Origin of the sequence: Paenibacillus sanfengchensis (assembly GCF_036864765.1) — a bacterium.
Lineage (GTDB): Bacteria > Bacillota > Bacilli > Paenibacillales > Paenibacillaceae > Fontibacillus > Fontibacillus sanfengchensis.
This window is the reverse complement of record NZ_JBAGJC010000007.1, coordinates 1-115,343: the sequence shown is the minus strand read 5'-3', so window position 1 is coordinate 115,343 and position 115,343 is coordinate 1. Positions and strand designations below refer to the sequence as shown.

Sequence of the window (115,343 nt, the reverse complement as noted above, 5' to 3'; positions counted from 1 at the left end):
TTCTGAAAAATCGAATGTTTGTACCTGAATTCACATTGATCTGCGGTTATCGATTGAATACCTTGGCGCGGATCGTCCAAATTCACATAGTAGATGGTATCCAAAAAATCGCTGATATGGTGTTCAAAATATTTAGCGTTCATATAAATCCCGCCGCCCAGCGTTCCCGGCAGCAAATAGCAGAAATCGAAATCACCGGTGCCGATCTCGGCGCCGACAAGCGCCAGCAAGGACATTGGCGTCCCCGCCGACACGAACATTCGATCCCCGCTCAACGAAAGTTCACGATGGGATCTCGTCGAGATGAATAAAGATTCCCGGCTTGGCTGGTCGGGAAACAACAAATTGGATCCCATGCCGAAGAAGACGGGGTTCAGACCATGCGATCGTGCCGCCTCCAAAACTTCGCGGATGTCGTCCTCGGTCTGCGGCAGAGCCAAAAATGTTGCGGTTCCTCCGATCTCATACGTGGAATATCGGGATAAAGGCTGGTCCCTGAGAAGACAGGCCAGATCCAGGGTTGTCATGTGAAGCTCCTTCCTTATGCTCTTGCCGTCAAACAAAAAAGCACACATCATATACGTTCATGTATATTATGTGTGCTCTAAAGGCGAGATGCAACACCAGGGCCGTACCTAAATTCCGGATTCCGAAGCAGCTTTCTTACAGAAAGCTTGTAGCTTCTCCAGAATCATTTCACACTCTTGCCTATTGGTAATTCTTTGGTTCAACCTATATAGAAAGTAATTTGCCGCTTAATCGGCTTTCCAGTTGGTCAGCATCCCTGCGGCCATCTCCATGTCTTGTTCTCTCCCCGTCGTCAGCGCAAATTTTGCGACCAGTGCGGGGTAAGCCGCCCACTGCTCGGCGATATGCTCAGACATGCGGGGCCAAGTTCGGCCACCGTACCGTTCATAGCGCCCCAGCAAATCTTCAAGTCCTTCACGTCCGAACAGCGCATAATAAATCGTAAAATCCTTTCCCGGGTCGGCGACTTCCGCTTCGGTCCAGTCAATCAGACCGGTCACGCGCTGATTTTCATCAACCAAAATATGAGGCGGATGCAAGTCACCGTGAATCAGAACCGAGAAGTCCGGCCAGTAACTGTCCGTGGAGAGCCACCGCTTCCATCGGGTTTCTAAAGGTTCAGGTACGGTAAAATGAGCGGATATTTCCCGAATATGATCCGCAAAACCTTGTCTCGCTTCCTGCGGCGTCTTGACCCGCAAGCCGGCCGCGGCGGCAGCTTCCCGATCAATCCGGTGAAGATCGGCAAGCGCGCCGGCAAGGGAGTCGAAAAATGAATCCGTGAGCTGATCCTGTTCAAAAGCCCAGGCATACCCTCCGGCGACCGGATCGACGGCGGCGACCGGATTTCCCGGAAGCAGCGGATAAGCGATCAACTCCGGGCTGAACATCCGCCAGTCGGGCACGGCCACGGACAGCTTGCTATGAAGCAGGTTCAACACGTTTCGTTCGTTGACCGCCCTCTCCCAGACATCCTCTCGTCTGGGCTTTCGAAGCACCCAAGTACGGCCAGTGTTCACGTCTTTTGCGAAGCCGACCAAAAAGTCCATTCCTGTTTCATTCAGTTCCAGACTCTTCCGTTCAAGATTTAACCCATGCCGCCGAGCATCCGAGATCAGTTGCGCTTCGGCATTCTCATTGCTGATACCATTTGAATTTGAATATGTCATAGATCGACCACTCCTCTTTGCTGAAAATAAAAAACACAGGCAGTTCTCTGCCTGTGACGGTATCGAAAAAGAAATGGCTTCACAGAACCAAATTATTAAGGGCAAAAAAATCACATAAAATGCACCTTAACAATAACGGTTTGAAGACACTCGCGGATAGACATACCTCTCCCGATTTCCTGCACACAGGCAGAACGAATACAGCTTGATGAATTCATTGCCGTCTCAATCGGGAATAATCTATCACACGAAAGCCTCCTTTCATTAGGTTGCGTAATCATATCACAGATAATAGCCTGTGGCAATCCAAATTTACCCTTTCGCCATATCCATTTTTTCCTTGGATTTTACATCCGCCCGTAAACTTCCCCATGCGGCAAAAATGGCGAGTAAGACGCCGAGCGCACCAATCCACGTTACCGAAGCCAATGAAATATACTTGATGGCCAAGCCGCCGACTCCCGCCCCGGCAGCCATGGCTAATTGCATCATCGACTGGTTCAAGCCTAACAGCACACCGGAGGCTTCGGGTTCCATCGTCGCCATATGGTATTGCTGGGTCGGACCCGTCGACCAGGCGGCGAAAGACCAAAAAATCAGGAGAAGGAACACACCGGTTACCGTTCCGGCTATCATCGACAATAAGATCAACATTAAAATATGGAGGAGCATCCCCCCGGCCAAAGTGACGTTAACTCCCCAACGGTCCGTACTGAATCCCCCGAATTTGGAACCGGCTAGACTGGCCAATCCGAAAGCGAGCAGTAAAGGACTGAGCAGGTTTCCGGCTATTCCCGAGACTTGAAGCAGATAAGGAGAGAGATAGGTATAAGCGATGGAGTACCCACCCAGCCAGAAAAAGGAGATCGACAGCCCCAGAGCGACGTTCCGCTTCTTCAGGAGAGACAACTGTTGGATCAGGGGGACCGGTTTATCCCCTTCAATGCGGTCGAGGGTTCGCCAAAGCACCAGGATGGCCAAAACGCCTATGACGGCAATTCCACCAAAAACGGTCTTCCATCCCATCGTATCGGCGACGATACGACCCAAAGGTACCCCGATAATAAGCGAAGCCGTGAAGCCCATGATGACGGTCGCAATGGCGCTGCCCTGCTTGCCGGCAGGCGCTATTTTGGCCGCGATATTGAGCGCGGTGACGACCACGGTCCCCGCTCCAAGCGCCATGATGGCGCGGGCAAGCACAAACAATCCATAGCCTGGAAGCAAAAAGGCAAGTACGTTTGCCGCAACGAACAAACCTAGTCCGTAGAGAATCAATTTCTTGCGGTCCATTCGCGAGGTTACAGCCATAACAATGGGGGTCCCCAGAGCGTAGACCAGCGAAAAAATCGTAATGAGCTGGCCGGCGGCCGAAATAGTAATCCCAAGATCCTCGGCGATTTTATCCAGTATACCCGAGATCACATATTCCGAAGTCCCGACTAAGAAACTAACGATAGCGAGCACGTAAACTTTCCAGGTATTTTGCATGAGGTTCACTCCTATTCTGTTACATGATTTAAAATCTATATCAAGACATTTCGCGATATAACGATATGTTAAAGAAAAAAATATATATCGCGAATTGTCGAATTGTATTTGAAAAAATGAATCCTGAGCCTTTCCATCACTGCTCAGGATCCGTGGTCTCAAATTTCCTTCTTCAAATATTCCGCAATTTCCGCGATCGCCGACTCGTCCCTCCGATAATAAGTGAACTTGCCGATCCTTTGCGTTTTGATCAGTCCGGCTCGCTGTAAAATCGTCAAATACTGCGAAGCTGTAGATTGCGTCATATTTAATTTGTCGGTGATTTGGGAAACGCACACTCCAATTTCGTTCATGTCAATGCCTTCATGCGGCTTAAAGTGAAGATCGGGTTGTTTCAGCCAGTACAGGATTTGCAATCTCGACTCATTCGACAACGCTTTAAAAACTTCAATTGGTTTCATGAATATTATTATATCGATAATTTGCGATATGTCAATTACTGATCCGGAGATTATAATTTAATTCCGCTAAGACTTCCGCCTTGAGCAAATAATCGGTCAATTCTCTTTTCCACGGCCGTATCCGGTACGAGCGGCGGAGCCTGGTGCGGTTTGGAGCGCGCATCAATGATGACGTTGTCGCAGCCCCAATGCTTGTTGTCATAGAAGCTGTTTACGCCATGAATATCATGAGACGGATTGCTGCGCGTAAAGGTCGCCCAGAGGAAGTTCCTCAGGTTGGCACTTACGAAAGAACTGTCGTCACACAGGATAATCATCGGGCAAGAAGAAAGCTCCCCTTTTCCGGAGATCGCTTGCGTCAATATCTCCAGCTGTTTTTGCGCCTCCGGGTAACTTTCGAATCGCGGTCCTTGAATCGCTACGATTCCCGGCATGATGAGCTGGGGATTTTCAAAGTCCCGAATCTGCTTCAGCGAGTCCGGCACCTCCCTGCACAATTCCCTCTTCTTGTCCCCATAAGCCGCAAAAACCACTTTACTGCCGCTGTTCAAGCCGGTTCCGGAGTAATCGAGCGTATCGATCGTCGTCTGGGTTTGAAAATGAATATCCCGGTGCAGGTCGATCCGCTCCAAAATATAAGTCAGGAACTCCACTTCCCGGTGTGTATCGAGCGGCATCTTGTCCTCGGCCGTAATAAACAAATATTTCGCCAGGCTTAATTGACCGGTGCCGAGTACCCGGTTGGCGATCGTCAGCAGCTCCGCCGGCCGTTTTGCGTCTTGATAGGGCGTATATCGTTCACTGCCGATGGCGAACAGCAGCGGGTGTACCCCCGCCGCATCCACGGCATGAACTTCTTTGACGCCCGGGATTTCCTGGCGCACCGCGTCGCCGGTCAGTTCATGGATCAACTCGCCAAACGCGGTATCCTCCTGCGGCGGCCGGCCGACTACGGTGAACGGCCAAATCGCGTTCGTTCTGGCGTACACTTTGTGCACTTTCATCACCGGGAACGGATGTACCAGGCTATAGTAACCCAAATGATCGCCGAACGGTCCCTCCGGCTTGGTCTCACCTGGGTAAATCTCGCCAGTGATCACGAAATCGGCCTCATTGCTGATGCAGTACCCGTCCACATAGCTGTACCGGAATCTCCGGCCGCTTAACATCCCTGCTACCGTGAGCTCGCTAAGTCCTTCCGGCAACGGCATGACGGCAGAGAGCGTATGTGCGGGCGGTCCCCCGACGAAGATACTGACTTTTAACGGTTGTCCGAGTTGGTTCGCTTTGTCCTGATGAATGCCAATTCCCCTGTGGATTTGGTAGTGAACGCCCACCTCGCGGTCCGGCTCGTACGAATTTCCGTTAAGCTGGATCCGGTACATCCCCAAATTCGAATTCATGATGCCCGGTTTGCCGGGATCTTCCGTATAAACCTGCGGCAGAGTTACAAAAGCCCCGCCGTCCATCGGCCAATGATGAATTAACGGCAGGTCCGAAATCCGGATTTCCCGCGAGGTTACCGGACGGTTTCCTCCCTTCATGGGCAGGGCTTTCAACGCCGCCCAACCGGTTCCGATGCTTTTGAAGGGGGTTTTCAGGGCAGCCAGGGGGTTGCTCTTCAAAGCGATAATATTCTGCGTGTTGTTCCAGGTTTTGCGGAAAATGAATTTGCTGCGCTCCAAGGTGCCGAAAAGATTGGAAGCGGCCCTGAACTTGGATCCTTTGACGCGCTCAAACAACAAGGCGGGTCCACCTGCCTCATAAACGCGCAGGTGGATTGCCGCCATCTCAAGATAAGGGTCCACTTCCTCGCGAACCCGGATTAAATGCCCATGCTTTTCCAAATCCAAAATACACTCTTCCAAATTGCGATACATAACGGGATTACTCCATTCTAGTCGATGTTACATTCAGCATAATCGAGATTCCCGCGAGGTTCAACCGCCGATTGCTAGATTCGGCTGTCTTCCAGTTCAATCAAACGGAGAATGGTTTTGATCTTCTCGAAATGCATGCCCTCATGATACAAACAAAAGCTCAAAAACTCATCCACTCTGGATAAGCGGAGTCCTTTGGAAGTCGTATAAGGCTGTTTAACCTCCTCTTTGAGCCGCGCGGACAACGCAGCCTCAATCCGCGTCATTTGCCCGTCCAATAAATCGAGGATTTCCGCAAGCGCGAATCCATCAGCAGGTTCACTGCCTGGACGAGTCCCTGGGGCATACAGCTCGGCAAAGCCGGGCGGAAGAAGCATCTCTTCCCCAAGGAAGTGGAAGGCGAATTTCTCCTGCACAAAGTAAATATGGCCAAGGTTCCATTTGACATGGTTGCTTAAACCTTCCAGCAGAATCTCCGATTTCCGTTCATCCAGCGTACTCACGAGCTGTAGCGTATTGTTGCGCACAAAATTCAACTGCGTAAAAATATAGTTACTCATTTACGGAGTCTCCATTTCAAGATTAGTAAGTATCCTTTACCAGACAAAGTTCAGCACTTTTCGATAATTAATGACATAAATATTTAATAACATTTATATCGATTTATTGCTCTATGTTGGCCGGTTCCATATATAATACTTCCCAAAGATGCCCGTCCAAATCTTGAAAACTCCAGGAATACATAAAACCGTGGTCCTGCGGCTCGTTATATTTGGAAGCACCTGCCGCCATCGCCCGATTGACAATATCGTCCACTTGCTCCCTGCTGGTTGCGGAGAACGCCAGGATCATCTGAGCTTGAGATCGCGTGTCGGGAATTTCTTTGTTCGTGAAACCTTTAAAGTACTCTTCCGTTTGCAGCATGGCGAAAATATGCTCGCTAATGACCAGGCAAGCCGCATTCTCATTCGTAAACTGCGCATTGAATTCAAAACCGATCTCCTTATAAAAGGCCATGCTTTTATCCAGGTCCTTTACCGGCAGGTTAATAAAAACTTGATTCAACTGAAGCGCCATACGATTACCACCTTTTCCTAAATTTTTTTGAATTGGAATGATCATGAGGTCTGACCATGCTGCTCTCCTCCTCTATTCTTTTCATACAGAACAGAGGTTCGCCCTTATTCTAGCACAGAGTTCATAAATTTAGGAATTCTTAAATTGAAACAAATATGAACCTTACGGTACATGCCGTCGATATCTCAAAAAAACCGGGCCCGCCTCATGGCGAAACCCGGTTTGTTCATTACCGCTGCGAAGATTATGCTTCTTCAAACTCCACGTTGTGATATACCTGCTGCACGTCTTCCAAATCCTCCAGCGCATCGATCAGCTTCTCGAATTGAGCGACGGAGTCCTCGGGCAGCGTCAAATAGTTCTGGGCCAGCATCGTCAGCTCGGCCACCGTAAACTCCGTAATGCCGGCTTGCTTGAACGCTTCTTGCACCTCATGGAACTGATCCGGCTCGGCGTAGACAATCACGTTGTCATCTTCCTCAATGATATCGCGGACTTCCAGATCGGCCTCCATCAGCAGTTCAAACACTTCGTCGATCGATTTGTCCGCGACGCCGATCACCGCGGTGGAGTCGAACATATAGGCCACGGAACCGCTGACGCCCATGTTGCCCCCATTTTTGTTAAACGCGGCGCGCACGGCGGAAGCGGTACGATTCACGTTATTCGTCAAAGCGTCGACGATGACCATGGAACCGTTCGGTCCAAAGCCTTCGTAACGCAATTCTTCATAGATCTCCTCGGCGCTGCCTTTGGCTTTATCCAACGCCCGGTCGATGATCGCTTTAGGCACATTGTAAGTTTTTGCACGTTCCAACACGACCTTCAACGCGCGGTTGGATTCGGGATCCGGCTCGCCTTTTTTGGCCGCAACATAAATCTCTACGCCAAATTTCGCATAGATTCGGCTGGTGTTTGCATCCTTAGAAGCTTTCTTCTCTTTGATATTGTTCCACTTACGCCCCATGGGTGTACCTGCTTTCTTTATAAAATTTACGGTATCTATTATAACATCATAACTAGAATAAATTGAAGTCCGTTACAAGAGTAACCGGCTCACCGTCTTCCCCGATCCCCCAGTAGGACGCATAGTGCCCGTCACCGTAGCCGGAAGCGAACAGGATGACATTTAGTCCGTTTTCTTCCTTGACGATTAAATTTCCCCAGTTGTCGTCGTTCTCCTCAAGGATAAATTCGACCTTGTTATCATAAAAGCTGATAAACTGATCCCCGAGCTCCCGGGCCAGCCGTTCCTCCAACTGCTCCATTTCCCGAATCGCCCTAGCGTCGGCAAAACAACCAAGCCCCGCATCAACAGGGTACCCGTAAATATGCCCCGGCTCCAGGGTCGAAAGGTCCTGTCCCGCCCTGGTGGCCATCTCCCAACGTACCGGTCGTTCCTCGGTTAATCTTAACTCCGCTCCGGCGATCCTGCCTTCCTGCTTGTGCCACCAGAGAATCACCGGGTAAACGCCGGGAGAAATGCGCTTAGTAAAAGATTCGTGATGAGGTATCAGCGGATCGCAGGCGATAATCTCTCCGGAGATTACAGTAAGGCCGCCAATGGTTTCGTTAGAAATCGATGCATCGGTAACCCGTATTTGAACCTGTTCCAACAGTTTTGACATCAGATTTACCTCCTTACAGCTAAATAAGTTGAACTATTGATTTTCTGTCAGACAACGTATTTGCGGCGTGTGTAGTAAAACAATCCGTCCTTTAATTCGTCCGCTTGATTGAACATCAGCTTATTCATCAAGCGCTGCGAACGGAGATTTCCCGCTTAGTTTTGGAGTGCCTTCACCGCTTCTTGCATTTGTTCGATCCACCGGCTCCGCGCCTCATTTGGGATAGGGTCTCCCATTTTCATATACCGGACCATGAAGAGCCCTTCCCGGGTAAGCAGGCTTAGCACCAGCTCATGGTTCGTTCCTTGGCTTCCGGGCGTCCGCGTTTCGATAATCGAATGGCTTACTCCCACCTCTAGCGCCTCGCCGAAATCGAGCTCCTGATCCAAATATACTTCCGTATGCTCACGGATATCGGCAGCGTCCATGGTCTCAAAGAAATCGACCGAGAACTTTTCCGTCGTCCGGTAGCAGAAGATTTCATTCTCGGGAAAATAACCGATGAACTCGCTGTCTGAATATGTATGGTATGTGGCCGGTTTGAGACCATCCAGTTGGAAGCAGGCAAGCAGCGGTCGAATTCGTCCGAAAAACTGCGTGTTAGGCGGAACTACGGCGGCTTCTCCAGGCAGCGTTTCGCCGGACCGATCCAAATATAGAACGCTGTATGGCGTATATTTGGTAATCCAGAAACCACGCTTCTCGCGCACTACTTTGACGTAATAGCTGGTTATATTGTTTAACGATGAGGTCGGTTCGTCCCCGGGATTTTTGCAAGTATACAAGTGTTTCCGAGTATACGCGAAAACGGCTTCCTCCTCGGAGCTCTCCACTATTTCGAAATGGAGGATCTGCGAGGTGATCTGGTAGATTTGAAAATTCATTTGCAGTTGAACATGACGCGCAAAGGACATCCCCCGCTGATCCGGATGAAAGCACGCATTGAGTTTGATCTCGTCTTGCTCCATGTAGGCGTCCTCCAGGCGGCGAATAAAGCGGAGAAGCTCCTCCTCTGATGCGGGGGATTTCTTTTTGAAAAATAACATACTTCACCTTCCCGGTTAAATGCTTTTGCTTAATAAGTAGGTCAGTTTATCGCGGTTCCGCTTATTGATATATTGTTTCTCAACCGTCATTCCGATCTTCTCCGCCACGCGTCTGGAGGCATGATGGTCCACGGCCATGTTGGCGCAGATGCGGGTCATCCCCAATTGCCGGAAGCCGTAATTGAGGCAGGCGGCGGCCGCTTCGGTTCCCAGATTTTGACCCCAATATTCGGCAGCCAAAATATACCCCAGATCATTTTCCATCTGCCCGGCCAATTCGGCCTGCATAAATCCGACGTCACCGATGATCTTACCCGTTTCCCTCAGAACCATGGCCCATCGTCCGAACCCCCATGTCCGGTTCGCTTCGAAGCTCCGCTCCAGCCAAGCTTCCGCCTGTTCTCTCGTAAAAGGGGCCGGCCAGAATTTCATTGTTTCGGCGTCGCCAACAATCGCAGCCAGTTCTTCCAGGTCATCCTCCTTGTACCGCCTGATCAACAGCCTTTCCGTTTCCAATACAACCCTAGTTTCTTCCACGACTCTATTTCCTTTCTTCAGTTAGGTCCCATTCCTTGTAAAATTGAACCAGAAACTGTTCCATAAATTGATGCCGCTCTTCCGCCAGATTCCTGGCATGGTCTGTATTTAACAAATCTTTCAACTTCAGCAGCTTCTCGTAAAAGTGATAAATCGCCGATTTATCAACCGATCGGTAATCCGATCCGCTGAAGTCCTGTCCGGGCAGATGTATTGGCCGTCCCTTGGCCCCCGAATACACAAAGGTTCGGGCGATGCCGATCGCTCCGATGGCGTCCAGGCGGTCCGCATCTTGAACCACCTTCCCTTCCAGGGTATCCATCGGCGGATTCTTACCTCCGTTATACGACATGGTCGAAATGATGGACAGGACTTTTCGCTCAACGTCCTCCGTGGCTCCCTGACCGGTCAGCCACATGCGCACCTTGTTCATCCCCGCTTCTTTCGAGTCGTTCAGCTTCTCGTCCGCTATATCATGGAGCAGCGCGGCCAGCTCGCAAATGAACGGGTCAGCCCCTTCCCGTTGCGCCAGCAGCACGGCAAGCCTTCGGACACGCTCGATATGCCACCAATCATGTCCGCTCGGTTCATGTTCCAGCTCTTTTTTCACAAAGTTTTCAGCCGCCTGGATGATGTCTCCCATACCTGTAAACCTCTTTTCATAGCAAAGACTTGAAGGACACCCGATATATTCCCCATAGGGCTCAATCGGGGCAAAGCCATGCTTCTCATAGAAGCGCACCGCTTCGATCTGATCGGCCCCGGTTTCCAGCTTCATGGATGCAAACGACTCGGCGCGGGCCCGCCGCTCCAATTCGCCCAGAATCAGACCGGCAATGCCTTGATTCCGATAGGCTTCGTCGACAAAAAAGCGTTTGATTTCCACGCTCGATTCGTCCACTTTTTTAATCGCTCCGCAGCCTACCGGCTTCCCTTGAATATAGGCGACGATAAACTGTATTTCATTGACGTAAGGATCGTTGAAATCGACCGTAAACACTTCCTCCGGCGGATAGAGCATGAACAAATACTCGTCCAATCGGGCAATAAGCGCTTTTAGGTCCGCATGATGAGGCGGAACCTGGATGAGTTCCACTTGCTGCATAATCATTCACCTCTCCGGAATTCAAAATCTTCATAGATGTTTCAGACGCCAAGTGACCGCCCTCACAAGCGGGATTCATAAATTAGTTAAAATTTAATTATACACCGTTTATCCTTGATCATGAGAGTGAGGAAACCCGTATATGAAACCCAAATATATTCCGAAACAGCACGGCGCCTGGGCTATGCTGATTATACCATTTTTGCTCGGCATGTTCGCCTCGGGACCGGGATGGCTTCACGGCTTGTTGTTTATAGGTTGGCTGCTTGTGTACCTGTTCACCTTCCCGCTCCTGCAATGGATTCGTACGGGGAAAACCCGGCTTTACGGCAAACCGATGCTTCTCTTCGGCGGCTTACTCATCCCGGTAGCTGTGGCACTAATCATGCTGTATCCGACGCTGTTGTTCTGGATCCCCTGTTTTCTCCCCTTGTTTCTGGTCAACGGCTATTTTGCCCGGCGCAACCGGGAACGGGCGTTTCTGAACGATCTCGCGGCGGTGGTGCAGTTCAGCCTGATTCTGTTCATCGCGTACCAAATGGGCGGCGGGAAGGATTGGCGTTTAGCCGGGAGCCTGTTTCTGTTAAATATTCTGTATTTTACAGGAACCATTTTTTATGTCAAAACGATCATCCGCGAGAAAAACAACCCGTTGTTCTACAAGCTTTCCGTAGGTTATCATATCGCTTCCCTAGTGGTCTGCGCGGTCTGGTTCCCCGCCGCCATGCTGATTCCGTTGACCGTCCTGCTGATGCGGGCCGTATGGCTGCCGAAAACAAAAATTACCGTGAAGCGGAGCGGCATGCTGGAAATCGCCTTTTCGCTTCTGTTCACTGTCTGCACCTTGGTCATTCTGTAACTGATGGTCAATAAAAAGGTTCCTAAACGCGTACCCGCGATTTTAGGAACCTTTTTTGCAAACGACAAAACCACTACCCGCCGATATAAGACATCCCGATTTTTTTCCGGTTTCTCGCGGTAAATTCCGTCCGCTCATCGGAATAGCGGTCGGTACGCTTTTCCCATACCGCCCGTACGGCTGCCGCCAGCTCTTCGTCGCTAGCGCCCTCGCGCAGGAGCTTTCTCAGATCAAAGCCTTCGGACGCGAATAAGCAAGTGAACAGCTTGCCTTCCGACGATAATCTGGCTCTGGTGCAGGACGAGCAGAACGATTCGGAAACCGAGGTGATGAAACCGAGCTTCGCCGTACTCCCGTTATATCGGTAATACTTGGCCACTTCACCGAAATAGGAGGGCTCCACGGGTTCAAGCTCGTAAGCCTCGCCCAGCAGGCGAAGCATTTCCGCTTTCGGTGTTACCTTCTCAAAACTCCAACCGTTGTCATTACCGACATCCATATATTCGATCAGGCGCAGCGTGATGTTGCGATCTTTAAAATACTCGGCCATCGGGATGATTTCCCCGTCGTTCATCCCTTTCTGAACGACCATGTTTACCTTGATCTCGTAGCCTAACTTGCCGGCGAAATCAATATTCTCAAGAATCCGTTCGGGACGAATGCCTCTTCCGTTCATCGTGCCGAAGATACCCGGGTCCAGCGCGTCCAGGCTGATATTCAACCGCCGCAGCCCCGCTTCGTACAGCTCCTCGCCATATTGATGAAGGAGCAGGCCGTTGGTCGTCATCGCGATATCCTCGACGCCGCCGATGCCGCTAAGCTGCCTGATCAGCCCGCCAAGGCCGCGGCGGAGCAAAGGTTCCCCGCCGGTCAAGCGGATCTTTTTGACCCCGAAGGTCACGAAAAGTCTCACCAGCCGTTCGATTTCCTCAAACGAGAGCAGCTCGCTCTTCGGCAGAAACGGGTAATCATCCCCATATTTCTCGATGGGCATACAGTAGGTACAGCGGAAATTGCAGCGATCCGTCACGGAAATCCGCAAGTCGCGCAGGGGTCTATGAAGTTGATCTTGCAACGGGGTTTCCATGATCCGCCATCCTCCAATCAGCCGCTCTTCCTCCGGCTTTCCGCAAGTTCCGAAAAAGTTCCCACATAACGGATATCTTCTCCGGTCTCATCTTTTATAGCACTTATGTTCAACCATTGTAAATAGACTTCGCCGTTTTTCCGGCGATTCCAGATTTCTCCCTGCCACATGCCGGTTTGCTTGATGCTCTTCCACATCTTTTGATAAAAATCTGCCGGCTGCCGGTCCGTTCTGAGGATATTCGGCTTCTTCCCGATCGCTTCCTCTTCCTCAAAACCCGTCAGTTCGGTAAATGCCGGATTGACTGCGGTGATAATGCCCTTCGCGTCGGTGACCAAAATCCCTTGATGGGTCTTTTTGAACACTTCCGAGGATAGACTCAACTTGTTTTGATATACCATCCAAATAACCAGAATCAGACTCGCCAACGCAATTTGGGACAACAGCATAAATCCGATGGAATATTGACCGGTCATGGAATGAATCGCCGACAACAGCAGCGGCGGGAAAAATCCGCCCAGTCCCCCCATCATCGAAACGATCCCGTTGACGATCCCGGCCTGTTTGTTGAAATATTGCGGAACGAGTTTAAAAATAACCCCGTTCCCGATGCCCGCGCTGACCGCAATGGCCAGAGAGCCGAACGTATAAAGCGCGATGGTCGGCGAGAAGGCCAGAATGATCGCGGCCCCCATAAAGGCGGCGAATACGCCGATCAGCAAATAGAGCGCGTTGAAACGGTCCGCCAGCCATCCGCCGACGGGACGCATAAATGTGGCGAGCGCGATAAAACCGGCGGTACGCATGCCGGCGTCCACCTTGGCCAGATCAAAATTCGTCACCAGGAAGTTCGGCAAATAAACCGTAAAGGCCACGAAAGACCCGAAGGTGATAAAATACAGCAAGGAGAAGAGCCAGAGCTTTTCGTTCTTGTAAACGCCTTTGATTTGCACGGCCAGCGACGTTTTTACTTTCGGTTCCTTCCGGTCGCCGAGCAGAAAGTTCAGCGCCGCAAAGACGAGCAGCAGCACCAGATAAAATTTAACGGTCATCGACCAGCCGAAGCGGTCGGCGACCAGCGGTGCGGCGAACGTGCTGACCGCGGTCCCCATGTTGCCCAACCCGTATATCCCGTTGACCAGCCCGTGCCGTTCTTTCGGGTAATATTTGGGCAGAGAGGTCACCCCTACCGAGAAGACGGAGCCGCCGATCCCAAGGAACAGCCCTCCAATAATCAGCGCCGAATAGGAGGACGCCTCGCTGATGAAATACACCGGAACCAGCAGCAGAATAAAGCTGATCAAGAAGACGATCCGGGCCCCGAAAATGTTGGTGTAATACCCGACCGGAATGCGCAGAACGGACCCCAAAACAACAGGGATCGCCGTAATGATCGCGACTTTCTCCGCCGGAATCGCAATATCCTCCCTCATATAAGGAAGCAGCGAAGAAATAATGACCCAGACCGCAAAACCTACAATCAGATTTAAGGTTTGCAGCGGCAATTGAGCTTTTTTAATCATACCGTATCACCTTTCCCATGAACTAAAATGAAGCCGAATGAATTTCCCCTGCACGTATTGTAGCGCAGAAAAAACGGCCCCCTTAATAGGGAAATCCCCTAATCGGGACGGTAAAAGCCCTATGCGCAAGGTTTTGACACACAAAAGCCCAAAATCATCAAGGGATGATCTTGGGCTTGTATAAGGGAAAGGTCTAGTCGACAATTAGCGTATGAAGTTCCTCGTACAATTTATTCCGGTCGGGCTTCGACAAAGTCTGGGCTGCCAAGGAAAAAAGCACGGTTTCTTCTTTGACAAAATGAATCGTTAAGATTTCAAAGGCTTCACAAGCATCCCGGGAGATCGTACTCATTTCCAGAGGCGTATAATCTCCTTCCGAATGATGCAGGAAATGATCGATGTATGCGAATACTTCCTCGTGCTCTTGCTCAATAGACATAATGGGACCTTGTTCATAACCGATATATTGGCCCAACAACGGAAAGAAAATGGCCTCTTCCTTCTCCATATGTTTCTTTAAAGGAATTTTGAACTCCGACAGGAGCATGCGCAGCCGGGCCATCTCTTCTTTTGCCTGCGCAGAAGTATATACACAGTTTTGCAGATTCCGGGCGATGCTATGCCACTGTTCCATCAGATATGACAAATAGCGGTGTTCGTTTTCAAGAACCCGCATGGCGGGCAATTCACTCAACAAAGTCGATTGGGTCATGGGTGCCTACCTCTTTCGTCAAAAATCAAGCAATTTCTTCTTCAAAGCGTATTCCACGAGTTCCGGCCTTGTTTTCAAATTCAATTTGTCCATCAGTTTGGCTTTGTGAGCCTCCACGGTTTTTACGGAAATATGGAGCATCTCGGCGATTTCTTTGTTCCCGTACCCTTTCGCGACCAGCGGGAGTATTTCGATTTCCCGCGTGGACAGCACCTGGTAGGGATTACTCTCATCCACGCCGTGATCCTTGTTAATGAATTCCCGAACCAGCGAGGTGGCGAGCTTGGGATGGATATACGTTCCGCCTTGGTGCACCATTCGGATCGCCGTAACGAGCTGCTCATCCGGCGAGTTCTTGAGCACATACCCCCTGGCTCCGTTCTTGAGCACATGAAATAAATACTCCTCATCATCGTACATGGTCAGGATGAGGATTTTCGTATCCGGAAAATCTTCGTTGATTTTGCCGGTCGCGATCAAGCCGCTCTCGCCGGGGGGCATGCTGAGGTCCATCAGCAGGATATCCGGCCGGTGCTTGGCGACCATCTGATAGGCCTCAATTCCGTCCGCCGCCGTAGCGACAACTTCCATGTCTTCCTGGAAATTGATGATCATTTCAAACCCGCTTCTGACAACCGCGTGGTCATCCGCGATGACAATCCTCATTCCTCATCCCCCCGTCGATAACTTTCACCGGAACCTCCGGTAGGCTGGTCCGAAGCGGCCTTTCCCATAGGAATCCGCAAATGTACGGCGGTGCCTTTACCGGGCTCGGAAGTGATCGTTAATTCCCCATTCACCAGCTCGGTCCGCTCTTTCATCCCGTACAAGCCGAGCCCGGTCCCCTTCGGATCACGGGAATTCACGTCAAATCCGCTGCCTTCGTCCCTAACGATCAATTCGAGGCTGTCTTCCCGCTCAAAGAGCCGTACGGCGATCTCGTCCACATCCGCATATTTCAGCGCGTTCAGTACGGATTCCTGGCAGATGCGGTAAACGACCGTTTCAATTTCGCTGTTAAACCGGGTTCCGTTCAATTCCGCCGTAAAACGGACCAGAACGCCGTAATTTTTCTCGATCCATTTGAAATGGGAGCGGAATGCCGCCTCCAGCCCCAAATCGTCCAGGGACGCGGGTCGGAGCTCGACGGACAGGTTGCGGATTTGATCCAGCAGACGAGTCAAGGAAGCCTCCGTTTGCTGGATCTTTTGCAAGGCTTCATCCTGCACGTTCAAGTATTTGAGAACCCGAAGATCCACCAGGGAACTGATCAGTTCTTGAGCTACGCTGTCGTGAAGTTCGCGGGAAATCCGCTTACGCTCATCCTCCTGGGCTTTGATAATGCTCTTCGTCATCGTATTCCGGTTCAGGCTGGCTTGCGTCATCAGAGGGTTGGTCAAATCCCGGAGCATCAGCACCCGGATCCCCGTGTCCTCGTCGATAGGGAAAAAGCTGGCCGAGAACGGGAGCAGCCCCCGCTCCTTCGTTTCCAAAAAAACCTGAAAGGATGTAAAGTCATTCGACGGACTGGACAAGTAGCAGTTGAGGCAGGACATCAGTTCCTCCTCGCTCGTATAACCGCGGCAGGAAAAACAGAAGTCGTTGTTGCCGCCAGATGACAAACGGTTCATCATTCGGGGATTAAACATGCGCTCGGCGGCCGGGTTCATGGCTAAAATACGGTTCCCGGCATCGAAGAACAGCACGGCTTCCGGGCTGTTTCGGTACATTTTACCTAAAAGTTCGGATGATAATTCCGTGGTCTGCCGAATCATAGTACGGACATCTCCTTGACTTCAAAATCACCAAACCGACCCTGCAGCTGCATATTCAACAGTTGTAAGCCCTCTCTTGTAAACCGATTGCTCTCCCGGTAGCCTGCCAGAAGAATGCCCTCAACACGCTCAAGCCGGTATAAGGGAATAGCGGCAAGGCTGCTCAGCCGCTCGGAGATGACGATCGGATAGTTAAACAAGTCCCCGGGATTCAGCTCTTCCGCTACGTTTTGCACCAGCATCGGCTTACCCGTTTTATATACGATTCCGGCGATACCTTTACCTGACTGAAGCACAATCCGTTTATACCGGTTGTTCAAATTCCCGGAGGCAAACTGCCATGTGATCACGAAGCCATTCGCCTCAGATTGCGCAAAAGCAAGCGAAACGAAATCATAACCCATCTTTTTTCTTAATTGATCGATGATCGTTTGGTATTGACCGGAGGTTTGATGCATATCTCTATCTCCCTAACATTATTCCTTTAGCGGCGTACGTCTTGCTGACGATGCTTCCTATAAAGGATATAGCTTCTACGGACATAATTCAAGGGTACGCTCCAGACGTGAACCAGACGGCTGAACGGCCAGAACGCGAAAATCAGGAATCCGGCCACCACATGCAATTTGAACGAGAACGGAACATCGACCATAAGCGCGGCGTCCGGTTGAAACAGGAACAGATTGCGGAACCAGACGGAGATTGTCTCCCGGTAATCGAACTCGGGCTGCACGTTCGTCGTCACTAAAGTGGAGAAAACGCCCATAAAAACGATGAACAGCAGCACGACGTTGACAATCAGATCCGAGGTGGTACTTAGTTGACGGATTGTACGTTTGGTTAGCCGTCGGGCGGTCAGGAGCAGCATCCCCACCAAAGTGATGACTCCAAATAATCCGCCAATGTAAACCGCTCCGATATGATACAAATGTTCGTTAACGCCCAGCGACTCCATCCATTCTTTGGGGATCCCCAGACCGGCGATATGCCCCATAATGACGGGGAGGATACCGATGTGAAATAAAAGGCTGCCGACCATCAGTTGCTTTTTCTCGATAAATTCGCTCGACTTGGCCGTCCAGTTAAACTGATCATAACGGTACCTGAAAATATGACCCAGCACAAAAACCGCGACGCTTAGATAAGGAAAGATGACCCAGATAAAGTGATCCAGCCAGCTCATGATTCCAGCGCCTCCTTCCGCAAACAGCATTTGAACGTTTCCCTTAACGCTTTGACCAGGTAAAAATAAGGACTCTCGATCTTCTCCAGCGCGGTCATCAAGGAATACGTTCCGTCTTCCACAATCCCGATCAACGTTTTGACGCCGATCTCGGCTTTCTCATGGCCCACCCATTCTGCGGCATAGAGGAATTCGCACATCAAGGGCAAATAATCGGGAAGCTCACTGTCCGCGATTTCCAGACCGAACATCTCATAGATCGCCTTCAGCGCGGTCATCATATTCCCCCGTTCGCGGGAGTCTTCATACTTATAAAAAGTCATATAGAGCGTCGTCGTTTTTTGAAAATCGAACGTTTGTACGTACCTCTCTTCGATTTCCTCCATACTGAGCTGCTCCATTTTCTCACGGTATGTCTTCAGCAATTGAGCGATGGCTGGGGGAACGTCCCCATCCATCGTCAGATTTTGCATACTTTGTTTCTCGGGATAAGCCAACTGCCGGGCAAAATAGCCGAAGGCTTCTTTATAGTCGTTTAACTTGACCAGATCAATCACGCCAGATCCCCCCGTAGAAGTTCTCCTCATACAGCTCCTTGCCGCTCTTGGCTTCCGCCCGTGGCGATGCCGGTCCGCATCCGTCGCAGTTCATGCCGCCGAACCCCTCCATCCCTTGAGCACGGTAAGGATCCATATATCTTTCTTTATGCGATGTCGGAATAACGAAGCGGTCTTCGTACTTGGCGATGGCAAGCAGCCGGTACATCTCCTCGATTTGCCGGGCGGTCAAGCCGACGCGGGCCAACCGGCTCTCTTCCAAAGGCTGTTTCGAGAATTCCGCCCGTTTATAGGAACGCATCATCGCCATCCGCTGCAATGCTTCCTTGACAGCTTGGGTATCCCCGGCCGTAAGCATGTTGGCCAAGTACTGAATCGGCGTTCTCATTTCCTCGATCGCCGGGAAAATCATGTCCGGGTTCTGGATCGAATCTTTGCCTTCAAAATGGCTCATGATCGGGCTAAGCGGCGGTACGTACCACACCATCGGCAAGGTACGGTATTCCGGGTGCAGCGGGAACGCCAGCTTGTATTCGATCGCCAATTTGTAGACCGGCGAGTTTTGCGCCGCTTCGATCCACTCCTCGGCGAGCCCGTCTTTCCGGGCCTGCTCGATCACTTTCGGATCGTGCGGGTCCAGGAACAAATCGCACTGCGCCCGGTACAGATCCTTCTCGTCCGGCATGGACGCCGCATCCTGTACACGGTCGGCGTCATACAGCAGGACGCCGAGGTAGCGGATGCGCCCGGTGCAAGTTTCCGAGCATACCGTTGGCAATCCGGCTTCGATCCGCGGGAAGCAGAAGGTGCATTTTTCCGCCTTATTGGTCTTCCAGTTGAAATATACTTTTTTGTACGGACATCCCGTCATGCAGTAGCGCCAGCCCCGGCAGGCTTCCTGGTCCACAAGCACGATGCCGTCCTCATCCCGTTTGTACATAGCGCCCGACGGGCACGAGGCGACACAGCTTGGATTCAAACAGTGTTCGCAAAGACGCGGCAGGTACATCATGAACGATTGCTCGAAGTTGAACTTGATCTCTTCTTCGATCTTTTCAATATTAGGATCCTTCGGTCCGGTAATATGGCCGCCAGCAAGATCATCCTCCCAGTTGGGCCCCCAGTCGAGCTCCATCGTCTCCCCGCTCACCGCGGATTTCGGGCGGGCTACTGGCTGATGCTTCTTCTCGCCGGAGTTCGTCAATTTGGCATAGTCATAGGTCCAGGGCTCGTAATAATCCTTCATTTCCGGCATGTCGGGATTGTAAAAGATTTTCCCCAGCGCGATTTTGGACAATTTGCTGCCGGATTTCAGCTCCAGCTTGCCTTTGCGCAGGGTCCATCCACCCTTGTAATGTTCCTGGTCTTCCCAACGCTTCGGATAGCCGATGCCCGGCTTGGTCTCTACGTTGTTGAACCACATGTATTCCGCACCTTCCCGATTCGTCCAGGTGCTTTTGCAGGTGACGCTGCAGGTATGGCAGCCGATACATTTGTCCAGGTTCATTACCATGGCGATTTGCGCTTTAATCTTCAAGCCAGTCGACCTCCTTCATTTTGCGAACGGCTACGTATACGTCCCGCTGGTTACCGATCGGTCCGTAGTAGTTGAAGCCGTAACTGAGCTGCGCGTAGCCGCCGACCAGCTGTGTCGGCTTGAGATGAATCCGCGTCGGCGCATTGTGGCTGCCGCCCCGCTCTTTGGTGATGGAAGAGCCCGGAACGTTAATATGCTTATCCTGGGCATGATACATGAACATCGTGCCTTTCGGCATTCTGTGGCTCACCACGGCTCTGGCCGTCACGACGCCGTTGCGGTTGTATACTTCCAGCCAATCGTTATCGTTGATCTGATGCGCTTCCGCGTCCTCCCGGCTGATCCAGACGGTCGGTCCGCCGCGGAACAAGGTCAACATGTGCTGGTTATCCTGATAGGTACTGTGAATGTTCCATTTGCCGTGCGGCGTCAAATATCTCAGCACCAGCGTATCCTTGCCGCCGGTTACCTGTTGGTCGCGAGGGCCGAACACCATCGGCGGCAGCGTCGGTTTATAAACCGGCAGCGATTCGCCATACTGCATAAAGATCTCGTGGTCCAGATAAAAATGCTGGCGTCCCGTCAGCGTGCGGAACGGTACCAGACGCTCGATATTTGTCGTGAACGGCGAGTAACGTTTGCCCGATTTGTTGGAGCCGCTGAACACCGGCGTCGGAATGACTTCCCGCGGCTGCGCGGTGATGCTGGCGAACGTGATTTTCTCGGCCGCCCGGTCCGCGGAAATATCTTTGAGTTCCACGCCCGTATCCTGCTCGGCGGCCTCCCAGGCCCGCTGCGAGACCCGGCCGTTCGTCGCGGACGAAATATGCAGTACCGCGTTCGCTGCGTGCCGGGCCGTGTGCAGCTTCGGCCGGCCGTTTTTGATCGTATCGTCAAAATACGCGCCATTGATCTTCTTCAATTCCTCATACTCTTCCTTCACGGAGAAGGAAACGCCATGCGCTCCGACTTTGCCGTTCTCCAGGTTCGGTCCGAGGGTGACGTATTTGTTGTATATTTGCGTGTAATCGCGCTCAACCACCGTGAAGCCGGGCATCGTTTTGCCGAGAACCGGTTCGACCTCGCCCTTCTTCCAATCCTTCACCAAGCCGTACGGCTGGGAGATTTCGGCCGCGGAATCATGACCGAGCGGGGAAGAGACGACATCCTTGTAAACCCCCGGCAAATGCGTCTTGGCCATCTCCGAGAACGTATAGGCCAGCGACCGGTAAATGTCCCAGTCGGATCTCGATTCCCACAGCGGGTCGATAGCCGGGTTGAACGGATGTACGAACGGATGCATATCCGTGGACGAAATATCGACCTTCTCGTACCAGGTGGCCGCCGGGAGTACGACGTCCGCGTACATCGGGGTCGCGGTCATCCGGAAGTCGAGAGCGACGAGCAGATCCAGCTTGCCTTCCACTTCGTCCCGCCAGACGATTTCCTGCGGTTTCTCCTCCTCGTTCGGCGTGGACAACAGCCCGTTGCTCGTGCCGAGCAGATGCTTCATGAAGAACTCCTGCCCTTTCGCGGAACTGGAGATCAGGTTCGAGCGCCATACGAACAGGGTCCGCGGGAAGTTCTCCGGCGCATCCGGATCCTCGACGGCGAACTTCGTTTCGCCGGAGACGACCTGCTCGTAGGCATGCCGGATAATGTCGGCGTTGTCCGTGAGCCCTTTGGCCGCGGCCTCTTCCGCAAAGGCCAGGCTGCTCTTGTTGAACTGCGGATAAGACGGCAGCCAGCCGAGCCTTGCGGCCAGTACGTTGTAATCCGCAGGATGCGTGTAATCGATCGGCCCGCCGGTCGGTGATTTCAGCGACGCATTGCTCATCTCTTCGTATTTCCACTGATCCGTGGCGAAATAGAAGAACGATGTCGCGTTCTGCAGCCGCGGCGGCGCCTGCCAGTCCCGGGCGAACGCGATCGAGGACCAGCCTTCGATCGGGCGGCATTTCTCCTGGCCGACATAATGGGCCCAGCCGCCCCCGTTGACCCCTTGGGACGCGGTCAAAATGACCAGGTTCAAAATCGACCGGTAAATCGTGTCGCTATTGAACCAGTGGTTGATGCCGGCGCCCATGATGATCATCGATCTGCCGCCGGTGTCCACGGCGTTCTGGGCGAACTCGCGGGCGATTTGCACCACCAGCGAAGCCTTCACGCCCGTCACATTCTCCTGCCAGGCGGGTGTGTAATGGGAAGCGGCATCGTCATATCCAGCCGCAGCCAGTTTGCTGCCGGTCCGCTGCACGCCATATTGGCTGAGCATCAGGTCGTATACCGTGGCAACCAGACGGGTGGAGCCATCGGCGAGAGTCACTTTTTTCACCGGAATCGTCCGGTTAAACGTCCCGTTGCCGGCGTGATCAAAGAACGGGAAGACGATTTCCGTCCATTCCGCCCCATGCGGCTCCACGGACAAGGCCGGTTCGATCTTCGTGCCGTCCTCGCGCTCCAGGATCAGATTCCATTTCACTTCTTTTTCCCAGCGTTGGCCCATCGTTCCGTTCGGCACCAGAATCTCGTTAGCCGCTTCGTCCAGGATGACGGGCTTCCACTCCGCATGCTCCGAGGTATCGCCAAGATCGCTCGCCCGCAGGAAGCGTCCCGCTTTATGTTTGTCTTCGTGCGGCTCCAACATAATCAGGAACGGCATATCGGTGTACTGCTTAGCATAGTTCAGGAACATCGGTTCCTGGCGCTTCACGTAGAATTCGTCCAGGATGACATGCGTCATCGCTTGCGCCAACGCGGCATCCGTCCCCGGATGCGGAGCGAGCCAGTTGTCGGCGAATTTCACGTTCTCCGCATGGTCCGGCGCGACGGACACGACCTTCGTCCCTTTATAACGGACTTCCGTCATGAAGTGCGCATCCGGCGTCCGCGTTAAGGGGACATTCGAGCCCCACATCATCAGGTAGCCGGAGTTGTACCAATCCGACGATTCCGGCACATCGGTTTGCTCGCCCCAAATTTGCGGAGAGGCCGGCGGCAGGTCCGCATACCAGTCATAGAAGCTAAGCATTTCACCGCCCAGCAAAGAAATGAACCGCGCCCCCGAAGCATAGCTGATCATCGACATGGCCGGAATTGGGGTAAAGCCGGCGATGCGGTCGGGACCGTATTTTTTGATGGTATAAATCAATTGCGCGGAGATCATCTCAGAGGCCAAATCCCAGGTTACGCGGACATGGCCGCCCTTTCCGCGGGCTTGTTTGTATGATTTCGATGTTTCCGGATTTTCCACGATGCTGGCCCAGGCTTTCACCGGGTCCTGATGCTTGGCTAAAGCTTCCGTCCACAAACGCAGCAGACGGCCGCGCATATAAGGGTATTTCACGCGGAGCGGGCTGTACTCGTACCAGGAGAACGAAGCGCCGCGCGGGCATCCGCGGGGTTCAAATTCCGGCATATCGGGACCGCAGGACGGATAGTCGATCTGTTGGTTTTCCCACGTGATGATCCCGTTCTTCACAAAGACCTTCCAGCTGCAGGATCCGGTACAGTTCACGCCGTGCGTGGTACGAACGACTTTGTCATGCGACCAGCGGCCGCGGTACATGTTCTCCCATTCCCGGCTTTTTTCCTCAAGAATCGACCAGTTTCCCGAATAGCTTTCCGTCGGTTTAAAAAATCTCAAGCCTGTTCTTCTCTTCATGTGAAGTGATCACTCCTTCGTCCAGAATGAATCATTTGGAGGGGAATCCATCAGCGTTCATTCTTCTAATCCCATTATGAAAGGGCTGCGCTTTACTTCACATAAGGGAAATCCCTGATGATCCGGGTAAAAACCCTGTTCACAAAAACGACGCAAAAAAACCTCGAAAAGAGTGATCTTTGTCGAGGCTTTTTGACCTGTTGTGTATAGGGAATTTACCGGGTCCGTTATAATCACGCTCTCTAATATCTTTCAGTAGTTGCTTTAAATCCATCTCATCCTCCTATACCATCGGCAAAAGACCGCCCGGCAGCCGCTTATCCCGGGTCCAAGCCTCCACCGTTTCATTGAAGAGCGTGGGTTTCTAGCGGCGCCCCCTGTTATCCAACTTCTCTGTAAAACAACCCTATTCCGAACACCCCTTGGATTTGGGGTAAGTACGGTATAAACCATAGCCAAGCAGGAAGCCGACTGTGTTCAATATAAAATCATCGATATCCCAGCTTCCCCTTCTGGTCAGCAACTGCAAGGATTCGAGAACGAAGATGCCACCCAAAAATACAATCCATGATTTGAGCAGTTTCCCGCCTTTCAGGAGGAGGGGAAGCAGCAAGCCGTAGGGTACAAAAACCCCGATATTTCCAACCAAGTTTATCATCCAGATTTTAGGAGTAGAATCATCTGTATGTAGAAGGGCTGAGTTCATTATTCTGTCGTTCATTGTATTCTGTCGTTCATTGTATAAAGAAAAATTAATTAACTGAAAGCAGAGTCGGACCCAATTTATCCATATTTGATAACTCATTCTCAGTAATACTGCTAACGGTTGTTATACTATTATCATTTAAAGTATATCTATATAATTTTAAAGCAGGATTATCTGGGAAGTCGGCTATATAATCAAAACATTTTCCATCTTTATACCACATAATACGATAAACCCCTAAATAATCTTCTCGTATTGGAGGATAAGAAAATGTATTTTTTTCGACATCATAAATAGCCAATTTACTTGTAGAGGTATCTCCATATCTAAAAGCAATTTTCTTTCCATCTGGCGACCAATTATTCGCACTGATACTTTCAACTGTTCCTTTGTTATTAGACTTCAACAAATCATTTAATATAAAATATTTTCCACTAGAAAGGTTAAGAAGCATCAACTTATTACCATAGCCATACTTTAGAGCAACAGCAACATACTGCTTTGTTGAAGATAAAGATAACGAAAAAATATCATCAGGTTTTGGATCTATTTTGATCTTGAAATTTTTATCCTTATTAATAAAATTTAACGTACTGATACTGTCCTTTTTCTTATTTGCTATAAATGTAACCTTATTTTCTTTCCAAGTAATTTTATTAGAGGTAACTTCTTTTACCGCCTCTTTGTCTGGTGAATAATAAAGTGATAAATCTACCTTTGTTTCATTTTGATTCGTTTTTGGCTTTGTATTAATCGTCTCATTAGGAATAGGTTGGATAACATCTTTATAGGATTTCGCCTTTGCAGTGAGATCCTTTTGTTGACCTTTGTCATCTTTGTATATAGCTTTGATATTCCCATTATCATCATTAAACATCACCCCGTTAACGGATATACGATTAGCAGCGTCAGCAAACGCCCAGGATTGAAAAGTAAGTACGAAGAAAAATACAAAAACAATAACCTTTTTCAAGACAAATCACTCCATTTTCAATAAATGAATTTTTCGCTTCACAATGCGAATTACTGGCGGTGGCCGTCAGGCTTCAAATTAAACAAATACTCGGATTGGGGAACTCTCCCGAATCCGAGCAGCATCCAGTAGCTGATAAGCAACGTGTAGCCCAATAGGACAAGGAGACCGATTTTTCTCATGGGGCGCTTGGTCTGTACCTATTGTATTGCGCAAGTTCTTCTCGTTTTACGTCCGCAACCTCTTCAACCGTTCCGCCACTTACGGAATAGCGATGCAATTTAAATTGGTCCGAAGGCTGTTCACTGATGACGTCGATCACTTCACCGTCAGTACTCCACAAAATATAAGCTGTCGTAATATAAGGGGCATCTTTCGCCAAATTCAGTGCGGTTTCTTTTTCAAAATCGTATGCCGCAATGCTGCTGGAACTTGTATCGCCGTAGGCGTAGGCCAAAATGCTTCCATCCGGCGACCAGTTGTAGGCGTGGATCGTTTCAACACCCTCTTTTTTACCGGAGGCTAGTTGGTTGAGATGGACTTGGCTTCCGTTCTCCAGATTGATGACGAGGACCTCATGGCCAACATTGTTCTGAAAGAGATCTACCGCCAAAAACTTACCGTTTGCGGATAAAGCCATGGCTTCGACCGAGCTTGGTTCACGCTCCGGCTTAAGCGAATAAGTCTTTCGGTTAGCTTCCACGTTCAGTTCCTTGACTTCATCCGGAGTGTTTTCGATGACCAATTTGACAGTACCCGCTGTCCAAACGACCTTGCCCTCCTGCGTCTCCTGCTGGATTTTCAAATCGGGTGCATCATATTCCGCAGCATTCTCTCCGACCTTTTCCGGGACGGCGTCGCTTTTCTCGGCCTGATTGTTCTCTGGCTCTGGAGACAGCGGTTTTTCCTGCTGCTGGCCGACCGCATCTTCTGTTCCGGGGGCGCCCGCTTGCCCTTCATGACCTCCGCATCCGATCAGGGCCAGAAGCAAGAGCGAAGCGCTAAGCAGTCCTACTGCTCGATTCATTGAAGTAAATCCTCCTCTGCGTCAATTCATCATATAAATTACCCAATAGTATTAACGTATTACGAAATGGCTTTGTTCCATTAAAAGTAAAAACTTTTCGGAAACTATTTGATTTCCCCTTCACGAATCACGCCGAACATGCCGGTCATCCCTTGATGGTTTTGGAACCCGTACTTTCTGTAAAATGTTTCTTTACCTTCAGCCGAAAACAGCCCGACAAATGATTTTTCCGGCGCGTTCTTCTCCAAATACCCGGTAATGGCTCCCATAATCAGACGGCCGACCCCCTGGCTTTGATGTTCCGGGATCACCGCGATGTCCTGAATGTAAAAATAAACGCATCCGTCTCCGACAATCCTTCCCATACCGACAATTTCATTCTGGTGTTGGACGACAACACCGAATAACGAGTTCTTTAACGAGCCATCCGCGGCCTCGAAATTCATAACATCGGCCCACCCTACCGCGGAACAAATCGCTTTATACTCCGCTAACGTAGGGGTTCTTCTAATCACCCGGTACTCTTTTTTCATCGTCCATCCCTCACAGACCGGAAATAAATCGCCAATATTACTATTAAATCCCATAATGGTCAGCACCATGTCAGGTTTAATCCAACGCTAGTTATGTAATACCATAATGTGGTTTTGAGTTTTGAAGAAAAACCGCCCTCACGGGCGGTTGCATGTTTCGACATCCATTTGTGGTCGTCATTTCATCTGCTTATACAAGTATAGCATCTCTCAAACGATATAGAGGGTAGTAAACAAGTATAAACTAATATTGACCAGCCAGTTCAGAGAGCGGCGGAATTCAAGACTGTACATGGAGATCTTGCAGCGCGGCAAGCAGCATCAGTACCAGCCCTTGCCCGTATAACGCAGGAAAAACTGGAACCCGATTGTAATCCTCGACCGAAGCCAGCACGGGGGTTCCTCCCGATACTCCCGACACGCTTCCGTTCGCGCGGATTTGTGCCCGGACACCTGCCGCCCCGTTCAGTGCGCTTTCCCGGTACGAATCGTCCAGCAGTCCTTCCCGAATGCCATGGATCATTCCGCAGGCGATTCCGGCGCTTCCCGATGTTTCGGGAACGTAATCCGGGCGGTCAAGCACGGTCGGCCACAGCCCGTCGTCGCGTTGAACCGCGCGTATGGCGTTCATCATCGCCCGGTAACGGGTTCCAATTTCCCCGGGAACATCGCACAAGCCATGGACCTCGCGGTAAATCAGCGGCGTTCCCAGCGCCACCCAGGCGTTGGCCCGGGTCCACCTCGCGGCCGACATGTGAGAATTTAAAGCGCAGTTATACCCGTGGAAAAGCATGTTTGTTTCGGCATCCTGCAGCAAGCGGTAATGAACCGAAAGCTGCTCGACGGCTTCCTGCGCATATTTTTTATCCTGAAGCAAGCCGGCTAATCTCGCCAGGAACACGACCGCCATAAATACGGTGTCGGCCCATACCTGCTCGCGGAACTCGTCTCCTTCGGTCACTGTATGCTCGAACGCGCCTTCCTTCGTTCGCGGAGCGCTTTCGATAAGCCAATGGCCGACTTCCATGGCCGTACGCCTGTAAGATTCATCGGCGGTGATGCGATATAAGTCCGGGTAGACCGCAAACGGCGCCACTGAATTGATCACCATGCTTTCGCCAAGGAACGGACGCTCATTTTGTCTGGTCCAGGAGAGGATATCGTGCAGAACCTCACGGTGATCCGTCTCCTTAAAATATTCCATCGCCGTAATGATCGCCACGCCGGGATTCCAGTCCCAACGGTGGACATTCATGGCCCAGTCCCGCCATGGGTGGTCCCCCCATTCTTCTTCCGGACTATGCATCATGTAGCGGTATACCGGCTCGATTGAGGTCACCAACCTAACTCCCCCCCTCCCGCCGGTCTTTTCCGACATTTGCGGCGGGATCTTTGATCGAAATTTCTACGACAGGTTCCTCGGCGGAACTCAACTGAATTTCCCGCGGGACCGCATCGACGGCTTTGATCTCCTGCAGAGAAACCTCCGCGTTTCCGCCGGTCAACGTACGGAAGCGGAACTTAGCCAGCGGAAGGTCTTCCGCCGCGTCCGCAGGCAGCGACTTTCTCGTAGCTGCGACCTGGATTCGCCCTGCTTCCGGATCGTTCTTGATCACCCAAGCCTGGAAAGGTTCGGAGATTTCCACGCTGTCCTTGCTGCGTAATTCAAGTAAATCCGGATCGTAGACAAGCTCGAATTGGATACCGAACAACCCCGGAACATCCTGGCTCTTGACGGATATGTCCACGAAGGAGCCCCGCTTCAACACAGCATTCTGGTCTTGCAAAAACAGTTCGATTTGACTTTTCGTCCGTTCTTCGGCCTGAACGGGATTTGCGGCCAAGGCGAAACATGCCGCCAATATCGTTATGCACGCCAGCCCATTCTTCAGTTCCCTCATACGGCTTCCTCCTTGAAAATCCCCCTGCGGCTTCCGCTATTTCCTCCGAATACCGCAGGAGAATTCTTATCAGGTTTATTAGGATTGCATTAATTGAAGCGCTACGTAACTGAGATCCTCAATGTCGATGACGCCGTCCCGATTGACGTCGCATTCCGCCTTGTAGCCTTCGTCTCCTCTTCTCGCGCCGAAAGCTTTTGCGACCAACACCAGGTCGTCAATGCCAACCTTCCCATCCCCGTTAACGTCGGCCGTGAGGACCGGGAGGGTCTTGCGAATCGGGGTTTCAAGAATCGTTCGCTTCCCTGTGCTGTCGGAATAGTCGGAACCTTTCAACAGCGTTAGTTCAAATTCACTTAATGGTTCCAGCCGATTGAAAACGAGCCTCAGCAATCTAGCATCGCCGTCCACCCCCGATTCTCCGTCCAGAGCGGTTCGGGTCCCGACGATTCTCACCCTGTCCGCTCTTTCTTGGAATGTCACGTAGGCATGTTCTCCGAACTCGTCATCGGCCTCGGCGCGGGCAAGCTTCAGTTTCTCCCGATCATAGTTCATATCGAAGACAAATCCGTACAGGTCCGATGCCTGCGAAGCCTTAAGAACGACCTCAATTTCTCCGTTTTGGCCGGGTGCGGCTTGAACTAAGTCAAAGTCGAATGAAGTCGGATCGCCGGGTCCCGGAACCTCGTCTTCAATCGTTTGAACGCGCACTTGGTCGATCCACAATTCCGAATTTCGGTTCATAAAGCCAACCGAACCGCCCGTGATGTCCGAAATCTGTTTCGTTTCCATTATCAGTTGGCCATTGATCGACAAGGAAATGACATCGCCCTTCGCTCGAATTTTATAATCGTTGTATTTGTTGAAATCGAAATCGGGAAGCTTGGCGGCGATCGATACCGGCCCGGACAAATTGACAAAGCCTTGTTCGGAAGTATATTTCCAGAAGGAAACCTCGTTGGCGCGGGCGCTAAATTCAAAAAAGGAATAAGCCTGAACGTTGGCGAATCGAACCAGGGCTCGCATCTGCTCGCCGGAACCGCCGCTGGTAACACCGGTCAAATACCTGGCTTTGAATGAAAAGTCATAATCCCGGTTCGTTCGCTCATAATCGGCCCAAGCCGTGGACTTCGCCACTTTACGGACCGGATTTCCGTTGGTCGCCGTGCTCGTTCCCTTCATCACCTTGGATCCGATCGAAGGATCGCTCACTTGTGACCAACTGCCGACGCTTCCGCCGCTATCCCAGTTCGTGACGATATCTCTTTCGAAATCATCCGCGAACAGCTCGCGCAGAGCTCCGCCCACCTCAATCGGGCGGTCGAATCGATTGTTGCTCTGATTTTGCTCCTGCCAGCCTATAGCGCGTACCGAGACGGATAACGAGTAAGAGCCTTCTTCCTCAAAGGTCCAGGGTTCGCTGGACACCGTAACGGTCTCGCCTGCGGCGAGCGCACTTGGATGAGCGATCGTCGAAACGGGATCGCCATTCAAGCTGAACACCACCTCAAAGCCTCCCGGCAAGCTTGACAACCCGGCGTTGCGAACCGCCGCCTTGAAGGTGAGCTCTTGGCCGGCCTTTGGAATTTCCGGTTCGGTCCCAGCGCCGGTCACGGACAAGTCGGGTTCCCCGGTTGGGCCCTGGATGGTCCAGTTGTCAAAATCATATTCGACGGTCTCCCCGTCATGCATCAGCCTAAGAATCGGGCTCCCCACTTCCTGATGCATATACGGATTATCGATGAGCGGCCACGATGTATAATCGACGGATTCCCCGTTAACGCTCCGTTCGCCGTTGAAGGTTAAGCTTAATGTATCTCCGGCAAGCGAATGATAGACGACGGTGGGATTCGCTTCATCCAACCGGGCGGCCTCCACCCTCGTGCCGGATTTGATCGCTTCCATGAAACGTGCGAGTTCGCTAGCCCGCCGTTCATCCGCCGTCTTGCCGTCATCCCCCGCTTCCGCATAATCCCCCGGGTCGGCCGTCTCCACGATCACCGCATTCTTCAGGCCTTCGCTGCGAAGAACGGGGATGGCCAGCGGCCCGACCGACTCTTCGGTCCAGCTGTAAGGCTTCATGATTTTGACCGCCAGCAGCACATTGCCTTCATGCGCAAAGATCCAGCCGCTTGAATCCTCGACCGTATCGATCACGCCGGACGGCAGCGGCCCGGCGATATATGGCTTCGGATCGCCCGCCGGAATTTGGGTCACGGCCAGCAGCGTTCCTCCATGTTGAAGCACCTGCTCGTATGGCGTGGCCCCTGACTGTAGCGCACCGTTTTTCGGATGAGATACATAAAAAGTGCTGAAAGCGTCCTCAGACTTCCATCTGACGAACCACCGGCGCAGTTGATCCGACCACCCCAAGGTACCGTAGCCGTCAAATTGGCTCGCTACACCGTAATGTTCCGCGATGTAGGTGGTCTTTCGATACCCGTGCGGCCAGTTCAGCTTGCTCGATGGATACTGATCATGACTTTCGAGATTTGTATAAGGCTCGCCCCGTTCGGCCGCCGCCGCTCGAATCAATTCCGGCACGCGGTAAGATGAGACAGCCGCAACTACGGAATACATCCCCTCCGGATAATTGAGTTCATTTTTAAGGAGACGCGGCCGCTCTTCTCCGCCAAGATACAGCCAGGCCATAGTCGTTCCGGCCGCGCCGAGTTTGGGGCTCATCCCCATATAATCGCGAACCGTGGATGATACCCAATACCCGTCCAGCCAATCTGCGGCCGTATTGGCGATTATCCAATCGAGCGCCATTTTGGCTTTTTGCTTCATTTGCGGATCATCGGCCAGATCATGCAGCATCAGCAAGCATTCGACATAGAGCGCCCAATACGTTGTGGAGTCGTATTCCTTCATGCCATACTTCACGAACCGCTCCAGCATATCGCTGATATCCCGTTCGGCGAACGCTTTCGTCGCCTGCGCCTGGCTCCAATCCGGCCAGGTTTGGGCTACCAGATAGCCGGCCGTCCGGAATTTGAGAAAATGATTCTCCGTGCTTCCATTATTGGAATAGTCGGCGGCAAGCATATTCGCTTTTACTTTCTCTCTGAGCGATACCGGGTAGAGGTGGCCGTATTTTAAATAGGTGTCGATATTGGCGGTATAAAAAAACATGGACGCGCCGGCGGGATTATTGTTGATGCTGGCGATATATTCCAATCCCTGTTCGACATCAACGCCGAGCGCAAACCTCGCCTGGGCGTGGAAAACGGCTTCCTTCACCCACAGCGTACGGTCCGCCTGCGTAGGTTCGCTCGTGGCGAGAGTTTGCAGAACATACTCTGCCCGTTCTTCAAACTCGGTCCGCTCCGCAGCCGGCTGGCGCACGGCAAAATAGTCCATTTTCGCATTGTTCCGGTCGTCAGTTTCCTGTATCTCCGCGCTCACCTCGGCTTGTAAGGCGTAAGTGCCCAAGGAAGCCGTCCAGGTTGTCGTTCCCGTCACGGTTACCGTATCGCCCGGTCCCAGACTCCCGGCATAAACCGCATCGGTTACCGTCGTATCATTGACGACAGGATTTAAAGTGAATCCCACCCGAATGTCCGAGTCCGTCAGGGTCCCCGTTCCATCATTCCGGATCTCCGCGCTGAATGTGACTTCATCTCCCGGTTCGGGTGCGGATGGAGCCAGGTGAACCGAGGATACCGAAAGGTCGGGCAACTCCGGCGGAATATGATTCGGATCCTGGTACACTTCCAGCTCGGCAAATTGAATGCCGTTCGGATTGGAGTTGGACGTTCCGGTGAACCGGACATACCGCAAATCCGCGGAAGCGAACTCCAATTCGACGCGGTGCTTCGGGTCTTTTTGGAACGAATAATTCCCTTCGGGAACAAGCGTCATGTATGTCTCGCCGTCCCGGCTTCCTTCCACGGCAATCGATTGCGTTCGCGCCGTCCAATTCGGACCCAGGCTCATGGCCACGCCTGCGACGGGATAAACCGATTCCAGGTCGATCGTAATCGACGCAGGTTTTGCCGCCGATTCCCATTGCGTGGAAAGGTCGCCATCGTTCGCGTTGACGGCGACCCGGCCGCTGGAGGAAACCTGGGAAGACGCGGTGATCGGTTTGCCACGGGCCAATTCCTTGCCCGGCGTCGCCGCGGCCGCAGATACCTCCAATTCCCCGGGTTCAATACCGCTATTCTCTTCCGGGACATTTTGATCCGGGACGTTATCTCCCGGGGTATTTTCTTTCGAAACGCTCTCCATCGGGACATCCTCCTCCAGCAAAATACGTTCAGCGTCCTGCGTTACCAAACCGGCAGCTAAAGCGGCGTTTTCGGAAGCGGCTGCTGCCTGACCGGGCGGAATGGGGCAAATAGTAAACAAAAGCGTTATGACGAGCAGAATAGACCAGCATTTGCTTATTTTCATACTTCTCCTCCTCATCATCCTTTTAAAGGGCGGCTTCCGTCGGAAAGGCAGCAAACTTCTTCGCCTGGAGAATACGGATAGCGACATAGGCGAGGTCGATAATATCGACGCCTCCATCCTTGTTCATATCCAGATTCGGAGCATAGTTTGCCTCACCATCCCTGGCGCCGAACGCTTTGGCGATCGCCACAAGCGCACTGGAACGCGGCTCGGATCCCGTAATGGCAAAGGAATCCGCCACCGAAAGCGGATAGGCGTCGTCGGAACCGGTTGAAACACCAGCCATACTGTTGGAGACGGTAACCTGATCCGTGGCCAGGGTCGTGCGGCCATCCTGCTGCCGCGCCGCAAACACAATCCGCAGCAAGTCCGCATCGCCATCGATTCCCCGCACCCCGCCCAACCGGCTGGCGGCAATGCGCAGCTTGCCTCCGAGATCGGAATGCATCAGGAAGCCATCGCCGTTATCGCCGCCTTCCCGGAAAGGCTCCAACAATTCCATCGACTTGAACTCGAACAAGGTCGAATCATAATCGATTTCCAGCTCCATGCCGTACAGGTCGCTCGCCTCCTCGACCGAGACGGTCAACACCGCCTCCTCGCCGACTTCCACAATGCTTTTGTCCGCTTTCAGCTTGATTTTCGCTTCTCCCTCCGGCGTCTCATGGCCGTCCTCAGGTTTCACCAGCGTGAAGGCGTCATAAGCGCCGGGATTTTTGCCGTCCGCCAACCCCTTCGTCCATTGGATGAAATTGTCCCGGCCCATCTGATAGTCGGCATCGTTCACCGCAAGATTATAACCGATCTCAGTGCCCTCGGCCAAAGCAAGGTGATGGATCATACTGGCCGGCAGCGCCGTTTCGTAATAGGTCGTTTTCGCCGCTTCATCGCGGGTTATGCGGTACGGAAGCCCGTCACTGACATTTCCGTTCGGATTCGGCGAACGGGAGAAGAAAATATTCGCCAGGTGGCGTCCATCGTCATGGCGCGCAAATCCCCACTCCATATCGTCGTTGTTATAGGAAGCCGTACTGTCCCGCAGCGGATCAAAGGCGACCTGCAGGGAATCGTTTTTCCATAGATTAGGAGCGTCTTCCGAACTTTTGTGAATGTTGTCCTTGACCTCCACCGCGAGGTACAAATTGCCGTCATCCCACATCCCAAAGGCCTTCGCGTCCAGATTTGCCGGATCGTACCGCCCGTTCTGATTCCGCTTCGCCCCGCGCAGGTGCACCGGGTAGGCGGTCTTCCAATCGTCAAGGTTCCCATCGATGACAGGGGGCTGCGGGCTGAACCGCACAAGCAGAAAGTCGAGCGGTACCTGCTCGCGCAAGAGAATACGCTGGCCGTCCGGTTCGGTAATGATCAGCTCGTTGATGTATTCGTGATAATCGGACTTTGTCCTGTAGTTCCACTCAAATTGCATCGTCACCGATTGGTTCTTGGCCAAATTCTCGAACGTATCGCCGGACAGCGGCCGTAGCTCTTTTCCGTCCGGGGCAAGCACTTTGACTTTGCCGCTTTTCGGGGAATTCGATGTGCCTTTGATTTGAACGGTAATGCTCTCCAGATCGCGAACATCTTCGCTCACGGGCAAAATCTCGGCCTGGACCGTATCTTCGACCCGGAAATCAAGCTTGGCCGCGTCGACCGGTTCGCCCGCTCTTTCAACGATGACCATCGGCTCGTACGCGCCGGCTGCGGCGCCAAACGGTACCGAAAGAGGAAAATCGAATTCGAAAACTTCATGAGGACCGATGTCCGCCGTCAGCTCGGGGATGGCGTCCCAGCCTTCCGGAACTTGGAAACGGACCTTCACTTGCTGCTCCTGTGCCGTATCGTTGGCTACCGTGCCCGTAATCGCGCTCGGACTGCCGGCTTCGCCCGTCATTTGGATGGGCGTTACGTTCAGCCACACCCCGACGTAGACGGGCTTATCGGCGGCGATAATCTGTTGGACCGTACCCGCAAATTCGTGGGCAAGCAGTCCGTACACATCGCTTTCGGCCGCATTCCCGCGCGAAGCGTGTTCTTCCGCCAATCGCCCGTACCGGTTCGCGCGCATCAGTGCCGCGGTGGAAACCGGCAGCAGATTGTCCTCCCCTTTGGCCGCCGTATAAGCTTGGTTTGCGTTTTCCAGTCTTTCCTCGTAAGCTGGCGTGCCGCCCCCCGCTCCCGACGACGCCTTCAAATAAATCAACGCCTTCGAAACCGACTCGGCATAATAATAAAGAGATTCCAAAGCCGCAAACGTCTTGGTCCGGTCCAACCGGCCGGCTTGAACCTCGTCGGCCATGCCGCTCATCAGACCATAGATATCGCGAATTCCTTGCTCCGTCTGATTTGCTCTCACGGAGGGATCCGCCGAGGTAAATGCCGCCGACAAGCCGGACTTGATCGTCTCCAGCTGCTGCATCAAGCCGTCAACGACCGATGCATTATCCGGCGTTTCCAGTTTCGCGATATCCGCCGACACCGCCAGATGGCTATCTTCAACCGCCTGCGCCGCGGCCTGGAGAAGCACCTCTTCCCCCGGATTCATCACGTAAACCGGGGAACTGGAAACCGTGATGTCCAGGCTGTCTCCGTTGACATGCTCGATCCGTTCAACCCCGTTGATGTCCCGTACCGTAACGCTGTCCCGATCGGATTCCAGCCGGATTACCGAAGTTGGCGGAACTTCCGCGGGATTATCCTTATGGTCGACGGAGCGCCAAGCAACCACGATCGGCTCGCCGTCCTTCAGAAACACATACGCCCGCTCCCGGTTGTCTCCCGTGTCGATGCGGCCGACGTATTCGGCTTGGTCCAGCGTCGTCATCATGTTGCCCACGGCCGGATAGGCCAGCTTCGGACGTCCGTTCACATCCGTAATGCCCCAAAACACTTCGTAATAATTTTCATCGGTACCGTCGTTCTTAAAGTTGTAATATTCCCAAGCGCGCACCTCGGGCCGGGTCAGGTAGATCAAAAAAGCGCGGACGATGTAATCCCGCTGAACTTCCTCCGAGACGTTCGGATAACCGCCTTTCGCGGTCGGCCATCCTCCTTCGGTCAGGTAATAATCCTTCCACCCTCCGTATTCGTCGATCATGGCCCCGATATCATTGACAAACGCTTCGATGGCTCCGTCCGGCATCGCGTTGTATACGTAGGGATGCCACGAAAATGCATCGGCATAATTGTAAGCGCCCAAGCTCAGTTCCTCCGGAAGCACACTTCTTACGCTTGACGTATGGTCGCCCGCAATGATCACCGAATCCAAATCGGCGGCTTTTGCCGCGACATAAGCCCGTTTCCACTGTTGGACCACTTCATACGGAATATAAGGTTTCGTAAATAACTCCGGTTCATTGGGCGTCTCATAGTTTCGGATCTTTCCTTGATATCTGTCGACGCTTTCATAGATGAAATCCTCAACCAACCGCAATCCTTCGTAAGAAGCCGCCTTCTTCGTATCTTGAATAAAACCGAACACGGGAATATGGTTCAATCCGAAGCTGTTGATTTTGGACAAATAAGCGTCAACCTTGCTGTAGTCAAAAACCGGATTGCCCGAGGAATCATAACGTCCGGTAAAAATTTCGGACAGATTCAGCCCGCTCCGGTGATGCTTTGCCCCCGTCTTGCGCACCGCATCCATGAGATCGTCACGCCAATTCAAGTCATAATGCGTGTTAAACCCGAATTTCGATGCCATATCGAGATCGGGTTCACCTTTTTCCGGGATCTCGCGCATGATCGCCATCCTCAGCCGCTTGGTCGTTTGCTCCATCGGTACGCCGTCGATCGCAAGATTCACCTGGACATCGTAAGTACCGATCAAATGGGACGGCAAGTCGAAATATATCGCTTCATCCGCCAATCCGTACGCGTCCAACGCATATTCCTTTTCTCCGGAAGTGACCAGCGCCCGATCTCCGTCCGCCCGGTACACCGTATATCCCACCTTATACGTATGCGCTTCCGATCCTCCGGCCAAATGCAAGTGGATGCCCGCTTGTTCATCGGGTCCGTAAATGCCCGTAAAATTTCCCGCCGGCTCTACGTTATAAATATGCGACGGTTTCAACGGCAAGACTTCAACCGCATCGATCATCAAGTCGATGCCGTAGACGGTACCGAATTGAATCCTTCCCTTCTCCATCCGGAGTTGATCGAAGTCGTCCACGGAAATCACTTTCGCTCCGTTGATATAGAGTTCGTGCGTAATGCCCGATACGCGGAGTTCATAGTCCACCCAGCGGTTTTCCAGAGACTCGTTATACGTGCCGAGGTAATAATTTCCCCCCAGCTCGGTTTTTCTCATAAGGAAGTACCGCCAATTATGCGTACCCCACTCCATGGCATAGTTGTTGTTATCATCGTCCATGCGGTAGCGCAGTCGCCATACATTGTAATCCTGGTTGCTGGTTCGTTCGTACTTGGCGCGAAACTTGATGATAAAGTTGTCGATGTTTTGATACATGGGTGCCGATAACGTCGCCGTCGGGAAAATTTGTCCCACCCTGCCGTTCAGGCGCAGCACCTTCTCTCCGGTAGCAAGCTGCGCAACCTTCGCGTCGCCTCTGACGTTCCAGCCTTCCGGCACCGCGCCAACCTGTATGTTTTCAAAATCGCTGGCGTACGGCTCAAGTTTTCCGATCGGGACGGTCACCACCCCTGATGCCGGAAATCTTGCCGTTCGTCCCTCGTCATCCTGGGCCGTAATAAAGTAAGACACCGCCTCGGAACGGTTCGATCCCGGCACAAGCATCGTAAACGTCTTCTCCGTCTCCTGTCTTGCGGAGAGGCTTTGCTCGGCAGAATTGTTCCCGTAGCGGTAATAAACGGCCGCCGTGACCGGAGCGGTTGTATCCGCTACTTGAAAAACGACCGGCACATCCGCGTTGTACTGGGCCTCACCGGCCGGCGTATGCGAAATCGCCAGCTGCTCAAGGCCGCTTACCTTGACCGGGTGCGTGACCGCAACATCGGCAACCATCATATTCACGCCCTGGGAACGGAACCCGATTCCTCCGGCCGGATAACGGTTGGCGGGATCGGTGGCGGAGATGGCCGGCTCTCCGTTAATGAACAGTGTAAACGTATCGCCCCGCACTTGAATGCGGTAATGATTCCACTCCGCCGGATCGTAGAAGGCCGTTCGGTTGGCGGTCAGGTTTCGCTGGTACACGGTATTGTCCCAATAGTGCAATTTCAGCGTAACGGTTTCCGAGCTTTGGGAAAACAGCGCTTCGATGGAATAGAAGTCCCCTTCTTCGTTCGAGCGAAAGAAGAACTCGCCGCGTCCGTCTGTCCGTGAGGAATACTTCGCCATAAATTCCACGTCATAGTCGCGCCATCCGCCGGTGTCGATCCCGGTCAGAAAGTTCCGCGTATTCGGAGCAACCGCTTTCATAACGGGGTACTCCTCATCGCCGACGACCGACCACTGTTCGGGGGTTTGGGTCCAATGCTCATTCGTGAAATCTTGATCCGTAAAAGTATCGTGATAACCGGTCGCTTGCCGGTTTCCTGCCGTATCCACCGCCTCAATGTAATAATGAAGCGTTTGATGTTCGGCGGAGGAAGTCGGCGGGACCGCTGCCGTAAACAGCTGGCTCTCGTTCCCTGCCATAGGAACGCTGACAAACTCCCCGCCGTCCTCTCCGTGACCATATCGGTAATGCAGTGAAGCCGTGACCGGCAAGGAGGAGAGAATCGTTGCGGTAACCCGCGCGCCTTCGCTTGCCTGAACGGCCGTAAGCGGTTCGTGGATGATCCGGATGGCCGATTCCTCCGCGGATACCGACAGCGGCAAGGAGGTGCACCATAAAATCACGATCATGACCAGGGAAATTGCACGCTTCAGGGCTCTGTCCGTCATTTCCCGATTCTCCTTTACTCTGGAATAGTTCATCCTTTTACAGAAGACAAATTCACGCCTCGGATAATGTATTTTTGTAAGAAGGCAAAAATAATGAGCGGGGGCACCATGACGATGGTTAGGATCGCAAACTTTACATTTTCCTGGATATTGTTGGTTTCGCCCGAAAGCACATATTTATAAATGACGGAGGCGATCGGGTATTTCTCCGGACTTGTGATGACTACGCCCGCCCAGTACCACTCGTTCCACGTTTGCGTGAAGCCGAAGATGAGGATCGTGGCAATGATCGGCAGCGATAACGGGAAAGCGATTTGCAGAAAACAGCGGATCTCCGATGCTCCGTCCATGCGGGCCGCTTCGAACAATTCTTTATGGATGCCGTCGAAAAAGCTCTTGAGCAGCAGAATCCAGAAAGCGTTGGCCCCCGCCGGAAGCCAAAACGCCCAGTAGGAGTCTAGCAGGCCGAGGCTTTGCAGGTTTAAGTAGTTCGGAATCATGTACGTCGCCGAAGGAATCATCAGTGTACACATAAAAAATAACGTAAAGGCTTTGCGGAACGGGATCTTTAGATGCGACAGGCTGAATGCGGCCAGGCCGATGAAAAGAATGGCAAACAGCATATTGCCCGCAAAAATCAGAAACGTATTTGCCATATGGCGGCCCAGATCCACATACTTCAGCATGTCGCCGAAATTCGTCCACACCCATTCTTTCGGCAGCAGCGTTGGCGGGAAGGTATAGATGTCGGTTTTCGTTTTGAAGGCGTTAAAGATCGTGACGAGGAACGGATAGATCATCGTCCACGCTACCGCCACCAGCATAACGACCATCACCCCGTAACCGAATTTCACCCTTATCCGCTGCATGTCGTGGAAGGAGATAATCCCCCGCTCCTGATGCGAATCACCCTTCATTATTCGTCTCCTCCTTTTCTCTGCAACGCATACAACAAGATCGACAACAGCGTCAGCGTGACGAACAGCAGCACGCCCATCGCCGATGCCTTGCCGAAGGCGAATTGCTTGAAGGCGCCGTCAACGACCAGCAGCATATACGTGGTGGTCGCTTCATTCGGTCCCCCGCCCGTCATCGCCAGCTGCGGTTCGTAGGATTGACTGTTGGCGATCAGCTGCATGATCAGCATCAGCAGAAAAATGTGGCGGACCGACGGGAGTGTAATATGCTTGATTCTCTGCCAAATGCCCGCTCCGTCCATCTCGGCCGCCTCGTATAAATCCTTGGGGATATTCATGACCGCCGCCAGGTAGATTAGCGCCGTAGAGCCGAAATAATGCCAGGTGTTCATGAGTACGATGGAGAACATCGCCACCGATTTGTCCGTCAGCCACTCTACCGGCGGCAGCTGAAAAACCGACAAGAAATCATTAATCGGACCGATCGGCTCGTAAAGCCATCGCCACATTCCGTATAAGGCGACGGCCGGAACGATGTTCGGCAGGTAAACGACGAGCCTCGCGGTCGCCTTGAATTTCCGCAGTTCCGAGATGGCGGTTGCCGCAACCGCGGGCACCCAATAGCCCATGACCAAACCCAGGAACACGAACCAGAGCGTATTGCCGATCGCTTTAAAAAACGCATCATCCTGGAAAATATCCCGGTAGTTTTGCAGGCCGACAAACGTATTGCCGCGGATAAAATTAATGTCATGCAGACTGTAATAAACGCCCATGATGATCGGTTTCCATAAAAAAACACAAAATATCACAATTTCCGGAATCAAAAATACCAAACCCCAAAAATAAAGCCGCGAATGCTTGACTAACCTGCTTCCGCTCGCCGGTTTGTGCGCGGCCAGTTGCGTCTTCATGCTCCACCATCCCGCTTCCGTCATATTGGGAAGCCTATCCGAACCGCCCAGCTGCGAGGTAAGGATAGGCCTCGTTTTGGCTCTATTGGCCCTCTCGCGAACTCCACGCAAGCCCGCTGGCAGGCCGCCTACAGTTCAACCTTGTTCAGATAGTCGGCTTGCATCTTGTCCGCGCCTTCCTTCAGAAGCTCCCGCAGATCGGCATCTTTATTGCTGAAAATCTCCTGGATGATTTTGGTCATGATCGCATAGTATTCTTGCGCGTGAAAAGGGGGCTCCGGCATTGCGTTCGAACTGTAGAGCTTCAGGAACTCGGGATCGTATTCGTAGACAACGCCGGGGTATTTGGCGTACATTTCATTCATCCGCTGCGCATACTCGGAATCCGGATTGTAGTATGGCATCAGTTCCGGAATATGCATCTGCTTGTTATTCTGGCGTTCCTGAATTTTCAATTCCTCGGTTTCGATGCCGCTGTCCTGGAAGTAATCGAAGGTGATGAACTTGAATGCCATCTCCTGCTGCTCCGGCGATTGCTGCGGGTTAATCACAAAGAAATTCCCCCCGGTAATGGCATAGTTCGGCGAGCCTTTCGCCATGCCGGGCAGCGGATAAATTTTGGCGTCCTCCGGCGCAAAATCGCCGTCGTTAATGCCCGTGTTGAGTGATCCGGAGTGGAAAATGATGCCGAGGCGGCCCTGCTTATACAAGTTCGATAAATCCGGATTGGCCAGATTCCAGTCGCCCGGCAGCACATTGTGCTTCCATCTCAAGTCGCGGTACAGTTCAAGCACCTTCAACCCCGCTTCGGAATTAAACGTTGCCGTCACCTGGCCGTCCTTGACTTCCTCGACGAAATCGCCCGCCTGATACATGAAGTTCGTCAAATTCCAGCCGGCCGCGTTGCTTTGCCCGGCTACCGCGAAGCCGGCGATCCCTTTGCCCGGATCATTGACGGACTTGGCCGCCTCGATCAGTTCCTCCCACGTCCAATCGTAGGCCGGAAGCTCGGCCCCCTTGTCGCGGAACAGTTTGGCGTTAATGCCGACGCTCATCACATAGCCGCCTTGCGGGATCGCATAGTACTTTCCGTCTATGTTGAAGATATCGAGCAGTTTCTGATTGATCTGATCCTTGAAGTCGTAGCCGTTCAGCAATTGCGTTATGTCGGCGGCATATCCTTTATCGGTGAGAATCTTCGCCTCGGTCGCGTACGTGTTGAAATAGGACGGGGCCTCTCCGGCCGCCAGCTTGAGCCCCAAGGTGGCCGCCCCGCCGTCGCTGTAGAACCAGTCGCTCTTTTCAGTGACGACGTTCGGATATTTCTGCTGGAACCGCGCGATTTTATCATCCATCGCCTTGCGGTCCACCTCCTGATCAGGCGGCGGGTACTGCACGGTAATGGTGATTTTTTCGGCTTGCCCCGCTCCATCCGGATTGTCTTTGGCGGATCCGCCCTCTTCCGATTTCGCGCTCCCTCCTCCCGAACCGTTGCCGGAGCATCCCGCCAACGCCAGCATGAACGCGAGCGCCAACAACATGATCATCTTGGTCTGTTTCATTCTTATCCAGCCCCTTCCCTGTTGTTGATTGATTGATGTGTTGAGTTACGAATCATTATAGGTACAAAAGGAAGGGACTTGATTTCGAATTCTTTGGTAAACGCTTTCTATTTTTTGTAGGTCGTCAAATACCCGCCTTTCCGTAAATCGTTCATCATCGCTTCTCGAACCGTGTCGCCGTTATACACATGATCATGCTTTGCCACGTAGTCCATCCAGCTTTGGTCGTCCAGCGGCACATTGCCGTATATGAATCGGGCCGCCATCTGTTCGCGGAATGACTTGAGCCCGTCGATCAAATCGGCGCGTTCCAGCGCGTACCCCATCGAATAGACCGATCCCCGCTTGCCGCCGTTATCAATCATACTGCGCACTACCTCGAACTGCCGCTGATCCGGGAACATGGCCCGCATCACGTCTTCGTCGTCCAGAAACACGCTGCGCTGGCCGATTAAACTGTAGACCTCCAGATACTCATTCTGCTTGCCTTCGAGCAACCGCTTCTGGCCGCCCTGAAGAATGTGATTGACACCTTCTTTACCGTAAAGAATCAAATCCCGTCCCTCTTCGCTGTAATACCAGTTCATAAGCTCGATAATTTTCCTTACCTTCTCCGGAGACTTCCCCGCCTTTTCCGTGACGCCGACGGTCGTGGGCACACGAATCATCGGCCAATGCGAGCCGGTCCCCGCCGGCCCTTGCAAAGGCGGCAAGTAGGCAATCTCCGCTTGCGGATTATGCGTCTTCATCTGCTGCATCAGCTCGGACGGGTAGCCGGTGTAGTGAAAAATGCCGACCTGGCCCTGCACGATCTTTTCCCGCTTTGTATTGGAATCGTTGGTCGCCATGTCCGCGTCCAGGGCGCCTTTTTGCATCAATCCGTTCATAAAAGTCAGGTATTCCCGGTATGCGGGACTGGTCCAGCCCCCTTTCAGCTGCCCGTCGAGCAAATACTCATCCGGCGACGTATTGCCGGTAAAGGCCGAGATTAGATCCCAAAAATCCTGACAGCTCATGCAGCCCCCGGCGGTAAAGCCGTAGGTGTCCGCTTTGCCATTTCCGTCCGGATCGCCTTTTGCGAATGCCTCGGCGACCCCGGCAAACTCCTGAACGGTTCGCGGTGCTTCAAGCGACAACGCGTCAAGCCAGTCGCTGCGGATGAACATGCCCTCCACGGAGGGGCCGGTCCGGTTGGGGATTCCGTGATAATAGCCCTCGTCATCCGAGATCGATCTCAGCATATCTACAGTGATATAATCCAGATGTTCCGGCAGATCACCGGGCTTCAGCACCTCGTTAAGCGGCATGATGTACCCCTGCGTGCGGGCGGTCCGGTAATCCATCATGTTGAAAAAATAGATCATGTCCGGCATATCGCCCGAAGCGACCCGGGAGGACAGCTTCGTCCTCCAGTCCTGCGACCTTCCGGTCGAGAAGTTGAACCGCAAATCGATATTCAACCGCTGGCGAATCGTTTGCAGAATCAAATCTTCTTGCGGATCGGGAAATTCCACATTGTACGGATACCATCGGTCCACCTCCAGTACGATCGGCGGCTCCTCCCTTGCGGGATCCGTACAGGATGCAAGCACCGTGCTTATCAGCAGGAGAGCCAGCATGCCCAGGCATTTTAGGTTGGCGACCATCCATAAACCTCCTCAAGTCAATTTCTTGCTTATATTTTGATATAATAGTGGTGCAAAGTGGACGCCTAATTTCCAAAAGATACGAACGTTTATCCAAAAAATTCGAAGGTTCGCCGCAAGTAAACTCGCGTTACAATAAAACAACTCCCATATAAGGAGCATTGTTGATGGCTAACGTTAAAGTGATGGGACTCGGCATTAAAATTTTTTGGATCAGTTTTTGCGGGATGGCCGGATTGATCGTGATCATCTGGTATTTAACGCAAAACTTCATGATGGATACGTTTAAGACCCAGCAAACCCGCTATGTCGCGAATTTGCTGGAACGCACGGAGGTCCATCTGAATTTGTTCATGAAAACGCTTCAAGGAAACCTGTTGGCATTGTCCCGGGACGAACGGCTGCAGACCGCTTCGGACGACGAGGCGATCAAGCTGATGGAGAGCTATCTTATGTACTGGAATCAGGATTTGAAAAATATGTATTTGATCCGTCCCGACCTGAAGGTCATCGGTACGTCGGACTACTTATGGGACATTAAAGGGCACCGCATGGCCCCGGACATCTATAAGGCGGTGGTGATGAGCGATCAGATGTATTGGTCGGAGCCGTATGTATCCGACGTTTCGGATCATACCGTCACCGCCGGTGTGAGCATTTACGATGCGGCCGGAAAGTTCTACAGCGTGCTGGCGGTTGACCTTGACCTGCAGAATATCTTGTCCAGCTACGGGCACTGGGATTTCTCGCAAACGGATGACCTGCTGATCGTGAGCCGTGACTTCCGGCCGATCTCCATTTATCACCCGCTTGTGGCCTATAATGCTTTTGATGACGAATATCGCGTCAAGGAAAGTTTATTCGTCCGCCTGGCGGAGGCGAACCGGAAGGAATGGAACTACCGCGACGCCGGCGGCAATGGATGGTTCATATCGCGAGCGCGCAACAACAATTGGGGTTGGCAGATTATGGCGGTGTTGCCCGAAAAGGAGCTTTACAGCAGCATCGGCAAAATCCGCTTCTATACGCTCCTGGTCGGACTGATCGGCGTGATGCTGTCCCTCGTCATTTCCTATTACTTGTCCCGCTACGTCTCCCGCCCGATTTATATGCTGATTCGCCAAATGAAAAGGGTCAGCCGGGGGGACTTTCAGACGCGCATTACACTGCCTTTCCGCGGGGAGATCGGCATTCTCGTCCACAATTTCAACCTGATGGTGCAGAAAATCAAAGGCCTGATGGACGAACTGCTTCAGAGCGAAACGAGCAAAAAGCAATACGAGCTGAAGGTGCTGCAGGCACAAATTCAGCCGCATTTTTTGTACAACACCTTGAATTCGATCAGTTATCTCGTGCGGCGGGGAGAAACCGACGATGTGGACCGCATGATTACCAGTCTGGTGGAAATGCTGCATTTCCATCTGGACAAAATCGACGAAATTGTCCCGATCCGCCAGGAGGCACAAGGCGTAGAGCATTACGCTTATTTACTGTCCATGCGCTATCCCGGCCGGTTTTCCCTGGAAGTGGAGTTGGATGAAAGCGTCAACGCCTTTACGATTCCAAAGCTGACGCTGCAGCCGCTGGTCGAAAACGCGATCTTTCACGGCATTTTGGCGGAAGACCGGTGCGGTACGATCGTGCTGACCGGCCGCGTGGAAAATGGTGCGATCGTGGTACTCGAAGTATCCGACGACGGCGTCGGCATCCCCGAGAGCAAGCTCGGCACCCTGCTGCGGACGGGCGCTAATGAGAGCCGTAAAGCCTATTATCATTTGGGCATCAGAAATATCCACGAACGGTTGCAGCTCCATTACGGTCCGGAGTACGGCCTCCATGTCCAAAGTATTGCAGGCGAAGGGACGACGGTGACGATCACGCTTCCGGCCGTTCCTGACGCCAACCTGCCGATGGGAGGAGACGAACATGCTGCGAGTACTGCTCGTTGATGATGAATATATGGTCCTGGACGCCCTGTGCAGCGATATTCGCTGGGATGCGCTTGGCATGGAAATCGTGGCTACCGCCGCGAACGGAAAGCAGGCCCTCCAGCGCTGCGCCGTCTATCAGCCCGATCTCGTCGTGACCGACATTACGATGCCGGTCATGGACGGCTTCGAATTAATGGGCGAACTGTCGAGAGATTTCCCCGACATTCGCTTTGCGATCCTGACCGCACACAAAGATTTTCAGTACGCCCGACAGGCGTTGTCGGCCGGCGCGCTGGATTACCTGCTGAAGACGCCGATGAATATCGAAGATATCGAAAAAACGCTGCTGCGCTGTAAAGATGCGGTGATCAAACAGAAGGATGTAAACCGGCGGGCTTTGCTTGGTGACCGGCTGCAGAAGGAGCACATCTGGGAGATTCGCCGGCATATGCTGGAGCAAATCCGCCGCGGCGTATTCAACTACTCGGGCGAAGCGGACAATTTGCTCCGAAATAGCGGAGACGGGCCCGAGCGGGCCCCGTATTTCGTGCTGTGCGTGCGCCTGCAGCAGCGGTCGGCCATTTTTGCGCAGTATCCGGAAAGCGACCATTCGCTGATCTCGTTTACCATGAATCAAGCGATTTATGAAATCGTCTGCGAGAAGGTCCTGGGCGACGTCCTTCCCCATGTCAACGGCGAGGCGTTCATCCTTGTGCGGAAACCGGTTACTGCGAGCAAAGCCGAAGCCGAAACGCAAATTCACGGTCTCTATCATGCGCTAAACCAGTGGTTCCGTAAATTTTTGAACACCCCCCTGCTGTGCGGCATCAGTCCGGTTTTTCCCGAACTGTCCATGCTCAAGCAGGGAATCTCGCAGGCACTGCAAACTCTGGAGATTCAATTCTATGACAACCGCGCCACACTGCATTTCCATCATGACTATCAGCGCGTGGTATGGCGCCACGATACCGATTACGATTGGGAGATCTTGACGGAGAGATTACTGTCCCAATGGTCCATGGAAAATATCGAGGGCCGCATTCAAGGACTACAGTCGCTTCAGGCATTCGTTCGGGAGAAACGTCCGCGGCCAACCAAGCTGAAAGCGAACATTATTGAGCTGTTGGAACGGATGGCGCTCCCGCTTAACCGCCAGGAATGGCTGCAGTTGGAATACAGCGACACGCTGGAGCATTGGAACGCCCAGCTCGAAGCCGTGCTCGGCAAACTGCAGAAGCCGGCCGCCGGCCGACAGGCCAACAAGCATCCGGATATTCAAAAGGCGCTTTCCTTCATCCATAACCATCTCGGCGAAAACCTGACCCTGCAAAAGGTAGCCGAACACGTCCATATGAATCCGAGCTATCTGAGCCATCTCTTCAAACTGCAAACCGGTGAAAACTTCCTCGACTTTCTGACGATGCTGCGCATCCAGAAGGCGCGGGATTACCTGCAGCGGTCGGATTTTAAAAACTACGAAATCGCCGAGAAAGTCGGGTTTACGAACTATCCGCATTTTTGTACGGTGTTCAAGAAGATAACGGGCTTAACGCCGGGCGAATACCGGCGCAGTGTTAGCGAATAGCGTCCAGCAGCCTTGGGTCGGGCTATATGTTTGATCGCCCGCTCCCGCTGCTAAATTTCACCGGCCTGCCCCACCTGGACGATGACGGCTCCTTTTTTTCGTCCGGTTTCCGCATATCTGTGAGCATCGGGAATTTGTTCCAACAGATAACGTCTGTCGATCACCGCTCTTATTTTTCCCGATTCCATGAGTTCGGACAGAAAGTGCAAATCTTCCGGCCTGACTTTGGAAATTCCCTGCCCGTCCACCGTCACGTATTTGCCGTTCGGCTTTAAGGCCCGGCTTGAATGCGACTTTTTCAGTTTTCCGACGGCATCGAAAATAAGATCGTAAAGCTCTCCGTGCTTCGTAAAGTCTTCCTTCGTATAATCGATCGTCTTATCGGCGCCCAATGATTTGACCAACTCCAAATTGGCGGCGCTGCACACCCCGGTCACTTCCGCGCCGAAGAATTTTGCCAGTTGAACGGCCATCGTGCCGACCGCTCCGGAAGCTCCGTAAATGAGGACTTTTTGGCCGCTCCGGACATTCCCTTTTCTTAAAAAATACAAAGCATTCGTTCCGCCCATTGGAACGGCCGCCGCTTCCTCATAGGTTGCATTGGCCGGTTTTGGAGCCATTACGCTGTCTTCCGGCAGGCAAGTGTATTCGGCATAAGCCCCGAATCTCATTCCGGTTAAGGCGAAAACCCGATCCCCTTGCTTATATTGCGTTACCCCCGCTCCAACCTGCTCAACTTCCCCCGCCAGTTCAACGCCGAGAATCGCTTTTCTGGGCCTTCTCAGGCCTAAGAATAATCGCATCGGAATCCAGAACAACAAAGGACTGTTAAAGCTGCGAACTCTTAAATCCCCGGACGCCACTGTTGTCGCGTGAATCTTGACCAGAACTTCATGGTCCTTGGGAACCGGCTTCTGAACCTCCGTCAGTTGAAGAACATCCGGTGATCCGTAATTGGTGCAAATCATCGCTTTCATCGATTTTTCCCCCATCGGCCATTTTTCAAAAAGTATAGCCCTTTGCGGTAGAGGATTGCAGATACTAAAGTATGGTTTTAAGGGGGAGAATCAAGCACGATATCGTTAAAGAAGTCCCCATTCGCGGGCGCGCGCGACCGCCTCCGTCCGCCGTTTTACCTGAAGTTTGTCAAAAATGATCCGGTTATGCCCTTTCACGGTAGGGAGTGCGATAAACAGCCGGTCGCTGATTTCCCGATTCGACAGGCCTTGGGCGATCAGCCGCAGCACCTCCAGTTCCCGCTCGCTTAGCGGCTCGATCGGAGGCATGGCAGGTTTTCGCGCAGGAATATGGGAACGGACTATGCCGTCCGCAGCTTCATTCTCAAAAACCACGATCCACCCGGCCAGGTCATGCGCTATGCCGCGGCTTCCCGCCGCATGACGGAATAACTCGTACATCGGAGGGCCCTCATCGATAAAACTCCGGATATTGCCGCCAGCCTCGGCCATCGTTAAGGCTTCCGCAAGTTGTTCGACAGCCCTGGGATGATCGCCATACACTCCAAGAGCAGCCGCCTTCAGAATTTTGGCCTTCAGCCGTTGATCTTCCCAGCCCTTGTCCTCGGCCTCCCTTTCCAGCGGCTCCAGTTCCTTTAATGCGGCGGCAGCATCTCCCTGCGCGAGGAGCACGCGGACCAGGCTGTACTGCTGCCGGTGCTTCCGCGCCAAATGAGCCGCCCGGGCCAAATTCCCCCGGCGAATCAGCATCCGCACCTGCATGGCGGTAATGGACGGCAGTTGTTTTTCGAAATTTTGATCACGGGCGCTTTGCTCCGCCTTCGCCAAGATCGAAGCCGCTTCCGCCGCTTCCCCCCGAGCGAGCTTGATTTTGGCGAGAACAGCTTCACCCGCCACGGTTCTGTCCGATTGATCGAACCGCTTGGCGAGTCCGATGCTCTTCTCGACATGCCGCATCGCGGAATCCAGGTCATTCCATTCGTAACTTATGCGGGCCAAGCCCAAATGTGCTTCGCAAGCCGCCGGCGGTGGAGGTTCGCCCGCCAAATTCAGCGTGTTCATATACGTCTCGTTCGCTTCATGAAGCCGGTTGTCGCCCTCCTGCATCATGCCGAGACCAAGCGAAGCCATCATGGCAATCGTGGTATGCCCAATCGCCTGACTTAGCGAAAGCGCTTCGGCATATGCCCTGCCCGCCGCGGCGCGGTCGCCCTGGAGCTGGTAAGCATACCCGAGCGTCCAGATAGCGGACGTGCGTACCGGTAAATTATCCGGATGCAAAAATTCCAGGGCGCGAAGCGACTCGGTCCGGATGGTTTCCACCTGATGCTCGCTCACGGCCAGCGTGGCGCGGATGGAAGCGATGTGTCCGATCAGATCCCGGGACGTTTCATCTTCTTCGGCTTTTGGCAAGGCGAGTTCCCCAGCCTTCAATTTCTGTCGCGCTTCGTTCATTTGTCCCGTCATAAGCAGTGCGGAAGCATACATGACCCAAAGCGAAGGCCTAGCATCCAATTCATCGCCGGGCAGCGAACGGAGCCAATTCAAGACAGGCGCTACCGCTCCACGGAACAACAGCGGCATCCCCTCTCCCTCCATGAGACGTGCGGCGCGTCCGGTGTCCGCCGCAGCCACGGCATGCTGGAAGGCTTGAAACTCCATGCCCTGATCTTCGTACCATTCGCTGGCGCGGATATGCAGGTCGGCCACGCCGTCCTTGCCGTGTTCCTCGTTCCGTGCGGTGCCGTCCCACAGCTTCTTTTGCAGCAGATCCGCGAAAAGCTGATGGTATCGGTACCATCGCCGTTCGTTATCCAGCGGCACGATAAAAATGTTGGCGGCTTCGAGGCGTTCCAGCATGGCTTGTGCGGAAACGGCAGGGGCATCATTCCCCCCGCTAACCCGGCAACCGAGAACCGTTTCGCATAGAGGCCCGCACAACCGGTCGAGAATGGAGGTGCGCAGCAGGAAAGTCTGGATCTCATCGCTTAACCGCTGAAGCACTTCCTCAAGAAGATAGTCGACGATGTAAGCATGGCTGCCCGAAAAGGAACGAATGAAGGCCGAGGGATCTTCCATCCCCCGCATGGATAAGGAAGCCAGTTGGAGAGCGGCAACCCAACCTTCCGTCCGGGATTCAAGCACGCCGATATCGGCAGCCGAAAGATGGGATTCCGCCGTATTGTTCATAAATTCGGCGGTTTCCTCGCGGGAAAACCGTAATTCGGCGGTTTGAAGTTCGATAAGCTGGTCCCGGACTCGCAATCTGGCTAAAGGCAGACGCGGCTCTTCACGGGTCGCGATGACGAGGTGCATCTGTGGCGGCATATAATCGAGCAGATAAGCTATTGCTCCGTCGATCGTTCCGTCCCGGATGACATGGTAATCATCGAGAATGAGGATAAAGGGATGCGGAATGGAGGCGATTTCTTCAAGCAGGGGTGCCACTAAGGATTCGATGGGCATTGGCAGGGGGGACTGCCGCAAACCGAACGCGGCTGATTCAAACTTCGCCCCGGCCGATTTCAAGGCAGCCGTAAGATAAGCGAAAAAGCGTACGGGATCGTTATCTCCTTCATCCAGAGACAACCAGGCGATTGGCCTTCCGCAGCGGCGAGCCCATTCGCTGATCAGGGTCGTTTTCCCATAACCGGCGGATGCGGAAACCACGCTAAGCCTGCGATGCACGCCCGCGGTTAATCGCTCTGTTAGACGCGGACGGGCCACGGTGTTCGGGCGAACCGGGGGGATCTGTATTTTGGTGGATATCATGGGTATCGTCATATTTAAATTATAAAATTTGCGATTCTGCGGCGTCAACAAAACTCCATGCTCCCGCTGAACTTTCACGCTATCTCCCGCGCGCCCTACCGGCTTCCTGGACGATTGCCCGAACCCCCTCTTCGATTCTCCCCAGCGGTACCCTTGAAACACTGATCCGCAAAAACTTCTCCCTGTCCAAAACATCCGCCAAATAAAACCCTTTGCCGGACAGCACATGGACATTTCTGGCTGACAGCCGTTCCGTCAAACGTTCCAAATTGACCGTCTGGGGCAGCTTCAGCTGCGCGAAGATACCCGAGTTAACGTTGACCGGAATTTCGGCCAGTCCCGCCTCGGCATTTTGCTTAACGGCTTCCAATAACGTTCGAATCCGTTCGGAATACCGTTCAAATAATTTCCGCTTGTGGCGTTCGTACATTCCGTTTTTGAGGTACACCTCCAGCGCGGCCTGGGACAACAGCGAGGTGTCGGCATAGTTCTTAATGGCCCGAAAACGTTCGAGAAGCTCTCCCGGCAACACCGCGACACCCAAGCGCAGTCCCGGAAAAACAACCTTGGAAAAACTCTTCAAATAGACCACATGCGACGAGCCATCGTAAGCATAGATCGGGTGGTACCCCCGTTCATCCCCCAGATCGGCCATATAGTCGTCTTCCACGACGTACACATCGTATTTTTCGGCCAATTTGGCGATCGCCTTTCTTTCTTCTGTGCTTAGCGTTGTCCCAAGCGGATTGTGATTGCGGGACATGGTGTAGAAAAACTTGATTCCGCCCCTCTTGAACCGCTCCTCCAACTCGCGTAAATCCAGTCCTGCCGCACAGCGCGCGATCCCGCTCACGGGAATACCATTCGCCGCCAGAAAACGCAAATAAATATCGTAACTCGGCTGCTCGACCAGGATAGTCGAGTTCCCGTTCGGAAAAGGCAATCTTGCCAAAATTTCCAGCGCCTGCTGCACGCCTGAGGTCACGACGATTTGCTCCATCTTGGCGAACACCTGGTTGCTTGCCAGATGGGAAACGAGGGTCTGCCGGAGCTTCTCCATCCCTAGCGAATCCCCGTAGGTGAAGAGCTGATTTTTGTAGATATCGATCGCTTGGTTTAAGCAATGCTGGAAATCCTGGTAGGGGAACAGGTCGATATCCGGTAACGCCGACGTAAAATCGATCGTATCGCTTTCGCGGCTTGTCCGATCGGAGGCGGGATGATCAACCACATAAAAACCGCTTTGCGCAATGGAGTAAATCGCATGGCGCTTCTCCAGTTCGGCATACGCCTTGATGACCGTGCTGCCGCTGCATTTGTAGTCCTGCGCCGCCCTGCGCACCGACGGAAGCTTCTGACCCGGACGATATCGGCCTTCGGATATTTTCCGTTCGATATCGGACAGGATCGCCATGTACTTTTTCACGCTGCCCCCCCTCTCCTCATGTTAACCATTATACCGGCTAGCCCGAACTGTATCGATACAGTTTTGAAAAATCAGGATTTTTCTAAGCTTCAACCCGGTTACCCGCGGATCAAACCATCGTTTGGAACGGGTACTGATCAACGAGAAGAAGGTATCTCTTAAGGTTATATATGCCCAGGGAAATCCCTTCCACTTAATTATCGGGAAAACCTCCCGGTAATTTTGTCCCGCACGGCTTTGTTCATTTGAATCATCATACCCACTGCTCAACTCTTTCTTAAAATATAATCGACAAACCCTTGTCTAATCCGATTCCCCTCGAATTCCCGTTCAAGCACCCGATATTCTTTATACACGCATTCCATATCGGAGAATAAAGCATCGGCTTCGAAATATTCATAGTACGAGTGGATCACCGCCGCTCCATCTTCAATTTGTTCATACTGGGCTTCTCCCAAATCAATCCCCTCGCCAACCCGGAAATCATGAATGTTAAGGAAGTTTACAAATAGAAGCCCATCCCTCTTTAGCACTCGTTTCATTTCCTCGACGGCACCACGCACATCTTTCTTTCTCATATGAAAAACGGAATTGTAGGAATACACAAAACTGATCGATTCATCCGCCCAGGGCAGTTTTCTCATGTCTCCTTGCCGGATATTCAATTGCTGTCCGCGTTTATCGGCAAATTCATTGGCTAGTCGTATTTGTGTATCGCTTAATTCAATTCCGTTTGTAGAGTACCCGTAGGAAAAAAACAGGCTTAATGGGGGCATGTCTCCCCCCGCTCCACAGTCCAGCACTTCTTTTTCCAATCCGCTTTCATTACATAAGGCCAAAAATCGGTATAAAGGAATTTGCTTGAAAATCTCCATTCTTAATTAGCCCCTTTCACTCTGATGACTTCCGGCATTTCTTTTAAAACGGCTGCTCCAGTTTCTTCATCCGCCTGCTCCAACCATCCGCACCAGGTTTGCGGCAAAACCATCTCGCATAGGAAGGGTACCTAACCTAGGATTTCAACGTACATAAAAAGCGTTCCACCCCGGGATATTTTTCGCCGAGGGACCTGACCTGAAATCCGGCTTTTCTATAGAAGTCGACCGCATCCCGGTCCGTCTCGGCTACTAGTCTTCTTACTGCCGGGTATGATGACATAAATTCGGAGATCATTCTCTTTCCGATCCCTTGCTTCCTGCGCGTATCTTTAACGACTAAATGCGCTAAAACAACTGTACTATCGGGCAGAAACTCAACGCCCATCAATCCAGTTAATTCGCCGCCCTCATCGATCCCTAGCAATTCTCTCGTCGGATCTTCCTCGTATTTTTTAAAAATTCGGGCCGCATGGTCTGAGCCGGGAGATCAATAAATCAATGATTTCTTCAGGATTCTTATGTACTTTCAGACTATACATGCTCTTCTCCTCTTCCGTTTCCGGAGTAATGATTGATTTTGATTTCATGGCTCCCAAAACGAATCAATCGTCTGATCCAAAGAATTCAAATCATCGCAATAAGCATCTTTAAAGATAGAGTTCCGTATTATCGGCTCCACTAGATGATCGGGAACTTGGTCATAGTAGCCGAATTGAACCTCAAGCTTCTGCACTACCTTAAAAACACAAACCAAATCGTTCGAGAAGTTGTCTAGCTCCTTAAGGGGGATATCCGCAGTTCCCCTCCATCCTCCCCCGGCAGGCTGCAGACTTTCATTTCTGCCTCTACTCGAGCGAATCGCCTCGATCAGTGTAGGAAGTTCCGCGGGGGGACTTTCGAAAGCAACCTTCATTACAGGTTCGAGAATGATGGAATCCGCTTGTTTGATGGCCTGCTTGAATCCTATCGCTGCCGCGATCTGATAGCACATGGCACAGGAATCCGTTGCATGATAAGAGCCTTTAAACAAGGCGGCTCTGAAATCGACAACCGGAAAACCGCCTGCACTTCCCCGGGGCATACAACGTTCAAGCCCTTTTTTTACAAAAGGAATAAACTTGCTGGGGATCATCTCTTCATCGTGAATTTGATTGACAAATTCAAAACCGCCGCCTCTCGGCAGAGGTTCGAACCTTAACCAGCAGTGACCGTAACGTGCCGGGCTGGAGGTTTGTCGAATAAACCGCCCCTCCGCCTCCAATGGTCGACCGAATGTTTCTTTGTACAGAACTTGAGGCGGCTCAGCCTTCAATTCAACATCAAGTCGATCGGTTAAGCGCTTTACGGTATCGGCCAGATGCAGCTCTCCGGCTCCGGCAAGAATGATCTGTTTGGTGTCGTCCTTGGTGAAAACCAAAAGACGGGGATCCTCATCCAAGCAACTTTTTAAGGCCAAAAACACTTTTCTGACCTCATCCTTGGTGTGGAGGTGATCTAAGGACAAATTTACGGCCATATACGGGCCAGATAAATTTATAACGGACAACAATCGGTACATCTCCTTTCTCCAAAAGAAGAGTTCGACAAATTGGAACAAAATCCCTGCCTTATTTTGAGAAACGTCTGTCGACACTTTCCGCGCTTCGCAGATTAGCGGTCTTTTAGGCACCAGCATTGAAGGAAGGCCAGTGAATAAGTGCCTTAAACGGCCCTATTTTTGTCGACTTCGGCCCATCGGGATGACGTAAAATACGCTACCCCCATCGGCAAGGAATTACGGCTTTTTAGGGCTTTATTTTGGTAAAAAGCAGGCCAACCCTGATTTCGGGGTCCGCTCCAGGGCAATAAGGCCCATTTTGACCGCTATTATTGCCGTTGGGCAGAACCGGGCCGAAATAGCGCCGCAAAAGTCACTTGCGTTGCATTAACCCTGACACATGATTACAACGGAGCTTGATGCCTTAATCGCTTTTAAAGAACTTCGCAAAAAGTACAGTCCTTTTGCAGTTAGGAAGTCTAACGGCCGTGAGAGCCGTTATGTTGCGATTGAATCACGTATTGGGATTTTAACGGTCGTGTGGACCGTTATTTACCATCATTTCGACCAAAACAGCCATACTTATATGAAATAGGGGCCGTGGCGGCCGTTAGAATTTGGAATCAGCGCAAACAGGGCAAATAACGGCTGTGGCGACCGTTAGCATGGTTTAGAGGCGGAGACGACGATCTAAGTTCGACATGTTGCTTGCCGAAGCGGCGGATTGGCCCCAAATGGACAGCATCAAGGAAGGTTTGATGCAACGTCATTGCGCAAAAGGCCGCTATTGCAGCGAGCGCCTAAGTAAATTGCGGGCTCCGGGTCAACTCGACCCAAAAAAGCCCGGGAAAGATTCCTCTCTCCCGAGCTTCTTCAATTTGAACAGCAAACTACGAGCCCGCCCCGCGATACCGGCGTACCCCGTAGTTCCACGCGGTCAATCCGATCGCAAAAAAAACCGCGCCCACCACCGGCGTAAGGAATGCCATATTCCGCATCTCCCCCCGGTCAAGGAACAAGGAGGCCGGATAGACGCCGACGAAGGCGAACGGCATAATCCAGGTGAGCAGCACCTGAATGGCGCGGTTGTAAATCGTCACCGGATAACGACCGTACCCCTGCACGTTGTACATCAACGGCAAGATGCCTGTCGGCGCGTCCGAGTAAAACGACAGCGATGTCAGGGCCGTATAAATCCCGGTGTAAATCGCCACCGCGCTGATCGTCAGAATGATCAATGCCGGAATCGTCCACCATTCGAACGCCATATCAAGCTGGGCGCCGCTGATGGCCATAATGATGATGCCGATGATCGAGCCGACGAGCGCCGGCGGATCGACATTTTCCAGAAAGATCTGGAACAAATTGTGCGCCGGCCGGGTCATCACCCGGTCCATCTCCCCTTTGACAATGTAGCGTTCGCTGAATCCCCACAGGTTGACGAAACAGCTGAAGATGCCGAAAGGTACCATAAAAAATCCGTACACGAACACCACTTCGCTTTCGCTCCAGCCGCCCAGACTTTCGGTGTGCATAAAGATGACGAAGATAAAGATCAGGTTCGTCACCTGGAACAACAGATCGGAGATGACCTCGACCCAGAAATCGGCCCGGTAGGTCATCCGGGTTTTGATGTAGTTTTTCAAGTACTCGCCAATTAAGCCAAAATAGTAAGACATCCGCTCAACCTCCCTGCACAAACAGGCGCTTCCGGGAAGCCCGGTACAGCCATACCATCGGAATCAGCAGCAGCGCGAACCAAAGGACCTGAACGCCAAGCACATTCCAGATCCCCACCCCTTGAATCCGGCCCGTGAACACGGAACCCGGCAAATAAGTGATCGCCTGAAACGGCAGAAATTCCATGAAGCTTCCGAGCCATGCGGGGAATAAGCTGATCGGGATAATCAACCCGGAAAACAGGTCGACGACCACGCGCTTCATCCGCATGAAGCCTTCGTTATTTTCCACGAAAAAAGCCATGAGTCCGGTAATAATGTTAAGCTGCGAATTAATGAGAAAGCTGAAAAACAGCATCACCAGAAATCCGGCCCACGCTTCGGGCGCGGTAGGCAGCTTCACCGGGAAGAACAGCATGGCGATCGCCATCCCGGGAATCATGAACAGCATAAACCGGAACAACCCTTCGCCGAAGCCCTGCATCATTTTGACCATCAGATAGTTATAAGGCCGGATGAACTGGATGGCGATGCTGCCGTCGCGGATATCGGCGGAAATTTCCCGGTCCAGATTGTTGAAATAAAACGCCCGGGCCATCCAGGATACGGCCAGATACGTCGTCATCTGCGAAGCCGTGAATCCGCCCAACTCCCCGCCGCCGCCATAGATGGCTTTCCAGGTGAAATAATAAACCCCGATATTTAAGGTATAAATCAAGATGCCGGTGTAGTAATTGACCCGGTAAGCCAGCATCGTCAAAAACCGGATCCGGATAAAGTCGAGATAAGCGCCGCCGGTACCGTTAAACATGGGTCGCCACCACGCCCTCATCCTCACGGATCGTCGCTTCCGGCTTCTTCTCCGCCGTTCCGGATTGGTAGATGCTTCTGACGATATCGTCCGTGTTGGTCTCGATAATTTTGATATCGGTAATGTCCGCCTTGCTTACCACCTGCCCGAGCACGTCGGACACATTGATTTCCAGCGGAATCCAGACCTTCGCTTCCAGTTCGTTCTCCGCGGACCAGGTGAGGCCCTGCAGTCCCTCCGTCCAGCTTCTAAGCTGCTCAAGCCTTGTAGGCGTGCCGAACTGGAATTGGACCTCACGGCCAGTGCCCCAGCGGTTTTTCAGTTCCTCCAGCCCGCCGTCGTAAATGATTTTCCCGTCGTCCAGCATAATAACCCGTGAACAAAGTGCCTCGATATCCTGCAAATCATGGGTCGTCAGCAAAATCGTCGTGCCATGATCCCGGTTCATATCCTTCAGGAACTCGCGGATTTCGGATTTCACCACGATGTCCAGTCCAATCGTCGGCTCGTCCAGAAAAACGATGGACGGATTGTGCAGCAGCGCCGCCACCAATTCGCAGCGCATCCGTTGCCCCAGGCTTAGTTTGCGAACCGGCCGGTTCAGCAAATCCTGGAGCTGCAGCCGTTCGACCAACTCATCCAGCCGCCGTTTAAAGTCCGGCTCCGACACCTTGTACACCTTACGCAGCAGTTGAAAGGACTCGATCACGCCGATATCCCACCACAGCTGGCTCCGCTGGCCGAAGACCACGCCGATATGCTGCACAAACTTCTCCCGCTCCTCGTAAGGAACATAGCCGCCCACGCGGAGATGGCCGGAGGTGGGAACCAGAATCCCGGTCAACATTTTGATCGTCGTCGACTTCCCCGCCCCGTTCTCCCCGATATATCCGCAGATTTCCCCTTGCGGGATGCTGAACGAGATATCTTTAACCGCGGCGACTTCATTATATTCCCGCTTGAACAAATCCAGAAATGCACCCTTCAGCCCTTCGCGGTTCTTCTGAACCTTGAAGGTTTTGCGCAGATCCTTCACTTCAATCGCGTTTCCACTCATCGGTCTTGTACCTCGCTAAATTTAGAGTAGTTTATGGATCAGTATATTCCATATAATATCGCCTTAAAATTATATAGCAGCTTTCATAAAAGCGCCAGTCCGGGAACGTGTCCCTTTGGAATCATTCCCCGTTATTTTTCGCGCTTATGGCGCGCTCCTCATTTCCAGTACCCGGCGTACCACTTCCTCTACGGTCAGCGACGTTTTCACGCCGGGGAAACGCCGCTCTACGAATTCGACCCGCCCTTCGCCAGCCTCCTTGCCGACAACGATCCGTACCGGCAGCCCGATCAGATCGGCATCCTTGAATTTCACGCCGACCCGTTCGTCGCGGTCGTCCAACAGCACTTCCACGCCAAGGCCGCAAAGCCGCTCGTAAATCGCTTCGGCCAATTGCCGCCCTGCTTCGTCTTTCACCGACACCGGCACAAGGTGCACCTGGTAAGGGGCCAGGGAGACCGGCCAAATGATACCGTGTTCATCATGGTTTTGTTCAATGACGGCGGATAATACCCGCGACCGTGGACAAGCTTCCCCTTCCTGAACATTCCGGAAATCGCCCACCTGCGAGACGGTCAGGTCTCTCTCCGGAACCACATGACGGAAATGATAATCCCGTTCGTTGGCTCCTACGATCGCCTCTTCCATCTCCGCTGCCGTGGTGTCGAACAGGACGCGGATCCGCTGCCCGTAAGGGCCGACAAACCCTACCGACACGCCAGTTGGCGGATCAACCCGGCCCGCAGCAACAGCTGATGACTCGCGGTTTCCGCGTCGCCCGGCGACTCACGTAATGTATTTAGCAACAACCCGCTTTGACGCATCTTCTATCTTCCCCTTTCTTTCTCGCGCGTAAAAAAAAGACACACTCGTCAGGGACGAATGTGTCGTGGTACCACCCTTATTTAACCGCAGGCCTCCTGCAGAAAGCAGCTTCTGCAAGAATACAACGCCGACGGTCCTTTATCGATAACGGCATAGGCCGGCCAACGAATCATCAGATTCGCGGCAGCTCCCAAGGTAGGGTCTGGTTCGTCGCACCGGAAACCTTTCAGCCGGCGGGTTTCTTCTCTGGAGGGGCGGACGGTGAACCGAGAGGCCTTGATCCTCGCTTTTGGAGTTTCATACAATTTATTGCTAAATTACAAGATTCCCGGGCCAAAGTCAAGAAAAAGCGAGCCTGCCGTGAATAATCACCCCAAAACAAGGACAAACGAAGCTTGATTTCAAATGAAACATTTGTCATAGTCTGATACGGTGATAAAAAAGATAATTTAAACCGATAATATTTTTTTATAACCTAAAAAATGTGAGTAAAGAAGGCCTGGAAATGAGTCGAAATTTAGTTGCTCCGTTCATGAGCAAACCGCTAAAAACTTCGTTAAAACCGATGCAGGAGGTCGGGGTCATTATCATATCCGCCCTGCTGGTGGCCGCCGGTCTCAATCTGTTCCTTATCCCCCATCAGCTTTTGTCCGGCGGTGTAACGGGCGTTGCTTCCATCATCGGGTATATCACCGGATGGAATATTTCCTACGTGTTCTTTCTGTTAAATATCCCTCTCATTATTTGGGGATGGAAGTCGGTGGGACGAAGATACATCGTTTTGAGTTGCATTTCCGTCATCGCCACCACGTGGTTTATGGAGTTAATCCCCGTGATAAAGATTACTAAAGATCCTATTCTTGCTTCCGTATTCGGAGGAATTATCTCGGCGGCGGGCATCGGTTTCTCGCTGCGGGTCGGCGGTTCCACCGGCGGTTTCGATATTCTCGGCTCTATAGTGACACGCACCAGGGACGTTCCCATGGGGAACATCCTGTTTCTGATGAACGGAGCTGTCATCCTGGCCCTCGGTTTCTTCCAGAGTTGGGATCTGGCGTTGTATTCGATGCTGTCGACTTTTGTCAAGGGTAAAGTGGTCGACATGATTCATGTCGGGCATATCAAGGTGACCTGCTTCATTATTACGAAGCACAAGGACCAGATGCTGTGTCAACTGCGCAAGCTTCACCACGGGATCACCTGCATCCATTCGGAGGGCGGTTACAGTGAACAAGAAAACTACACGTTGATGACCGTAACGACCCGTTATGAGTTGGCCAGCGTGCGGAAAACCGTCTTGCAGACCGACCCTCAGGCTTTCATTAATGTGGTGCAGTCCACGGAAATTGTGGGACGCTTTTCCAGACCCAAACTATAGCGGAATTAATGATGTAAATTATGCATGAAAATCTTGACCTGCCCGCACTTCTATCACATATCCGGCGCGGATCGTAAAGTCGCCGAAATGCTCGCCTTCGCGCCGCTCCTTTGCGTAGTGGGACAACAAAGCTCGTAACGAGTCCAAAATTTCGGTCTCTCCGATATTTTCCTTGTAAAGCTTGTTCAGCCGTTCGCCCGCGAATCCGCCGCCGAGATACATATTGTACTTTCCGGGCGCTTTACCGATAAAAGAAAGCTCCGCCAACGCCGGTCTTGCGCAGCCGTTCGGGCATCCGGTCATCCGGATCACGATCTCTTCCTCGCGCAAACCGTTCTCTTCAAGCAGCATCTCCACGTTGTCCAGCAGTGTCGGCAAATACCGTTCGGACTCCGCCATCGCCAGCCCGCACGTCGGAAGCGCCACACAGGCCATCGAGTTCCGGCGCAACGAAGTATACTGCTTTCCGTCCGTGAGGCCGTATTTGCCGATAAGCTCCTCAATCTTCTTTTTCTTGGCGCTCGTCACATTGGCAATGATCAAGTTCTGATTGGCCGTCAGGCGGAAATCCCCGGTATGCAGCTTCGCGATTTCTCGCAAGCCCGTCATCAAAGGATAATCCGGCTCGTCCTTAATCCGGCCGTTCTCGATAAACAAAGTGAAATGCCACTTGCCGCCGGAGCCTTTGACCCAGCCATAACGGTCACCATGATTCTCGAAATAGTACGCCTTCGCGGGCGCCAGCTCCCAGCCCATCCGCCGGGTCAGCTCCGCGATAAACCAGTCGATGCCGCGGTCATCGATCGTATATTTAAACCGGGCGTGTTTCCGGACCGATCGATCGCCGTAATCCCGCTGAATGGTAACGGTTTTCTCGGCAACTTCGATGACTTGTTCCGGCGTACAGAAACCGATGACCTGCGCGATTTGCGGGTAGGTCTTCACATCGCCATGCGTCATCCCCATGCCGCCTCCGACCGCGACATTGAAACCGGCCAACTTGCCGTCTTCCACGATCGCGATTAAGCCGAGGTCCTGCGAAAAGACGTCCACATCATTGGAAGGCGGCACGGCCAGGCCGATTTTAAATTTCCGCGGCAAGTAGACCTTCCCGTAAATTGGCTCCTGTTCAACGCCTTCCGGGCTTTCCGCCACCTTTTCCCCATCCAGCCAAATTTCATGGTAGGCCCGGGTCTGCGGCTCCAGATGCTCGCTCAGACGGCACGCCCACTGATACACTTGAGCGTGAACGTCCGACTGGTGTGGATTCGGATTGCACATGACGTTCCGGTTCACGTCGCCGCAAGCCGCCAGCGTGGTCAGCAGCGATTGATGAACTTCCTGTATCGTCTTCTTCATATTCCATTTCAACACGCCATGCAACTGAAAAGACTGCCGCGTCGTCAAGCGGATCGTCCCGTTGGCGTAAGCTTGCGAGATGCGGTCCATCATCAGCCATTGATCCGGAGTGACGACGCCGCCCGGGGCCCGGACGCGCAGCATAAACTGGTAAGCCGGCTCCAGCTTCTGCTTTTTCCGTTCGTTCCTAAGGTCCCGGTCATCTTGCATATAGCTGCCGTGAAATTTCATCAAGCGGTTTTCATCTTCGGGTATCGAAGCCGTAATCCGGTCTTCCAGAACTTCGGCCAATTGCCCTCTCAGATAGTTGCTGCGGATTTTAATATCTTCCACGTCGCTGTGCGGCGCACTGTTTGGCGACAACAAATTGTTTTCTGACATGCTCCAAGTCTCTCCTCTCGCGGGTCCTTAGGGAACTTGCTTCTTAGTAAACATCCCGCTGGTAACGTTTTTGCTGCTGCATGCGGGTCAAATACTCCGAAGCCTCTTCAGGACTCAATCCGCCCTCGCGTTCCAAAATAACGGCTAACGTCGCATGCACGTCGTGAGCCATCTTTTTCTCGTCGCCGCAGACGTAAACCACGGCTCCTTCTTGTAACCACGCATACAGCTCCCGGCTCTTTTCGAGCATCCGATGCTGAACATACACCTTTTGCTCCGTATCGCGGGAAAAAGCGACATCCATTCGGGTCAGAACGCCCTCCTTCAACCAGCGCTGCCACTCCACCTGATAGAGAAAATCCGTCGAGAACCGCTGATCGCCGTAAAACAGCCAGGTTTTCCCCGCAGCCCCCGTCTCCTCGCGTTCGCTCAGAAAGGCGCGGAAGGGGGCCGCGCCGGTTCCGGGCCCGATCATAATGATCGGCGTTTCCGGATTTTCCGGCAGCTTGAAGTTCGGGTTGTGCTGAATGAACACCGGGAGCGAATCGCCCGGTTCCAGCCGCTCGGCCAATTGAACGGAGCATACCCCATAGCGGTTGCGTCCGTTCGCCTCGTAACGTACCGCGCGTACCGTGATATGCACCTCGTCCGGCGTAGCTTTCTGGCTGCTCGCGATGGAGTACAGCCGCGGCGGAATTTTCCGCAGCAGGCTGGTGAACTCGGCGGCGGAAATCCCCTTCAAACCGAAATCACGGATCAAATCCAGCACATCTCTGTCTTGGAGATAGGCCTTCAACTTCTCGGCTTGTTCCGGTTGAACCAGTGTCTTCAAACCCGCGTCGCCGCTTAATTCGGCAATTTGAGTGAACAGTGGCTTCGTTAACACCGTGATTTCGTAGTGACTCAGCAGCGCCTCCCGAAGCGGGGCGGTCTCTCCCGTTTTGCCGAGCGCTACTGCTTCGCTCGCATTCCACCCCGCAGCCTCGATCAGCTCATCCACCAACTGAGGATGGTTTTGCGGATATACGCCCAGGCTGTCGCCGGGTTCATAACGAAGATTCGAACCTTCCAGCGAAATTTCCACATGGCGGGTCTCCCGCTCCGAACCGCGGCCGTTCAGGTTCAGGTTTTCCAGCACCTCGGCCTGAAAAGGACGGCTGCGCGAATACTCGGGTTCGCCGACATCACTGCCCGTGAGCGACGGAGCGGAGCCGATGACCGCGCCCGTTGATAGCGCTCCCTCTTCACCGGCAGGCGCGTCGGCCAGCGTGCTAACGACCTGGCTCATCCAGGCCGAAGCCGGTTCTTCGAAATCGACATCGCAGTCGACGCGCGGAACAATCGCCTTGGCGCCCAATTCGGCCAACCGCTTATCAAAATCTTTGCCGGTCTGGCAGAAGAATTCGTAGGACGTATCGCCCAAAGCCAGCACCGAGTAACGGGTCCCCTCCAGTTGGGGCGCTCTTTTGCTGTGCAGAAATTCGTAAAACGGAATGGCACTGTCCGGCGGCTCCCCTTCGCCATGCGTACTGACAACGATCAGGAGATTCTCGACCTTTTTTAACGTATTCGGTTTAAAATCGCCCATCGACGCCAGTTGAACGGAAAATCCACGCTCCTGCAGCTTTTTGGCCAGCTTTTTGGCCAGACCATTGCTGTTGCCTGTTTGGGAACCGAAAAGAACCGTCACCTCTTTGCTGATCGCCTTGACGGGTAGAGCCGAGACGACCGTGCCAACCGTTTGCTGCCCCCCCGCCCCTACTACGGCAACCGCTGCGGCAGCGCCTTGCAGTGCCGTGAGATATCCGCTAAGCCATAAGCGCTGAAGCTCATTCAGCGTAGGAAGCAAACGATTCAATAAATCCGCCTGCTCTTGATTAAAAGGGCTGTTTGTCACCTGCAGTTCCAACTTATCCACCTCACAAAAGCTTCCATAGATTCAATTCCTACTAATATGATCAGAATTATACTATCTTGAAATTATCACAGGATGAAAGAATGGTCAATTCGAAGGATCTTATAGGAACCATCAGGTTTGCTGATAAAGTGAAAAACTAGGCGAGGTCCAGGAACTGTTATGGAACTAACCTTACTATTTTAGTTGACATAACAATTAATAAGTTCCCTTTAAACAAAAAAAATTCTCACCAATTATGGGCGAATGCATAGAATATTCCAAACTTAAAACTTGGAGTGTGACATTGTGAACGTAAACCCTATGCCCCACAAACATTTGGCTTGGCATGAAACGATGGAATTGCATGAACTGGTAGCCTTTCAATCGACGCATCTGGTTCTGTTCAAAAAGTTATGTCCGACCGTGCAAGACCCTACCCTCCGTTGTCTCTACGAGGAGACGATCTGCGTCCTGGAGCAAAATCTGAAGGACCTGTTGAAGTTTTACCCTATGGCTCCAACCGCTCATCGCAGCCCGATCCCTGACCCCACGGCTTTTGAAGCGGCCAACCTGCTCGGGTTCTTCAAAACGGCCGTACGCTCCTACGCGATCGCCATCACGGAAACGGCAACCCCCAGCTTGCGCGAAACCTTCCTGAAGCATCTGAATACCGGCGTAGCCCTCCATGCCAAAGTGTTTAACTTCATGTACGTGAACGGCTACTATCCTTCCTACAACCTGGAGCACCTGCTCGCCAACGACATCCAAATGACTACCGCCGCCTTGAGAATGTAAACGATTGAATAGAAAAAGAGCACGACCGAACGTCTTGTTTCTTATCGGCTGTGCTCTTTTTACCGTTGGGTGATTGGCTCATCAACTTTCATTTTCCAAGCAGCTAGGCTTGTATTCCCTCTCCACAGGTAATAAATCACTATTAAATGGACCAATGCTAATTTGCCGTTTCCAATCATGAACCATATCTGTAATGTCATTAATCGTATGTATCCATTCATTTACATATTTCTGCACCGCTTCTCCTCTTAATCCGAGTTGAATGGCTCTTCGATCCAGTTTGTTTCCGTAAATATCTCTATCGGGATCCCATTGGCATACCATATCAGACTCATCCAACATGGCTTTCCATTTGGCGGATGATTCATGAATCTTAGGTTTATATTTGGTTAATACCGCCTTTGATAAAATATAATCAAATCCTTCTCTGGAAAGGTCGATAGACAATATTCTTTCCTGGTCGTTTTTGTTCCCCCATCCGGATCTATGCATCATCCATAAAAATGATGGCTTGATCCACGTCATTCTGTCCAACTTAAATGAAGGGCCGAATGTTTTTCTTTCCAGAACTTCGTCTGCAATGAGATGATTAAACGCTTGGTAAACCGTTACATAATTGTCCGTGTATTTTGCGTAAAAGCCTTTATAAGTTGGCACCCTCTTCAACCTTTCTGATTTTACTCTCTAAAAAATAAATTATAACACCTCAACGTCAAGGCTTGTTTGACTTTTCCTTTGTTTGATCCGAATCGCCTTGTTTAGATGGACAAAATTGTGCCGGGTAGCCGGCATCAGCACTAGGCCTGCCCAGGTCTTTTTCCCCCAGTAATCCAGCAGCCAGGTCGCTTCTTCCTTTACCGCACCCTGGTCCCGAAGCAGGCGAATCCGGTCGGTTTCCACCTTCCGGTTGAATTGTCCCGGTTGCACCGCCCCAATGACTTCCCGCGTTGCGAGTCCGACGGCCCGGCGGTACGCCAACAGCGCGGGGATATCTATAGACCGGCTTAATTCGGCTACTTCCTCCTCCGTCATTTCGTTACCTGTATGCATAAAACGGGTCCCGAGCTTGCTTGCCCAATCCCCGGTATGAAAGATCTGCTCACGGTTTCCGATCAGAACATTCATCGTCATGTCTTCAATCCTGGCAATATGCCAAAGATGCCACGCGATGGAATTCCTGGTATCCGGGGTAACCGCGGGATAGCGCCGGAATGGTTCTTCCAGCAAATTTTGCAGAAGGACATCTTCTAAAGTTTCAGACTTTGACTGGGATATGTTTGAGGAATGAAGCAAGGCGTGTTGATTTAAAAAAAGTTTGACAGCCTCCTCATGCTCCGCAGCCTTCGTCAGAATACTTGTTAAATGCTTGTGATTCTCGTTCCAGCGTTTTCTTTGCTGCAGATCCATATCATCCACGGCTCCTTTCTTCGCTTCAGTTCTACAACCGTTTCGACGGGTGAGTCCGAACTCTTCTTTATGATCCTTCACAAATTTTTGAAGGGCTATATATTTCATCATAATGGCTTCTTACTTATGTGCAAACTGTTCGGTATCGCCCATCATATCCGTTGGAGCTTACACACTTAACCGCTATATTAACGGGAAAACCTCCCGTTAATATAGCGCTCTAGGCCCTTGGATCCGATTTAGCTGGAAAAGCTCCATCTATTTCGCGATTCAATCGCCGATATCCGCAATTTCAGGCGAATTAGCGGGAGGTTTTCCAACTAATGAGCCTCTGCAGCCGCATAGGCACCAAATTAACGGGAGGAATTCCCGTTAATTTGGATTTCGGCGCTATGCGCCCGAGGCTGCTTGCTGTGTTATGGCTATTGCTTTGGAACCTCAATAAATCTCGGCTTTGTTCCGCTCTCGTCTACTTGGATCGGCGGCATTTCCTGCAACTCGTTGCCGGCCAGCCGTACCGAATCACCACCTTGGCCCTTGGTGGGGCCGTTCCCTTAATCGGCAGGGGATTTACGTTGGTCGGATACGGAAAATTTCCCGCACGGCGGAATCACCGAGAACACCTCTTCCGTCACCGTCGGAGGCAAAGTCGTAACCTCGGGGTCGTTTAAATAAATGTTCATGACCGGGGGATCCTTAATACCGTCGACCTGGGCCTGGACCGGTAATACCGTTTGTGCCAGAATCGTTCCCGTTAAAATGATGCTTACCGCAAGTTTTGCTGCTTTCCTCATGTTTCCCTCCTTCAGATGCATGCTGCCTTGTAACTCTTCGCTAGTTTCCTTCCGAAACTGCCAGCTTTCCTGGCTCCACCATTGTCTCCCCTTTCCTGGCTTATTCACGAATCAACGAATCTAATGGTATAAAAAAATTCGCCTTAATTTTGTAGCCGGATTCACAAAAAGAGAATTTAAAACAGTAAAAACCGCTATCCCGTTAATCCGAGATAGCGGTTCGCATTTCATTCTCCCAACTGCGTTTTATAAGCGTCGAGCTGTTTTTGCAACTCCGCCAGCACTTTATCGTAACCCGCCTGTTTGAGCTTATCGCGGAATTCCTCCACCGCCTGGGCCGGATCACCGGCCTTGCCGAGGACAATCGCCGGGCCCAACTCGCCTGTCACCTGCGAGATCGCCGTCAACTCGGCTTCTACCGGGGTCTTGTCAAAGACGAATTGCCCGTACACATACGGCTTCTTGATTTTGTCGTATTCGGCATACAGCGTCTCTTCGATTTGATCCCAGGAGTTCGCGCTCGGAATTTCGAACTTGTCGACGCGACCGCCCCAGAAGTCCGAATAATAACCGTGCTCGGCATCATTGAACCCTTCCGGCTGGACGCGTTTGCCTTCTTTCACTTCGTATTGTACTCCTTCAAGCCCGTAATTGATCAAATGGTAGATCTCTTCGTTGTTGCGGATCAAATCATAGGCCATAAGCGCACGCTCGGGGTTTTTGCTGTGAGCTCCGACGGATGTGCCGCCGTGGGTAATCGACAGTTCCAGCAAATTCGTGCCCCGTGTCCGGGAGAACGGGAACATCTGCAGTTCCGAACCCGGCTGTAATTTATCCATTTCGACGCGCAAACCGGAGAACGTTTGAGTATGATGCTGGTCCATTCCGGTCAGGCCCGCTTTTAAGGCGTCACGTGTATTATTTTTGTTGTTCAGCGCATCTTCGCGCCAAAAGCCTTTATCGGCCCAACTCTTCATCATTGTGGCGTAATTCAGGAATACATCTTCAAAGACGGGACTTGTGACCGTAAATTTCTCTTCGAACGACTTCGCCGTATAGACGGGCATAAAACCGGTCGAAATCGGCAGCTCCAGCTGATCGGTGTACGACTGGATAAATCCGCCCCACGTCTGCGCCCCTGAAGCCGCATCCCATGGAATAACCTCCGGTTTACTGTCCTTGATGTACTGCAAATAAGTTTCAATCCCTTCCCAATCCTTGATCGGCTCCGTAATACCCGCTTCCTTAGCCCAGTCGCCGCGGTAGAAGAAACCGTGATTCACCCACTGGGTATAGTCGTTTTCCGGAATCAGCACGATTTTGCCGTTGTACCGGCTCTCTTTCCAGTCCTCTTCGGTGATGGATTTCCACGTTTCCGGCGCATACTTGGGCAGCAGTTCATCGAGGTTCATAAAAGCGCCTCGCTGTGCATTTCCCCAGGTATCCAGCCAGTCGGTTCCGATCGTAATCAGATCGATGGGCTCGCCGGACGCCAGCGCAAGGTTATATTTGGTCTGCCAATCCGCCCATTCGATCCACTTCCATTCGAGCTCGGCATTGATTTTTTCCTTCATAATCTTATTGACTTCCGCAAGCACCTTTTCGAATTGTCCGTTCTTCGGCTTATCGCCCAGCACCAAGTAACTGATCTTGACGAACTTGGAGGTGTCCGGACCGGAGCCGGACGCTGTCCCGGATTTGGATTCCCCCGCCTCCTTGCCCCCGTTGCCTCCGCCGCATGCGGAGAGCATAAATACCATGACGGATACCAGCAAAACAATCGAAGCTGTTCCCCATTTCGTCTTCATAACTCATGACCTCCCCTTATCCCTCATTATGAAATTCAGCCCTTCACCGCCCCGACCGTAATACCTTTAATAAAATAACGCTGCACAAACGGGTAGAACAGAATGACGGGCCCCGTGGCGACAATGGCGGTCGCCATCTTCATGGACTCCAGCGGCACGTCGCGCAGCTCCACATTGGAGGCCGCCGCCGAATTCCGGACAAAGTCCGCGCTGGTGATCACGTTATAGAGAAACAACTGCAGCGGCCGGTACTTCATATCCGGTGACAGGAACAGCATCGAGTTATACCATTCGTTCCAATACCCCAGCGCGATGAACAGACCGATGGTCGCCAGTGCCGGTGTCGTCATGGGCAGGATGAGCTTGATGAAGATCGTGAAATCGCCTGCGCCGTCGATTTTGGCGGACTCGGTTATGGCGTGCGGGATGGAGCGGACGAAGCTTTTCATCATAATAATCAGGAACGGACTGAGCAGGCCGGGAAGCAAAACCGCCAGATAATTGTCCTTCAAATTCAGGTATTGTGTGACGAGAAGGTAGAACGGGACAAGTCCGCCCGTGAACAAGGTCGTGAAATAGATAAAAAATGAAATTTTATTGCGGTATTCGAAATCCGGCCGCTGCAACGCGTAACCGGTCATGGCGACCAGAAACAATCCCAAAGCGGTACCTGCCACCGTAATGACGATCGTTACCAGATAGGAGCCGATGATCAGATCCGGGTTCTCGAAGACGATTTTGTACGAAAACGCACTGAATTCCCGGGGCCAAAAATTAAATCCGAACTTTTTGATCGCATCCTCGGAGGTGAACGAGGTGCCTAGAACGAGCAGGAACGGCAGCAGACAGCACACGGAAAACAGTCCGATAAATACGTAGCCAATGATTTTCACAAGAATCCCGCTGAAATCCGTCCGGACGCTTCGGGTTTCGATGATTTCATCCATACGCAGCGCCTCCTAGAAGAGAGAATTGTCGGGCGAAAATTTCTTGACCAGCCAGTTGGCCGTAATGACCACGGCAAAACCGAAGACCGACTGGTACAAACTGACCGCACTGCCGATCGAGAAGTTAAAGTTCGTCATCAGGGCGCGGAACACGTAGGTTTCAATGATATCCGTCGTCGCGTAGAGTGCGGTGTTGTTGGCCCCGACCAGGTTGAAAAACAGCCCGAAGTTGCCTCGGAGAATCCCGCCCAAGGAGAACAGGAGCAGGATGATAAACGTGGGCTTCAGCCAGGGAAGAACGATGTAGCGAATCCGCTGAAAGGCATTGGCTCCATCGATCTCCGAGGCTTCGATAATCTCATTGTCGAGCCCCATAATGGCGGCAAAATAGACGATGGAACCGTACCCCGTCGACTGCCATAAATAAGTCAGGATAATGATAAAAGGCCAGATGCTGGAATTGGAGTATGTTTTCACGGGGTCCATCCCGAGCGAGGTCAGAATCCCGTTCAGCAGCCCGTAATCATAGCTCAGCACATTGTAAGCGATCAGCCCGATCAGAACGGCCGAGATGAAATGAGGCAGGAACATCAGCGTTTGCGAGACTTTTTTGAACCACTTCAGGCGAATTTCGTTTAAAAAAACGGCGACGACGATTTGCAGCACATTGCCGAGCAGGATAAAGGCCAGGTTGTAAAGAACGGTATTTATGGTCAGCCTCCACAAGTCACCGGTCATGACGAGGAACTTGAAGTTATCGAACCAGACGAACGGGCTCTTGAAAATGCCGTCCGTGTAGTTGTACTTTATGAAGGCCAAATACAGGCCGGGCATCGGCAAATAAGCGAATACGATAAAGAACAGAATCGCGGGCAGACACATCAGCAGCATCGTTTTATTGTTCCAGAACCGTCTCCTCCGGCTGCCGGAATGCATGGGCTGAAGCTTGCGGCCGCGGGTTTGCGCAGCAGTCTCCATAGCGAACCTCCTTATACGGGTATAAAATCAAGCGCCTCCAATCTTCCTGATGCCTGCGGGTCCACCGCCTCCAAATAGATGAGGAGCCGCGCTTCTCCTTGATCGAGCCATGGTCCCGGGAGGTAGAACGAATCCGTGCTTCCGCCGGTCATCACCGGGCGGGAGCCCCCTCCCGGCAGCCAAAGGCGGGAGACAAGGGATTCGTTCAAGAACACGGTAAGCTTAAGTCCCGTGCCGGTAACGCGCACCCGCCAGCCTTTGCCGTCGGCGGAGTTCCCTATAAAGCTCGTCAGCCAGCCTACGGCGCCGGGAGCCAGATCAAACGGTAGTTGGGTCGGCCGCCGCAAGTCTTCCGCGGCTTCCTGTTCGGCGCTGTCCAGCAGTTCCGGTTCCTCAGCCGCCTTGATCGTGTAGTCGGTCGCGGTGATTCCCTCATACATGATCACCCGCCCCTCGGATTGGCCCACCATCATCTGGAGATGGACGGCGAGGTTCACCGTTTCGCCGGGAGTCACATGTGGTGTGATGTCGACGAAGGAATCGAAGGGGTGAATAAGGCCGACATCGGTGCCGTTCACATACAGTCTGGCCTTCCCCTGCAGGTTTTGGAAATGCAGGGTCCAATGATTGACGTCCGCCGAAGCGGCTAAAGTTCTGCTGTATATTTCATCCGGGAAATGATCAGCGGACAGCCAGCCTCCGAAACCGACCATCGGGTGCCAAGCTTCCCCGGCCCCGCCTTCTGACGCTTCTCCATCGGATTGCCCGGCTGCCGGGGACATTCGCCAGTTTGCAGTGAGTTCGCGAATTCCCGTAATGGCAACGATGCTTTCCAAGCCTCTCGGCGAATGGAGCCGGAGCCCCGGCAGACGGTTATCGTCGAAATTGGAGTGCCCCCAAATCTCCACCCTTGCACCAATGGAAACTATGCCGCAAAACGGTTCCGCTCTTGCGTTCTCCAGAGGGGCATAGAAGGTCCCCCCGCCGGGCGCGAAAGTTCCGGCATAGCGGCCCGCCGCGTAAAGCGACACAACGTCGCCGGCTTTTCTCACCAGCATGCCCAGCGCTTCTTTCCCTTCCGGAATGGCGGCTTTGGCTTCATACCAGGCGAACCCCCGATAGACACCGAGACGTTCCAGCGGTTCAAGCCTGCTCTCATGCGTAGTCGCGACAACTTTAGCCTGTGCGGCGGTTCCCGGTGTGGCCGAAGACCATTTCCATTTCATGTCCACGACGCCGGCTGCAGGGCGTTCCTCACCGAATTCCGGTTGCAAAACGGTCAATTCACCGCTCAGAGAAACGCTCTCGGCATAAAGCGCTTTCAAATGGTCGCTGATCACTAGCGTCAGTTGACGTCCCCCCTCAAGTCGGAAGCGAACGCTTGCGGTTTCGGCGGCGGATGGTTTAATCGTGAATTTTCCATCTTCCCGGATGACTGTCGCCGCTCTTGCCTCAGGCTCGAAGGAGGTGTCGATTTTCAGTACAATTTCTCCATGATCCCCGTCCTGATGGAACGCCAAAACTGTGCCTGCTACTTGCTGTTCCGCCCAGTAGAGCTCGGCGGTCGAGTGGATAAGGGTACCGTTAATCCCCCATTGTGAGAGCGGTACGTCCATCGGCAAGATTAATGATCCAAGAGAGTTTAGGGTCAACGTTCCCGCCGACGGTAGGCTTCGCCCGTCATTGGCCCGCAGTGTGAGAGACTTCGCTTCCTCTTCCCCGTTGGTCAAGAAAAGCAGCCTGCCGCCTCCTTTCAACCGAAGCCGGAACGGGCCGAAAACCTCCCGCACATCCCCCTCTGCACTCCAGTCGCAGTCCGAATCATCTTCTCCGGCTTCAGCTAGAGAAGGCCCATAAGCCCGAAGCAGCCTGCTCAGCAATCTGCCTTCGTAACCTTCTCTCCGGACATTCCCCTCGGGAGAAATCATCCCCCCGAAATCATAATCCGAAGCCAGAAAGGCGAGCGGTTTGCCCCAGTTGTTCGTGGCGTTGGTAAAACCGAAGTTCGTCCCCGATACTTGCAGGTACGGACCCAGCAGCTTCGCTCCGGCCGACAGCAACCTGCGGAGCAAATAATGTGACCGGTTCGTCTCCGTCACCATTAACGGGAATCCGAGGCCTGAAAGTGCCGCACGATAATGACGCACCTTGGTCTCGAAATCGGGGTCGCGATCATCGGGATAGAAATTGCAGGTCGGTACGATCCCCTCCGCCAGTCCGGAGGCATCGATAAGCCCCCCCTGCCCCGCGCAGGCAATCAGCGGAACCTTGATGCCATGAGCCATGGCCATATCGCGGAGCGCCGACATATAGGCTTTGGGATCATCGCATCCGTAGAAATCGAGCTCGTTATCCAGTTGAACAAAGATGACGCTCCCGCCTTCCCCCGCCTGATTACGGCGAAGGATCGGCAAGATCCGGTCGTACCATTTCGCAACCTGCTTCAAAAAGCCGGGATCGTGATCCCTGAGCTTCATACCCGGTTTCTTGGCTAGCAGGTACGCGGGCAAGCCTCCACCGTCCCACTCGGAGCAAATGTAGGGGCCTGGCCTGGCGACGACCCATAGCCCGCACTCTGCGGCAGTACGCAAAAACACTTCCGCGTCACGCATCCCCGTAAAATCCCATTCGCCTTCTTGCGGTTCATGATAATTCCAAGGAAAATACACATCGATGCAGTTGTACCCCATCGCCCTGACTTGTATCATACGTTCTTTCCAAAGCTCTCGCGGAACTCGGAAATAAAAAAGCGACGCACATAACAAAATGATACTTTCACCGTGAATTTGGACGGAATCAGGAGTCAAGCGAACAACCGACTCTGCATGGATACGAGAACCCAAACGAAATCACTCCTCACATTTCGGAAATGAACAGACCGTGGCGATTTCTCTGAAACCCATTTCATGAAACCCGTTTCATTTTGGTGTGTTCATAGGTAATGGATTTGCCTATCATGGCGGTAAAAGGCGATCCTAGCCAATAAATTGATGCATCTAAGTCCGTTAAAGTTTAATGAAATGGGTTTCATAGTTTGGAGAAAAAAAGAATTCAGGATGATCATGAAAATGGGCGACAAATACAAAGTTAGAAGAAAAAACTCGGAAGTCATGCAAGTCGAAGTGAAAAAGATTAGTAAGGATTAGTGTGATGTGGAGTGGGATCAGAAGAATAATGTAAGGGTTTTCACCGATATTTTAGCTTAGCCTATAACGGTTGTCAATCCTGGATTTCGTTCATAAACGCCCCCGTTCGAAAAAAATCACGGGGCGGCGGGGGCGCCTGTGGACTCGCGTATCACCAGTTCGGGCTTGATCAGCGTGGTTTTGGGCACCTTGCTTTTGGTAATCATCTTATGCAGAAGTTCCGCCGCCGTGACTCCAAGATCATGGGCACGCAACGATACGGTCGTCAATTCCGGGATACTGTAGGACGCAAACGGGATGTCATCGTAACCGATGATCGAAATATCCTGCGGCACCTTCAAACCGGCTTTGACGGCAGCCTTAAGCACCCCGATCGCGACCAGGTCGTTCAGGCAGAACACGGCGGTCGGGCGGTTCGGAAGCCTGAGCAGCCGATTCATAAATTCGGTTCCGCTGTCTACCGAAAATCCTTCGTGGAGGACCCATTCCTTGCGCACCTGCAGCCCGTACCGCTCCATTGTTTTGGTGAACCCCGCCGTGCGCTGCAGCGTATTGCTCATGTGCCGATATCCGCCGACGAGGGCAATATTGCGATGTCCGAGTTCAATCAGATGCGTGGTGGCCATCTCGGCGCCGAAGCGTTCATCGTTCGCGACGCGGGGAAGACCCGCGCCCGGAATTCGGCCGTTGATCAGCAGGACAGGAAGTCTCTTCCCCACTTCGACCACTTCTTCGGCCAGTTCTCTGCCCGGCTTGGCCAGATCGATCCTTCCCCCCAGCATGACGATGCCGTCCACTTGCTTCTCCGCCAGCACATTCAGATACTGTGACTCCCTGACATACTGCTCCGCATCGTCCGCATTGGCCGATACCGTGTCGCAGAGGAAGTACGTATACCCCTTTTTTCTCGCTTCCCGGTCGAACCCCGACAGCACCTCCGGGAAAAAAGGGTTCGTAATGTCCGGCAGGATAATGCCGATCATGCCCGTTTCTTTTTTGATCAGACTCCTGGCGAGTGCGTTGGGCTGAAACTGATACTTATCGATCAATTCCTTGACTCGCTCCCGGGTCTCCTTCTTCACGGGAGCCGTGTTATTCAGTACCCGGGAAACGGTTGCGACGGAGACATTGGCTTCCTTGGCGATATCATAGACTGTAACCGATTTCATAGTGTCACCTGCTTCATTTTAGTGGCAGTTCACACCCAGTATATCAAAATTCCCAACCTATGGAAACGGCTTCGTGAAACGCAAAAAGCGCGAGCGACAAAGGGTTTCCCCTCACAGCTCACGCCCTCTTTCTTTCAAGCCGTTTCTACCCAGGACAGCCTTCTGCCTCAATACCCCAGCAAACTCTTCGTGCTTTCGAAAATCTCATTCGCCATTTGCGTATAACGGGTGCTGCCATTGGCCTCCGCCGTCGCCAAATAGGTATCCCAATTGGACAACGGTTCCTGGCCCGTGATAAATTTCAGGGTCATCGTGTTCACGTAATCCATCAGCGGCGTGGAGATCAAATTCATCTCTTCGCTCTGGTCGGGAGTTCCCATGATCGGCGGCTGGATCGGACGGACCTCGCGATATTTCAGAATCCGGTCGTTGTAGTCCTTCTCTCCTTCCGTCATTTTCGAGAGTTTCAGTTTGGATGAACCGCCGTAGGCAAACACGCCCCCACCAAATCCAAAGTCGACATTCAACTTTTTCGCGGCCGTGCCGTCATTCATCCCATTAAAGGAAATATCCTTGTTCAATACGATGTTGCCCTCCGCATCCTTCGTATAGGTTTCGCCTTCCACCCCCCACAAGCTGAGCGTCTGCCCCTCATCGGAGTACCACAGCCAGTCGATAAAGCGCAGCATCTTGACGAATTTTTCCTCGCCCAACTCCTTGAGGGCATTCTGACTGATCATAATGCCGTTTTCCAGACGCGAGTTCTCGATTTGCAAAAGTCCCTTGGGACCTCCAGGTTGGACAATCATGTACAGTTCGGCGTTCGGATCCTGCATCTTGGTTTTGTATTCCGCCAGAAGCTGGTAGTTTCCGTTGATGATATAGCTGTCTCCTTTGAAGAATTTGGAACGCGCCGTATCATCCTCCTGCGTGAACGATTCCGGATCCATAATTCCTTCGTTGATCAGTTTGTTGAAATAAGTCACGTAAGCTTTAAAGTCCTCCGTCGTATTGGCAAAATAGAACTGCTTCTTCTCCTCGTCAAACTTCAGTCCGTTCGCCAGGCCCCAACCTCCGGTCACGCCATAGGCGGCCGCGGCGATACTCAGTGTTGAATTTCCCAGAAACTGATCGGAGAAAATGTTGCTTTTGCCCGTATGTTCTTTGACTTTTTTCAGCGCTTCATAAAAGTCCTCGTACGTCCACTTTGCTTCTTCCGCTTCCACATCGATGCCCGCCGCTTCAAAGATATCCTTGCGGATAATGTATGAATATCCTCCGCCCGCGACTTCCCAAAGCCCTGGAAGCACGTAATATTTCCCGTCGGCCTGCAGCTTGGCTTTTAAATCCTTCTCCATGCCCCAGTCCTTGACGGCTTTCATATAGTTGGGCATATACTGCACCCAATCGCTGATGGCCACGATTTGCCCGCCGGCGATGAAGCCCGATTCGTCATAGGTTTTCGGGATGATATAAGGGGCGTCGCCGCTGTTGACAAGGAGCGATTTCTGATTCTCGTATTCCGTCCGGGCCGTGATCGACAAGTCAAAACCGACATTCGTCTTTTCCTTGATCGCGCTCCACAACCTCCAGCTTTCCTGATAAGGATAGTTTTCGTGGTCGCTGTACATCATGGAATACGTGACCGGCTCGTTGGAACGGAAGGTCTTGTTCTCGCCGTATGTGTAATCCGGATTCTTATCTTCGATCCGTTTGGGAGGCGCCTGTTCATTCCCGGCCGCCCCCTGCTCCCCGGAGCTTTGGCAGGCTGTCATGCCAAAGGCCGTCACCAGCGCCAACAGCCCCCCGGCCCATCTGTTGAACCTTCGTCTCTTCATAACATGCCTCCTTATCGTTTATTAAGCATAGGTTGGCGAACTCCCTCTTTTGCCCGCTCACCCTTTGACCGATCCGATCATCATCCCCTGTACAAAATACTTCTGCACGAACGGATACACGCAAATGATCGGAAGAGAGGTCAGTACCATGGCGGCGGACTTGACGGTAGCCGCGATTTGGTTGGCCGTTTCGGAGGTGGCCCCGATTTCCGTAGGACTGATGGCGCTCTCGATAACCTGACGAAGGTACAAAGCCACCGGCCATTTTTCTTTCGACTGAAGATAGAGCGACGGGCCAAACCAGTTGTTCCAGATACCCACCATCACAAACAGGACCATCGTGGCAATAATCGGTTTGGACAGAGGCAGCGTTATTTTCAGAAAAATCCCGTACACATCAAGGCCGTCCACCTTCGCCGCCTCTTCGATCTCATTCGGCAAGCTCGCAAAAAAGGTCTTCATCAGGATGACATTAAAAGCACTGATGGCCCCCGGGATGACGATCGCCCAGATTGTATCGCGCATCTCCAGCGTCTTGGCGACCAGAATATAATTGGGGATCAGCCCGCCGCCGAAATACATGGTAAACAGGACGAACGGGATAAAAAACTTGTTCAGACGCAGCTTATCCTTGGACAGCGGGTAGGCCAGCACGGCCGTCGCCGCCACGGAAATGAGCGTGCCTATCACGGAATATAAAATGGTGTTGCCATAGTAGCGGAAAAAGTCCGGCTTGCTTAGAATCACCTCGTACGTTTTCGTCGTGAAGTCCACCGGATAGAAAGAAACCTTTCCCGCATAGACGGCGGCTTCCGAGCTGAAGGATTGCGCCACCAGGTAGACGAACGGGTACAAGGTCATAAAGACCACCAAGGCCATGATAAAGCCGTTAACGATTTGAAATGCGCGGTAGGATTTGGATACCTTCACGTCATTCGCTCCTTTCTACCACAAGCTGGATTTCGTGGTTTTCTTGGACACCTGGTTGGCGATCGTGACGAGAATCAGCCCGATGACACCTTCAAACAAACCGACCGCGGTGGCATAACTGAAGTTCCCGCCGGTAATCCCGATCCGGTACACGTAGGTGGATATGACGTCGGCCGTCTCGTAGGTCAGCGGATTGTAGAGCAGCAGGATTTTTTCGAAATTGGAGCCCAAAATCCCCCCGATATCAAGGATCAACAGCGTCATAATCGTAGGCAGAATCCCGGGGATCGTCACATGCCAGGCCAGCCGGAACCGGTTGGCCCCATCGATTTTCGCCGCTTCGTACAGTTCGGTATTGATCCCGGTCATCGCCGCCAAATACAGAATCGTCCCCCAGCCGAGCCCCTGCCAGATGCCGGAGGCGACATAAAGGGCCGGAAACCACTCGGGCACGGAGATGAAGGTGATTTTCTCCAGCCCGAGGTTGGCCAGCAGCGCATTGATCGGTCCGTTTAACGAAACCATTTCCTTGACCATGCCGGCAACGATAACCATAGAGATAAAATGGGGCAGGTAGGACACGGTCTGAACGAATTTTTTCAGTCCTACGCGCACGATCTCGTTTAGGAGCAGGGCAAATCCCAAAGTGAGCGGGAACCGAAACAGCAAATAAGTCGTACTGAGGACAAGGTCGTTTTTAAACGCTCGCCAAAAAGCGGGATCCTTCATGAACATTTGGAAATAAGTCAGGCCGACCCACTCCGTGCCGAACAAATTGGGCCCGCCCCGGTATTTGCGAAAGGCGATCACATTGCCCAGCATCGGCGCATATTTGAAAATGAGAAAGTAGAGTACGGGGATGACCAGAAACGAATACAGCTTCCACTCTTTGCGGACATGGCTCCAAAGCGGTCCCGCATCCGCGGCTTTACTGCGTGCTGCCATCTCCTCACCACTTCCTTCCGGTAGATCTCCTATTTTACCGCAGCAGCCATACCTGCCCTTGTTAAACTTCCCTGTCAATTTCGGACGCGATTGTTAAAGACTCCACGGATTTCCCGGTGAGCTGACGGCTCCGGCTGTCCGGTTGGGAAGCTCCTACAAAAACGGAATAGCTTCCTTTCCGCACCCTTCTTCTGCCGGCCTCATCGTAAATCCCGAAAGCCTCCAACGGGAGATGCAAAGTGACCCCTTGCGTTTCTCCCGGCTGCAAATGAACCTTGCGGAACCCCTTCAGCTGCGGATTCGGCGGGCCTGCGCCCTCCGCTTTAACATAGACCTGCAGTACTTCCCCGCCCGCGTAGGTTCCCGTGTTGCGGATCGAAGCGGTGACGCGGACGCCTTGGTCCGTAAGCCGGAACGTTTCCACCCGGACATCCGTTATCGCAAAGTCCGTGTACGAGAGGCCGTAACCGAACGGGTACAGTGCTTCCCGCTCCATATAGCGGTACGTCCGGTTTGTCATCGCATAGTCCGTGAAGGCGGGGAGCTCCTCCGTCGTTTTGTAGAAGGTCACCGGCAGTTTTCCTTCCGGCGAGAACGCCCCGAAGATCGCTTCGGCGATAACCCTCCCGCCCTGAGCTCCCGGATACCAGCCCTGCAGAATCGCCGGAATATGCTCGTCAGCCCAGGAAATGGCCAGCGCGCTGCCGGAGAGAAGCACCAGGATCACGGGTTTTCCGCTCGCATAGGCGATTTTGAGCACTTCTTCCTGGAGACCCGGGAGGTTTAGATCTCTTTTGTCCCCGCTGGCAAATTGGTTGCCGGTATCCCCTTCTTCGCCTTCCAATCCCGCATCCAGTCCCAGACAAACGATCACGACATCGCTTTCCGCGCAGACGCCCTTGACCTCAGCGATTCTGTCATTGGCCATTCCCAACCCGCTAATACGGTCTTTATGCAAATGGCATCCTTCGGAATAGAACACGCGAACTTCGTCCCCGACATAGTCCTGAATCCCTTCCAGGACGGTAATATAACGGGACGCCGTTCCTTCGTAGTTGCCGACCAGCGCTTTGCGGTTGTTTGCGTTCGGACCGATGACGCCGATACTTTGGATTTTGGCTACATCGAGCGGCAGCAAACCGTCTTCATTTTTGAGCAGAACCAGGCTTTCCTTGACGGCTCTCCGGTTCAGCGCCCGCATTTGGACGGAATCGTTCTCCGCGTAAGCGATGGACGCAAAGGGGACCTTCGCCGGATCGTCGAACAGGCCGAGCTTCATTCTCGTCGTAAACAAGCGGGTAACCGCCCCGTCGATCTGCGTTTCGGTAACGAGTCCTTCCCGGACCGCGTCCAGCAAAAATACAAACAGGCTGCCGCAGTTGAGATCGCACCCCCGGTTTACGGCCAAAGCGACCGACTCGACCGCATTCCCCGTCACTTTGTGATGCTCGTGAAAGTCTTTGATTGCCCAGCAGTCCGAAACGACGTGCCCTTCGAACCCCCATGCTTCCCGTAAAATTTGGCGGAGAAGCAGCTCGCTGCCGCAGCAGGGCTCGCCGTTGGTACGGTTGTAAGCGCCCATGACGGCTTCGACCTTTGCTTCTTCCACGCATGCGCGGAATGCCGGCAAATAAGTCTCATATAAATCCTGTGCGGACACTTCCGCATTAAACTGGTGCCGTACATCTTCCGGACCCGAGTGAACGGCGAAATGTTTGGCGCAGGCCGCCACCTTCAGATAATTTTCGTCGTGCCCCTGCAGCCCCTGGATAAATCGGACCCCCAACCTGGAAGTGAGATAAGGGTCCTCCCCGTACGTTTCATGTCCACGTCCCCAACGCGGATCCCGGAAAATGTTAACGTTCGGGGCCCAAAAGGTCAGCCCTTTATAAATATCCCGGTCCCCGTACTCCTGCTGCATCTGGAACTTGGCCCTGGCTTCCGTGGCGATCCGATCGCCCACCTCCTCCAGCAAATCCTCATCGAACGTGGCCGCCAGCCCGATCGCCTGGGGAAAAACCGTGGCCGTCCCGGCTCTGGCAACGCCGTGCAGCGCTTCATTCCACCAGTTGTACGCCGGAATGTTCAACCGCGGTATTTCCGGGGCGGCGTGCAGCATTTGACGCACCTTCTCCTCCAACGTCATTCGTTTCACCAGTTCCTCGGCCCGTTTTTTAAAGTGTCCGATCTTTTCACTATTTCTGACCAGCTCCGTCATCAGCCTTCCTCCGTCTCCTTCCGAATCCATTTCATGACTCAAGTTGAATTGGCAAAATAACTAACGCATGGTATTATTTTGAATGCGGTTTCATTTGGCTATATTATATCGGCTTTATTTTTGCGGTTCTTCGTGAATTTAGCTTTCGGCTTCTCAAATATTGCTAAATTCCAGACGGTCACTCTGTGGATTCTGTAGGTTGATTGTCTTTGATTTGATTGGATTATCGTCTGCCATCTGACCAAAGAAAGGATAGGATACGGATGATCGAAATTTTGAACGGAGCCCAGGAAACAGTCTCTTACCGCGATCACTTCGGGATCCGGATTTATCTGAACCAGGAAGACGAGGATTATCCCATCCATTGGCACACCGCGGGCGAAGCCATCATGCCGCTCGAAAACCATTACACCGCAGTAGTCGACGGCATCAAGCATGTGCTTCATCCCGGCGACATCCTGATCATTCCTCCGGGAGAACTGCACCAGCTTTTCGCTCCCAAAACCGGGAAGCGAATTATTATGCAATTCGACTGCTCGCTCCTATACCACTTGAACGGATTCGACTCCACCTTCCACCTGCTGCGTCCTTGCCTAATTATTTCAGCCAACCAGAACAAGGAACTGCACGCATCCTTGGAACCCCTGATGCTCCACTTAAAGGATGAGTACTTCAGCCAAAATTTTTTAAAGGAAGCCTCGGCCTACTCCATGCTGATTCAATTCTTCGTCATTCTCGGACGCAATTTCATGGACAAAGAACGGCGGTCCGAACGCCGGAAAGGCCAGAAGCAGCACAAGTATATCGATAAGCTTCTGGAGGTTTGCAATTACATGAACGAGCACTGTACGGAGGATATCCAGGTCGAGAAGCTAGCCGAACTGGCCGGGTTCAGCAAATTTCATTTTATGCGCCTGTTTAAGCAATATATGGGGATGTCCTATTACAGTTATCTCAACCAGCACCGCATCATGCATGCGGAAAAGCTGCTGATCGATCCGAATTTAACGGTGATGGAAGTGGCCATGAGCTCCGGCTTCGGGAGCCTTCCCACTTTTAACCGAATGTTCAAACGATACAAGAAATGCACGCCGTCGGAATATAAATGCCTTTACGGAAACCATGCCGTCCGATAGAAGAGGACCGCAATAGTCCCTATACAGCAATTCAAAAAAGGAGCCTTATCCATGAGCATGAAGCAACCATTCAACGCAAGCTGGTTTTTCGCCAAACAGCCGTTAGGTTCGACACTGGAGACGGTATCCGCGACCGACACATCCCTTTGGATACCGGTTACGCTTCCGCACGACTGGTTGATTTATGACGCCAAACGATTGTATGAAGACGGTGAAGGCTGGTACCGCAAAACCTGGGTCCTACCCGACAAAGAAGCTGGGCGGCGCTTTTCGTTACGCTTTGAAGGGATCTATATGGATTCCTCGCTGTTTGTCAACGGTCAACTTGCCGGGGAATGGAAATATGGCTATTCCACATTTGAAATGGACCTCACGCCATATATTCGGGAAGGTGAAAACGAACTCTATGTCCGGGTGGTCCATCAGTCGCCCAACTCGCGCTGGTATTCGGGGGCGGGCATTTACCGCAAAGTGTGGCTGACGACCTACCCCGAAACGCATTTGGTGCCCGACGGGATTTATATTTCGGCAAAAAAAGGCGACGGCTCCTGGAACGTGGAGATCGACACGGAAGTCAGTTTCGGAGAAGTTTCCGACACTCCGGCTTCCTGCCGGCTTCGCCATACCGTTCTGGATGCGTCGGACCGGGCCGTCGCCCAAATCGAGACCGGGCTGTTCGGCGAATCGGACTTGACCGTTTCGGTCCCCTCCCTCCTCTCGTTAGCCGATCCGGTGCTGTGGGATATTGCACAGCCTTACTGCTATCGGCTAAGAACCGAGCTTCTGGCGGGAGCCGCGGTCATAGACCGGGAGGTGCACATCTTCGGATTCCGCACGATGGAATTCGACACTCAACGCGGCTTCTTCCTGAACGGCCGTTATGTCAAAATCCACGGGGCCTGTCAGCACCATGACCTGGGCTGTCTTGGCGCCGCGGTGAACAGGGCGGCGATCCGCCGCCAAATCGCCCTGCTGCAGGAGATGGGCGTGAACGCGATCCGCACCGCCCACAATATGCCCGCCGTGGAACTGATGGAACTGGCCGACGAGATGGGCGTATTGATCGTATCCGAAGCGTTCGATATGTGGGAACGCAAGAAAACGACCTATGATTACGCCCGGTTCTTCCCGGATTGGTGGAAGAAAGACGTGGCCAGTTGGGTCCGGCGGGACCGGAATCACCCCTGCCTGCTGATGTGGAGCATCGGTAACGAAATTTACGATACGCATGCGGATGAACGCGGGCAGGAATTGACCCGGCAGCTTCGGGACGAGGTTCGTCTGCACGATTCCAGAACCAACGCCTACGTGACGATCGGCTCGAATTATATGCCTTGGGAAAACGCGCAGAGGTGCGCCGATCTGGTCCAGTTTGCCGGCTACAACTATGCGGAGAAATATTATGATCAGCACCACGCGGAGCATCCCGACTGGATCATATACGGCAGTGAAACCGCCTCTACCGTGCAGAGCCGCGGGGTTTACCATTTTCCGCTGAGCCAGTCCGTTTTGTCCGATGACGATGAGCAGTGCTCCTCCCTCGGCAACAGCTCCACCAGCTGGGGGGCGAAAAGCACGGAAAGCTGCATCATCGCCGATCGCGATGCCGCATACTCGCCCGGTCAGTTTATTTGGACCGGCTTCGATTACATCGGCGAACCGACGCCGTATTTTACCAAGAACTCCTACTTCGGCCAGTTGGATACGGCGGGATTCAAGAAAGATTCCTATTACATCTACCAGGCCGAATGGACGGATTACCGCAAGAGACCCATGGTCCATATCTTCCCGTATTGGGATTTTTCCGAAGGGCAGTTGATCGACGTCAGAGTCTGCTCCAATGCCCCGAAGATCGAGCTGTTCTTTAACGAGGAATCCGTGGGGACCTTCGAAATCGATCATACGCAGGGCCGCAAGCTGGCGGGCGACTGGAGGCTCCCTTACAGCCGGGGAACGTTGCGGGCGGTAGGCTATGACGAACAGGGAAGAACGATTGCCGAGCAGATCCGCTCCTCCTTCGGAGATGCCTTTTCACTCGTCATGACCCCCGACAAATCCACAATTCAGGCCGATGGATCCGACCTGGTTTTTGTGGAGATTGGAGCGGTTGACTCAGAGGGCCAACCGGTCGAGAATGCAAACAACCGCGTGCGGCTTACGGTAGAAGGCCCCGGAAGGCTTGTCGGCCTGGATAACGGGGACAGCACGGATTACGACTCCTATAAGGGTACGAGCCGCAGGCTGTTTAACGGTAAGCTGCTTGCCGTGATCGCAAGCACATTGGAAGCGGGTACGATCTTGGTGAAGGCTGAATCCGCGGGTCTTTTGCACTACGAGCTAACCGTTGCAGCAGTCGCGTCACAGAGGGTCAATACGGAAGGCGGGCCAGACGGGCAGGAGCAACCGACCTTGTACAGCCACTCTCCACAACAAACGGAAGCAGCTATTCGGGATGCCGAGACCCGCGGTTTGCCGGGTGACGAAATCCCGGTCCGTAAGCTGGAGTTGATCTGTCCGGAGGGAAATCGGCTTACCCCCGACAAACGTTCGCTTCCGGTGCGCGTTCAGCTCCATCCCGCAAACGCGACCTACCGTGAAGTAAGGTGGCGGGTCACGAACGCGGCCGGCGTCGATTCGAACATCGCCAAGCTGGAGGCGAACGGACAGGAAGCCGTCATTACGGCTTTGGGCGACGGCGAAATCTATGTCCGGTGCGCCACGACGAACGGGGCGGAGCAGATTCGACTTTACTCGCTGATGGAGTTTAAAATCAGCGGTTTGGGGCAGGCCCTCATCGACCCTTACGAATTCGTCTCCGCCGGGTATCATGATAAGAGCGCCAGCCGCAATTTAACAAACGGCAATGAGCGGGGCGTTGCTACCGGCAGGGACGGAGAAAGCCGGATCTGCTTCAGAAATTTGGATTTCGGCGGATACGGATCCGACGAATTGACCCTCCCCATCTTCTCGCTGGACGATGAGGAGTTCCCGATTGAAATCTGGGAAGGCATCCCCGGTGAAGATAATGCCATCATGCTGACGCGGGTCCGTTATCAAAAACCGTCTCGATGGAATGTATACCAGGACGAGACGTACCGTTTACCGAAGCGATTGAAAGGCGTCACCGCGATCAGCCTTGTTTTGCATCGGAAGATTCATTTGAAAGGGTTCAGGTTCGCGAAGCCGCACAAAGCCTATTCCCGGTTAAGCGCCTTGGAATACAGCCACATTTACGGCGATACGTTTAAGGTGGGAGAAGCGAGCATCGAACATATCGGAAATAACGTCTCACTCGTCTTTGAGGACATGGACTTCGGCGACGCCGGAAGCGGCAAGCTGCTGTTGTGCGGCCGCTCCCCGCTGGATAAGAACACGATTCACCTTCTCTTTAGCGGACCGTCCGGGGAACAACGGCAAATGATCGAATTCGCTTATTCCGATGATTACTGTGAGCGGGAATTCAAGCTGGATCGCATCAGCGGCCCCCAGGCGGTTACCTTTATGTTTTTGCCGGGCAGTCAGTTTGATCTGAAATGGTTTCGCTTCGTTCCTTCATAAAGCTATTCCGCTTCACGGCAGATCGAGGGCTGATTTCCGCAAGCCGAAACAGCCCTCTCATCAGCTTGATCATAAGCGATATTACTTATATAATAAGTCATATCACTTATGAGGAGTTGAACCTGATGAAGATTGATCATGTTGCCATTTGGGTTGAAGACTTGGAGAAAATGAAGGAGTTTTATGTCACCTATTTCAACGGCCGTGCCAACGAAAAATACGTGAATCCCCGTACTTCCTTCTCTTCTTATTTTATTTCCTATGACGAAGGCTGCCGTTTGGAATTAATGCAAAGACCCGACATTAAGGAACCGAATCCCAATACCGTTGATGTTCAGGCTTTGGGCTTTATCCATATGGCCATCTCTGTCGGCAGCGAGGAGCAGGTTGACGCGTTGACCGCCCGCTTGAAAAACGACGGCTTTGCCGTGATCGGCGAACCGCGCTGGACCGGGGACGGCTGTTACGAAAGCGTCGTGTTGGACCCTGAAAATAACCGGGTTGAAATTACGAGCTAACCTTTCGCATGACAGGCTAAAAGGAGGCGGTGCCAATGGACCAGGAAACCAGGTTGTCCCTCATTGAAGACATGACCAAAACAATGGCACTCGTGACTGTGCAGAACATCTGCGATACATTCCAGGTGTCGCGGGATACGGCAAGACGTGATTTGGTCAAGCTGGAGCAGCAAGGCCGAATCACCCGAACCCGGGGAGGTGCCGTCTCCTCAACGATCCAAACTTATGTCCGGCGAAAAGAAGACAGCGGAGACATCAAACGAAAGCTGGCGCAGGCGGCCTCACCTCTTCCGAAAGACGGGGATCTGCTGTTTATGGATTCATCCACTTCGGTAGCCCTCCTGGCCGAGTTTATCGGAGACCGCGCCTTGACCATTGTGACCCACTCCCTCCATATCTCCCAGGCCTTCAGCCATTTGCCGAAGGTGGAGCTGGTACTTCTGGGAGGCCGGCTCCATCCCCGGGATCAGTATGTATACGGATCGTCTGCGCTTGACGCATTGGACCAGTATCGGGCGGATTGGTTTTTTACCGGCGCATGCGGGATCGAGGAAGGCGAGATTACCGGAGTTCACTGGGAAGATGCGCTGATCAAGCGAAAAATGATCGCTCGATCACGAAACGTAATCATGCTGGCGGATCATTCGAAATGGAATGTGGACTTCCCTTACAAAGTTGGGCGGCTTGAAGAAGTGGACATTCTGTTTACGGACCGGGAGCTGCCATTGACTGCGGGCACTGCTTCAAAACCTAAAGAAATTTATGTTGTCCCTTAATTTTCTCAATCAATGATGGGGCCATAAAAAGTCCAGCACTCGAGCATTTAATACCTGATGAAAGGCCGGTCGATCAAACCCCGGGGGATCTGTTGCCGGTAGAAATGCAGGATGCCTCATCTTTTCGGGAAACGGACTTAAAAAGGAGAAATGGCCCGCTCCATGAATCACGGCAAATTCCACTTTGGAACGGTCCTTGACTCCCTCCAGAATGATTTGGCTGTGGAAGTGCGGAGTATAATCATCTTTCTCGGCTGCGAGCAGCAGGATGGGAAGATGAACTTCGTCCAATGCGTTGGGCTTTCGAAACCATACCGAGGCGGGTGCCAGTAATACCAGGGAACGAATGCGCGGATCTGCGGCGACGGCAATTTGTTCAGCGATTCCATTCGGGGATTCGTGAGGAAAGGATGTCGGCTTCCCTCCGGCCGCCGCCAAAGCCGTGTACCCGCCCATAGAATGCCCGATCACCGAAACGGTATCTGAGTTAATAGAATCGGCGCACCATTCGCTTTCATAAAAATAATCGATGGCCCGAGTCAGATGGCGCGGGCGTATTGTTAAGTTCTCCACCGTTCCATCCAGCGAGTTATCGTTTCGGTTATTAAAGGGATGCTCGGGTACACCCACGATATATCCATGACTCGCCAAATGCATGGCCAGCGTCCGGTAAACCCAGAGCGAACCGCCGCTTCCGTGGGATATTATAACCAGCGGATATCTCCCGGACGCAGGCTTAGCATCAAGGGCCACCTCCAGGCTAAACGGCCCCATTTGCTCTATTTTTCCCGGGGTGTTCGAAGGATACATAACCAGCATCGGGAAAGCCGTTTGGGCATGAGGATCCACTACCTCGACTTGCTTTAAACCTACAAACCATTCCTTTTGATTAACGTGATTAATAATCACCCATTCAACTCCTTCATGTCATTAATTACTCGCCGTTCACTTCTGTTCCGCCTTGCGATAACTGCGATTTAAATGCATATTGGAATATACAGATCGATTTCCGATGCATGATGCGTCGGCCGCCGATACGTCGTATCTTTCAGGTCGGTCTGCCTGCGGAATTGTCCGGGCGGTATACGGAACATCCTCTTGAAAGCCCGGGTAAAAGCCTCCTGCGATTCAAACTGATACTTCACGGCAAGGTCGATAATTCGGATCTCCGAATCGAACAATTCGCCGGCCGCGTGCGTCAACCTCCGTTTTCTGACGTAATCGGACACCGTGTTCTTGGTCAGCAGCTGAAAAATTCGGTGAAAATGATACGGAGAAAAACCGGCATTCCGGGCGATGTCCTCCATTTTAAGCTCCTTCTCCAATCGTTCCTCAATAAAATCTATCGCTTTTTTTACGGCGTCGAAATAGCTCATTTTTATCCTCCCGGGTACAGGTATTACTTTAATCGAAAACCCGCATGATTGTTTTGATTTTTTTGCGGAATGGAATGGATCAGACGTATTTCAAGGCCCTATTTCTTCTAAAAAAAGCAGATACAGGGATAAATCTCCTGCATCTGCCACAATAAGACCTTTTTAGACTGTTAGCACGGACGTTGCATCGAACCTGTACAATGGTGTTGGAGGTAACGAGCCTTGATGCAGCTCCAGTCCGTTAGCCTTGTACCGGTTTAAATTCGATCCAGTCGATTTGAATCCCCGGTTTGATGAATTCCAGGGTCATCTCGTATAAACCGGCTTCCAGCTTCACCTTCACCAGTTTTTGTCTCACCCAGTCGCCTTCCGTTCCGTTCGTTTGTACGGTCGTCATCAGGTCGCCGTTCAGCAAAACATTGCAGGCGCTTTGCGCCAAATTGGAATCCGGTGACATCACATTGACGATGATCCGGTATTCGCCGGCTTGCTCGGCCCGGAACAACGTCGAACCGGCCGCAACGGGCTTGACTTGCGTGTTTTGATCCAGGGATTGCGCCCGTTCCCCGGCAAGCGCTGGATTGGCCTTGAACGAATGGACGGTCTCCACGATCTCTTGCTTCCGGAAGAAGACCGGCGCCTGCATCAGAAACTCGCAAATATTGATGGCGCTGCGCTGCAGTTCCCCGCGCGTGAGCGTGCCGTTCTCCAGGGATTCGAGCGTATTATCGTCCCAAGCATTGATTTCGGCGCCATAATTGCTGACCACCATATACAGATCGTTTTGGGCCCGAACCATCCAGTTCGTGTACTTCCGATCCGCCGGTCCGCCGTTGGCCGTGTCATTCATAATGGCCCACCAATCCGTCATGACAATGCCTTTGAAGCCCCATTCCTTGCGTAAAAGGGTAGTGTTCAAATCATAGTTCGACGCCGACCAGTGTCCGTTGATCGGGTTGTAAGCGGTCATCACGGAGTTGGCGCCGCCTTGTTTCACCGCGATTTCGAAGCCTTTCAGGTAGATTTCGCGAAGCGCTCGCTCGGATACGACCGCATCCACTTTGCTGCGGTGCTTCTCCTGATTGTTGCAGGCGAAATGCTTCAGTGTGGCATTCGAGCCGCCTTTCTTGATGCCCCGCGTGCAAGCGGTGGCAAACCTCCCGGTGACCAGCGGGTCCTCCGAGAAATATTCGAAATTCCGCCCGTTCAGCGGACTCCGCCGGATATTCAGCCCCGGTCCAAGCAGCGCATCAATATCATTGCTGACCAGTTCCTGCCCTTCCATGATATAAAGTTCTTCCACCAGGTCTACGTCCCAAGTCGCGGCCAGCAAAGTTCCGATTGAAACCTGGGTCGCCTTCAAACCGCTGTCCATGCGGATGCCGGACGGACCATCGGCCGTACTAGCTACCGGAATGCCGTAGTTAAACAAAGCGTCGCTTACGCCGCCGAAGGCCGAAGCCGTCCCCGGAGTCACAAGGGGGCTGCTCATCCCTTCGCCTCGGACAATGGTGGCCAAGTCCTGATCGGAAAGCTGGGCGATAAAATCCTCCATGCCGACCTTTCCGTCGTAGACATCCCTTAATTTGTAGCCGCGGTTTCCGGTTTGTTCAATCGTTTTGGGAAGGTTGTTCTGAATGCGGTCCGCTAAAGAGATTTTTCGTTTCGGCGCCTCTTCGCAAACGAGCTCGTACGATCCGTCCGCCTTTCTGGCGCCCGGTTTCATGCGTTGGTAGCTCTCGGTGGGAGCCAGAGCTTCCTCCAACTGCTCCACGACTTGAAGACGGTCCAATGTATAACCTTGTTGCCCGCCCACAGGGATAGGCGAAAGCTTTTTGACGCTGTTGCCCACATAAATCAAATAGGTTCCTTCCTCCAACACATAGGCGGAAGGATGTCCGGTCACACCGCTGTCATCATAAGAAGCCATGGCGCCGATTGGAAAGCTGAGGGTCAGGCGCTGCGATTCCCCGGGCTGCAGCAGTCCGGTTTTTCCGAAAGCGACCAACACGCGGGCCGGCTTGCCGAGCTTGCCCTGAGGGGCCTCCGCATAGACCTGCACGACCTCTTTCCCCGCATAAACCGCACCTGTATTTTTTACGGTAACACCGATTTCAAGGCAGCCCTCTCCATCCTGATCAACCCGCTTCGCTGCTTCCGGCTCGATTTGAAATTCCGTGTACGACATGCCATAGCCAAACTCGAACTGTACGCGGTCCGGGCAAAAGGTTTCAAAATACCGGTAACCTACGTAAATGTCCTCTTCGTACAGATTTTTAAATTCATTGCCGTAATTGCGGGTCGAGGGATAATCTTCGATAGAATAGGCGATCGTATCGGTCAGCTTCCCGCTAGGAGTCACTTCGCCCACAAGCACGTCCGCAACCGCGTTACCGCCTTCCATCCCGCCGTGCCAGGCGTAAATGACGGAAGATATCGGGTGAACATACCCCGCATCGTCCAGCCAACTCATGTCGATGATATTCGACACATTCAACACCACGACGGTCTTCTCAAAATGAGCCGTAACCATCTGAAGCATCTCTTTTTCTTGGGCCGTCAATTGATAGCTTCCGGATTCGTTGGCGTTATCCTGATCCTCTCCGGCGGTCCGGCCGATCACAATGACCGCCTTGTCCGATTTCTGTCTGGTTGCGGCAACAAGTTCCCCGGTCAAAGGCATCTCCTTCTGATACCACGGCTCCGCCGCCCAGCCGCCGCCGCCGTTATCGAACGGGTTTGCTTCGATCCACTTCTCATATACTGACGCCAATTCTTCGTTGACCGAAATGCCCTTCTTGCTGCGCAGACCATCCAACAAATTGGTCGTATACGGTACGTTTACACTACCGCCCGACCCCGTACCGCTGCGGTAGTAATTCACTTGAACTCGTCCAAAGATCGAAACCCTTTCGCCCTTTTGAATCGGAAGAACTTGTCCGTCATTTTTCAAAAGCACCGCTCCGTCCGCGGCAACCTTCCTGCTGAATTCCGCGAAGCCCTTCAATGGAATGCCCAGTTTCTCTGTGTTCAACATATTCCCTCCACTATTGTCATCTGCTCTGTATTTTCGGGCTTTCGATCCCTATGTATCCTCCGGGACTAGCCCCGTTTTATAGCTGTAACCTCTCTCCATTATTCTCAATATTGAAAACATTTTCAAGAGGGAAATCGTTTTCCGACGAGATTTATGGCTCTTTTCCCTTAAAAATTCCTATATTTTTAACGTTTTTTACCTTGACAAACCAAAACTGGCCACCCCTAGCGGGGCGGCCATTGCGGTTTTGCTCACGAAGTTTTTGAAGACAGGATCAGGAACGGTTATCCGCGGAATTGTCGCTCTTTTCCCTTACCTGGTCGGATGGATAGGTTGTAATGTCGTCTTGGTCCGGCATAAAACCGGTCTTCGTATGCGGGCTTGTATCCTCGTAAATCGTGTTGGGATCGCCGTCGGTTTCATCGGTTGTGCGATTATGCGGCATGCACAGCCACCTCCTTTTGAGCATTATCCTCCCCGAAATTTAGATTTTGATGCGATAACGACGATCAGAATCGGACCCGGCCATTCTTTTTTTCCGGAAAAGAATGGTATGATAGACCGGAAAGTTTATCTGGCGCATTAGGGGAGTGACCACAGTGAAGAAGAATCGATTAGGCAATTCCGATTTGATGGTAAGCGAGATCGGCCTGGGCTGCATGTCCTTGGGGACAGAGGAAAGCAAAGCCGTTTCGCTGATTCATGAAGCTTTGGAACGGGGGGTCAATCTGCTTGACACTTCCGATTTGTATGACAGCGGCCGGAACGAAGAACTTGTCGGCAAAGCGATCCGGGGACGCCGCGATCGGGTGGTCCTGGCCACCAAGGTGGGCAACCGCCGGATTCCCGGTCAGGAAGGCTGGGTCTGGGATCCTTCCAGAGCTTATATTTTATCCGCAGTCAAAGATAGTCTTCGCAGACTCGGGACGGACTATATCGATTTGTATCAGCTGCATGGAGGTACTATTGAAGACCCGATCGATGAAACGATCGAAGCGTTCGAACAGCTAAAACAAGAAGGCGTAATACGGGAATACGGCATATCCTCCATCCGGCCCATTGTGATTCGGGAATATGTTTCACGCTCTTCAATCATCAGCGTTATGAACCCTATCAGCATCTTGGATCGCAGGGCCGAAGAGACCGTTCTCCCTGTTCTTCAGGAGAAAAGGATCAGCGCGATTGCGAGAGGCCCGCTGGCGGGCGGGGCTTTGGCTGCCGGCCGGGAACCGGCCAAGGGCCTGCCGGACTACGAGCTGGCCGAGCTGCAGGAGCTGCGCTCCCGGCTGAAGCGGTTGGAGACGCCAGGCCGGAATCTCACGCAGTTGGCGATCCGCTTCACGCTCACCCAGCCGGCCGTCGCGGCCGCCATCCCGGGTGCCAGCTCCCGCGAGCAGTTGCTGCAGAACATCGCCGCTGCGGATGTGCCGGAGCTGAACGAGGAAGAGCTTCAACTGATCCGGCAATGGAGCAAAAAGAACCTGTACCATCAGCACCGGTAGTAATCGGGCGCAAACGAGGGGATATGCCCGCGGAATCCATGACTTATACCGGTTGTGCCCGGCCTTGAAACTGATGCAGCGGAGCAAAAGAAAACGCCCGCTTGGATTTCCAACAGCGGGCGCTTTCTTTGAAGTAACCGGATCTTATAGCCGGATATTTGCTTTTTTCTTGTTATTCACTTCCTCGATCAGCGGCAAAACCGATTCATTTCGAATAGGTTTGCTCACATAATTATCCATTCCCGCTTCCAGGCATCTCTCCTTATCCCCTCTTAAGGCGTTTGCGGTAACGGCCACGATATAGGGGCGATCTTTTTCGGGCAGCGATTCCTTAATCAGTCTCGTAGCTTCAAACCCATTGAGCTTGGGCATATGCACATCCATAAATACGATATCGTAACGGGTGCGCTTCACGGCCTCCACCGCCTCCTTACCGTTGCCCACACTGTCGACGAGATGGCCCTTTTTCTCGATCATTTTTCGGAGAACCAGTTGATTCACTTCGTTATCCTCCGCGATCAGAATCCGCAAAGTATCGTTGCTTCTTCTTTCCCGCAGCTGTTGATACGAACTGATCTCCTCGGACGTTTTCGTTTTAAACCAGGCCGTAAACACAAAAGTCGTCCCCGGTTCATCACTCTCGTCAATCCAGATGTCCCCGCGCATTAACTGAACCAGTTTCTTGCTTATGGCGAGCCCCAGTCCCGTGCCCTGAGGTGTCCGCGTCATAAAGTTATCCAACTGGTAAAACGGTTCAAATAAATGTCCCCGCTTTTCCCTGGGAATGCCGATGCCCGTGTCCTTCACCTTGAATCGGAACTGGACGTCAAAATTCTGAACATCGGCAAGCAGCACCTCGATGTCCACACGCCCTTCCACGGTAAACTTTACGGCGTTGCCGATGACATTCGTCAAAACCTGCTTCAGCCGGTAAGCATCCCCGAATAGAGGTGTCGATATGTTGTCATCCCATGCTAAATGAACTTTCAAATTTTTATCGCGAATCAAGGGCTTCACCATATCGATCGTCTCGTGAACGACAGTTTTCAGATCAAAAGGTCCCTCGACCAGGTCCGTTTTGCCGGACTCGATTTTGGAAAAATCGAGGATGTCGTTAATGATCGCAAGCAGCGATTCCCCGCTCTTCTTGATAATCTCGATATATTCCTTTTGTTCGCTGCCGAGCCCATCGGTTTCCAGAAGCAAATCGGTCATCCCGATGACTCCGTTCATCGGCGTGCGGATTTCATGGCTCATCATCGCCAAAAACTCACTTTTGGCCTGACTCATGCGTTCGGCGGTCTCCTTCGCGATCAGGAGCTTTTTCTGTTCGGTAATGTCCTTGGCAATCAGGTAATATCCCACATTTTTCTTATTGATGATAATCGGAGCCAGGGTGGCCAGCACTTCCGTTTCATGTCCATTCACATGCAGGATTTTGTTGATTTCCTTCTCCGCCAGTTCATATTGCCCGTTCTGAATAAGCCGATAGTTCTCCTTGCCGATAAACCGGGAGATACTGGTCCCGGCCATTTCGGGCACCGGGCAACCGGTCATATTAATCGCAACAGGATTGGCGTTCATAATATTTCCCTTCATATTGAAGGAAATAATCGCATCATGATTGTATTTCTTGAGGGAGGTATACCGTTCAACGGATTCCTGCAGTTTAAATTCAACCAGCTTGCGCTCCGTAATGTCCTGTAGTGTCCCGTTGATCCGAATGGGCCGGTCGTTTTCGTCAAACGTCACAACTCCGCGCAAATGCAAGTGTTTCTCGTTGCCCTCTTTATGAACATAGCGATATTCGAAATCCAGCGGCTCTCCTTTTTTGGCCCATTCGATATGTTCCCTTAGCCGTTTTCCGTCCGCCGGGTCAATAAGCTTGTAAATATCGGACGAGCGTAAAGGTGCCGGGCTGCGCTCGAGTTCAAAGATTTCGAAAATCTGGTCGGAACAAGAAATGTAGTCGTTAACCATATCCCATTCCCAACTGCCGATGGAAGCGATTCGTTCGGCTTCCGCACTGATTTCTTCGTGCTTCTTCCGTTCCGAAATGTCCCGGCCGATCGCAAGGATTTTTCCCTGCTCGGCATCTCCAATCATTTTACACGTCGCTTCAATCCACAGATAATGCCCGTCTTTATGGCGCAGTCTAAACCTGAGAAGTTTAACGCCCGTGAAATTTATATTCTTGATGCGCTCCAGATCCTGGGGATGAAAAACCTCGAAATTCTTCTTCCCTATAACATCATTAATTGTCATTCCAAGCAGTTGTTCAACAGATGGCGAGCAGAACTGACATACCCCATCCGGAGAGGCGATGTAAATAAGTTCCTGGGCATTGGCCGATATCAATTTGAAGATTTCTTCGTTGTAAACCATCTTCTGTTCGATCGCTTTACGGTCGGAAATATTCACGACATGGCATATAAAATAAAGCGGTTCGTTCGTTTGTTCAGCCCGAACCAGGGCTACATGCAAGGAGATCCAGAGAGTCTGGCCATCCTTTCTGACATAACGCTTCTCATATTGATATCCCTTAGATTTTCCTTCCAGCAATCCGCAAACATAATCAAAGTCGCCCGCCAAATCGTCAGGATGGGTAATATCCTGATAAGTCATCGTAAGAAGTTCTTCGCTCGTATACCCAAGCATTTGACAGAAAGCGGGGTTCGCTTTCGTCCATTGCCCTTTAGGAGAGGCAAGCGCAATCCCAATGGGTGCCTGTGTATAAATTTGTTTGAACAACTCATGATGATTGACCCTTTGAACCTGCATCAGACGCTCTCCTTTTGCCTAAGCTCAATTTATAAAAACGGAGGAGCCAAGCCAAATCTAAAATTTGCGCCTAGCTCTTCCGTTTATGCTTCAATCGTTAAAATTACGCACTCTCCAGTTAAATACCCTATTTCTCGGTAAATGAATCTAAAATTTTAACCATTTTTCTTTCCAATGATATAAAAGCCCCGCGAAGGCCATCGGTTGAAGTACGGTAGAACTAAAAAAACGAGAAGGCTAGGGGAAATTCCTTAGCCCTCTCGCTTTTTATAGTCCGCTGCTGTCGCTGGTTTCATAGCCATAGTCGATCGTTTCCGTGGTACCGTCATCGTATTCCAGAAGAATCTTGTCGATTTTTATCGTATGTAAGGCGCCCTGATATGTAAAAAGATCAAATAAAAGCAGGGTTTCGTCAGGTTTAACCGGACCGACGACTTTTAGCTTAAATGTGCTTTCGTCCGACATTTGATCGTACGATGGATCCCCTACAGGGTTGAAAGTGCTGATTACGACGGTGTAGTAATTAATCGTTTTCCCGGTCAAATTTTTAGCTTCCCAAGTCAGCTTGACGCCATCGGCGCTATTAATGCTGTAATTGAACGTAAGCGGCTCGCCGATCTCTCCCCCGGTTACCACTTTGGCCGAGTTAGAATCCCCTTGCTTTTGCTTAGCATCAGCGGAGTTCTGCTCGCTCTTCGCTGAACCGGAGTTTGTGTCGGATGCTCCCGCATTCGTGCCGGTTTCCTTTACGCCGGCGGTCCCGGTGGCTTCCTCCGCTGCCGCCGGCTTCCCGAACACATTCTTCTGAATGGTCGGCGCCGCATAAATCCCGGCGAGAAAGGAGATCATCATCGCCATCATAATACTGAGAATCATATTAAATTTCTTCATGTACCTCTCCTTGCTGGATAATTGGTAATACTACCACATTAACACAAGGACCTTCGACCTAACAACAGATTTTTAGGCCATTGAACCTATCAAAAATCACTAGACTGCCGTATATCCCCCGTCGACCATTAAACTTGTGCCTGTAATAAAGGAGGCATCGTCACTTGCTAGAAACAAAACCGCCTTGGCCACTTCTTCCGCCTTTCCCAGCCTCCCCATGGGATGAAGTCTTGAAATCTCTGCATCAATAATTTCTCCCCTCATTTCTAACCACACATTTTCTCGTGTGTAGTATGCAACTTTTCCCATCGAATGGACGTTTATTGCTTTGTGAGATTTTACAGAAAGTACAGGAGGATGTTACACATGCAAAAAAAATGGAGATCCATCACACTTACCACCACAATCATCTCTCTTCTGCTCTCTAGCGCACCCCTATATGCCGATACTCCGGCCCGGACTGATTATCAGCAGAGCATTTCGGCCGTTGAACTGGATCAAGACGTCACCCTGCGACTAACGAATGTTTTAAACAAAGTCGCACCGGAACAACAAATTCAGTTTACGAGCGTAGATAAGACAATCGAATCGATGTGGCAAATCAACGGGACCTTAACCGGTAAAGCGGATGCGGAGTTTATTCAGCAATATGACCCAAAAAAGGGGCGGGTCGAGTCCACCACCGTGTACTACAAAGCGGAGGGGTTGAAGCAGGTTTTGGATCCGGCGTTACAGACCGGCGTCTCCTCTTTTTTGAAAACCTTTGATACTGGAAATGTCTTCAAGCCCGAGGCGTTATGGCGGGTTTACTTTCCATACCAGGATAATGAACCCCGCAATTATTGGGTGATTTGGGGGACAAACCAAAGTCTGGAAATCGATTTGGACCGCAACAGCCAACTCACGGCCAGAATTTCAACCCCGATCAGCAGCGCTAATTCGAAATTAACGAACCAGGCGAATCGGGCACTAAAATCCTTGGGGATCACCAAGATGACCGCCTTTGATTATGTGGTCAAGTATAAGCAAGGGGAAACGGAGTTTTCATGGATTTATCGTGACGACAATGATTTGAACCGGGTTGTCATCGGAGCAAAAACAGGAAAAATCTGGGCTGTGGTCAATGAATTCGGCAAGGATTGGGCCGATGACAAGGACTTTGCAAAAACCTTCGCCAAACCGAAGCTCTCCAAGAACCAGGCGCTCACTGTGGCCAAAGCTAAAGCGTCCTCTCTGTTTGGTTTGAATATCAAGGGTTATAACGTCAGCATCAAGAACAATGAGTACACGTTTACAAAGAAAGGCGCCTCTACCCTACTTGGTAAGATCAATAAAAAGGGGAAATTCTATTCCTGGGAGCTTATCCCCACGAATGGCGTAAGGTCCTGATTATTTGGCCGGCTTAAAGTTCCCGCATATCCATCTTTCCCGAAAAAACAAGGAAGCTACGACATCGCCGTCGAAGCTTCCTCTCTTTTTGGCCGAAATCTCTCTTAATCTATATCAGCCGTTTATATACCCTTTTCACCATCTCCGTCATCAACCAACTTCCTGTTCCGGCCAGAAAAGCGTTATGGGCCAAAAGCAGCCAAACCTTGTAAAATAAAGTGCCGAGGCCGAATTCAATCAGGATAAAATCCCGGACCGCCGAAGCCTCCATGACATAAACTCGAAACTCTCCATCCGCCGTTACCGCCTTCACCCTTCCACCCCGCTATAGTCTTTTTCATACCTATATGCCGGAGACAACATGTCTAAGAAGGCGGAATTTTCGGTCTGGGCCTCATGGCTTTCGTCTAGTGGAACAGGCCGGCCATTCCGGCGATCAGGACGATAACCGCAAAAATCATCCGATAGTATACGAATACTTTCATCGGTTTCTTTTGCAGGTAAGAAATAAACTTGCTGATGACGGCGAGCGCAACGAGGAACGAAACGACAAAGCCGACGCCGAGCGAAATGAGTTCGGTCGAAGTCATCGACGAAAATCCGCCGATTTTCATAATTTTCAGGAAGCTCATGCCGACCATAACCGGAATCGCCAGGAAGAAGGAGAACTCCGCGGCCGCCACCGTAGTCAAGCCGGCCACCCAGCCGCCGATGATGGTCGAAGCGGAACGCGACATCCCCGGAATAATCGCGAGGCACTGGAAGGCGCCGATGATCAACGCCTGCTTGATCGTGACGTTCAACTCGTCGCCACCGCCGTTCAATCCGTTTTTGCGGAATTTTTTCTCCGCGTAAAGCATCCACAGCCCGCCAAAAAACAGCGTGAACGCCACGACGACCGGCGTAAACAGATGCTCATCGGACCAGTCGTTCAGCAGAACGCCGAACACGCCGCCGGGGATACAGGCGATCGCCAGCATCAGCCAAAAGCGGAACCCCGATCTTTCAAAGCCGACCTTTTGCGGGAAGAAGTTGACCAGCGTATCCTTAATTTTGCCCCAATACAGGACGATGACCGCCAATATAGCCCCCAGTTGGATCACGTACGTATACATCTCCACATAAGACGGGGTCGTCCCTTTAAAGCCCAGCAGGTTTTCGAAGATGACCAGATGGCCTGTGGAAGAGACCGGCAAAAATTCGGTAACCCCCTCCACAATCCCCAAAACAATCGATTTCAGGATCGAAAAAATCGTTTCCATAGCATAGAGATCTCCTTTTTTCTATTTAGCGGCCGCCACTTGCAAATCCTTTTACAACCTTTACAGCGATTCCTTAATGATCCGTTTATAGAAGAACAACGATAAAATCCCGAAGATACTATAGAGCAGTGTATAGAGCAGCATGACCAGGAACATCGGCGTCCACAGTTCGGTTCCGAAGAAGAACCAGCCGGACTGGACGGCAAAATAACTGTGCGATAACCCGACCACGAGCGGAATGCCGAAGCTGAACATCTGCTTAAACTGAATACCGCGCACCAGATTGCCCTGCGTGAACCCGAGTTTTCGCAAAATCGTGTAACTCGGCTTCTCCTCCTCGCCTTCCCCCATCTGCTTGAAATACAAAATGCAGCCGGAGGTGATGAGGAAAGTTAAGCCGAGAAAAGCCACGATAAACATGATGAGTCCCATGTTGCTCTTCTGGACGGCGATATTGTTTAACAGGGAAACGTACCCTGGCTGATCGTCCACCTTCATATCCATAAAGATCTCATTGGCGCGTGCCAGTTTATTCGGATCGGCGATATCAATTCCAATATACATGCCTGCCGATCTCTGAAGTTCCGGCACTTTCTCCTGCGCCAGCCGCTCAAAGACCGAATGGTCCACGACGAGCGTCGGAGCCCCTTTGGAAAAATACAGGGAAATGACCGATTCTTTATTCAATCCCTTTACATGCAGAGGGAACGATTGCGTCCGCCCCTTCAGCTCTAAATCCCCCGTGGATTGAATGCCCATAAACTGCTTCATGGCATCGCTGGAGCCGGTAAACCAGGCTTCCCCGGGCGAAACCTCCGTTCCCGCCACCGACTTCTCATCGACGATGGGCAAAGGGATGATCCCGTCGGACTCTTCCGCCACGCTGGCTCCGATCATGCGGGAAACATCGGCATCCATCATGATCACATCCCGGCGAATCTCCGTGTAATCGATGCCTTCTTTCCGCAGCCCCGCGGTAAACGCCGTTACATCCTTTTCCTCCAACAGCGTAAAATGATTCGGCGCCGTTTGCCTGGACGACTCCTCCGCCGAATAGTAGGAGATATAGCTGAGTGACAACAGCCCGATGGCTAGTGCGGACACCGTCGTGATGATGGTTAGGAGCAGAGCGTTCGATTTCATCCGGAACATAATGGACGAAAGCGAGAGCACTTCATTGAGCGACAAATAACCGCCTTTGCTTTTTCGAATCATGTTGAAAACAAAGCTGACCGATCCTTTATAGAACAGATAGGTTCCCACAATCACTGAGCCCAAGATCAGCACCATCGCCAGGAACAATTCGTTCATTTTGACGAAAGCGCCGCTAAACAGCTTAGTGGACACATAATAGCCGAACAAAATAAGCGAAATTCCCAGAAAACCGATGATTACTTGCGATAACGTCATTCTCCGGACCGTATTTTCAGTCGTGGAGACCACGCGGAACAAGGAAAGAATGCTCTGCCGTTTGATAAACGAATAGTTCATCAGCATGATCAACAAATAGATCGCCGCGAACACGATGACGGTCTGCACCAAAGCCTGGACCGAAAAGTTCAGCGACGCCTGGGCATTCACCCCAATGATCTTGAACAAAACCATCAATAGCAGCCTGGAGGAGGCAAAGCCGAGGAAAATACCGATCAGCATCGAGCCGAAATAGAGAATCAAATTTTCACTGCTCAGAATGCGGAATATTTTCCCTTTAGTCAAGCCGACCAGCTGGAACAGCCCGATTTCTTTACCCCGCCGCTTGATAAAAATATTGTTCGCATAGAGCAAAAATACGGCGACGATCACCACGAGAAGAACCGACGCTGCGGAAAGCCCGGCCGCTCCTTTGACGGAGCCTTTAATCTCATCCATGGCCGGATCGTACTGCAGCGTAACGAACGCGAAGTATAGAGCCACGCTGAAAACTAATGCAAATACGTACAAATAATAGTTTTTCAGGTTTTTTTTCAAATTGCGGAAAATCAGATAGTTGATGTTCATTCCTGAACACCGCCCAATACGCCCTGGGTCTTCATAATATCGTTGAAGAGGGCTTGCCGCGTCTCCTCACCCTTGTTCAGCTGCGTATAAATTTGACCATCCTTGATAAAAACAACCCGGCTGCAATAGCTCGCCGCGACCGGATCATGGGTCACCATGATGATGGTGGCCTCCATCTTGCGGTTTAACTCGCTCAGCTTGTTCAGCAGATCGGAGGCCGATTTGGAGTCCAGCGCTCCCGTCGGCTCGTCCGCGAAAATAATGCTGGGCTCATGAATAAAGGCCCGCGCCGCGGAAGTCCGCTGCTTCTGACCGCCGGAAATCTCGTTGGGGTACTTGTCTTTCAGTTCGTAAATCCCAAGCTCCGTGGCCACCTCGCGGAATTTATGATCCGCTTCTTTCCGGGGTACGTTTTTGATCGACAACGGGAGCAGCACGTTCTCCTTCACCGTTAATGTATCGAGCAGATTATACTCTTGAAAAATGAAACCCAAATGATGCTTCCGGAATTCGGCCAGTTCCTTTTCTTTCAGGCCCGTGAATTCTTTGCCTTCGATTTTAATGCTGCCGAGGCTGACCTTGTCGATCGAAGACAGCACGTTCAGCAGCGTGGTTTTCCCCGAACCCGAAGCGCCCATAATGCTGACGAATTCGCCTTTTTCCACACTTAAATCGATGCCCTTGAGCACTTCCTGCTTATTGAATTTATTGCCGTAGCTCTTATGAATTTTACTGGCTTCCAGAATCGCCATTTCCACCACTCCTTCAGTTCATGCTCTAATCATAAGCGAGATGCCCCGATCTTTCCTTCGATTCGCCGAACAAAGCAGAAAAGCATGTGACAATGTTGTCACATGCCCATCGGCCACGGCCGGATTAGATCTACGAACTCATTGCGTTTCGGAAAAATGAGCGAGAATGTCGAGCCCTCTCCCGGTTTGGACTCCACCTCAATCCGGATGGATAACACCTCGGCGGACTTTTGAGCCAAATAGAGCCCCATGCCGGTCGCGGCGCTGTCTTTATGCATCGTTGTCGACGTAAAGCCCTTATCGAAAATACGCGGCAAGTCCTTCGGATCAATCCCCCTTCCGAAATCGCGAATCCGGAGCCGGACCCGTCCCTCCACTTCCTCGCTTTCGATGAAGATATCCGAAGAAGCGCCGCTGTACTTCACCGCGTTTGTCAGGAGCTGCCTGAGGATAAAGCCGAGCCATTTCTCGTCCGTCAGCACTTCCTCCGCCGAAAGGGATACGTCGAAGCCGATGCCTTTTTGCAAACACCAGGATCTGAGCGCTTTGATTTCTTTGTAAATGACGGCTTCCAGGACCGTCTTCTCGATGTACACGTCATTTTTCATGAATGGAATCCGCTTCTGGTGAAGCTGTTGATCCAACAAAAGATGGATGCGCAGCCACTCGTACATCAGTTGGGATTTGAGCGCCTCGTCATCCATGCGGTCGATGATCAACTGCATGGTGGTGAGCGGCGTTTTCACTTCATGGATCCAGGAAAGAAGATCGTCCTTCTCCTGTTCCAATTCGACAAGATGCTGCGAAGATTCCTTTTTGAACCGTTCGGTTTGCAAGGTCAGGCGATCCAACGCAATCGCTTCGAACGGACTCTCCGGGTGAGCGATGGAGGAAAGATCATAGTCATCCTCCCAAGAAGCAAGGCCCTTATAGAACCTCGATTCTTTGACATACCGGACCAGGAGGAAGCCCGTAAAGAGCAGCAGCGACAAAAACACAATATACAGCATCGGCAGAAACGGGATCGCCGTATCCAGATAAGCGACAAGCAACAGCAGTCCTTGAAGGAACAGCACGAGCAAAATCCAACTCAGCCGTTCCCTTATGTATTTACCGATCATAGCGAGCCGGCCTCTTCCGTCGCCATGTAACCCTGTCCCACCTTGGTTTCGATGTAAGCGTCCAAACCGATCGCTTCCAGCTTCTTCCTCAGACGATTGACGTTGACCGTCAAGGTGTTATCGCTGACAAAATGCTCGTTGTCCCACAGACTGCGAATCAGTTCCTCCCGGCTGACGATTTGATTCTTCCGCTCAATGAGCATTTTCAAAATAAACATTTCGTTTTTGGTCAGCTCAACGCAGCCCTTTTCTCCCGTAAGCGTATTTTTCACATATTCCACTGTCGCCCCGCGCCATGTTCTTAGTTCCACGCGGTCCGTATTATAGTTATAAACCCGCCGCAGGGTGGCCTGAATTTTCGCGACAAGCACCTCAAAGTGAAACGGCTTCTGGATAAAATCGTCGGCCCCGAGTTGCATGGACATCACCATATCCGTCGGGTGATCGCGGGAAGACAGAAAGATGATCGGCACATTGGAGTGGGAACGAATCATCCGGCACCAATGGAACCCGTCGAATTTAGGCAATTGAATATCGATAATGACCAGATCCGGCCGATTCTCCGTAAACTCCTGGAGCACACGGCTAAAATCCTCTACGCCATACACTTGATAAGACCATTGCTGCAGTCGTTCTTTAACCTCTTGAAAAAGAGTCATATCATCTTCGATCAGCATTACCTTAAACATAGAATTCACCACGCTTTATCATCTGCATCAATACCCAGTGTATAGCAAATCTGCGAGATATGCCATCCATCGGTTTAAAGCGCGTTTAGTTCGATTTCGAATCCAAGGTCTTCGATCATTTGGTGATCGAGGGAAATCTCCTGCCCCCCGGTCGTTAGATAGTCCCCGACAAAAATCGAATTTGCCGCATAGAGCGCCAATGGCTGAAGTGTCCGTAGCGTCAGTTCGCGTCCGCCCGCCACGCGGATTTCTTTGGATGGACAAACGAAGCGGAACAAGGCTAGCGTCTTCAAAGCTTTGGAGGCGGTCGTTCGTTCAGCCTGAGCCAGCGGGGTTCCGGGAATCGGATTGAGGAAATTGACCGGGATGGAGTCCACATCAAGCTCACGAAGCGTGTAAGCCATTTCGACGATTTCCCGGTCGGACTCGCCCATCCCGATAATGACCCCGGAACAAGGCGACATTCCCTTGGCCTTGACTTTCTCTACCGTCTCTACCCGCTGCTCATACGTATGCGTCGTTGTGATGGATCCATAGTTCGACCGGCTGGTATTCAAATTATGGTTGTACCGGTGAACCCCCGCTTCCGCAAGCCTTCGGGCCTGCTCCTCGCCAAGGAGACCTAAACAGGCACAGATTTTAAGTGGCATCGTTTCCCGAATCTCCTCTACCGCCTCGATTACCTGCCCCAGCTCCCGTTCTGTCGGCCCCCTTCCTGCCGCTACGATGCAGTATGTGCCGGCCTTCCTGGCCATCGCTTCCCTAGCCCCGGCCAGCAGAGTCTCTTTATCCAGCATCGTATATTGGGAAACCGGGGCTTGGGAAATGATTGACTGCGAACAGTAACCGCAATCCTCGGGACAAAGTCCGCTTTTCGCGTTGATGATCATATTCAGCTTCACTTTTTTGCCGTAATAATGCTTTCTTACCTGAAACGCGGCTTCCAGAATCTTCAGCAGTTGATCGTCCTCCGCCGCAAATATGCTAAGGCCCTCCTCGATCGTCAAAAGTCCGCCGTTCAGCGCCTTTTCCGTTAACTTCATCCAACCCCGCCGCTTATGCATACACTGTGTCTCCCCTCTAGCGAATTTATAACGTACTCGTCAATCCTAATTGTCAACCAAAATAATAAACCTTAAGTTGACAATTAGTCCACTAAATTTTTTTATTCATGTCACCTAGTCACGGAACGGAATGTGAAAGCATTGCAAAAAAGACCAACTCTCTCACGAGAGTTGGTCCGGGATAATCACTTTAGCAAGCTTATTGCAACTTTTTATTTTTTATATTCGTGCCGGACTGTTCGATCTCCGAAAAGAGCGACATTTTCTGTGATTTCGGGACATCCTGTGATTTTATTACCGCGGTGGCTCCATAAAATACTGATCCAGTAAATCTCGCATTTGCTTTAAGGTAACGGGTCCGGCATCCTCAATAAGTTCATAGCCCAGCTGCCCGTTCGGGTCGATGGTCGCTGTCTTCACGTCGCTGTGCCACTGAATCCCCGCCTGCCGCAAATTGATTTCCAGCTGATCTATTGTCTCGGCGAGGTCACAAGCAAGTTATGGCCTTCCTGATCCGATATGAGCTTGAAGCAATCCGGAATTCAAAATCCAAGGTTGTTATTTGTAAACATTACTATTAAAATAAAACCATCATCTTCCTGACTCTATCTCCAGAGACTATCACAAAGGAGTATTTTCTTCATGTTTTCTTTCGTGTTCCGATATGAGGACCTGCTTACCTTCCGCACGATGTTCATCAGCATTTTTCTTGAAGCGCTGCCGTTTATTTTACTCGGGGTTGTGTTTTCCGCCCTGCTGCAGGTCTTCGTCCCCGAAGAAATGATTGCGCGAATGATCCCCAAGAGCCCGGTTTTAGGGATCCTTGCGGCTTGTTTGTTCGGCATTCTCTTCCCGATTTGCGAATGCGGAATGATTCCCGTCATCCGGCGGTTAATTGCTAAGGGCATGCCTGTGTACATAGCCGCCGTCTTTATTTTAAGCGGACCGATACTAAATCCGATCGTCTTTTTCGCGACGTACACGGCGTTCCGGAGCCGCCCTGAAATTATATATTCCCGGATGGGTCTGGCTTTTATCATCGCCTTCTGCATCGGGATGATTATTTACAGGGTCGTCCGCTATCAGCCTCTTCGGCTTCGGGCGGAAATGATGTATGGTCAGGAAAGCGGCGGTAACCGTTCTCCTCATCCCGGCGGCGGTACGGACAAACTTATCGGTTTCTTGAACCACATGAGCCAGGAATTTTTCGAGATGAGCAAATATTTACTGCTTGGCGCCTTTATAACGGCACTCATCCATACGTTCGTCAACACCGCCCAATTGGCCGCCTACGGTCAGGGACCGCTTTCGTCCCACTTCCTGATGGCGGGCTTCGCTTACTTGTTGTCGATTTGTTCCAACTCGGACGCGTTTGTCGCTTCTTCCTTCGTCAATGTATTTTCCGCGGGCTCTCTTATCACGTTTCTGGTGCTGGGTCCCATGCTCGATTTAAAAAGTACACTTATGCTGCTTTCCGTATTTAAAACGAAGTTCGTTATCACGTTGGGAGCTTTGATCATCGTGCTGGTGCTGGTCTTCAGTGTAGGCTTGGATCAACTGCTGCTCCAATAAGAGCCGAGGTGTCCTATGAAAAACAAGCGTCTGCTCTTTCATAATATCTTCAAAACCGCTCTATTGCTGGCATTGTCCGGTTATATCGCTTTTTTGGTTGAGACGGATGCCCTTCAGCTGTATATCGGCGTACGAATCATGCCGCTCGTCAAAGCTTCGGCCCTCGTCGTGTATGCCCTTGCCGTAATTCAAGGCTTTGTCGCTTACCGCACCTATAAGGGCCAGATCGTCGACTGCGATTGCTGCGAAGTCCCGCAAACGGCTTCCCGATTCGGCAGTGGTCTGCTCTATGCGCTTTTCCTTCTTCCGCTCGTGCTCGGTTTTACATTGCCGAATACGGTGCTTAGCGGCTCGTTGGCGGAGAAAAAAGGAATGCAGTTCGGCTCAGTACAGCTCGGCCAGGCCAAGGCAAAAGCAAAAGCCGAAGCTTCCCCCGCGAATGCAGCACCTGGTGCATCAACCGCTTCCGGTACTATGGCTCAAGCCGAAGAGCCGGACCTGGACCGGATGTTTCAGGCGGACAATGATTTCGACCGGGACCTGGCGGAATTGGCCAAAAAGCTGTATGTATTACCCGTAATCGAAGTCAAGCCGGAAATCTATATGGAGATTCTTTCGTCGATCATCACGTTTGCCGACCCTTTTATGGGAAAAGAGATTGAAATCACCGGCTTTGTTTACCGGGAGCCGGATCTGGCCGATAACCAGTTCGTGATCGGGCGGATCGCCGTCCAGTGCTGTACCGCCGACGCCTCCCCGTACGGCGTTCTCGCGGAATCCGGCGAAGCCGCCGCATTCAAAGACGATACCTGGGTAAAGGTGAAAGGCACCCTTGGTCATACGGAATATAACGGGAACACCATCATCAAAATCGACGTGCAGGAAATCGAAGTCATGGAAGCTCCGGGAAATCCATATATATACCCTAACTTCGAGTTTTTGAACGTCAGTCTCCCTTAAAATCCAAAGAAGTCAGGAGCGATTATCGTTGAAAACCCCCGTACTTATTATTAGCGGTTTCCTGGGAAGCGGAAAAACGACGCTGCTTCTGCAGTTGCTGCGTGAAATTCAGCAGCGTGGGCTGAGACCCGCGATTCTCATGAACGAGTTGGGCAAACAAGACGTAGACGGCTTGATCCTTTCGGAGGCTCTGGACGGACTGCCTTTGGAGAAGTTGCTGGACGGCTGCATTTGCTGCAGTAAAAAGAGCGAGATTTCGGGCGCTCTCCAAAATTTGCTTGCCTTGAGGCCGGCCCCAGATTTGCTGGTCATAGAACTTACCGGGGTCGCTAATCCCGAGGAAGTAGTGGACGCCATGGCCGATCCGGAGCTTCGCCACAGCGTAGTACTGGACAAAATCATAACGGTTCTTGATGCGGAACATGCGCTGGAATACAACAGTATTTTCTCCACGGATAAAGAGCTTGTTCATACACTGCGCCGGCAAATCGATGTGGCCGATGTAATGATCATCAATAAGACGGATCTTGTGGATTCTGCGCATCTGATCAAAGTAACCAAGCTGGTGGAAAAGCATAATCCAAACGCGCCTCAGCTTCCCGCCGTGAACGCCAAGATAGACTTTGAGCTGCTTCTTCATGGATTTCAGCCTTTGCAACACGCCAACGCCAACCAAGAAGCGCCTGCGCCAAATCGCTTGAAGGTGCTTGCCTCCCATTCACATGGGCATAAGTCGCATTCCCGTATCCAGAGCATCTTTATCCCGATTCCCGAACAGGCCTCTTTCTCCGAGAAAAAGCTCGAGAAGTTTCTCAAACACCGGGAGGGCCGGGTTTTGCGGGCCAAAGGTTATCTCTGCCTGAACGGATCTCCCCATGCTTCTTTGATTCAGTTTGCGGGCAAACGCCTGCAGATAGAATCATCGCCATACCGGGGTCCGCACTATCTGGTCGTTATCGGCTATGAACTGGACGAAGCCCGGCTGCTTGAGGAATGGCGTATCGTGTGCTGATACGGCTAAAAGCCTTCTAACCCGCGGGAATAAACCCTACGATTAGAAGGCTTCTCTTTTGCGATGCCCGGTTATTTTCCTCCTTGCGCCGCTGCGCGAATGGCAGCCCCTTCCTCCTCATTGGGACCGTAAACTCCCGGAGGCACAACGCCCGCTTGGCGCATCAGAATGGTCATTTGACCGCGATGATGGATTTGGTGCCGGACTACCGTGTTCAAGACGCCGCCGTAGGTCGTATCGATAAAGCCGAACAGCTTCAGACTTTCCGACAGCTTGGCGTCATTCCATTGCGCTTTCAGCGCGGTCGTAGCCGCGGCGCTCATCTGCCGGTAGCCTTCCAGGATTTCCGCCGCACTGCTCGGTGCAGGCGCTTTAAAGTCCGGACCTTCAATCTGAAGTCCCGCACCTCCCAATATGCCCCCGAGTCCGCCAAGCAAATGCCAAGCCAAAGCGCCCAAGGTGCGGGGCTGCTGTTCCGACACCGCTTGATTTAAGGAAGCATCCGTCAAACGCTCCAGCACTTTGATCGTAAGACCCTCTTCCTGCTTCCAATCCTCCAAAAACTCCTGAATTGTGTGGTACATGGGCTAACCTCCTTAATATGTAAAAATATAAATCCAGTATACCATTTAGCGGAAGCACTCCTCAAACGGTGGCTCTTGAGCCGGTACAAGATACACCAAATCACAAAAAAAGAAACCCTTTCATCCGGGTTCCTTGTTTCAAAGCATGGATCACTTTTCTTCTTTTTCTTCCGGAACGTCGTATTTGTTAATGTGTGCCGTGATCGCCTCCACCGCATCGTTGACGTTTGTGGTTGCCGGCACCTCCTTCACTTCATCCTCGGTCTTGTCGAGGAAATTTTGATGATCCGCGCGGATGGCTTCGATTTTATTGCTCATTGATCGTGTCACCTCCTTAAATGGTTTCGGCGGGCAAAGAAGGATTTGCCCAATCTTTTATACCAGGGATTCCAGAGGAAGCGGCTGGAGAGCATGGGTTTTATGCAGATAGATAAAGGCGTCATATCTGGCCGCCATATCGGAAGGCACGTAATTTCCTAACTCGTGCCGCGGGTCATATACAACGCCAATGGCCCGGTGTCCCATGAGTTTGGGAATGGCCTCCCGGGAGGTCCCCTCCGTAAGCAGCAGCAGGTCCTCTCCATCTCCGGCCTGTGCCAGTAAGTCCTCCCAGCTCCCTTTAACGGCGGGAGGGACAGTCATCACTTCGGCGGGAGCCCCCCAGGCGGACCCGGCCAGTACTTCACCGTGATGCGTGCCGAAGCCCACGCTAAACGTTTCATGCTTCAAATATTGCTCCCGGACGAGCTGGCCCACATTCACCATGCCGTCCTCGGCCATATCGGTCGCCCTTGCGTCACCAATATGCGTATTATGCTCCCAAATTATCGCTTGCGCATCGGAACCGTGATAATCAAGCAGTTTCTTCAGGGCATGAACCATATGGCGGTCCCGCACATTCCATGACTCCGGCCCGCCTCGGACCATCGTTCTGTAATAATGCTCGGCATCCGCAGCGACCAGCGCATTCAGTTCCGCGCTAAGTTCAGCCTCGGCGCGCTGATGACCATGGTACCCGCCAAGGCCTTGCTCCGATAGGCTCATATCCTGCAGCAGGCGGATCACTTCTTCCTCGCAACTTTCGCCAAGCAGACCGGCCGAAATTCCGTAAGACTGAGAGTCTTGACCAAAGGGCTCAAAGCAGGCAAAGGCATGAAGGGCCTGCTCCAAAAGCGGCGAACCCGTACGCTGTAAATACCCGATGATTTGCTGCATCGATTCCCATAAACTGTACAAGTCCAAGCCGTAAAAACCGATCCTCTCCCTCGGTGACCGCTGCAAGTTATAAGCTCTGAGCCATTCCGTGAAAGCCTCGACTTCACGGTTGGCCCACATCCACGATGGCCAGCGGTTAAAGGCCTCCAACGCTTCCCTTGCCGAATTGGCTTCATTGTCCTCAAGATCCTTTACATATTTGTTCAATTCAAAGCAGGAAGGCCAATCTCCTTCGACTGCGATAAACCGGATTTCTTTTTCGGCAATCAACTGTTTGGTTAACTCCGCGCGTGTCGTATAAAACTTCGAGGTCCCATGAGACGCTTCGCCCAAAAGCACCACACGCGCCTGCCTCGCCGCTTGAACGACGGGCTGGAGATCCTCGGGCCTCTGGTAACGAAGAACACATTCCCTTAGCTTCTCCATCGGCGGCACGGCATACACCAACCGCTGCATGATCTTCCTCCTTTCACCGCTTGCTCTTCATACTTTTTGAATATTCATGGCGTTCTATGTATGGCAATATTTTCGCCTCTTCGCGGCAACTTCTTTACAAAAGAGTCGGATTGTTTGAGCAGCCTTAAGACAGATTCGTAATCTTCTCGAAGCGAGGCTGTATCCTGAATATCGTGGAACGTTTGAAGCGACACCGCCCGTCCGTCCCGAAAGCCGTTTTTTCCCGGTATAAACAGCACATCATCCTTGAAAAAAGACCCCTCCGGCAAATAATATCTGACCCCTACCAGGTTATGCTCCACATTCAGCAAATCCTGTCCGAACGCCGTAAAATTTCGCTGTTCCAAATCGATTCCCATCAGGTTAGCCACCGTCGGGAGAATGTCCACATGACCGCCTGTCCGCTCGATTACCCATCCCTGCTGCTGACCGGGCAAATGGATGATCAGAGGGACATTCAATCGGCTGATAGGATCATGATAAGGAAGCGCCAACAATTTGCTGATATTCTCGGGCGTGTGTTGGTTCTTGTTTAAACCGAAATGATCACCGTAGACAACCACAACGGATTTATCCCATATCCCGCTCTTTTTCAACTCATCGATAAAAGTCCCCAACGCATAGTCGGCATAATTTATGGCATGGATATAGTCACCGAGCCGGGATTTGTCCAGATCCTCAGTCAGTTTAATGCGCTTCATCTCCTTGGGGATCACAAACGGGGCATGGCTGGATACCGTTACAAACTGGGTGTAAAACTTTTGCCCCCGGTCCCTAAACGCCTTGATTTTCTGTATGCCCACCCGAAACAGTTCCTCATCCGATGCACCAAAGCGATTAAACTTGGTTTGAGAAAAGTACGGTTTGTCGTAATATTGATCAAAACCTAATGACGGATAAAGCTTGTCCCGGTTCCAAAAACTCGCTTCATTCACATGAAACGTACGCGTTGTATATCCCGAAGACTTGAGGAGCCGGGGAAGACTCGGAATGATCCGGTCCCCGAAGGCCTCCGACATCGCTTTGGCCCCGATCGGGTAAATGGACGTATTGCTTAAAAACTCCGCATCCGACGTGTTCCCGCTACCGATTTGCTGAAAAATGTAGGGAAAATACAAGCTCTCCCCAGCCAGTCGATTCAGAACCGGGGTGACCGGCTGTTCCTGAATGGATGCATACAGCATAAAATTTTGCAGGGACTCCATCTGAACCATAATCAGATTACAGTTTTTTCCCGTGCCAAAAAAGGCATGTCCCCCGCCTAAGTCTAAGCTCTTATGTTGATTCAAGGCTTCCACCCATTGGGTTTGAGAAGAAGGCGAAGCGTGTGGGGAACGTGGGGAATGATGTGTTCCTACAGTATGAAACCAACAAACCAGCGAAGCGCAGAGGACCAGAACGGCCAGCAGATTCCCGGCGTTTTTTCCCATATGAAATCCACTCCATTCGGACAAATATATTTCATTAAATTACCTCCAAACGCTTCAGATTATGTGCCTATATAGGTTGAACTAAAGAATTGGCGTTAGGCAAGGATGTGGTAGGCCCACTTAACTAATTAGATCTTTAACAGCTTTTTGAAATATAAAACTATGTCATCATCTACTACAATGCTATCTCCATACTTTAGATAACGTTCACCATTGTGAATCCCTCTGCCATCCGGAATATATCCACGCTTTACATAAAGTACTTGGGCATTGCCGTAATCTGAAAAGAGACCAACACCGATACCCGCTACTCGGGATCTCTCACGAATGATTTCCTCCGCCTTGTCCATCAGTTTTGATCCTATTCCCCGTCGACGATATTTCTGAAGAACATTAAAATCACTCACTTCAGGGATATTGCATTCTCTAAAATAGTCATAATACGAATTCCAAATCACGTTGACGTAACCTGCAAATTCGCCGCCTAATTCAGCAACTAGAGCAACTCTTTCCCCACGATGCTGCTCTTCAACATATTTCTGGTACAACTCAACCGGTTTATGCCAACCTTGTTCTTCAAAAGCCTTGGAAATAACTAAGGGATCTTTTTCAGTCATTTCACGTATATATAAGTTCATCCAAATTTCTCGCTTTCGGTTTAATTAGATATCTTCCAGCCCTTGGTTCGTGTTTTCCTTATGGCAACGCAACCGCTGCTTTAAACGGATCACTCATGGCAATTAACTCGCTAAATTTACGACTGCCCGTCGCCCAAAGGAAAAGCGCCCGGTTTCGGCGCTTTTTTCGTGTCGCATTTGACTTGGCTCTCATCAGCTTTGATGGCTATACATCAGGCATTTGGTCCAGTTTTAATTTCATTCCGTCAACCGCCGCCTGCCCTTCTTTTTCAATCTTTTCAATCGCTTCGTCTAGCGTGATTTTATTCTCTATAACTTCTTGAATCACGTTTTGACCCACATCTTTAAAAGCGTTTATGATTTCATAATGAATATAGTCATAGGGATTGTTGCTTTTCGTCACGAGATCCAGCTCGTACAAGGGCGATAAATCGTGGCCCTCAACGGTCTTCATCAGATTCATTCTTACAGGCAATCCCATCGATTGTTGATTTTGCTGGTTTTTTTTCATTTCCTGCGTATCGTTCGTTATGAAATTAACTAACCCCCAAGCTTCTTCTTCATGCTGCGTCCTGGAGGATATCCCGTAAATCTCCTGCACCTCGTAATAGTCGCTTTGCCCTCGAGTTCGGCTACCCACCGGAACGGTTACCATGTCCCAATTGATACTTTTGGCACCGATAAACCGGCTGTATTCTTTAAAATTATAAGCTATCGCGTAAGATTGAATTTCCATGGCGGCATGGCCCGTCAATATAGGCGCCGGTTCGCTTTCACCCGTAGGATCGTCATCTTTGTCATAAACGGCTTTATCCTGGAAATCAATGACCGTTTGAAAGATGCCATGCCCTGCGGCTGGATCCATTTTCACTTGCAGTGTTCGGGCATCTATAAAAGTCAGGCCTTCCGTCTGACCGATTCTGAGGATCATCGAGAATGGGATATTTATGTAGTTATTTGATTTAAAGCCGTACAAGGCCTCACCTAAAGCCGAATACCTTTGTTTGAATTGCTCCTCTTTGGTATTTCCGACGTCTAATGTTACATTTTTATCCTTGGGAAAAGATCTCGTTTCCGTAGAACAGCCGGATGTAAGAATCAAACATAGCAGAGCACACACTATCATTTTTTCTTTGAAAACAATCTAGCATAACCCCCATTCCCAATGCGGAAAAACTTAAAATTAAAATATTATCTTTTTTTGGTATATTATTACTTTTATAGAACATTACATCTTTTGTTAACATGAGTCAAGATCTAAAATAAGAGCATTGCATAAGTACGCACTTCGGCAATGATCCTTTTGAGATGTCACTCTGGAGTAAGTAGTCTCTTCTAATCGAAATTCCTGCAAATCTGCAGGTTTTTTCGCCAATGGGGCCCCATTCCGGGGAGAGGACCGAAAATTCCTGCACATTTGCATCCTTTTCGCTCTTCGGGGCACAAACGTTCGGAAATACCTGCAGATTTGCATCAATTTGTATTAGAGTATACAAAAAGAGCACCACCGCTTCATACGGTAGTGCTCTTTCTTAGTTGCTTGGCAACGTCCTACTCTCCCAGGACCCTTCGGTCCAAGTACCATCGGCGCTGGAGGGCTTAACGGTCGTGTTCGGGATGGGTACGCGTGGAACCCCTCCGCCATCGCCACCAAACGTGTTCAGATGTTTGATCACCTGAAAACTGGATACGAAACGTGCTTTGCGTTTTAGTCTCCTCAAGTGCTCAGATCGGCTTGTTCAGCCTGACGCCACTTTTTGGAGTTGTTTTTGGATAAGCCCTCGACCGATTAGTACCTGTCAGCTCCATGCATTGCTGCACTTCCACCCCAGGCCTATCAACCTCGTCGTCTTCAAGGGGTCTTACTAATTGGGAAATCTCATCTTGAGGGGG

General features: G+C 51.9%; 91 protein-coding genes, 2 rRNA genes and 4 pseudogenes (1 of these 97 running past the window's edge). 14 read left to right on the top strand and 83 right to left on the bottom strand.

Annotated features, from left to right (window positions below):
• The 13 genes and pseudogenes from V4U84_RS16335 to V4U84_RS16275 all read right to left on the bottom strand — a co-directional run.
• Positions 1-527, bottom strand: the 5' portion of a protein-coding gene (locus tag V4U84_RS16335; RefSeq protein WP_334074460.1) for a UDP-N-acetylmuramate dehydrogenase. 490 nt of this gene lie to the left of the window's left edge; the window shows 527 of its 1,017 coding nt (coding positions 1-527); it begins with the start codon at positions 525-527; the stop codon falls past the left edge of the window.
• 228 nt (positions 528-755) lie between these two features.
• Positions 756-1,697 (bottom strand): macrolide 2'-phosphotransferase, encoded by a 942-nt coding sequence (locus tag V4U84_RS16330; RefSeq protein WP_334074459.1) that lies wholly within the window; start codon positions 1,695-1,697, stop codon positions 756-758.
• A 312-nt stretch (positions 1,698-2,009) separates the two neighbouring features.
• Entirely contained in the window at positions 2,010-3,188 is a 1,179-nt protein-coding gene (locus tag V4U84_RS16325; RefSeq protein ID WP_334077555.1) for an MFS transporter, read from the bottom strand.
• 158 nt (positions 3,189-3,346) lie between these two features.
• Complete coding sequence (locus tag V4U84_RS16320; protein ID WP_334074457.1) at positions 3,347-3,649, bottom strand: ArsR/SmtB family transcription factor; 303 nt, start codon at positions 3,647-3,649, stop codon at positions 3,347-3,349.
• Between the two features lie 50 nt (positions 3,650-3,699).
• Positions 3,700-5,529, bottom strand: coding sequence for a UbiD family decarboxylase (locus V4U84_RS16315; RefSeq protein ID WP_334077554.1), 1,830 nt, complete (start codon positions 5,527-5,529; stop codon positions 3,700-3,702).
• A 74-nt stretch (positions 5,530-5,603) separates the two neighbouring features.
• Complete coding sequence (locus V4U84_RS16310; RefSeq protein ID WP_334074455.1) at positions 5,604-6,089, bottom strand: DinB family protein; 486 nt, start codon at positions 6,087-6,089, stop codon at positions 5,604-5,606.
• Between the two features lie 103 nt (positions 6,090-6,192).
• Positions 6,193-6,606 (bottom strand): VOC family protein, encoded by a 414-nt coding sequence (locus tag V4U84_RS16305; protein ID WP_334074454.1) that lies wholly within the window; start codon positions 6,604-6,606, stop codon positions 6,193-6,195.
• Between the two features lie 244 nt (positions 6,607-6,850).
• Entirely contained in the window at positions 6,851-7,573 is a 723-nt protein-coding gene (locus V4U84_RS16300; protein ID WP_334074453.1) for a YebC/PmpR family DNA-binding transcriptional regulator, read from the bottom strand.
• Between the two features lie 52 nt (positions 7,574-7,625).
• Positions 7,626-8,234, bottom strand: coding sequence for a DUF4241 domain-containing protein (locus V4U84_RS16295; RefSeq protein WP_334077553.1), 609 nt, complete (start codon positions 8,232-8,234; stop codon positions 7,626-7,628).
• Positions 8,235-8,389: 155 nt separating this feature from the next.
• A complete protein-coding gene (locus V4U84_RS16290; protein ID WP_334077552.1) occupies positions 8,390-9,280 on the bottom strand; it encodes a hypothetical protein in 891 nt (296 codons plus the stop codon).
• Between the two features lie 15 nt (positions 9,281-9,295).
• Positions 9,296-9,817, bottom strand: a complete 522-nt coding sequence (locus V4U84_RS16285; RefSeq protein WP_334074450.1) for a GNAT family N-acetyltransferase — start codon at positions 9,815-9,817, stop codon at positions 9,296-9,298.
• A gap of 4 nt (positions 9,818-9,821) precedes the next feature.
• The gene (locus V4U84_RS16280; RefSeq protein ID WP_334077602.1) at positions 9,822-10,460 is read right to left on the bottom strand and encodes an HD domain-containing protein; all 639 of its coding nucleotides are present in this window, start codon (positions 10,458-10,460) and stop codon (positions 9,822-9,824) included.
• A 57-nt stretch (positions 10,461-10,517) separates the two neighbouring features.
• Positions 10,518-10,838: pseudogene (locus V4U84_RS16275) on the bottom strand (GNAT family N-acetyltransferase); the annotation flags it as partial.
• 226 nt (positions 10,839-11,064) lie between these two features.
• Between V4U84_RS16275 and V4U84_RS16270 the strand changes: the two are divergent.
• Positions 11,065-11,781, top strand: coding sequence for a YwiC-like family protein (locus tag V4U84_RS16270; protein ID WP_334074449.1), 717 nt, complete (start codon positions 11,065-11,067; stop codon positions 11,779-11,781).
• Positions 11,782-11,854: 73 nt separating this feature from the next.
• On the opposite strand, the gene moaA is transcribed toward V4U84_RS16270, so the two are convergent.
• From moaA to V4U84_RS16160, 22 genes are all read right to left on the bottom strand, one after another.
• On the bottom strand, positions 11,855-12,868 hold the full coding sequence (gene moaA / locus V4U84_RS16265; protein WP_416367257.1) for a GTP 3',8-cyclase MoaA: 1,014 nt from the start codon (positions 12,866-12,868) through the stop codon (positions 11,855-11,857).
• 17 nt (positions 12,869-12,885) lie between these two features.
• A complete protein-coding gene (locus V4U84_RS16260) occupies positions 12,886-14,391 on the bottom strand; it encodes a nitrate/nitrite transporter (RefSeq protein ID WP_334077551.1) in 1,506 nt (501 codons plus the stop codon).
• A 193-nt stretch (positions 14,392-14,584) separates the two neighbouring features.
• Complete coding sequence (locus tag V4U84_RS16255; RefSeq protein WP_334077550.1) at positions 14,585-15,103, bottom strand: hemerythrin domain-containing protein; 519 nt, start codon at positions 15,101-15,103, stop codon at positions 14,585-14,587.
• Between the two features lie 18 nt (positions 15,104-15,121).
• On the bottom strand, positions 15,122-15,769 hold the full coding sequence (locus V4U84_RS16250; RefSeq protein ID WP_148457564.1) for a response regulator transcription factor: 648 nt from the start codon (positions 15,767-15,769) through the stop codon (positions 15,122-15,124).
• A complete protein-coding gene (locus V4U84_RS16245) occupies positions 15,766-16,878 on the bottom strand; it encodes a sensor histidine kinase (RefSeq protein WP_334077549.1) in 1,113 nt (370 codons plus the stop codon). Before V4U84_RS16245 ends, V4U84_RS16250 begins: the two co-directional genes overlap by 4 nt.
• Positions 16,875-17,336 carry a GAF domain-containing protein gene (locus V4U84_RS16240; RefSeq protein ID WP_334077548.1) on the bottom strand — a complete coding sequence of 154 codons (462 nt, stop codon included), beginning with the start codon at positions 17,334-17,336 and terminating at the stop codon, positions 16,875-16,877. Before V4U84_RS16240 ends, V4U84_RS16245 begins: the two co-directional genes overlap by 4 nt.
• 26 nt (positions 17,337-17,362) lie before the next feature.
• Positions 17,363-18,061: a respiratory nitrate reductase subunit gamma gene (narI, locus tag V4U84_RS16235; RefSeq protein ID WP_334077547.1), complete on the bottom strand. Its 699-nt coding sequence runs from the start codon at positions 18,059-18,061 to the stop codon at positions 17,363-17,365.
• A complete protein-coding gene (gene narJ / locus V4U84_RS16230) occupies positions 18,058-18,618 on the bottom strand; it encodes a nitrate reductase molybdenum cofactor assembly chaperone (RefSeq protein WP_334077546.1) in 561 nt (186 codons plus the stop codon). The genes narI and narJ overlap by 4 nt, the downstream gene beginning before the upstream one ends.
• The gene (gene narH / locus V4U84_RS16225) at positions 18,611-20,155 is read right to left on the bottom strand and encodes a nitrate reductase subunit beta (RefSeq protein ID WP_334077545.1); all 1,545 of its coding nucleotides are present in this window, start codon (positions 20,153-20,155) and stop codon (positions 18,611-18,613) included. The genes narJ and narH overlap by 8 nt, the downstream gene beginning before the upstream one ends.
• Positions 20,145-23,819, bottom strand: a complete 3,675-nt coding sequence (locus V4U84_RS16220) for a nitrate reductase subunit alpha (protein WP_334077544.1) — start codon at positions 23,817-23,819, stop codon at positions 20,145-20,147. Before V4U84_RS16220 ends, narH begins: the two co-directional genes overlap by 11 nt.
• A 406-nt stretch (positions 23,820-24,225) precedes the next feature.
• Positions 24,226-24,525, bottom strand: a complete 300-nt coding sequence (locus tag V4U84_RS16215) for a VanZ family protein (RefSeq protein WP_334074658.1) — start codon at positions 24,523-24,525, stop codon at positions 24,226-24,228.
• A 46-nt stretch (positions 24,526-24,571) separates the two neighbouring features.
• On the bottom strand, positions 24,572-25,498 hold the full coding sequence (locus V4U84_RS16210; RefSeq protein ID WP_334077543.1) for a hypothetical protein: 927 nt from the start codon (positions 25,496-25,498) through the stop codon (positions 24,572-24,574).
• 178 nt (positions 25,499-25,676) lie between these two features.
• Positions 25,677-26,525, bottom strand: a complete 849-nt coding sequence (locus tag V4U84_RS16205; protein WP_334074437.1) for a TolB-like translocation protein — start codon at positions 26,523-26,525, stop codon at positions 25,677-25,679.
• 104 nt (positions 26,526-26,629) lie between these two features.
• Positions 26,630-27,058 (bottom strand): GNAT family N-acetyltransferase, encoded by a 429-nt coding sequence (locus V4U84_RS16200; RefSeq protein ID WP_334074436.1) that lies wholly within the window; start codon positions 27,056-27,058, stop codon positions 26,630-26,632.
• 280 nt (positions 27,059-27,338) lie between these two features.
• Positions 27,339-28,397, bottom strand: a complete 1,059-nt coding sequence (locus tag V4U84_RS16195; protein ID WP_334077601.1) for a glycoside hydrolase family 88/105 protein — start codon at positions 28,395-28,397, stop codon at positions 27,339-27,341.
• Between the two features lie 4 nt (positions 28,398-28,401).
• Positions 28,402-28,959, bottom strand: coding sequence for a cohesin domain-containing protein (locus V4U84_RS16190; RefSeq protein ID WP_334077542.1), 558 nt, complete (start codon positions 28,957-28,959; stop codon positions 28,402-28,404).
• 78 nt (positions 28,960-29,037) lie between these two features.
• The gene (locus tag V4U84_RS16185) at positions 29,038-33,357 is read right to left on the bottom strand and encodes a CARDB domain-containing protein (RefSeq protein WP_334077541.1); all 4,320 of its coding nucleotides are present in this window, start codon (positions 33,355-33,357) and stop codon (positions 29,038-29,040) included.
• A gap of 22 nt (positions 33,358-33,379) precedes the next feature.
• Positions 33,380-39,226 carry a sugar-binding protein gene (locus V4U84_RS16180; protein WP_334077540.1) on the bottom strand — a complete coding sequence of 1,949 codons (5,847 nt, stop codon included), beginning with the start codon at positions 39,224-39,226 and terminating at the stop codon, positions 33,380-33,382.
• 29 nt (positions 39,227-39,255) lie between these two features.
• Complete coding sequence (locus V4U84_RS16175; protein ID WP_334077539.1) at positions 39,256-40,143, bottom strand: carbohydrate ABC transporter permease; 888 nt, start codon at positions 40,141-40,143, stop codon at positions 39,256-39,258.
• Positions 40,143-41,057, bottom strand: a complete 915-nt coding sequence (locus V4U84_RS16170) for a carbohydrate ABC transporter permease (RefSeq protein ID WP_334077538.1) — start codon at positions 41,055-41,057, stop codon at positions 40,143-40,145. Before V4U84_RS16170 ends, V4U84_RS16175 begins: the two co-directional genes overlap by 1 nt.
• 128 nt (positions 41,058-41,185) lie before the next feature.
• Entirely contained in the window at positions 41,186-42,619 is a 1,434-nt protein-coding gene (locus tag V4U84_RS16165; protein ID WP_334077537.1) for an ABC transporter substrate-binding protein, read from the bottom strand.
• A 107-nt stretch (positions 42,620-42,726) separates the two neighbouring features.
• Positions 42,727-44,265 (bottom strand): extracellular solute-binding protein, encoded by a 1,539-nt coding sequence (locus tag V4U84_RS16160; protein WP_334077536.1) that lies wholly within the window; start codon positions 44,263-44,265, stop codon positions 42,727-42,729.
• A 167-nt stretch (positions 44,266-44,432) separates the two neighbouring features.
• On the opposite strand from V4U84_RS16160, the gene V4U84_RS16155 reads away from it, so the two are divergent.
• Together V4U84_RS16155 and V4U84_RS16150 are read left to right on the top strand one after the other, a co-directional pair.
• A complete protein-coding gene (locus tag V4U84_RS16155; RefSeq protein ID WP_334077535.1) occupies positions 44,433-46,214 on the top strand; it encodes a sensor histidine kinase in 1,782 nt (593 codons plus the stop codon).
• Positions 46,192-47,781 carry a response regulator gene (locus V4U84_RS16150; protein ID WP_334074427.1) on the top strand — a complete coding sequence of 530 codons (1,590 nt, stop codon included), beginning with the start codon at positions 46,192-46,194 and terminating at the stop codon, positions 47,779-47,781. Before V4U84_RS16155 ends, V4U84_RS16150 begins: the two co-directional genes overlap by 23 nt.
• A gap of 50 nt (positions 47,782-47,831) precedes the next feature.
• Here V4U84_RS16150 and V4U84_RS16145 read toward each other — a convergent pair whose 3' ends face one another.
• From V4U84_RS16145 to V4U84_RS16100, 11 genes and pseudogenes are all read right to left on the bottom strand, one after another.
• Entirely contained in the window at positions 47,832-48,758 is a 927-nt protein-coding gene (locus V4U84_RS16145) for an NAD(P)-dependent alcohol dehydrogenase (protein ID WP_334074426.1), read from the bottom strand.
• Positions 48,759-48,863: 105 nt separating this feature from the next.
• A complete protein-coding gene (locus V4U84_RS16140; protein WP_334077534.1) occupies positions 48,864-51,608 on the bottom strand; it encodes a winged helix-turn-helix domain-containing protein in 2,745 nt (914 codons plus the stop codon).
• A 1-nt stretch (position 51,609) separates the two neighbouring features.
• Complete coding sequence (locus V4U84_RS16135) at positions 51,610-52,956, bottom strand: aminotransferase-like domain-containing protein (RefSeq protein WP_334074424.1); 1,347 nt, start codon at positions 52,954-52,956, stop codon at positions 51,610-51,612.
• Positions 52,957-53,222: 266 nt separating this feature from the next.
• Entirely contained in the window at positions 53,223-53,831 is a 609-nt protein-coding gene (locus tag V4U84_RS16130; RefSeq protein ID WP_334074423.1) for a class I SAM-dependent methyltransferase, read from the bottom strand.
• A 136-nt stretch (positions 53,832-53,967) separates the two neighbouring features.
• Positions 53,968-54,297 (bottom strand): annotated as a pseudogene (locus tag V4U84_RS26945) (GNAT family N-acetyltransferase); the annotation flags it as partial.
• Between the two features lie 120 nt (positions 54,298-54,417).
• Positions 54,418-55,392, bottom strand: a complete 975-nt coding sequence (locus V4U84_RS16125; protein ID WP_334077533.1) for a translation factor GTPase family protein — start codon at positions 55,390-55,392, stop codon at positions 54,418-54,420.
• A gap of 869 nt (positions 55,393-56,261) precedes the next feature.
• Positions 56,262-57,050, bottom strand: a complete 789-nt coding sequence (locus V4U84_RS16120) for an ABC transporter permease (protein ID WP_334074420.1) — start codon at positions 57,048-57,050, stop codon at positions 56,262-56,264.
• 4 nt (positions 57,051-57,054) lie between these two features.
• The gene (locus V4U84_RS16115; RefSeq protein ID WP_334074419.1) at positions 57,055-57,861 is read right to left on the bottom strand and encodes an ABC transporter permease; all 807 of its coding nucleotides are present in this window, start codon (positions 57,859-57,861) and stop codon (positions 57,055-57,057) included.
• Entirely contained in the window at positions 57,854-58,918 is a 1,065-nt protein-coding gene (locus V4U84_RS16110; RefSeq protein WP_334074418.1) for an ABC transporter ATP-binding protein, read from the bottom strand. The genes V4U84_RS16115 and V4U84_RS16110 overlap by 8 nt, the downstream gene beginning before the upstream one ends.
• 144 nt (positions 58,919-59,062) lie before the next feature.
• Complete coding sequence (locus V4U84_RS16105) at positions 59,063-59,482, bottom strand: His/Gly/Thr/Pro-type tRNA ligase C-terminal domain-containing protein (protein ID WP_416367264.1); 420 nt, start codon at positions 59,480-59,482, stop codon at positions 59,063-59,065.
• Positions 59,483-59,518: 36 nt separating this feature from the next.
• Positions 59,519-59,677: pseudogene (locus V4U84_RS16100) on the bottom strand (YbaK/EbsC family protein); the annotation flags it as partial.
• Between the two features lie 571 nt (positions 59,678-60,248).
• Between V4U84_RS16100 and V4U84_RS16095 the strand changes: the two are divergent.
• Entirely contained in the window at positions 60,249-61,121 is an 873-nt protein-coding gene (locus tag V4U84_RS16095; RefSeq protein ID WP_334074417.1) for a YitT family protein, read from the top strand.
• Positions 61,122-61,139: 18 nt separating this feature from the next.
• Here V4U84_RS16095 and cysI read toward each other — a convergent pair whose 3' ends face one another.
• Positions 61,140-62,861: an assimilatory sulfite reductase (NADPH) hemoprotein subunit gene (cysI, locus tag V4U84_RS16090; protein ID WP_334074416.1), complete on the bottom strand. Its 1,722-nt coding sequence runs from the start codon at positions 62,859-62,861 to the stop codon at positions 61,140-61,142.
• Between the two features lie 43 nt (positions 62,862-62,904).
• On the bottom strand, positions 62,905-64,770 hold the full coding sequence (locus tag V4U84_RS16085; RefSeq protein ID WP_334074655.1) for an assimilatory sulfite reductase (NADPH) flavoprotein subunit: 1,866 nt from the start codon (positions 64,768-64,770) through the stop codon (positions 62,905-62,907).
• A 309-nt stretch (positions 64,771-65,079) separates the two neighbouring features.
• Between V4U84_RS16085 and V4U84_RS16080 the strand changes: the two genes are divergently transcribed.
• A complete protein-coding gene (locus V4U84_RS16080; RefSeq protein ID WP_334074654.1) occupies positions 65,080-65,553 on the top strand; it encodes a spore coat protein in 474 nt (157 codons plus the stop codon).
• A gap of 81 nt (positions 65,554-65,634) precedes the next feature.
• Here V4U84_RS16080 and V4U84_RS16075 read toward each other — a convergent pair whose 3' ends face one another.
• The 12 genes from V4U84_RS16075 to V4U84_RS16020 form a co-directional block, all read right to left on the bottom strand.
• The gene (locus V4U84_RS16075) at positions 65,635-66,210 is read right to left on the bottom strand and encodes a DUF4291 domain-containing protein (RefSeq protein ID WP_334074415.1); all 576 of its coding nucleotides are present in this window, start codon (positions 66,208-66,210) and stop codon (positions 65,635-65,637) included.
• A 39-nt stretch (positions 66,211-66,249) separates the two neighbouring features.
• Positions 66,250-66,960: a DinB family protein gene (locus V4U84_RS16070; RefSeq protein ID WP_334074414.1), complete on the bottom strand. Its 711-nt coding sequence runs from the start codon at positions 66,958-66,960 to the stop codon at positions 66,250-66,252.
• 554 nt (positions 66,961-67,514) lie between these two features.
• Complete coding sequence (locus V4U84_RS16065; RefSeq protein WP_334074413.1) at positions 67,515-67,754, bottom strand: hypothetical protein; 240 nt, start codon at positions 67,752-67,754, stop codon at positions 67,515-67,517.
• Between the two features lie 227 nt (positions 67,755-67,981).
• Complete coding sequence (locus V4U84_RS16060) at positions 67,982-69,562, bottom strand: DUF3502 domain-containing protein (RefSeq protein ID WP_334074412.1); 1,581 nt, start codon at positions 69,560-69,562, stop codon at positions 67,982-67,984.
• A gap of 35 nt (positions 69,563-69,597) precedes the next feature.
• A complete protein-coding gene (locus V4U84_RS16055; RefSeq protein WP_334074411.1) occupies positions 69,598-70,509 on the bottom strand; it encodes a carbohydrate ABC transporter permease in 912 nt (303 codons plus the stop codon).
• 12 nt (positions 70,510-70,521) lie between these two features.
• Positions 70,522-71,445: an ABC transporter permease gene (locus V4U84_RS16050; RefSeq protein ID WP_334074653.1), complete on the bottom strand. Its 924-nt coding sequence runs from the start codon at positions 71,443-71,445 to the stop codon at positions 70,522-70,524.
• Between the two features lie 53 nt (positions 71,446-71,498).
• Complete coding sequence (locus tag V4U84_RS16045; protein WP_334077600.1) at positions 71,499-74,294, bottom strand: beta-galactosidase; 2,796 nt, start codon at positions 74,292-74,294, stop codon at positions 71,499-71,501.
• Positions 74,295-74,749: 455 nt separating this feature from the next.
• Positions 74,750-75,802: a LacI family DNA-binding transcriptional regulator gene (locus tag V4U84_RS16040; protein WP_334074410.1), complete on the bottom strand. Its 1,053-nt coding sequence runs from the start codon at positions 75,800-75,802 to the stop codon at positions 74,750-74,752.
• A gap of 167 nt (positions 75,803-75,969) precedes the next feature.
• The gene (locus V4U84_RS16035; RefSeq protein WP_334074409.1) at positions 75,970-77,640 is read right to left on the bottom strand and encodes an ABC transporter substrate-binding protein; all 1,671 of its coding nucleotides are present in this window, start codon (positions 77,638-77,640) and stop codon (positions 75,970-75,972) included.
• A gap of 57 nt (positions 77,641-77,697) precedes the next feature.
• Positions 77,698-78,519, bottom strand: coding sequence for a carbohydrate ABC transporter permease (locus V4U84_RS16030; RefSeq protein WP_416367263.1), 822 nt, complete (start codon positions 78,517-78,519; stop codon positions 77,698-77,700).
• Between the two features lie 66 nt (positions 78,520-78,585).
• Complete coding sequence (locus V4U84_RS16025) at positions 78,586-79,515, bottom strand: ABC transporter permease (protein ID WP_334074407.1); 930 nt, start codon at positions 79,513-79,515, stop codon at positions 78,586-78,588.
• Positions 79,516-79,576: 61 nt separating this feature from the next.
• A complete protein-coding gene (locus V4U84_RS16020; RefSeq protein WP_334074406.1) occupies positions 79,577-81,733 on the bottom strand; it encodes a glycoside hydrolase family 3 C-terminal domain-containing protein in 2,157 nt (718 codons plus the stop codon).
• A gap of 263 nt (positions 81,734-81,996) precedes the next feature.
• Here V4U84_RS16020 and V4U84_RS16015 point away from each other — a divergent pair, with 263 nt between their 5' ends.
• From V4U84_RS16015 to V4U84_RS16000, 4 genes are all read left to right on the top strand, one after another.
• The gene (locus V4U84_RS16015) at positions 81,997-82,869 is read left to right on the top strand and encodes a helix-turn-helix transcriptional regulator (RefSeq protein WP_334074405.1); all 873 of its coding nucleotides are present in this window, start codon (positions 81,997-81,999) and stop codon (positions 82,867-82,869) included.
• A 51-nt stretch (positions 82,870-82,920) separates the two neighbouring features.
• Entirely contained in the window at positions 82,921-86,427 is a 3,507-nt protein-coding gene (locus V4U84_RS16010) for a glycoside hydrolase family 2 TIM barrel-domain containing protein (RefSeq protein ID WP_334074404.1), read from the top strand.
• Between the two features lie 125 nt (positions 86,428-86,552).
• Positions 86,553-86,945 carry a VOC family protein gene (locus V4U84_RS16005; protein ID WP_334074403.1) on the top strand — a complete coding sequence of 131 codons (393 nt, stop codon included), beginning with the start codon at positions 86,553-86,555 and terminating at the stop codon, positions 86,943-86,945.
• A 35-nt stretch (positions 86,946-86,980) separates the two neighbouring features.
• Positions 86,981-87,721 carry a DeoR/GlpR family DNA-binding transcription regulator gene (locus tag V4U84_RS16000; protein WP_334074402.1) on the top strand — a complete coding sequence of 247 codons (741 nt, stop codon included), beginning with the start codon at positions 86,981-86,983 and terminating at the stop codon, positions 87,719-87,721.
• A gap of 9 nt (positions 87,722-87,730) precedes the next feature.
• On the opposite strand, the gene V4U84_RS15995 is transcribed toward V4U84_RS16000, so the two are convergent.
• The 4 genes from V4U84_RS15995 to V4U84_RS15980 all read right to left on the bottom strand — a co-directional run bounded on the left by V4U84_RS15995 (position 87,731) and on the right by V4U84_RS15980 (position 92,579).
• Positions 87,731-88,630, bottom strand: coding sequence for an alpha/beta hydrolase family protein (locus V4U84_RS15995; RefSeq protein ID WP_334074401.1), 900 nt, complete (start codon positions 88,628-88,630; stop codon positions 87,731-87,733).
• A 68-nt stretch (positions 88,631-88,698) separates the two neighbouring features.
• Complete coding sequence (locus V4U84_RS15990; protein WP_334074400.1) at positions 88,699-89,097, bottom strand: helix-turn-helix transcriptional regulator; 399 nt, start codon at positions 89,095-89,097, stop codon at positions 88,699-88,701.
• A 241-nt stretch (positions 89,098-89,338) separates the two neighbouring features.
• On the bottom strand, positions 89,339-92,131 hold the full coding sequence (locus V4U84_RS15985; protein WP_334077532.1) for a glycoside hydrolase family 3 C-terminal domain-containing protein: 2,793 nt from the start codon (positions 92,129-92,131) through the stop codon (positions 89,339-89,341).
• Between the two features lie 277 nt (positions 92,132-92,408).
• On the bottom strand, positions 92,409-92,579 hold the full coding sequence (locus tag V4U84_RS15980; RefSeq protein WP_334074399.1) for a hypothetical protein: 171 nt from the start codon (positions 92,577-92,579) through the stop codon (positions 92,409-92,411).
• A 154-nt stretch (positions 92,580-92,733) separates the two neighbouring features.
• On the opposite strand from V4U84_RS15980, the gene V4U84_RS15975 reads away from it, so the two are divergent.
• Complete coding sequence (locus V4U84_RS15975) at positions 92,734-93,636, top strand: aldo/keto reductase (protein ID WP_334077531.1); 903 nt, start codon at positions 92,734-92,736, stop codon at positions 93,634-93,636.
• Between the two features lie 144 nt (positions 93,637-93,780).
• On the opposite strand, the gene V4U84_RS15970 is transcribed toward V4U84_RS15975, so the two are convergent.
• The 3 genes and pseudogenes from V4U84_RS15970 to V4U84_RS15960 all read right to left on the bottom strand — a co-directional run.
• A complete protein-coding gene (locus V4U84_RS15970; RefSeq protein ID WP_334077530.1) occupies positions 93,781-96,417 on the bottom strand; it encodes a PAS domain S-box protein in 2,637 nt (878 codons plus the stop codon).
• Positions 96,418-96,684: 267 nt separating this feature from the next.
• Positions 96,685-97,308, bottom strand: a complete 624-nt coding sequence (locus tag V4U84_RS15965) for a hypothetical protein (protein WP_334077529.1) — start codon at positions 97,306-97,308, stop codon at positions 96,685-96,687.
• 99 nt (positions 97,309-97,407) lie between these two features.
• A pseudogene (locus V4U84_RS15960) lies at positions 97,408-97,545 on the bottom strand (SDR family oxidoreductase); the annotation flags it as partial.
• A 129-nt stretch (positions 97,546-97,674) separates the two neighbouring features.
• Here V4U84_RS15960 and V4U84_RS15955 point away from each other — a divergent pair.
• Positions 97,675-98,697 (top strand): hypothetical protein, encoded by a 1,023-nt coding sequence (locus tag V4U84_RS15955; protein WP_334077528.1) that lies wholly within the window; start codon positions 97,675-97,677, stop codon positions 98,695-98,697.
• A 109-nt stretch (positions 98,698-98,806) separates the two neighbouring features.
• On the opposite strand, the gene V4U84_RS15950 is transcribed toward V4U84_RS15955, so the two are convergent.
• The 8 genes from V4U84_RS15950 to V4U84_RS15915 all read right to left on the bottom strand — a co-directional run bounded on the left by V4U84_RS15950 (position 98,807) and on the right by V4U84_RS15915 (position 106,048).
• Positions 98,807-99,010 carry a hypothetical protein gene (locus V4U84_RS15950; RefSeq protein ID WP_334074394.1) on the bottom strand — a complete coding sequence of 68 codons (204 nt, stop codon included), beginning with the start codon at positions 99,008-99,010 and terminating at the stop codon, positions 98,807-98,809.
• Positions 99,011-99,104: 94 nt separating this feature from the next.
• Positions 99,105-99,959, bottom strand: coding sequence for an undecaprenyl-diphosphate phosphatase (locus V4U84_RS15945; protein WP_334077527.1), 855 nt, complete (start codon positions 99,957-99,959; stop codon positions 99,105-99,107).
• A gap of 60 nt (positions 99,960-100,019) precedes the next feature.
• A complete protein-coding gene (locus V4U84_RS15940) occupies positions 100,020-101,957 on the bottom strand; it encodes an ABC transporter permease (protein ID WP_334077526.1) in 1,938 nt (645 codons plus the stop codon).
• The gene (locus tag V4U84_RS15935) at positions 101,954-102,709 is read right to left on the bottom strand and encodes an ABC transporter ATP-binding protein (protein ID WP_334077525.1); all 756 of its coding nucleotides are present in this window, start codon (positions 102,707-102,709) and stop codon (positions 101,954-101,956) included. The genes V4U84_RS15940 and V4U84_RS15935 overlap by 4 nt, the downstream gene beginning before the upstream one ends.
• A 98-nt stretch (positions 102,710-102,807) precedes the next feature.
• Positions 102,808-103,830, bottom strand: coding sequence for a sensor histidine kinase (locus V4U84_RS15930; RefSeq protein ID WP_334077524.1), 1,023 nt, complete (start codon positions 103,828-103,830; stop codon positions 102,808-102,810).
• Positions 103,827-104,519 carry a response regulator transcription factor gene (locus V4U84_RS15925; protein WP_334077523.1) on the bottom strand — a complete coding sequence of 231 codons (693 nt, stop codon included), beginning with the start codon at positions 104,517-104,519 and terminating at the stop codon, positions 103,827-103,829. The genes V4U84_RS15930 and V4U84_RS15925 overlap by 4 nt, the downstream gene beginning before the upstream one ends.
• 74 nt (positions 104,520-104,593) lie before the next feature.
• The gene (gene bioB / locus V4U84_RS15920; protein WP_334077522.1) at positions 104,594-105,583 is read right to left on the bottom strand and encodes a biotin synthase BioB; all 990 of its coding nucleotides are present in this window, start codon (positions 105,581-105,583) and stop codon (positions 104,594-104,596) included.
• 294 nt (positions 105,584-105,877) lie between these two features.
• A complete protein-coding gene (locus tag V4U84_RS15915) occupies positions 105,878-106,048 on the bottom strand; it encodes a YetF domain-containing protein (protein WP_334074650.1) in 171 nt (56 codons plus the stop codon).
• Positions 106,049-106,225: 177 nt separating this feature from the next.
• Here V4U84_RS15915 and V4U84_RS15910 point away from each other — a divergent pair, with 177 nt between their 5' ends.
• The 3 genes from V4U84_RS15910 to V4U84_RS15900 are packed head-to-tail and all read left to right on the top strand — an operon-like array spanning position 106,226 to position 109,127.
• A complete protein-coding gene (locus tag V4U84_RS15910) occupies positions 106,226-107,155 on the top strand; it encodes a permease (RefSeq protein ID WP_334074387.1) in 930 nt (309 codons plus the stop codon).
• Positions 107,156-107,170: 15 nt separating this feature from the next.
• Positions 107,171-108,115: a TIGR03943 family putative permease subunit gene (locus V4U84_RS15905; RefSeq protein ID WP_334074386.1), complete on the top strand. Its 945-nt coding sequence runs from the start codon at positions 107,171-107,173 to the stop codon at positions 108,113-108,115.
• Between the two features lie 28 nt (positions 108,116-108,143).
• Positions 108,144-109,127: a CobW family GTP-binding protein gene (locus V4U84_RS15900; RefSeq protein ID WP_334074385.1), complete on the top strand. Its 984-nt coding sequence runs from the start codon at positions 108,144-108,146 to the stop codon at positions 109,125-109,127.
• 71 nt (positions 109,128-109,198) lie between these two features.
• Here the strand turns inward: V4U84_RS15900 and V4U84_RS15895 are convergent, their stop codons facing one another.
• The 8 genes from V4U84_RS15895 to V4U84_RS15860 all read right to left on the bottom strand — a co-directional run.
• A complete protein-coding gene (locus V4U84_RS15895) occupies positions 109,199-109,711 on the bottom strand; it encodes a DinB family protein (RefSeq protein ID WP_334074384.1) in 513 nt (170 codons plus the stop codon).
• A 150-nt stretch (positions 109,712-109,861) separates the two neighbouring features.
• The gene (locus V4U84_RS15890) at positions 109,862-110,029 is read right to left on the bottom strand and encodes a hypothetical protein (protein ID WP_334074383.1); all 168 of its coding nucleotides are present in this window, start codon (positions 110,027-110,029) and stop codon (positions 109,862-109,864) included.
• Positions 110,030-110,086: 57 nt separating this feature from the next.
• Positions 110,087-111,382, bottom strand: coding sequence for an erythromycin esterase family protein (locus tag V4U84_RS15885; RefSeq protein ID WP_334074382.1), 1,296 nt, complete (start codon positions 111,380-111,382; stop codon positions 110,087-110,089).
• 44 nt (positions 111,383-111,426) lie between these two features.
• Positions 111,427-112,671, bottom strand: a complete 1,245-nt coding sequence (locus V4U84_RS15880; protein ID WP_334077521.1) for an LTA synthase family protein — start codon at positions 112,669-112,671, stop codon at positions 111,427-111,429.
• A 269-nt stretch (positions 112,672-112,940) separates the two neighbouring features.
• Positions 112,941-113,450, bottom strand: coding sequence for a GNAT family N-acetyltransferase (locus tag V4U84_RS15875; protein ID WP_334077520.1), 510 nt, complete (start codon positions 113,448-113,450; stop codon positions 112,941-112,943).
• Positions 113,451-113,655: 205 nt separating this feature from the next.
• Complete coding sequence (locus tag V4U84_RS15870; RefSeq protein ID WP_334077519.1) at positions 113,656-114,426, bottom strand: ABC transporter substrate-binding protein; 771 nt, start codon at positions 114,424-114,426, stop codon at positions 113,656-113,658.
• A gap of 562 nt (positions 114,427-114,988) precedes the next feature.
• A 5S ribosomal RNA gene (gene rrf / locus V4U84_RS15865) occupies positions 114,989-115,105 on the bottom strand.
• 114 nt (positions 115,106-115,219) lie between these two features.
• Positions 115,220-115,343 (bottom strand): 23S ribosomal RNA (locus V4U84_RS15860); the annotation flags it as partial.

Coding starts and splice junctions, on each gene's coding strand:
- V4U84_RS16035 (WP_334074409.1), bottom strand. CDS start 77,640: ATGAAGAGACGAAGGTTCAACAGATGGGCCGGGGGGCTGTTGGCGCTG.
- V4U84_RS15930 (WP_334077524.1), bottom strand. CDS start 103,830: ATGATCGGTAAATACATAAGGGAACGGCTGAGTTGGATTTTGCTCGTG.
- V4U84_RS16155 (WP_334077535.1), top strand. CDS start 44,433: ATGGCTAACGTTAAAGTGATGGGACTCGGCATTAAAATTTTTTGGATC.
- bioB (WP_334077522.1), bottom strand. CDS start 105,583: ATGCATAAGCGGCGGGGTTGGATGAAGTTAACGGAAAAGGCGCTGAAC.
- V4U84_RS16165 (WP_334077537.1), bottom strand. CDS start 42,619: ATGAAACAGACCAAGATGATCATGTTGTTGGCGCTCGCGTTCATGCTG.
- V4U84_RS16005 (WP_334074403.1), top strand. CDS start 86,553: ATGAAGATTGATCATGTTGCCATTTGGGTTGAAGACTTGGAGAAAATG.
- V4U84_RS16280 (WP_334077602.1), bottom strand. CDS start 10,460: ATGGGAGACATCATCCAGGCGGCTGAAAACTTTGTGAAAAAAGAGCTG.
- V4U84_RS16015 (WP_334074405.1), top strand. CDS start 81,997: ATGATCGAAATTTTGAACGGAGCCCAGGAAACAGTCTCTTACCGCGAT.
- V4U84_RS16070 (WP_334074414.1), bottom strand. CDS start 66,960: ATGGATCTGCAGCAAAGAAAACGCTGGAACGAGAATCACAAGCATTTA.
- V4U84_RS16170 (WP_334077538.1), bottom strand. CDS start 41,057: ATGAAGACGCAACTGGCCGCGCACAAACCGGCGAGCGGAAGCAGGTTA.
- V4U84_RS15890 (WP_334074383.1), bottom strand. CDS start 110,029: ATGAGCAATAAAATCGAAGCCATCCGCGCGGATCATCAAAATTTCCTC.
- V4U84_RS16120 (WP_334074420.1), bottom strand. CDS start 57,050: ATGTCTTACTATTTTGGCTTAATTGGCGAGTACTTGAAAAACTACATC.
- V4U84_RS16215 (WP_334074658.1), bottom strand. CDS start 24,525: ATGAACTCAGCCCTTCTACATACAGATGATTCTACTCCTAAAATCTGG.
- V4U84_RS15955 (WP_334077528.1), top strand. CDS start 97,675: ATGCAAAAAAAATGGAGATCCATCACACTTACCACCACAATCATCTCT.
- V4U84_RS16250 (WP_148457564.1), bottom strand. CDS start 15,769: ATGAGGATTGTCATCGCGGATGACCACGCGGTTGTCAGAAGCGGGTTT.
- V4U84_RS16115 (WP_334074419.1), bottom strand. CDS start 57,861: ATGTTTAACGGTACCGGCGGCGCTTATCTCGACTTTATCCGGATCCGG.
- V4U84_RS16065 (WP_334074413.1), bottom strand. CDS start 67,754: ATGAGGAAAGCAGCAAAACTTGCGGTAAGCATCATTTTAACGGGAACG.
- V4U84_RS15935 (WP_334077525.1), bottom strand. CDS start 102,709: ATGGCGATTCTGGAAGCCAGTAAAATTCATAAGAGCTACGGCAATAAA.
- V4U84_RS16220 (WP_334077544.1), bottom strand. CDS start 23,819: ATGAAGAGAAGAACAGGCTTGAGATTTTTTAAACCGACGGAAAGCTAT.
- V4U84_RS16295 (WP_334077553.1), bottom strand. CDS start 8,234: ATGTCAAAACTGTTGGAACAGGTTCAAATACGGGTTACCGATGCATCG.
- V4U84_RS16325 (WP_334077555.1), bottom strand. CDS start 3,188: ATGCAAAATACCTGGAAAGTTTACGTGCTCGCTATCGTTAGTTTCTTA.
- V4U84_RS16270 (WP_334074449.1), top strand. CDS start 11,065: ATGAAACCCAAATATATTCCGAAACAGCACGGCGCCTGGGCTATGCTG.
- V4U84_RS16060 (WP_334074412.1), bottom strand. CDS start 69,562: ATGAAGACGAAATGGGGAACAGCTTCGATTGTTTTGCTGGTATCCGTC.
- V4U84_RS16300 (WP_334074453.1), bottom strand. CDS start 7,573: ATGGGGCGTAAGTGGAACAATATCAAAGAGAAGAAAGCTTCTAAGGAT.
- V4U84_RS16040 (WP_334074410.1), bottom strand. CDS start 75,802: ATGAAATCGGTTACAGTCTATGATATCGCCAAGGAAGCCAATGTCTCC.
- V4U84_RS16025 (WP_334074407.1), bottom strand. CDS start 79,515: ATGGCAGCACGCAGTAAAGCCGCGGATGCGGGACCGCTTTGGAGCCAT.
- V4U84_RS16260 (WP_334077551.1), bottom strand. CDS start 14,391: ATGATTAAAAAAGCTCAATTGCCGCTGCAAACCTTAAATCTGATTGTA.
- V4U84_RS16160 (WP_334077536.1), bottom strand. CDS start 44,265: ATGGTCGCCAACCTAAAATGCCTGGGCATGCTGGCTCTCCTGCTGATA.
- V4U84_RS15965 (WP_334077529.1), bottom strand. CDS start 97,308: ATGAAGAAATTTAATATGATTCTCAGTATTATGATGGCGATGATGATC.
- V4U84_RS16175 (WP_334077539.1), bottom strand. CDS start 40,143: ATGAAGGGTGATTCGCATCAGGAGCGGGGGATTATCTCCTTCCACGAC.
- V4U84_RS16205 (WP_334074437.1), bottom strand. CDS start 26,525: ATGAATCGAGCAGTAGGACTGCTTAGCGCTTCGCTCTTGCTTCTGGCC.
- V4U84_RS16185 (WP_334077541.1), bottom strand. CDS start 33,357: ATGAAAATAAGCAAATGCTGGTCTATTCTGCTCGTCATAACGCTTTTG.
- V4U84_RS16245 (WP_334077549.1), bottom strand. CDS start 16,878: ATGATTCGGCAGACCACGGAATTATCATCCGAACTTTTAGGTAAAATG.
- V4U84_RS16290 (WP_334077552.1), bottom strand. CDS start 9,280: ATGTTATTTTTCAAAAAGAAATCCCCCGCATCAGAGGAGGAGCTTCTC.
- V4U84_RS16130 (WP_334074423.1), bottom strand. CDS start 53,831: ATGGAGATTTTCAAGCAAATTCCTTTATACCGATTTTTGGCCTTATGT.
- V4U84_RS16125 (WP_334077533.1), bottom strand. CDS start 55,392: ATGTACCGATTGTTGTCCGTTATAAATTTATCTGGCCCGTATATGGCC.
- V4U84_RS16190 (WP_334077542.1), bottom strand. CDS start 28,959: ATGAGGGAACTGAAGAATGGGCTGGCGTGCATAACGATATTGGCGGCA.
- V4U84_RS16080 (WP_334074654.1), top strand. CDS start 65,080: ATGCCCCACAAACATTTGGCTTGGCATGAAACGATGGAATTGCATGAA.
- V4U84_RS15940 (WP_334077526.1), bottom strand. CDS start 101,957: ATGAACATCAACTATCTGATTTTCCGCAATTTGAAAAAAAACCTGAAA.
- V4U84_RS16020 (WP_334074406.1), bottom strand. CDS start 81,733: ATGACGGAGCTGGTCAGAAATAGTGAAAAGATCGGACACTTTAAAAAA.
- V4U84_RS15980 (WP_334074399.1), bottom strand. CDS start 92,579: ATGCCGCATAATCGCACAACCGATGAAACCGACGGCGATCCCAACACG.
- V4U84_RS16330 (WP_334074459.1), bottom strand. CDS start 1,697: ATGACATATTCAAATTCAAATGGTATCAGCAATGAGAATGCCGAAGCG.
- V4U84_RS15875 (WP_334077520.1), bottom strand. CDS start 113,450: ATGAACTTATATATACGTGAAATGACTGAAAAAGATCCCTTAGTTATT.
- V4U84_RS16315 (WP_334077554.1), bottom strand. CDS start 5,529: ATGTATCGCAATTTGGAAGAGTGTATTTTGGATTTGGAAAAGCATGGG.
- V4U84_RS15925 (WP_334077523.1), bottom strand. CDS start 104,519: ATGTTTAAGGTAATGCTGATCGAAGATGATATGACTCTTTTTCAAGAG.
- V4U84_RS16310 (WP_334074455.1), bottom strand. CDS start 6,089: ATGAGTAACTATATTTTTACGCAGTTGAATTTTGTGCGCAACAATACG.
- V4U84_RS16145 (WP_334074426.1), bottom strand. CDS start 48,758: ATGAAAGCGATGATTTGCACCAATTACGGATCACCGGATGTTCTTCAA.
- V4U84_RS16305 (WP_334074454.1), bottom strand. CDS start 6,606: ATGGCGCTTCAGTTGAATCAAGTTTTTATTAACCTGCCGGTAAAGGAC.
- V4U84_RS16050 (WP_334074653.1), bottom strand. CDS start 71,445: ATGCATTCCGGCAGCCGGAGGAGACGGTTCTGGAACAATAAAACGATG.
- V4U84_RS15905 (WP_334074386.1), top strand. CDS start 107,171: ATGAAAAACAAGCGTCTGCTCTTTCATAATATCTTCAAAACCGCTCTA.
- V4U84_RS16200 (WP_334074436.1), bottom strand. CDS start 27,058: ATGAAAAAAGAGTACCGGGTGATTAGAAGAACCCCTACGTTAGCGGAG.
- V4U84_RS15945 (WP_334077527.1), bottom strand. CDS start 99,959: ATGGAAACGATTTTTTCGATCCTGAAATCGATTGTTTTGGGGATTGTG.
- narI (WP_334077547.1), bottom strand. CDS start 18,061: ATGAGCTGGCTGGATCACTTTATCTGGGTCATCTTTCCTTATCTAAGC.
- V4U84_RS16030 (WP_416367263.1), bottom strand. CDS start 78,519: ATGGCCTTGGTGGTCTTTATGACCTTGTACCCGTTCGTCTACCTGGTG.
- cysI (WP_334074416.1), bottom strand. CDS start 62,861: ATGTCAGAAAACAATTTGTTGTCGCCAAACAGTGCGCCGCACAGCGAC.
- V4U84_RS16180 (WP_334077540.1), bottom strand. CDS start 39,226: ATGACGGACAGAGCCCTGAAGCGTGCAATTTCCCTGGTCATGATCGTG.
- V4U84_RS16000 (WP_334074402.1), top strand. CDS start 86,981: ATGGACCAGGAAACCAGGTTGTCCCTCATTGAAGACATGACCAAAACA.
- V4U84_RS16055 (WP_334074411.1), bottom strand. CDS start 70,509: ATGGATGAAATCATCGAAACCCGAAGCGTCCGGACGGATTTCAGCGGG.
- V4U84_RS16095 (WP_334074417.1), top strand. CDS start 60,249: ATGAGTCGAAATTTAGTTGCTCCGTTCATGAGCAAACCGCTAAAAACT.
- V4U84_RS16320 (WP_334074457.1), bottom strand. CDS start 3,649: ATGAAACCAATTGAAGTTTTTAAAGCGTTGTCGAATGAGTCGAGATTG.
- V4U84_RS16240 (WP_334077548.1), bottom strand. CDS start 17,336: ATGCATCAAACCTCCGGTCAATACCAAACGATCATCGATCAATTAAGA.
- V4U84_RS16110 (WP_334074418.1), bottom strand. CDS start 58,918: ATGAGTGGAAACGCGATTGAAGTGAAGGATCTGCGCAAAACCTTCAAG.
- V4U84_RS16150 (WP_334074427.1), top strand. CDS start 46,192: ATGCTGCGAGTACTGCTCGTTGATGATGAATATATGGTCCTGGACGCC.
- moaA (WP_416367257.1), bottom strand. CDS start 12,868: ATGGAAACCCCGTTGCAAGATCAACTTCATAGACCCCTGCGCGACTTG.
- V4U84_RS15990 (WP_334074400.1), bottom strand. CDS start 89,097: ATGAGCTATTTCGACGCCGTAAAAAAAGCGATAGATTTTATTGAGGAA.
- V4U84_RS15970 (WP_334077530.1), bottom strand. CDS start 96,417: ATGCAGGTTCAAAGGGTCAATCATCATGAGTTGTTCAAACAAATTTAT.
- V4U84_RS16010 (WP_334074404.1), top strand. CDS start 82,921: ATGAGCATGAAGCAACCATTCAACGCAAGCTGGTTTTTCGCCAAACAG.
- V4U84_RS15895 (WP_334074384.1), bottom strand. CDS start 109,711: ATGTACCACACAATTCAGGAGTTTTTGGAGGATTGGAAGCAGGAAGAG.
- V4U84_RS15910 (WP_334074387.1), top strand. CDS start 106,226: ATGTTTTCTTTCGTGTTCCGATATGAGGACCTGCTTACCTTCCGCACG.
- V4U84_RS16255 (WP_334077550.1), bottom strand. CDS start 15,103: ATGACCCAATCGACTTTGTTGAGTGAATTGCCCGCCATGCGGGTTCTT.
- V4U84_RS15885 (WP_334074382.1), bottom strand. CDS start 111,382: ATGCAGCGGTTGGTGTATGCCGTGCCGCCGATGGAGAAGCTAAGGGAA.